Annotated in this window: 74 protein-coding genes and 1 tRNA gene (1 of these 75 running past the window's edge); 29 read left to right on the plus strand and 46 right to left on the minus strand. The window is 63.2% G+C overall.

Annotated elements, in window-relative coordinates; genetic code table 11:
- From D2V17_RS14840 to D2V17_RS14865, 6 genes are all read left to right on the plus strand, one after another.
- Positions 1 to 410 carry the end of an ATP-dependent acyl-CoA ligase gene (locus tag D2V17_RS14840; protein ID WP_119593658.1) on the plus strand. Its footprint begins 1,204 nt before the window's first position, so the window shows 410 of its 1,614 coding nt (coding positions 1,205–1,614); its start codon lies beyond the left edge, outside the window; it ends in the stop codon at positions 408 to 410.
- Positions 407 to 1,579: a thiolase family protein gene (locus D2V17_RS14845; protein ID WP_119593584.1), complete on the plus strand. Its 1,173-nt coding sequence runs from the start codon at positions 407 to 409 to the stop codon at positions 1,577 to 1,579. The genes D2V17_RS14840 and D2V17_RS14845 overlap by 4 nt, the downstream gene beginning before the upstream one ends.
- Positions 1,576 to 2,790: an SDR family NAD(P)-dependent oxidoreductase gene (locus tag D2V17_RS14850; protein ID WP_119593585.1), complete on the plus strand. Its 1,215-nt coding sequence runs from the start codon at positions 1,576 to 1,578 to the stop codon at positions 2,788 to 2,790. The genes D2V17_RS14845 and D2V17_RS14850 overlap by 4 nt, the downstream gene beginning before the upstream one ends.
- A complete protein-coding gene (locus D2V17_RS14855; protein ID WP_245978741.1) occupies positions 2,787 to 3,605 on the plus strand; it encodes a cyclase family protein in 819 nt (272 codons plus the stop codon). Before D2V17_RS14850 ends, D2V17_RS14855 begins: the two co-directional genes overlap by 4 nt.
- 101 nt (positions 3,606 to 3,706) lie before the next feature.
- Positions 3,707 to 5,173, plus strand: coding sequence for an APC family permease (locus tag D2V17_RS14860; protein ID WP_119593586.1), 1,467 nt, complete (start codon positions 3,707 to 3,709; stop codon positions 5,171 to 5,173).
- 27 nt (positions 5,174 to 5,200) lie between these two features.
- The gene (locus D2V17_RS14865; protein WP_119593587.1) at positions 5,201 to 6,724 is read left to right on the plus strand and encodes an aldehyde dehydrogenase family protein; all 1,524 of its coding nucleotides are present in this window, start codon (positions 5,201 to 5,203) and stop codon (positions 6,722 to 6,724) included.
- Here the strand turns inward: D2V17_RS14865 and D2V17_RS14870 are convergent, their stop codons facing one another.
- From D2V17_RS14870 to D2V17_RS14880, 3 genes are read right to left on the minus strand one after another with little or no spacing between them, the layout of a single operon-like run.
- Complete coding sequence (locus tag D2V17_RS14870; protein WP_245978742.1) at positions 6,725 to 8,053, minus strand: NAD(P)/FAD-dependent oxidoreductase; 1,329 nt, start codon at positions 8,051 to 8,053, stop codon at positions 6,725 to 6,727.
- A complete protein-coding gene (locus D2V17_RS14875; RefSeq protein ID WP_119593588.1) occupies positions 8,050 to 8,472 on the minus strand; it encodes a Rid family hydrolase in 423 nt (140 codons plus the stop codon). Before D2V17_RS14875 ends, D2V17_RS14870 begins: the two co-directional genes overlap by 4 nt.
- Before the next feature lie 37 nt (positions 8,473 to 8,509).
- Positions 8,510 to 9,715, minus strand: coding sequence for an ornithine cyclodeaminase family protein (locus D2V17_RS14880; protein WP_245978743.1), 1,206 nt, complete (start codon positions 9,713 to 9,715; stop codon positions 8,510 to 8,512).
- A gap of 149 nt (positions 9,716 to 9,864) precedes the next feature.
- On the opposite strand from D2V17_RS14880, the gene D2V17_RS14885 reads away from it, so the two are divergent.
- Complete coding sequence (locus D2V17_RS14885) at positions 9,865 to 10,929, plus strand: AraC family transcriptional regulator (RefSeq protein WP_119593590.1); 1,065 nt, start codon at positions 9,865 to 9,867, stop codon at positions 10,927 to 10,929.
- Between the two features lie 17 nt (positions 10,930 to 10,946).
- On the opposite strand, the gene D2V17_RS14890 is transcribed toward D2V17_RS14885, so the two are convergent.
- Positions 10,947 to 11,450, minus strand: coding sequence for a DUF6644 family protein (locus D2V17_RS14890; RefSeq protein WP_119593591.1), 504 nt, complete (start codon positions 11,448 to 11,450; stop codon positions 10,947 to 10,949).
- Positions 11,451 to 11,504: 54 nt separating this feature from the next.
- Positions 11,505 to 11,993: a DUF6644 family protein gene (locus D2V17_RS14895; RefSeq protein ID WP_119593592.1), complete on the minus strand. Its 489-nt coding sequence runs from the start codon at positions 11,991 to 11,993 to the stop codon at positions 11,505 to 11,507.
- Between the two features lie 274 nt (positions 11,994 to 12,267).
- Between D2V17_RS14895 and D2V17_RS14900 the strand changes: the two genes are divergently transcribed.
- Positions 12,268 to 12,768: a hypothetical protein gene (locus tag D2V17_RS14900; protein ID WP_119593593.1), complete on the plus strand. Its 501-nt coding sequence runs from the start codon at positions 12,268 to 12,270 to the stop codon at positions 12,766 to 12,768.
- 69 nt (positions 12,769 to 12,837) lie between these two features.
- Here D2V17_RS14900 and D2V17_RS14905 read toward each other — a convergent pair whose 3' ends face one another.
- Positions 12,838 to 15,120, minus strand: a complete 2,283-nt coding sequence (locus tag D2V17_RS14905) for a TonB-dependent receptor (protein ID WP_191229215.1) — start codon at positions 15,118 to 15,120, stop codon at positions 12,838 to 12,840.
- Complete coding sequence (locus tag D2V17_RS14910) at positions 15,117 to 16,577, minus strand: PepSY-associated TM helix domain-containing protein (protein WP_191229216.1); 1,461 nt, start codon at positions 16,575 to 16,577, stop codon at positions 15,117 to 15,119. Before D2V17_RS14910 ends, D2V17_RS14905 begins: the two co-directional genes overlap by 4 nt.
- A gap of 340 nt (positions 16,578 to 16,917) precedes the next feature.
- Between D2V17_RS14910 and D2V17_RS14915 the strand changes: the two genes are divergently transcribed.
- The gene (locus D2V17_RS14915) at positions 16,918 to 17,481 is read left to right on the plus strand and encodes a YybH family protein (RefSeq protein WP_119593596.1); all 564 of its coding nucleotides are present in this window, start codon (positions 16,918 to 16,920) and stop codon (positions 17,479 to 17,481) included.
- 100 nt (positions 17,482 to 17,581) lie between these two features.
- Here D2V17_RS14915 and D2V17_RS14920 read toward each other — a convergent pair whose 3' ends face one another.
- Together D2V17_RS14920 and D2V17_RS14925 are read right to left on the minus strand one after the other, a co-directional pair.
- Complete coding sequence (locus D2V17_RS14920; RefSeq protein WP_119593597.1) at positions 17,582 to 18,493, minus strand: fumarylacetoacetate hydrolase family protein; 912 nt, start codon at positions 18,491 to 18,493, stop codon at positions 17,582 to 17,584.
- Positions 18,494 to 18,544: 51 nt separating this feature from the next.
- Entirely contained in the window at positions 18,545 to 19,672 is a 1,128-nt protein-coding gene (locus tag D2V17_RS14925) for a cupin domain-containing protein (protein ID WP_119593598.1), read from the minus strand.
- A gap of 144 nt (positions 19,673 to 19,816) precedes the next feature.
- Between D2V17_RS14925 and D2V17_RS14930 the strand changes: the two genes are divergently transcribed.
- The 3 genes from D2V17_RS14930 (at position 19,817) to D2V17_RS14940 (ending at position 22,508) form a co-directional block, all read left to right on the plus strand.
- The gene (locus tag D2V17_RS14930) at positions 19,817 to 20,818 is read left to right on the plus strand and encodes a carbon-nitrogen hydrolase family protein (RefSeq protein ID WP_119593599.1); all 1,002 of its coding nucleotides are present in this window, start codon (positions 19,817 to 19,819) and stop codon (positions 20,816 to 20,818) included.
- 31 nt (positions 20,819 to 20,849) lie between these two features.
- Positions 20,850 to 21,608: a maleate cis-trans isomerase family protein gene (locus D2V17_RS14935; protein ID WP_119593600.1), complete on the plus strand. Its 759-nt coding sequence runs from the start codon at positions 20,850 to 20,852 to the stop codon at positions 21,606 to 21,608.
- A gap of 99 nt (positions 21,609 to 21,707) precedes the next feature.
- Positions 21,708 to 22,508: an SDR family NAD(P)-dependent oxidoreductase gene (locus D2V17_RS14940; protein ID WP_119593601.1), complete on the plus strand. Its 801-nt coding sequence runs from the start codon at positions 21,708 to 21,710 to the stop codon at positions 22,506 to 22,508.
- A gap of 24 nt (positions 22,509 to 22,532) precedes the next feature.
- Here D2V17_RS14940 and D2V17_RS14945 read toward each other — a convergent pair whose 3' ends face one another.
- The 10 genes from D2V17_RS14945 to D2V17_RS14990 form a co-directional block, all read right to left on the minus strand.
- Positions 22,533 to 23,939, minus strand: coding sequence for an MFS transporter (locus D2V17_RS14945; RefSeq protein ID WP_119593602.1), 1,407 nt, complete (start codon positions 23,937 to 23,939; stop codon positions 22,533 to 22,535).
- 58 nt (positions 23,940 to 23,997) lie between these two features.
- Positions 23,998 to 24,594, minus strand: coding sequence for an FMN-dependent NADH-azoreductase (locus D2V17_RS14950; protein WP_119593603.1), 597 nt, complete (start codon positions 24,592 to 24,594; stop codon positions 23,998 to 24,000).
- A gap of 61 nt (positions 24,595 to 24,655) precedes the next feature.
- Positions 24,656 to 25,903: an aspartate aminotransferase family protein gene (locus D2V17_RS14955; RefSeq protein ID WP_119593604.1), complete on the minus strand. Its 1,248-nt coding sequence runs from the start codon at positions 25,901 to 25,903 to the stop codon at positions 24,656 to 24,658.
- 97 nt (positions 25,904 to 26,000) lie between these two features.
- Positions 26,001 to 28,493: a TonB-dependent receptor gene (locus tag D2V17_RS14960; protein WP_119593605.1), complete on the minus strand. Its 2,493-nt coding sequence runs from the start codon at positions 28,491 to 28,493 to the stop codon at positions 26,001 to 26,003.
- A 180-nt stretch (positions 28,494 to 28,673) separates the two neighbouring features.
- Positions 28,674 to 29,735: a phosphotransferase gene (locus tag D2V17_RS14965; RefSeq protein ID WP_191229217.1), complete on the minus strand. Its 1,062-nt coding sequence runs from the start codon at positions 29,733 to 29,735 to the stop codon at positions 28,674 to 28,676.
- On the minus strand, positions 29,732 to 30,562 hold the full coding sequence (locus tag D2V17_RS14970) for an SDR family oxidoreductase (RefSeq protein WP_119593607.1): 831 nt from the start codon (positions 30,560 to 30,562) through the stop codon (positions 29,732 to 29,734). Before D2V17_RS14970 ends, D2V17_RS14965 begins: the two co-directional genes overlap by 4 nt.
- A gap of 42 nt (positions 30,563 to 30,604) precedes the next feature.
- Positions 30,605 to 31,834 (minus strand): acyl-CoA dehydrogenase family protein, encoded by a 1,230-nt coding sequence (locus tag D2V17_RS14975; RefSeq protein WP_119593608.1) that lies wholly within the window; start codon positions 31,832 to 31,834, stop codon positions 30,605 to 30,607.
- A 66-nt stretch (positions 31,835 to 31,900) separates the two neighbouring features.
- Positions 31,901 to 33,409, minus strand: coding sequence for an amidase (locus tag D2V17_RS14980; protein ID WP_119593609.1), 1,509 nt, complete (start codon positions 33,407 to 33,409; stop codon positions 31,901 to 31,903).
- 52 nt (positions 33,410 to 33,461) lie between these two features.
- The gene (locus tag D2V17_RS14985) at positions 33,462 to 34,712 is read right to left on the minus strand and encodes an acyl-CoA dehydrogenase family protein (RefSeq protein ID WP_119593610.1); all 1,251 of its coding nucleotides are present in this window, start codon (positions 34,710 to 34,712) and stop codon (positions 33,462 to 33,464) included.
- Between the two features lie 295 nt (positions 34,713 to 35,007).
- Positions 35,008 to 35,625, minus strand: coding sequence for a TetR family transcriptional regulator (locus tag D2V17_RS14990; protein ID WP_119593611.1), 618 nt, complete (start codon positions 35,623 to 35,625; stop codon positions 35,008 to 35,010).
- Between the two features lie 289 nt (positions 35,626 to 35,914).
- Between D2V17_RS14990 and D2V17_RS14995 the strand changes: the two genes are divergently transcribed.
- Together D2V17_RS14995 and D2V17_RS15000 are read left to right on the plus strand one after the other, a co-directional pair.
- Entirely contained in the window at positions 35,915 to 36,853 is a 939-nt protein-coding gene (locus tag D2V17_RS14995; RefSeq protein ID WP_119593612.1) for a LysR family transcriptional regulator, read from the plus strand.
- Positions 36,854 to 37,056: 203 nt separating this feature from the next.
- The gene (locus D2V17_RS15000; protein ID WP_119593613.1) at positions 37,057 to 38,229 is read left to right on the plus strand and encodes a MalY/PatB family protein; all 1,173 of its coding nucleotides are present in this window, start codon (positions 37,057 to 37,059) and stop codon (positions 38,227 to 38,229) included.
- Between the two features lie 69 nt (positions 38,230 to 38,298).
- Here the strand turns inward: D2V17_RS15000 and D2V17_RS15005 are convergent, their stop codons facing one another.
- The 4 genes from D2V17_RS15005 to D2V17_RS15020 form a co-directional block, all read right to left on the minus strand.
- Positions 38,299 to 39,072, minus strand: coding sequence for a glutathione binding-like protein (locus D2V17_RS15005; RefSeq protein ID WP_191229219.1), 774 nt, complete (start codon positions 39,070 to 39,072; stop codon positions 38,299 to 38,301).
- A gap of 53 nt (positions 39,073 to 39,125) precedes the next feature.
- The gene (gene sseA, locus D2V17_RS15010) at positions 39,126 to 39,968 is read right to left on the minus strand and encodes a 3-mercaptopyruvate sulfurtransferase (RefSeq protein ID WP_119593615.1); all 843 of its coding nucleotides are present in this window, start codon (positions 39,966 to 39,968) and stop codon (positions 39,126 to 39,128) included.
- 59 nt (positions 39,969 to 40,027) lie between these two features.
- Entirely contained in the window at positions 40,028 to 41,380 is a 1,353-nt protein-coding gene (locus tag D2V17_RS15015; RefSeq protein WP_119593616.1) for a spinster family MFS transporter, read from the minus strand.
- Positions 41,381 to 41,472: 92 nt separating this feature from the next.
- Positions 41,473 to 43,977 carry a TonB-dependent receptor plug domain-containing protein gene (locus D2V17_RS15020; RefSeq protein ID WP_191229220.1) on the minus strand — a complete coding sequence of 835 codons (2,505 nt, stop codon included), beginning with the start codon at positions 43,975 to 43,977 and terminating at the stop codon, positions 41,473 to 41,475.
- Positions 43,978 to 44,344: 367 nt separating this feature from the next.
- On the opposite strand from D2V17_RS15020, the gene D2V17_RS15025 reads away from it, so the two are divergent.
- Positions 44,345 to 45,649, plus strand: a complete 1,305-nt coding sequence (locus D2V17_RS15025; protein WP_119593618.1) for an MFS transporter — start codon at positions 44,345 to 44,347, stop codon at positions 45,647 to 45,649.
- Positions 45,650 to 45,738: 89 nt separating this feature from the next.
- On the opposite strand, the gene D2V17_RS15030 is transcribed toward D2V17_RS15025, so the two are convergent.
- From D2V17_RS15030 to D2V17_RS15050, 5 genes are read right to left on the minus strand one after another with little or no spacing between them, the layout of a single operon-like run.
- A complete protein-coding gene (locus D2V17_RS15030; protein WP_147367436.1) occupies positions 45,739 to 47,880 on the minus strand; it encodes an acetate--CoA ligase family protein in 2,142 nt (713 codons plus the stop codon).
- On the minus strand, positions 47,873 to 48,715 hold the full coding sequence (locus D2V17_RS15035; RefSeq protein ID WP_119593620.1) for a p-hydroxycinnamoyl CoA hydratase/lyase: 843 nt from the start codon (positions 48,713 to 48,715) through the stop codon (positions 47,873 to 47,875). Before D2V17_RS15035 ends, D2V17_RS15030 begins: the two co-directional genes overlap by 8 nt.
- A gap of 21 nt (positions 48,716 to 48,736) precedes the next feature.
- The gene (locus tag D2V17_RS15040; protein WP_191229221.1) at positions 48,737 to 49,183 is read right to left on the minus strand and encodes a MarR family winged helix-turn-helix transcriptional regulator; all 447 of its coding nucleotides are present in this window, start codon (positions 49,181 to 49,183) and stop codon (positions 48,737 to 48,739) included.
- A 24-nt stretch (positions 49,184 to 49,207) separates the two neighbouring features.
- Positions 49,208 to 50,314, minus strand: coding sequence for an acyl-CoA dehydrogenase family protein (locus D2V17_RS15045; RefSeq protein WP_119593622.1), 1,107 nt, complete (start codon positions 50,312 to 50,314; stop codon positions 49,208 to 49,210).
- Positions 50,311 to 51,510 (minus strand): acyl-CoA dehydrogenase family protein, encoded by a 1,200-nt coding sequence (locus tag D2V17_RS15050; RefSeq protein WP_220474127.1) that lies wholly within the window; start codon positions 51,508 to 51,510, stop codon positions 50,311 to 50,313. The genes D2V17_RS15045 and D2V17_RS15050 overlap by 4 nt, the downstream gene beginning before the upstream one ends.
- 305 nt (positions 51,511 to 51,815) lie before the next feature.
- Between D2V17_RS15050 and D2V17_RS15055 the strand changes: the two genes are divergently transcribed.
- On the plus strand, positions 51,816 to 54,521 hold the full coding sequence (locus D2V17_RS15055) for a TonB-dependent receptor domain-containing protein (RefSeq protein WP_119593623.1): 2,706 nt from the start codon (positions 51,816 to 51,818) through the stop codon (positions 54,519 to 54,521).
- Between the two features lie 97 nt (positions 54,522 to 54,618).
- Here the strand turns inward: D2V17_RS15055 and D2V17_RS15060 are convergent, their stop codons facing one another.
- A complete protein-coding gene (locus D2V17_RS15060) occupies positions 54,619 to 56,076 on the minus strand; it encodes an aldehyde dehydrogenase family protein (protein ID WP_119593662.1) in 1,458 nt (485 codons plus the stop codon).
- An 81-nt stretch (positions 56,077 to 56,157) separates the two neighbouring features.
- Positions 56,158 to 56,778, minus strand: a complete 621-nt coding sequence (locus D2V17_RS15065; RefSeq protein WP_191229222.1) for a MarR family winged helix-turn-helix transcriptional regulator — start codon at positions 56,776 to 56,778, stop codon at positions 56,158 to 56,160.
- Between the two features lie 139 nt (positions 56,779 to 56,917).
- Here D2V17_RS15065 and D2V17_RS15070 point away from each other — a divergent pair, with 139 nt between their 5' ends.
- A complete protein-coding gene (locus D2V17_RS15070) occupies positions 56,918 to 58,198 on the plus strand; it encodes an aromatic ring-hydroxylating oxygenase subunit alpha (protein ID WP_119593625.1) in 1,281 nt (426 codons plus the stop codon).
- 52 nt (positions 58,199 to 58,250) lie between these two features.
- Here D2V17_RS15070 and D2V17_RS15075 read toward each other — a convergent pair whose 3' ends face one another.
- Genes D2V17_RS15075 through D2V17_RS15090 form a run of 4 tightly spaced genes read right to left on the minus strand, consistent with a single transcriptional unit; the run spans position 58,251 to position 61,615 of the window.
- Positions 58,251 to 59,249: an amidohydrolase family protein gene (locus tag D2V17_RS15075; protein ID WP_119593626.1), complete on the minus strand. Its 999-nt coding sequence runs from the start codon at positions 59,247 to 59,249 to the stop codon at positions 58,251 to 58,253.
- Positions 59,246 to 59,911 (minus strand): RraA family protein, encoded by a 666-nt coding sequence (locus D2V17_RS15080; RefSeq protein WP_119593627.1) that lies wholly within the window; start codon positions 59,909 to 59,911, stop codon positions 59,246 to 59,248. The genes D2V17_RS15075 and D2V17_RS15080 overlap by 4 nt, the downstream gene beginning before the upstream one ends.
- Positions 59,904 to 60,575, minus strand: a complete 672-nt coding sequence (locus tag D2V17_RS15085; protein WP_119593628.1) for an RraA family protein — start codon at positions 60,573 to 60,575, stop codon at positions 59,904 to 59,906. Before D2V17_RS15085 ends, D2V17_RS15080 begins: the two co-directional genes overlap by 8 nt.
- Before the next feature lie 29 nt (positions 60,576 to 60,604).
- Positions 60,605 to 61,615, minus strand: a complete 1,011-nt coding sequence (locus tag D2V17_RS15090) for a DODA-type extradiol aromatic ring-opening family dioxygenase (RefSeq protein WP_119593629.1) — start codon at positions 61,613 to 61,615, stop codon at positions 60,605 to 60,607.
- Positions 61,616 to 61,851: 236 nt separating this feature from the next.
- On the opposite strand from D2V17_RS15090, the gene D2V17_RS21580 reads away from it, so the two are divergent.
- Positions 61,852 to 62,082, plus strand: a complete 231-nt coding sequence (locus D2V17_RS21580; RefSeq protein WP_119593630.1) for a hypothetical protein — start codon at positions 61,852 to 61,854, stop codon at positions 62,080 to 62,082.
- A gap of 10 nt (positions 62,083 to 62,092) precedes the next feature.
- Here D2V17_RS21580 and D2V17_RS15100 read toward each other — a convergent pair whose 3' ends face one another.
- Both D2V17_RS15100 and D2V17_RS21415 read right to left on the minus strand, forming a co-directional pair.
- On the minus strand, positions 62,093 to 63,277 hold the full coding sequence (locus tag D2V17_RS15100) for an MFS transporter (RefSeq protein ID WP_119593631.1): 1,185 nt from the start codon (positions 63,275 to 63,277) through the stop codon (positions 62,093 to 62,095).
- A 16-nt stretch (positions 63,278 to 63,293) separates the two neighbouring features.
- On the minus strand, positions 63,294 to 63,449 hold the full coding sequence (locus D2V17_RS21415) for a hypothetical protein (RefSeq protein WP_191229223.1): 156 nt from the start codon (positions 63,447 to 63,449) through the stop codon (positions 63,294 to 63,296).
- An 86-nt stretch (positions 63,450 to 63,535) separates the two neighbouring features.
- Between D2V17_RS21415 and D2V17_RS15105 the strand changes: the two genes are divergently transcribed.
- The gene (locus tag D2V17_RS15105) at positions 63,536 to 64,510 is read left to right on the plus strand and encodes a LysR family transcriptional regulator (protein ID WP_119593632.1); all 975 of its coding nucleotides are present in this window, start codon (positions 63,536 to 63,538) and stop codon (positions 64,508 to 64,510) included.
- On the opposite strand, the gene D2V17_RS15110 is transcribed toward D2V17_RS15105, so the two are convergent.
- Complete coding sequence (locus D2V17_RS15110; RefSeq protein ID WP_119593633.1) at positions 64,417 to 65,043, minus strand: DNA-3-methyladenine glycosylase I; 627 nt, start codon at positions 65,041 to 65,043, stop codon at positions 64,417 to 64,419. The two genes, D2V17_RS15105 and D2V17_RS15110, sit on opposite strands and share 94 nt — an antisense overlap.
- 312 nt (positions 65,044 to 65,355) lie before the next feature.
- Positions 65,356 to 65,952 carry a hypothetical protein gene (locus tag D2V17_RS15115; RefSeq protein WP_119593634.1) on the minus strand — a complete coding sequence of 199 codons (597 nt, stop codon included), beginning with the start codon at positions 65,950 to 65,952 and terminating at the stop codon, positions 65,356 to 65,358.
- Positions 65,953 to 66,030: 78 nt separating this feature from the next.
- Here D2V17_RS15115 and D2V17_RS15120 point away from each other — a divergent pair, with 78 nt between their 5' ends.
- Positions 66,031 to 66,708: a helix-turn-helix transcriptional regulator gene (locus D2V17_RS15120; protein WP_119593635.1), complete on the plus strand. Its 678-nt coding sequence runs from the start codon at positions 66,031 to 66,033 to the stop codon at positions 66,706 to 66,708.
- A gap of 579 nt (positions 66,709 to 67,287) precedes the next feature.
- Here D2V17_RS15120 and D2V17_RS15130 read toward each other — a convergent pair.
- Entirely contained in the window at positions 67,288 to 68,166 is an 879-nt protein-coding gene (locus tag D2V17_RS15130; RefSeq protein ID WP_119593636.1) for a LysR family transcriptional regulator, read from the minus strand.
- Between the two features lie 99 nt (positions 68,167 to 68,265).
- Here D2V17_RS15130 and D2V17_RS15135 point away from each other — a divergent pair, with 99 nt between their 5' ends.
- Both D2V17_RS15135 and D2V17_RS15140 read left to right on the plus strand, forming a co-directional pair.
- Positions 68,266 to 68,934 (plus strand): DsbA family protein, encoded by a 669-nt coding sequence (locus D2V17_RS15135; RefSeq protein WP_119593637.1) that lies wholly within the window; start codon positions 68,266 to 68,268, stop codon positions 68,932 to 68,934.
- Positions 68,935 to 68,956: 22 nt separating this feature from the next.
- Positions 68,957 to 69,565: an NAD(P)-dependent oxidoreductase gene (locus D2V17_RS15140; RefSeq protein WP_119593638.1), complete on the plus strand. Its 609-nt coding sequence runs from the start codon at positions 68,957 to 68,959 to the stop codon at positions 69,563 to 69,565.
- Between the two features lie 346 nt (positions 69,566 to 69,911).
- On the opposite strand, the gene D2V17_RS15145 is transcribed toward D2V17_RS15140, so the two are convergent.
- The gene (locus D2V17_RS15145; RefSeq protein WP_119593639.1) at positions 69,912 to 70,433 is read right to left on the minus strand and encodes a hypothetical protein; all 522 of its coding nucleotides are present in this window, start codon (positions 70,431 to 70,433) and stop codon (positions 69,912 to 69,914) included.
- Between the two features lie 37 nt (positions 70,434 to 70,470).
- Between D2V17_RS15145 and D2V17_RS15150 the strand changes: the two genes are divergently transcribed.
- Positions 70,471 to 70,821, plus strand: a complete 351-nt coding sequence (locus D2V17_RS15150) for a hypothetical protein (protein WP_119593640.1) — start codon at positions 70,471 to 70,473, stop codon at positions 70,819 to 70,821.
- A 37-nt stretch (positions 70,822 to 70,858) separates the two neighbouring features.
- Positions 70,859 to 71,662, plus strand: coding sequence for a hypothetical protein (locus D2V17_RS15155; RefSeq protein WP_119593641.1), 804 nt, complete (start codon positions 70,859 to 70,861; stop codon positions 71,660 to 71,662).
- Positions 71,663 to 71,716: 54 nt separating this feature from the next.
- Here the strand turns inward: D2V17_RS15155 and D2V17_RS15160 are convergent, their stop codons facing one another.
- The 4 genes from D2V17_RS15160 to D2V17_RS15175 form a co-directional block, all read right to left on the minus strand.
- Positions 71,717 to 72,652 carry a DUF4365 domain-containing protein gene (locus tag D2V17_RS15160; protein ID WP_191229224.1) on the minus strand — a complete coding sequence of 312 codons (936 nt, stop codon included), beginning with the start codon at positions 72,650 to 72,652 and terminating at the stop codon, positions 71,717 to 71,719.
- A 270-nt stretch (positions 72,653 to 72,922) separates the two neighbouring features.
- Positions 72,923 to 73,639 (minus strand): hypothetical protein, encoded by a 717-nt coding sequence (locus D2V17_RS15165; RefSeq protein ID WP_119593643.1) that lies wholly within the window; start codon positions 73,637 to 73,639, stop codon positions 72,923 to 72,925.
- 1 nt (position 73,640) lies between these two features.
- Positions 73,641 to 76,610 carry an HsdM family class I SAM-dependent methyltransferase gene (locus tag D2V17_RS15170; protein ID WP_220474128.1) on the minus strand — a complete coding sequence of 990 codons (2,970 nt, stop codon included), beginning with the start codon at positions 76,608 to 76,610 and terminating at the stop codon, positions 73,641 to 73,643.
- Positions 76,573 to 76,764 (minus strand): hypothetical protein, encoded by a 192-nt coding sequence (locus D2V17_RS15175; protein ID WP_119593645.1) that lies wholly within the window; start codon positions 76,762 to 76,764, stop codon positions 76,573 to 76,575. The genes D2V17_RS15170 and D2V17_RS15175 overlap by 38 nt, the downstream gene beginning before the upstream one ends.
- A gap of 337 nt (positions 76,765 to 77,101) precedes the next feature.
- Here D2V17_RS15175 and D2V17_RS15180 point away from each other — a divergent pair, with 337 nt between their 5' ends.
- Genes D2V17_RS15180 through D2V17_RS15190 form a run of 3 tightly spaced genes read left to right on the plus strand, consistent with a single transcriptional unit; the run spans position 77,102 to position 79,694 of the window.
- Positions 77,102 to 77,650, plus strand: a complete 549-nt coding sequence (locus tag D2V17_RS15180) for a hypothetical protein (protein WP_119593646.1) — start codon at positions 77,102 to 77,104, stop codon at positions 77,648 to 77,650.
- Positions 77,647 to 78,375 carry a hypothetical protein gene (locus D2V17_RS15185; RefSeq protein ID WP_119593647.1) on the plus strand — a complete coding sequence of 243 codons (729 nt, stop codon included), beginning with the start codon at positions 77,647 to 77,649 and terminating at the stop codon, positions 78,373 to 78,375. Before D2V17_RS15180 ends, D2V17_RS15185 begins: the two co-directional genes overlap by 4 nt.
- Positions 78,372 to 79,694 (plus strand): hypothetical protein, encoded by a 1,323-nt coding sequence (locus D2V17_RS15190; RefSeq protein ID WP_119593648.1) that lies wholly within the window; start codon positions 78,372 to 78,374, stop codon positions 79,692 to 79,694. Before D2V17_RS15185 ends, D2V17_RS15190 begins: the two co-directional genes overlap by 4 nt.
- A 394-nt stretch (positions 79,695 to 80,088) precedes the next feature.
- Here D2V17_RS15190 and D2V17_RS15195 read toward each other — a convergent pair.
- Positions 80,089 to 80,178, minus strand: a tRNA-Ser gene (locus tag D2V17_RS15195).
- Between the two features lie 159 nt (positions 80,179 to 80,337).
- Between D2V17_RS15195 and hspQ the strand changes: the two genes are divergently transcribed.
- Positions 80,338 to 80,718 (plus strand): heat shock protein HspQ, encoded by a 381-nt coding sequence (gene hspQ, locus D2V17_RS15200; RefSeq protein ID WP_119593649.1) that lies wholly within the window; start codon positions 80,338 to 80,340, stop codon positions 80,716 to 80,718.
- A 21-nt stretch (positions 80,719 to 80,739) separates the two neighbouring features.
- Here hspQ and D2V17_RS15205 read toward each other — a convergent pair whose 3' ends face one another.
- On the minus strand, positions 80,740 to 81,624 hold the full coding sequence (locus D2V17_RS15205) for an ABC transporter permease (protein ID WP_119593650.1): 885 nt from the start codon (positions 81,622 to 81,624) through the stop codon (positions 80,740 to 80,742).
- 97 nt (positions 81,625 to 81,721) lie between these two features.
- Between D2V17_RS15205 and D2V17_RS15210 the strand changes: the two genes are divergently transcribed.
- Positions 81,722 to 81,932 (plus strand): GcrA family cell cycle regulator (locus D2V17_RS15210; protein ID WP_220474129.1); only part of this gene is annotated, 211 nt, incomplete at its 3' end.

Raw genomic sequence — 81,932 nt, forward strand, 5'->3', positions numbered from 1 at the left:
CGCGCGACGAGGACGGCGACCTCCACTTCGTGGACCGCAAGAAGAACGTCATCCGCCGCTCGGGCGAGAACATTGCGGCGGTCGAAGTGGAGACGATCCTCGCCAAGCATCCCGCAATACGCGAAGTCGCTGTCGCCGCCACGCCCGACGCGATCCGGGGCGACGAAGTTGCGGCACTGATCGTCGCGGAGCCCGGCAAAGCCGACCGGCAGACCGCCGAAGCCATCGCCAGCTGGGCGCTGGCCGAAATGGCTTACTACAAGGTGCCCGGCTGGATCGGCTTCGTCGACAGCCTCCCGCGCACCCCCACGGAAAAGATCCTGCGGGCCGCTCTCAAGGACTTGGTAGCAAACGAAATGGCAGCCGGATCGATGCACGACACCCGCGGCTTCAAGAAGCGCAACGGATGAGGCGCAGGCCCGCCCCATACGACAACGTCGCGGTCTGCGCGCCGGTGACCGTGCCCTATCAGCGCTTCTCCAACGAGACCGCGCACTGGTGGGCCGGAGCCGCGCTTCGCCAGCTGCGCGACACCATGGGACTGACACCGCGCGACGTCGACGGCTTCTGCTTCGCCAGCTTCACTGCCGGGCCGGACAGCGCCGTCGGCATGGTCCAGCATCTGGGGCTCACGCCGCGCTGGCTTGACCACCTGCCCACCGGCGGAGCGAGCGGGGTGATGGCGCTTCGCCGCGCCGCGCGGGCCGTCCAGTGCGGCGATGCGGAACTGGTGGTCTGCCTGGCTGCGGACGCCAATGCCATCGACAGCTTCCGCCACGGCCTCGCGAACTTCTCGCGCTTCTCGCAGGACGCCGTCTATCCCTATGGCTTCGGCGGGCCGAACGCGACCTTCGCCCTGATCACCGATACCTACATGCGCGAATATGGCGTGACCCGCGAGGACTTCGGCAAGCTCTGTGTCGCACAGCGCGCCAATGCGGGATCGAATCCGCTGGCCCTGCAACGCAAGCCTCTGACCATGGACGCCTATCTGGACGCACGGCCGATTGCCGATCCGATCCACCTGTTCGATTGCGTCATGCCCTGCGCCGGGGCCGAAGCTTTCATCGTGACCACGCCCGAAATCGCCCAACGACGCGGCCTGCCAGCCGCAAGCGTTCTGGCCACGATCGAGCGCCACAACGCCTTTCCCGAGGATCCGGTCCAACTGCGCGGCGGCTGGGCGATGGACATCGACAGCTTCTGGACTGCCGCCGGCATAAGGCCAGCCGATGTCGATTGCCTGCAGGTCTATGACGACTACCCCGTCATTGTCGCCATGCAGATCGAAGACCTGGGCTTTTGCCCCAAGGGCGCGGTGCATAAGATGATCCGCCAGACCGATTTCACGATCGCGGGCGACCTCCCGCTCAACACCAACGGCGGCCAGCTTTCCGCCGGTCAGGCCGGGGCCGCAGGCGGCTTTCAGAACCTGACCGAAGGGCTGCGCCAGATCCTGCACCAACCGCTGGGCGAGCAGGTCCCCGATGCGGAGATCGCGCTCGTCTCGGGCTTCGGCCTTGTGAATTACGACCGCGGCGTCTGCACCGGCGCGGCAGCTTTGAAGGCGCTGCGATGAGCGCCCGCCCCCCGAAGGAAACGCGCGATCCGCTGGCCCGCAAGAAGGCGCGCCATGTCGCGCCGGGCAAGCGCAGCCGCGCCATGCATGCGCTCTCGGCGCGGGCGGCGCAGGGGCGCTTCGTCCTTCAGGTCTGCACCGATTGCGGCACGGCGACCTATCCCCCGCGCGAGGCCTGTCCGAACTGCTGGGGCAAACTCGCCTGGCAAGACCAGCCCACCGGCGCCGAGGTGCTGTGCGAGACGGAAATTCGCGTCTCCACCGACCTTTATTTCCGCGATCACCTGCCATGGCGGATGGGCAAGGTTGCGCTCGATGCAGGGCCGGTGGCGCTGGTGCATCTGCACCGGTCACTCACGCCGGGCGACCGCGCCGTGATCCGCACCATGCTCGACCGGGGCGGCAATGCCGCCCTGTTTGCCCTGCCGCCCTCAGGAGAGATCGACATGACCGATCCACAATTGCGCGAATTCGTTGTCCCTATCGTGGGCAAAACCGTGCTCGTCAGCGATGCCCGCAGCGCCATTGGTCTCGCGGTCGTCAAGGCGCTGCACGAGGCCGGTGCGGCGCTGGTCGTTGCTGGCATGGCGCCGCCCGATCGCGCGCTCGGCGCGGGTGCGGAGATCCTCTCGCGGGAGGGCGTGCAGCAAGTGCCGCTCGACATCGCAGACCAGGGCAGCGTGATGGAAGCGCTGAGCAAGATCGGCGGCCCGCTCGACATCGTGATCAACACCGCGCGCCATGTTCGTGCGGGCGGGGTCAGCGCCAATGCCAATCTGGTCGAACAACGCCGGGCCTTCGATGTGGCCGCGATGGGCCTTTCACGACTGGCGCAGGCCACCGGACCGATGCTGGCAGGCCGCCCCAATGGCGCGTTCGTCGATCTTATTTCCAGCGACGCTCTGGCGGGGTCTGCCAGCCATGCGGGTTTCGCTGCCGCCGAAGCCGCTCGGCTGGCGCTGCTGCAAGCCTTCCGCGCCGAAATGCGCGACGCCGGGGTGCGCGTGATGGCGGTCTTCACCGGCCCGGTCGAAGACGAACATCACCAGCGCGTGCCCCCGCCGAAAGTCGCGCCGGGACGGATCGCGCGCAGCATCGTCGAGGCGCTGACCCAAGGCCACGAACAGACCTGCGTCGGCGACGTCGCGCAGGATGCGATGGCCCGCTGGCTGGAAAAACCGGCCCTCTATGCAAGGGAGAAGAACCTGTGACGACCACCGCACCGAAACCCGAAACGACCCGCGGCGCGCTTGCCGGGATGGTCGCCGAACTCGCCAGCGGCGCGATCCGTGTCGTCGACCTCACCAATGTGCTGTCGAGCGACTTTCCGGTCATCGTCCTGCCGTCCGAATATGGCCAGTGCGAGCCGTTCCGCATGGAGACGGTGTCGCGCTACGACGGCAACGGTCCGGCATGGTACTGGAACAACATCTCGATGAACGAGCACACCGGCACCCATTTCGATGCGCCGGCGCACTGGGTGACCGGGCGCGACATCGCCAATGGCACGGTCGATGCGATCCCGCCGGAGGATTTCATCCACCCCGCCGTGGTGATCGACATTGCCGAAGAAGCAGCGGCGGATGAGGACTTCATCGTGACGCGCGCATTTCTGGAAGAGTGGGAAGCGCAAAACGGCCGGATCGAACCCCGCCACTGGATCCTCCTGCGCTCAAACTGGGCGAAGCGGGTGGGCACACTGTCCTACCTCAACCTCAAGGACGACGGCGCGCATTCGCCGGGCCCCGATGCAGGCGCCATGCGCTTCCTCGTGAACGAGCGCGACTGCATCGGACTTGGGGTGGAAACGGTCGGGACCGACGCCGGACAGGCCTCGCTGTTCGACGAGCCCCTGCCCGCCCACTCGATCCTTCACGGCAATGGCCGATATGGCCTGCAATGCCTGACCAACCTCGATGAACTGCCGACGCGCGGCGCGGTGATCGTTGCCAGCCCGCTCAAGATAAAGGGCGGCTCGGGCAGCCCTCTGCGGGTGATCGCCATGGTCCCCTCCCACCCCGACTGAGGTCTTCTGGCCGAAAATAGCATCTATCGCGCAATGCCCGCACTGCCGGTCAGACAGCGCAACCGGCACAAATATAATATCGGGAGGCACTGACAACAATCATGAGCGACGGGGCAGCACAGGCAGAGAATAGCGGCGGGCTCATCAAGGGTTTGCTCGGCACCGGCGACATCATCTTCATGATCCTTGCCTGTGCCGCGCCGATGGGCGTGCTGGCGGGCATCATTCCACTGGCGCTCGCCTTCGGCAACGGCCCCGGAATGCCGGGCACCCAGCTGCTGGTGTGCGGCGTGATGCTGCTGTTTGCGATGGGCTATGTGCGGATGATCCCGCATGTCCGCAATGCCGGGGCCTTCTATGCCTATATCGCGCACAGCCTCAACAAGGAGGCCGGCGTCGCCGCTGCCTATGTCGCGGTCACCGCCTATATCTGCGCCGCCGCATCGGTGCTCGGGGCCATGGCCTTCTTTGCCGCCGACCTGCTGGAGACAGCCCTCGGTATCGCCACGCGCTGGGAAATCTGGGCGGCGCTTGGCATCGGGATCGTCGCCTGGCTCGGCTATCACAAGATCACGCTGGCGGCGAAGGTACTGGCCGTCGCCCTGCTGCTCGAAGTCGGCCTGATCATCGTACTCGATGCTCTGATCCTCTGGGACGTCGGGTTTGCGGGGCTCGACTTTACGAGCTTCACCCCGGGCGCCATCTTCGCGCCGGGCCTCGGCATTGCGCTGATCTACGCCATCAACGGCTGCATCGGCTTCGAAGCGACCGCGATCTATCAGGAGGAAGCGCGCGACCGCGAGCGCACCATCCCGCGCGCGACCTACGGCGCGATCCTGCTGCTCGGTACCTTCTACGTGCTGTCGTCATGGTGTCTGGTGCTGGCGCTCGGGCACGAGAACGTTCAGGCCGCCGCCGCCGCAGATCCGGGGCGGCTGGTCAGCGGCATCACCATGCAGCATCTCGGCACGTTCGGGCGTGACGCGCTGAACCTGCTGACCGTCACCAGCCTGTTCGCCGCCGCGCTCGGCTTCTTCAACAATATCGCCCGCTATTTCTTCGCCCTGTCGCGCGACGGCCTGCTGCCTGCGAAGCTGGGGCTCATTCACCCGGTCCATGGCTCGCCCTACAAGGCCTGTTTGCTGCTGGCCGTCGTACTCGGCACCATCATCGGTCTGTTCGCACTGGCCGGGCTCGATCCGCTGCTCAGCCTGACGACGAGCCTTTCCTCGATGGGCGCGGTCGGGCTGGAGATCCTGCTGGCCGCCACCTCGCTGGCGATTCCGTTCTATTTCTTCCGTCGGCGCGAGATCACCTTCGGCAAGGTCTGGGCACCCCTGCTGGCCGGAATCATCATCTCCATCATCACCGCGCTTTCGCTGGCGAACTACTCCGCCCTTACCGGCACCGATCTCGTGATCGTCAACAGCCTGCCGATCCTGTTCGTCTTCCTCATCGCCGCCGGCTTGCTGCACGGCGCGTGGCTGCGCCGCTCACGCCCGCAGGTCTATGCGCAGATCGGTGCGACCCATGTCGAAGGCGAACCGCCGGCCACCTCGGCAACCTAACCTCCAGCCTTCAGGACAAACCTCCAGATGCTCGACACGACCCTGCCCGCCACCGCCGACCGCCCCGCAATCGTGCTGCCCGGCGGCAAGCTGCTCCTGAATGGCGAACTGGCCGAGCCGCGCCATGCCCAAGGCACCATCGATGCCATCGACCCGGCCACAGGCGAGCGGATCATGGCCTTTCCCGCCTGCAGCGCCGCCGACGTAGACGTCGCGGTCAAGGCCGCCCAGTCCTGCTTCGAGAGCCGCGAATGGCGCGCCATGCGCCCGCTCGACCGCGGCCGCCTGCTCGAAAACCTCGCCCTGCTGGTGGAGGAAAAGCGCGAAGAGCTGGCCGCACTGGAATCGCTCGACAGCGGCAAGCTGCTGTTCGTCACGCGCAATGTCGATTTGCAGTTCACCATCGACGGCCTGCGCTATTTCGCGGGCTGGGCCTCCAAGATCAACGGCGAGTATGTGACGCACAACCCGCTGATGCCGGAGGACGCGATCTACCGCGCCTATACCCAGCGTCGGCCCATCGGCGTGATCGGCGGCATCACGCCGTGGAACTTCCCCATCGGTCAGGCGATCCAGAAGATCGCGCCTGCCATCGCCTTCGGCTGCACGGTGGTGCTCAAGCCGTCGGAAGAAAGCTCGCTCACCACCATGCGGCTGGGCGAGTTAATCGCCGAGGCCGGTTTTCCGGCAGGGGCCGTCAACATCGTGACCGGAACCGGGGCCGAGGCAGGTGCCGCGCTGGTCGACCATCCGCTGGTGCGCAAGATCGCCTTTACCGGCTCCACGGCCACCGGCCAGCACATCCTTGCAGCCTCCGCCAAAACCATGAAGCGCGTGACGCTGGAACTGGGCGGCAAGTCGCCGACCATCGTCCTCGCCGATGCCGATCTGGAACGTGCGATCCCCGGCGCTGCGGCCGCGATCTATTCCAATTCGGGCCAGATCTGCACCGCCGGTTCGCGCCTGCTGATCGAGGCGCCCGTTTACGATGCCGTCATGGAGGGCGTCGCCCAAATTGCCGACAGCATGAAGCTTGGCTCTCCCTTCGCCAGCGACACGCAGGTCGGCCCGCTGATCTCCGCCCGCCAGCACGAACGGGTCAGCTCGCTGGTCGAGGCCGGTGTGCGCGAAGGCGCGCGAACGGTTGCCGGGGGGCAAAGGCCCGACAAAGCGGGCTGGTATTACCGCCCCACCCTGCTGGCCGATGTGGCGGACGACATGACCGTGATGCGCGAGGAAATCTTCGGGCCGGTGGTCTGCGCCACCCGGATTGAGGATCGCGCGCAAATCGTGAAACAGGCGAACAACACGCCTTATGGGCTGGCGGCCAGCATCTGGACCACTGACCTCGACAGTGCGCATGTTCTGGCAGAGCGTCTCGATGCGGGCACCGTCTGGCTCAACACGCACAATGTGCTCGATCTCGCGATGCCGTTTGGCGGCAGCAAGCTATCGGGTCTGGGCCGTGAATTCGGGACCGAGGCCGTCCATGCCTTTACCGAGCCCAAGGCCGTGTGCATGCGGCTCGAAGGCGTCGACCGGTTCGGCTAATCAGAAGCGATCGGGGCGATAGGTCGACGGATCGATTGACGGGGTTCGCCCCGTCACCAGATCGGCGACCAGTTCGCCAGCCGCAGGCCCGGTGCCGAAGCCGTGCCCGGAAAAGCCCGTCGCCAGAATCAGGCCCGGCATGCGTGCCGCCTCACCGATGACCGGCATCGAATCCGGCGTCACGTCGATCATACCGCCCCATTGCTGTGCGACTTTGGCCTGCGCAAAGGCGGGCCATGCCGCGATCAGGTTGCGCATCGCCTCGTCGTTCAGGCTCTGCTCGACCGGCGGGTCCATCACGCGCACCAGTTCGAATGGCGAGGTCTCGTCGGCCTTCCACCGGCGCGGCAGTTTCAGGTCGTCGAAGAACTCCCGGCCCAGCGATACGCGCAGGTTCTTCCACTGCGCGATCAGCGTGGGCAGATAGTCGAGACCGATCAGCAGGTGGTCGAGCGTCAGCGGAGCGAACAGCGCGCCGCGCTGGGTGATCGTGTAGCCGCCGTCGAGCCGCTTGCGGAACGAGAAATCGGAGCCGCCTACCGCGCAATCGGTCGGCCCTTCCATCGGCTCGGTCCGCAAGACCGAGGCCACCAAAGGCAAGGTCAACAGCCCGATGCCGTGGTTGGCAAGGAACCGGCGCGACCACACGCCGCCCGCCAGCACCACCTGCCCGCAACGGACCTCTCCGCGCTCAGTCACCACACCGCTGACCGCGCCGCCCGCCGTTTCGAGCGTACGCACCGCGCAGTTCTCGACGATCACCGCGCCCTTCGCGATCGCCGCTCGGGCAATGGCGCTGTTGGCGAGGGTCGGCTCTGCCCGTCCGTCCGACGGGGTCACGATCCCGCCGATCCAGCTCTGCGCGCTGCCCGGCACCATCGCCTCGATCTCGCGCGGGGAGAGCATGCGGGAATCGACGCCCGATCCCTTCACATCCTCCAGCCAGCCCGCATAATTCGCCAGCTCGTCCTCGCTGCGCGCGACATAGGTGATGCCCGCCTGCCGGAAACCGCAATCCGCGCCCACGCGCTGCGGCATGCGGGCCCACAGTTCCTCGGCCCGCTGCGCCATTGGCAGGTCGACCGGCGGCCGCATGACCTTGCGCACCCAGCCAAGGTTGCGCGACGACTGCTCGCCAGCAATCCGGCCCTTCTCGATCACCGTCACCGACAGGCCGCGCTCTGCCAGGCACAGCGCAGTCGACAGCCCCACGATACCGCCGCCGATCACGACGACATCGACCTGCGATGGCAGAGCGGCGGACGTGTCCACCGGCTCGATCTGCGGAGCCCGATTGAGAGGCGCCGTCTGGTGCACAGCTTGGCTCACAACGAGACCATCAGTTCCTCGACCTCGGCGTCACGCACCCCGCGGATCGCGACCACGTCGATCTCGACCTTGTAGGTCGTCGACCCGAGCGCGGGGCAGGTCATGGTCAGCGCCGGATTGATGCCGCGCATCCTGTTGCCATAGGTTTCCATGATCGTTTCCACATGCTCGGGAAACTGCACGTAAACGCGCGAGGAAACGACATCCTCCAGCGTGGCATCGACCGAAGCGAGCGCCGCGGCGATGTTGTCCAGCACCTGATGGGTCTGCTCGGCCAGATCCTCCGGGATTTCCTTCGTGCGCGGATTGCGTCCGGCGGTGTTGGACACGAAGATCATGTTGTCCACCGCCACCAGCCGCGAATAGGACCCGTGTTCCTCGAACTTGTTGCCGGTCTTGACCTTGACGACTTTGGGCATGGTGCCTCCGTTCAGCGTAAACGGGAATGCATGGCTGTCACTTCAGCGCAGGCTCTTCCCACAGATTGAGTTTGACGCCGATCCCCTGTGCAACGGCGTTACGATAGACCATGGTTCCCCAGGCGACGTCTTCCACCGCCATTCCGCCCACGGACAGGATGATGATCTCTTCATCGTTCTGGCGGCCGGGCGTATCGCCCGCCACGATCGCGCCCAGATCCTGCAGGTCGGCGCGCGAAAGGCGGCCTTCCTCGATCAGGTCGAACCAGCGCACTCCCACCGCCGGCACATGCACATGGCGCGGCGCGGGAAGTTCCTCGAGATAGGCCTCGTACATGCCGGTGAAGTCGAGCACCTTGCGGATATCATCGGCGATCATGCCTTCATCCGTGTTGCACGGAGCGGGCATGGACAGGAACGCACCGGGCTTGACCCATTCCCTGCGCACCGTGGGATAGATCGACGGATCGCCGGTCGCCACCGAGGCGCAGAAGCTGGCGATGTCGCTCCCTCTGACGGCCTCTTCCTCAGTGCCCACCACCTCGACGGCGAGCTGCGGATAGGTCTGTGCGGCCCATGCCCGGAAGGCGTCGAGATTGGCCTGCCCTCGCCCCTTGATCTTGACCGTGTCGATCAGCGGGCATTCGTTCATGAATGCGGCCAGCGAGGTCCGCGCCATCACGCCGGGGCCAACGAGCCCGACCACGCGCGAATCCTTGCGCGCCAGATGCCGCGCGCCAACCCCCGGCACCGCGCCGGTGCGATAGGCAGACAGCAGGTTGGCCGACATCATCGCCAGCGGCGCGCCCGTGTCCACGTCGTTGAGGACGAAGGTGAGGATCGAGCGCGGCAAGCCCTTGTCACGATTGGCGATGTTCGAGCCATACCACTTCATCCCCGCTGTGCGGAAAGACCCGCCCAGATAGGCCGGCATCGCCATGAAGCGGCGATCGACCGTGGGTTTGGGCATATCGGGAAAGGGAGAGTCTTCGGGAAAGACCACGATGGCGCCGTGCGAATTGTTGCTGCCACCCGCCATCCGGTAATCTCCGGTGTGCAGCAGGCCGAACATCTCCTCCAGCGCGTCGATGCAACGCGGCATGTCGGTGACCCCGGCGCGGATCATGTCGGGCTCCGACAGGTAGAGGAAATCGATGCGCGGCAGGTCCGCCAGCAGCCCTTCATCCTTTTTGTCATTTACGGACGCAGCGGAAGTTCGCTGCGTGGGGTGACTACCTGACAATCTGCTCAACTCCCGCATTTATCGAACCCGTGTGAAGGGTGGATTCACCCTTTCCCCTTGGGTCTGTCGGCTTTCGGGCCTGAGGGCCGAACGGTAAATTGCAGCTAGGGATTGACTGTTTGCATGTTCGGCCAATACCTTCCTTTCAGATGACCGACCCATTGCCCTCAGAAGACAAGGCACCCAAGCCGAAGAGCGAGTTTGGAACCATCCGCCTGATGTTCCTGACGCCCTTGCTCGATGTGCTCTCGGATGTCGGCAAACGGATCGATCCGCTGCTGCGCGAACACGGCATGTTCCGCTCGCAACTGGAGACGCCTTACGAGGTCGTTCCCCTGCATCGCTATGTCGCCCTGCTGGAGACCGCAGCGGCCAGGTTTGACCGGCCATATCTCGGGCTGGAGATGGGGGCATCCTTCGGCCTGACCGACCTCGGCCCGTTCTATGCGCTTCTGCGCGCCTCGGGGAACCTGCGCGGCGCGCTCGATTGCCTGGCCCTGTTCCAGTCCCGCCTGCAGAGCCGCACGCTGTTCCATAGCCGGAAAGACGCGGAGACCTCCACCTACGTCTATCGCATCGAGGAAGAGCGGGTCTGGCCGCGCACGCAGGATTCCGAATTCGCCCTTTCGGGATACGTGCACATCGCCCGCGAGCTGGTCAGCCCGAAATGGGCACCGCGCGAGGTGCATTTCGAACACGCAATCGACGGGCGCAGGGAACGGCTGGAAGACTATTTCAGGGCTCCCGTGCTCGGCAACCAGCTGACCAACGGAATAGTGATCGACAACGACGATCTCGATGCGGGCTTCGCGACCTCCATTCCTTCGGAAGATCACAAGCTGCGCACCATTCTCGAATGGCACCTGCTCGATTTGATGGGGCCCGAAGCCGCGCCGAGCGAGAGCTTCGTATCGCTGACCCGCGACATCATCTCGCGCTGGCTGGGGCGTACCCATATCGACTGCGCCACCGTGGCGGCAGAGCTCAAACTGTCGGAGCGCTCGCTGCGCCGCCGCCTTACGGAAGAGGGCACCTCGTTCCGCGAATTGCTGCAGGATGCGCGGAAGGAACGCGCGCAGACGATCCTGTCGAAGCCCGGCATATCGCTGGCGGTCGCAGCCGAGCAGCTGGGCTATTCCGACGCCGCTGCCTTTTCCCGCGCATTCAAGGAATGGACCGGGTTTTCACCCGGCCGCTTCCCCGGAAAATCCTGATAGGGCAGGCCCGCCCTTTACCAGACCATTTCCAGCGTAAAGCCGATCCAGCGGCCGAGGAAGATCACCACCATCCAGGTGAGCAGCGAGGTAAAACCGGCAAAGCGCGCGGCCCGCGGCGGCGGCAAGGTCTCATCCCATTCGCTGATCCGGCGATAGGCAGTCGAATGGAACCAGGCCATATTGAGACCCGCCACCATCAGCGCCACCATCTTCAGCAGGAAATAGGTGTTCGCCGCGTAGGAAAGCGCGTTCGACATGAACATACCGATGCCGGTCAGCACCGCTAGCACGAAGGCGATCCAGGTATAGGGCAGAAGCTCGCGGATCAGCCTGCTGGCTTCACGTCGGTGCGAGGCCACGCCGACAAGGCGCAGATCAACGATCAGGATCGTGCCGAACACAACCGCCAGCCCCACGACATGCAACGATTCCAGTAGCGGGAAAGCGTTCACGCTCTCACGAATGGACGCGGACAGGGGCAGGTCGTAGATCTGCTGCAGGGTGGTATCGATGCTCACTGGCTTTCCCCTCTGAATTGATAAGCTGACGGCGCGCGCCGCGGGCAGATGCTGTCAGGCGTAGGCGATGAAACGGCCGCAGAAGATGATCGCGCACCAGACCAGCAGCATCAGCCAGGACAGGCCGCGCGATGCCTCGGGCACGGTGATTGCCGACGATCCACCAGCAGTTGCCAGCACCAGGCTTCTGCGGGCGCGCAGGGTCACGAGGCTGGCCCCTGCCACCAGCGCCATCTTGATCCAGAACAGCGTGTTGTTGAGCGTCCGGCCGGGCTCGGCAATCACCAGCAGCGCCCCCGTCAGGAGAAGCACCACAAGTGCCCATTTCATCCATGGCAAATAGCGATGAAGCACGTCGGGGAGCGGACGGTCGGTTGCGAAGATTCCGGCCATCCGCAGTTCGGTCGCGATTGCGGAACCGATCACCACCGCGATCGCGATGATGTGGATGGTCTGCAGGTTGGGAATGACCCAAGTGGTCTCGCGCAGCGCCGTCGAAAATTGCGTTGCGTACAGCCAATCGCTGAAACTTGTCATCGACATCAATCAGTCCCCTCTCGCTGGGCTTTCCCCAAGGAAGCTGACCCGCATTACCCGGAAAGCCCAGCGAGAGGAGGTTACGATAGAGGTACATCGACCGAATCCCGGCAGCTTGCGCAGGGCATTCGCAGTGCAGCGGGGCGGCACCTGCGAGACCGCTGCGAAGGGATGTAACGGCGCTGTAACGTCTCGGTCACCGCATTGCGCTACCGGTATCTGACTGGCGCCGTCAGGATGCTTTGCAACGAGAACTGCATCATCCGAAGGACACTGCCCCGTGACCAGATTCTACGCGAAAAGCCTTTCCCTCATCGTAGCTGCCGGGCTCGTCGGCTGTTCAGGACAGGACGCCGAGCAGCCAGCCGATGTCGATGCCGCGACCAAGTCGCTCATGATCGCGGAAGTCCAGACACAGGCCCAGATCTACTGGAACGCAGTCCAGTTCATCTCCGACGAGAACGGTCTGCGCGAGATCGTGCCGGAAACGGATGCGGATTGGGAGCGCACGGCAGAGGCGGCGAGGCAACTCAGGTCGCTTGGCGAGGAGCTGAAACGGCCAGCCTACGCAGCGGGTCGCGGTTCGGACTGGCAACAGTTTTCGCAAGGGCTGGTCGACGTCGCGGAAAAGACCGAAGCTGCCGCCCTGTCTCGCGACCCGCATCAGGTGCTTGAGGCTGGCGGCGTGCTCTACAATGTCTGCAGCGCCTGCCACGAACATTATATGGAACTGCCAGCCGGATTGTCGCCGAATGCTCCCGAAGCTGGCGATGCACAATAAAAAGGGCCGCAGCGGAGGGGAGAATTCCGCTGCGACCCGTGCAGTTCTGACAAGATTTGTGCCGTCAGATCAGAACGCCACCTCAGCGTTGAAGCCGATGCTGCGCGGCTGCGCGTAGGTGAACCAGTTTGCGTTGTAGCTCGTCTGGTTCCAGAATCCGCCGCCGATCACACCGTGCTTGTTGGTGAGGTTCTGAACGAAGGCGCTGAGGGTGAACCTGCCCATCGTGGCCGATGCGTAGAGGTCGAACTGGGTATAGCCGGGATAGACCTGACGCAGATCGTAGACACCTTCGAAGGGCACGAATTCGCCCAGCCGTTCGCCGACATAGGTCGCCGATCCGCCGATCCTCGCGTCGACCGTTGCGCTCGGGGAGAACGCATAGTCGATCGAGAGCCGTCCCGAATGCTCGCTGGAGAACGGGAGCCTGTCGCCTTCGCGGGCGAAGAAGTTGGCGTCGACCACCGCTTCGCGCAGTGTCGCATCGATATAGGAATACCAGCCGGACAAGGTCAGCCCGTCCGTCGGCCGGGCGGTAAGCGACAGCTCCAGCCCGCGACTGCGCGCCTTACCCGCATTCCCGTTGTAGACGAAGACGTCGAGCACCTGGACGATCTGGATGTCCTTCCAGTCGATGGTGAACAGCGAGACCTCGTATGACAGCGCGCCGTTCGCCAGGTCGCCCTTCGCGCCCAGTTCGTAGTTGACCGTCTTGTCGGGCTTGAACTCGCAGGGCACCTCGGACGGTAGCGCAAGCGGGCCGCAGATCGCATTGGGCCCGCCCGGACGATAGCCCGATGCGACCCGCGCATAGATCATGTGATCGGGCGACGGCTTGAACCGCGGCGAGACCTGATAGGTAAAGGCGCTGCCGCTCGCTTCGGGCTGATTGGTCGAGGGAAATGCGGGTGCCGGATAGGGATCGACCTGGAACCAGTCGTTGTGGTCCATGCTCTGATCGTTGCGACTGTAGCGTCCGCCCAGCTGAATATCGAACTGCTCCGACAGGCGCAGGTCGATATTGGCGAAGGCTGCATATTCCTCGAACTTGATGGTATCGCGCCAGACAATGATGGTGCCGAGCTGCGGCCCGGTTCCATCATCGATGGGCACACCCTGAGGCTGTCCGCTAACCGGGTCGATGGCGGCATTGTCCAGCGAATAGTCGCCATCCTCATTGGTGTAGAACCCGCCCACGATCCAGTCGATGCTCTCGCCGACGGTTCCGGCAAGGCGGGTCTCGTGGGTCCACTTGCCGACATTGTATTCCTGATAGAACAGGTCGCCGAGATCGGTCTGCCCCGGGAACAACGTCGGGAAGACCGGCGCTGCAACCACCAGCGGAGAGGCGCTGAAATCGAGATTATCGAAGCTGTTCGCACGCGAATAGGAGGTGATCGAGGTCAGGTCGACAGCGCCAAGATCGGCATTGATCGTCGCGGTGTACAACTGCGTCTCGGAGCGGCTGCGGCCGGTGCCGGGCATGTCCGTCTGCTGGTAGAAGGAGCCGGTCGTGGTGTCGACGTTCGAGGAGCCATAGATGTTGCGCAGCTGATAAAGCGCGCTGAGGTCGAGCGAGAACGACGCGGTCGGCTCCCACCGGGCCGCCAGCCGCCCGCCCGAGACGCGCGAAGAATTGACGTCGCTCTCGCCCGTTCGCACGTTGTCGATATAGCCCGCTTCCTTGCGGGTGAAGCCGCTCGCCCGCACGGCGAAGGTGTCGCTCACCGGCACGTTGAGCGCGCCGCGCAGGTTATAGCCAACCTCGCCGCTTTCCTTGATCCACGACAGGCCACCCGCGAGCGAGCCACCCAGCGCATCCAGATCCGGTTTCACGGTCACGTATTTAACGAGGCCGCCCATGCTGGCTGCGCCATAGAGCGTGCCCTGCGGCCCGCGCAGCACCTCGACCCGCGCCAGTTCGGACGGGTCCAGATCAGGGGCCGATCCGAACAGGCCGCCCTGGCTGGTGGCACCGCCAAACGGGGCATCGTCGATCGTATAGCCAACCACCGGGTTGCCGCTGACCGGCCCGGTGGTGATGCCGCGGATCGCCAGTTGCGAGCGGTTGTTCTGGAATTGCAGGTTTACGCCTGGAACGGTCGCAAAGAACTCCTGCAGCTTGGTCTGGTTCTGCGTGATCAGGTCACCGCCGCCGACGGCGGAAACGGGCAAAGGCACGTCGCTCAGCAGTTCTTCTCGCTTTTGTGCCGTCACGACGATCTCGCCTGGCTTTTCGTTCAGCCGCGCCTGATCCTGCGCCCAGGCAATTCCGGGTGTCCCGACCAGACAAAGCAGCACAGACCCGGACATCGCCAGCTTTGGCCATCGATCACCACGCGTAGTGTTCATTCGCATTTTGATTTCCCCCATTGCAATTCCCCCCTGGAATTGACTGTCTGCCCGGACCGCCCGGAAGCATTCGCAATATCTCGGATTTTCGGCTGACCTTTGGCCCGTTGCGCAGCGAGCCTCGCCTGACGGCGGCGCCACCACAGCAGCACGCCGGTCGCGGAAATGAGCACCACCGCCATCCCGAACAGCGAAACGGCGATCTGCCAGACGCGCCCTCCGATCGCGGTGACATGCAGCGCAATCAGCCAGCTCGTGATCGTGTTGCCCGCCCGCTGTCCGCGCGGCAGCTGGAGGCCAAGGAAGCGCCCATCGCGCGCGTCGATGGCGATGGTGGCGGCGGTGGCCGGCGAATTGGTCTCGGTGGGATTGCCCTGCGCGTCGAGCAGGTCGCGCGAGGTGTGCATCGAGAAGAAGTAGAGCCCGAGGTCGCGCCGGTATTCGATCGCCGCAGGCTTGCCGATGTCGAAGCCTTCGCGCTGCGCCTGCTCGGCAAAATAGCGCTGGCCCAGTTCGGCGGCCCGGTACCAGTCGACCGGCGGGTCAAGCAGGGGCTCGGCCAGCGGCTCGACCGGCGGATGCTCCTGAAAATGCGCGTATTCTGCGAAATTTTCTATGAAGCGGGCGTAGGGCCCACCCTGATTCAGGACATAGCCCGTCAGCGCAAACAGTATCAGCAGCGGCCACAGCCACAGGCCAGCCGAACGATGAAGGTCAAGCAGCCGGCGGTTCGCCGGAGCACCGGGCGCGATCTTCCAGGCGGTAGACCAGCGCTTCAGGAAGGGGCGGGGCTTTTTGCCGGACCTGCCCGGCTTCGGGCGGGCAGGAAAGGTGAGGTAGCCACCAAGGATCGCTTCCAAGGCAAAGGCAAGAGCGAGGATCCCGAAGATGACAATGCCGATCTCCAGCGGGAAGATCAGCGAATAATGGAGATAATAGAGGAAGGACGGGATCCCTTCCGGGCGCAGCGTGGCCGCCCCGATAATCCGCTGACCGAGCCTTTCACCGGTATAGGGGTTGGCAAAAACCTCGTCATAATCGATGTCCGCGACCTGCCCGGTGCGCGGATCGATTGCTGGCATGACCCGGGAAAACAGCGTTTCGTCAGGCTGTTGCGGGAACTGCAGCGAGAACACATGCGCGCGCGGGTCCTCACGTTCCAGCTGCTCGCGGATGCGCAGAGCGTCCGTGATCGTCCAGCCGTGGTCCTGCGGCTCGACGACCCGCATGCGGGTGTTCAGCGAACGCTCCAGATCGTCGTAAAAAGCGATGATGCTGCCGGTGCCGGCAATAATCACAAGGAACAGCGCAAGACACAGGCCGAGATAGCGGTGGGCCTTTACAATAACGGTCTTGAAGGTCGTCTCACCGTTCAAACCATGTCTCCACCGGAGGGCCCTCGCACCTGCAAGAGCGCCGATCGCCTGCGTCAGCTCGAGACAAGCAGGCTCAGGCAAATACGCATGGCGCTTCGACCTCAACCCCCACCACTACGGACTGACACAATGATGAAATGAGAATGACACACGGTCCCGAATGGCGAATTGCCTTAGCGCTCCGATACGCTGCAATTCCGGCCAGACGCTATATTGACGATGTCGGGATGGCTTTGGGGAATGCGGCCCGAGAGGCATAAAGGTGAGCCATCACACTGGCGGCAGGCCAGATCAGGCCGAAACAACCGCTATTTGGCCGAAACTGGAATGGACGCAGAGCCGCCGCCTCATCAATCTGCTGCGAAGCTTCGGCGAGCCGTTCGCCGGACCATGATCCAGATTGCAACGGGGAAGAAACGCCATGATCGCATCGCTTCGCAATGTCCTGCTCTCGTCCGCCCCGCCCCTGCCCGGGCATGATGACGAAGAGAGCAAAGGCCAGTTTTCGTTGAGCCGTAACGACTTCCTGCGGATGGCGGCAGCTGGCGCGGTGGCGGCCGGGATGTCCGGAAAGGCGATGGCGGCTGGCGCAACAGGGGCTGTACCCCCAGTCACCGATATTGACCTGTTGTACGATGCCTGGCAGCAGCGCTTCAACGACGCCGATCTCGATGGCCTGGTCGACCTTTACATGGAGGATGTGGCCTACATCAATTCGGACGGTGTGCTGATGACCGGCAGGGACAAGGTGCGCGAGGATTTTGCCGGACTGCTCTCGATCAAGCCGACCATCGTGCTCGGTAACCGCAAGCACTATGTCTACCGCGACGTGGCCCTGACCACCAACCACTGGCGGATGAACTTCACCAATCCCGATGGCGCGATGCAGGAAATGACCGGCGGCGGTATCGAGGTGATGACCAGAGACCCGCGCGATGGCGGATGGCGCTATATCATCGACGACGCCTCGCGCTCGGCTTCCTGAACGAAAATTCCAGCCGACAGGAAAGGGGCCGGAAGCCGGCATATCACCGGCTTCCCGCCCCTCTTCTTATGGTCCCTGAAAGACGGCGGCGCCGACCAGGTCAGCCCGCCACGATCGGATGGCGCAGCTTGCCGATGCCGACCACCTCGGCCTCGATCACGTCACCGGGCGACAGGAATTCCTGCGGATCGCGCCCCGCGCCCACACCTTCGGGCGTCCCGGTGGCAATGATATCGCCCGGATCGAGCGTGATGCCCTGGCTGATGTCGGCGATGAGCTCATCGACCTTGAACAGCATGTGGCTGGTGTTGTTGCGCTGCTTTTCCACGCCATTGACCGTCAGCCACAGATCGAGCGTCTGCGGGTCGGGAATCTCGTCGGCAGTGACGATGCACGGGCCCATCGGGCAATAGCTGTCCTGCCCCTTGGAATAGATCCACTGCCCGGCACGGCGGCAATCGCGCGCGCTCATGTCGATCAGCGTGGTATAGCCGAAGACATAAGCCAGCGCCTCCTCGCGCGATACGCGCTGCGCCCGCGTGCCGATGATCGCGCCCAGTTCCACTTCCCAGTCGAGTTGCTGCGTGATGTCGGCCCGGTGCACGATGGGGTCGCCCGGCGCGATGACCGTGGTCGGCGGCTTGGAGAAGATCACCGGCTGCTTCGGCAGCTCGGGCGAGGTATCGAGCGCGCGCGAGCTTTCCGCGACATGGTCGATGTAGTTGAGGCCGATCCCGAACACGTTCTTTTCCGGGCGCGGAATCGGCGCGAGCAGAATGACCGAAGGGAGCGGCAGCGCCCCATCGACCGGCCAGCGGCCTTTCGCCTCCTCGATCAGGTGGCCAAGTTCCGTCACGGCAACCGGGCCAAGGCGGATGAAGTCGAGCATCCGCGAAGGTAGCGGAACGCCGGCGCGGGCACCGATACGGGCAACGTCGACAACCGTACCGTCCACCAGCACGCCGAGGCGCGCCTCCGCTTCGACGGTCGCACGGTAAGTCACTAGGCGCATGGAAATTCCTTCTCAGTCAGATGTTCGGGTTGGCCCAAGAGGGGGCAGCTATCAGGATGCGAGCGGCTGGTATCCGTCATTCTCGGCCAAGCCTTCCACCCGGTATAGTCCGAGCGCGCGCATGGTCGGCAAATCGTGGAAGGAGAACAGGCAGGCATCTTCGCTGCCCGAGCCGTTAACGTGTTCGTGCCACATCCATGAGGGGACGACAAAGATGTCCTTCTCCTTCCAGTCGAAGCGCTTGCCGCCGATGATGGAATGACCATGCCCCTTGGCGCACTGGTAGACGAAACTGCCGACTTCGCGGTGCGCCTTAGTGTGCTCGCCCGGTCGCAGGAGTTGCATGGACGCCCCCATCGTCGACATCGGCGGGCCGCCGGTGAAAGGGTTCACATAGTCCATATGAATGCCATCGTAGGGTGAGCCGTCGGAGACCTTCTCCAACCGGCACAGCGCTTCGTAAGTCGGCTCCCACTCATACTTCAGCAGCGGGGAATAGCGCTTCGACCAGGTTTCCCCGGCGGGCTTCAGGCCGGGACTACCCCAGGTCGAGGTCGAGTCGTCGATGGGGAAGCTGACGGCCTGCTGGAGGTCCGGGTGAACTTCGTAGAAATTGGCTTCGAGCGCGTTCATCAGCGGAATGTCGAGCCCGTCCTGCCAGATGCACACCGAGCCGTCTTCCGCCACCCCGTGTTCATGCCAGGTGCCGTTGGGCGTGAGCACGAAATCGTTGCGGCCGAGCGTCATCTTGTGCCCGTCGACATTGGTGAAAGCGCCGCTGCCCTCCATGATGAAGCGCAGCGCGGAGGCTGAGTGGCGATGGCTCGACGCGACCTCGCCCGGCCCCATGACCTGCAAACCGGTGTAGAGCCAGCCGACTGCGGCGGTGACATCTGTCCGCCCCGGATTGGCAAGGTAAACCACACGGCGGCCAGCCTGTTCGGGACTGACCAGCTTCAAAGCGCGCAGAACATGGTCGCGCAGCCGGTCATATTCCCACAGCACCGGCACCGAGTCCGATTCCGGTTCCCACGGCTCAATCTTGTTGGCGACGGTCCACAGCGCGCCCGCATGCTGCGATTCCAGGTCGTGGTAGAAATCCACCAGTTCCGGCGTGTCGGCCACGTTGGCGCGGCCGAGCATGTCCTCGCGGAATTGATCGTATGTGTCTGTCGCCATCACCGTGCGCCTTTCAAGCCTGCCCCGAGCATCCTATCGAATTTCTTTAAGCTTAAAATATCTTGCGTCACCATGTCAACATGGGGCAAGGAGCGCGGGCGATGTTCGAGGGGGCCGGATGCCCCGCAGCGAGGGAACGCGAGGATGCAGCTTTCGCAATTCAAGGCCGCAACGGTCCAGACCAGCCCGGTTTTTCTCGATGCCCAGGCAACCTGCGCCAAGGCCGCCGCGCTGGTGCGCAAAGCCGCCGACAACGGCGCGGCGCTGGTGGTCTTCCCCGAGGTGTTCGTGGCGGCCTACCCCTACTGGAGCTGGATCACCGATCCGGTCTCATGCAGTCCGTGGTTCGAAAAGCTGGTGCGCGCCTCGATCCTCCTGCCCGGACCGGAAATCGAGACCGTGTGCGAAGCGGCGCGCGCGTGCGGCGTGCATGTGATCATCGGCGTCAACGAACGCAGCCCGGTCTCGCTGGGCACGCTGTACAATACGATGGTCTTCATCGGACCGGACGGCGCCATCATGGGCCGTCATCGCAAGCTGGTGCCGACCTGGGCGGAGAAGCTGACCTGGGCGCCGGGCGACGGATCGGGACTGGTCGTCTACGACACCGCGATCGGCCCCCTTGGCGGGCTGGCTTGCGGCGAGAACACCAACACGCTGGCGCGTTTCTCGCTGCTGGCGCAAGGCGAACTGGTGCATGCGGCGAGCTATATCTCGCTGCCGGTTGCTCCGCCCGATTATGACATGGCCGAAGCAATCAAGGTGCGCGCGATGGCGCATTCGTTCGAAGGCAAGGTGTTCACGGTCGTATCGTGTTCGACCATTTCGGAAGAGATCATCGCCGCGATGGAAGGCCTGGTGCCCGATGCGCGCGAGAAGCTGCAACGCAAGAACAGCGCCTACTCCGGCGTGATCGGCCCCGATGGCCGCGAAGTGTGTGCTCCGCTGATCGACGAGGAAGGCATCGCCTATGCCGACATCGACCTGTCGCGCTGCATCCAGCCCAAGCAGATGCACGACATCATCGGCCACTATAACCGCTTCGACATCTTCGACCTGACGGTGGACCGCACCCCGCGTGCGCCCGTCACCCTGTTCGATCCGGCCCCGGAGAGCGAGGCCGAACCCGCGTCCGACGCCGACTGACGCCCCGCCCTTTCGCCAACGAGGATTTGCCATGAGCCAGAAGCTCCACTTTCGCGTGGGACAGATCGTCCCTTCGTCCAATACCACGATGGAGACCGAAATCCCCGCCATGCTGCGGGCGCGCGAGGCGATCCTGCCCGAGCGCTTCACCTTCCATTCCAGCCGTATGCGGATGAAAAAGGTGGTGAAGGAAGAGCTGGAGGCGATGGACCGCGATTCGGACCGCTGCGCGATGGAACTGTCCGACGCGCGGGTGGACGTGCTGGGCTATGCATGCCTCGTGGCGATCATGAGCATGGGCAAAGGCTATCACCGCGTCTCCGAAAAGCGCTTGCACGAGCGCACGGTTGAGAACGATGGCCCCGCCCCGGTGGTGACGAGTGCCGGCGCGCTGGTGGAAGGGCTGCACCGGCTGGGGGCGAAGACCATCTCCGTCATCTGCCCCTATATGAAGCCGCTGACGCAATTGGTGGTCGACTATATTGAGAGCGAAGGCATCACCGTACGCGATTTCACCGCGCTGGAAATCCCCGACAACCTCGATGTGGGCCGCCACGATCCGCAGCGCCTGCTGGAGATCTACAAGCAGGTCGACATCACCGGCATCGACGCCTTCGTGGCCTCCGCCTGCGTGCAGATGCCCTCGCTGCCGATCATCCAGCCGTTGCAGGACCGCATCGGCATTCCGGTGGTGTCCGCAGCAGTGTGCACGACCCACCAGATGCTCGACAAGCTGGGGCTGGAGCGGCGTGTGCCCGATGCGGGTGCCCTGCTGGGGGGAGGCTACTAAGCCTCGAGCTGACAAAGACGACAAGTCCCCTCAGCCTCGCCGAACCTGGCAGCGAGCCGCGCCTGCGCGCTCGCCACCGTCGATGGAGAAGAAAGCGCCATGAGCCTGGATTTGCGCCTCACTGATCGCGTGGCCATCGTTTCGGGAGGAGGAAGCGGGATTGGCAAGGCCGTCGCGCGCAAGCTGCTGCTGGCCGGTGCCAGAGTCGTCATTGTTTCGCGAAATACCGAGCGGCTGAGCGCAACTGCGGTGGACCTTGGCGACGAAACCGGCGGCGCGATCACGGGCATAGCGGCAGACTGTCGCCAAGAAACCGACCTTGCGGCCATGATTGCACAGGTGGAAGAGACAGTCGGCGCGCCGCAAATGCTCGTCAATTGCGCGGCTGCACCGGGCGGGCTGGTGGGCAATGCGATCGCCGAGGCCAGCCCCGAAAGAATGAAAGAGGATATCGACACCAAGCTGCTGGGGGCCATGCGGCTGGCCCAGTTGTGTGCGCCCTCCATGCGCCAGAGCGGCTGGGGCCGCATCGTCAACATCGGGGGCTTCACCGCCCGCTGCACCGAAGTTCTGAGCGGGATGCGCAATGCCGCCATGGTGCATTTCACGAAGACGCTATCCGACGAACTGGGGCGGGACGGCATCACCGTAAACATCGTTCACCCCGGCGTGACACGGACGGAAAAGGTGATGCAATCGTTCGCCCGGCGCGCAGAATGGGCCGGGACCAGCTATGCCGCCATCAATGCGCTTGAAGGAGAGCCAGCGGCGTTGAAGCGCACCTTGTCTCCGGACGAAGTGGCCAACTTGGTCCTGTTCCTGGTCTCCCCTGCGGCAAGCGGCATCACCGGCGAGTCCATCGCGGTTGATGCTGGTCTCTCCCGCGCGGTTTATCTCTGACGGGCGGCTTACTGCCGCGCCCGATCAGGCCGCCACTGCGATCCCGCCGTCGAGCAGCCTTTTGCGCTGCACTTCCTCGCCATAAGGGCGCAAGCCCAGCGCGATGCAGAGGACCGCGAAGGGCACCAGCAGCGTCGCGGTGATGGCGAGCGCTTCCCATAAACGGCTTTCATCCCCGACCACATACTTGGTGATGAGAGCGATACCCAGCGTACCCAGAGCGCCAGTCACCGTGAACAGGAAGACATAGATCGCCGTCACCTGCCCTCGCATTTCGTTGGGGGTGATGAGCTGAAACGCCGCGTTCTGCGGCACTCCGGCAGCAAGCGCGAACATCGCGCTCAGCGCCATCATGATCAGCGCCAGCTCTCCGTTGGGCATAATCGTCGAGAGGATTGCCGCAGGCGCGGCCAGAGCAAACAGTATGCCCATCGCGCGGACATGCGCGTCGGCATATTTGCGGCTCAGCCATTCGGTGAGCCGCATGCCGATAAAGGCACCCGCAATTGATGTTACGAACAGGATAGGCGCGAGGAATGCGCCGATCTCGGCCTCGCTCCAGCCATAGGTGCGGATCATGAAGGGCGAGCGCCAGTTGTGCAGACTGAGCGATTCCAGCGCACAGAACACCACCCCCAGCAGCAACGGAAAGTAGACCCGGCGGCGATGCCACATCTCCTTTACCACCTCGATCAAGGTTGGGGCGGCATGGCTCTCCACCTCACCCTTGCGCGCCGGTTCACGGATGGCGAGCAACCCGATGGCAATCGGCAACCCCGGTGCTGCAGCGATGATCATCGCCCATTGCCATGCCCTTATCTCCAGCCCGAAAAAGCTGATCGGCCCCCAATCGAGGGCGACGGCGAGCAGATAGCCGCCCGCGGCCAGCCCCAGCGTTGTCCCTGCAACGAAGCCGATCTGGAAGAACGCAATCGCGCGCGGCACCAGCCGGGGCGGGAACAGGTCAGCAATCAGCGAGTAGGAGCCCGGCGCATGGGCCGAGGTTCCCACCCCCACCAGCATCCGCGTGGCAAACAGCGCCGAGAAACTCTGCGCCAGCCCCCCGAGCGCCGATGTGACGCTGCTGAACAGCAACCCGTATGCCAGCACATGCTTGCGCGAATAGAGGTCGACCAGCCGCGCGAGGGGGATGCCGACCAGCACATAGATCAGGATCGTGCCCGGACCGATCAGCCAGCCAAGCTGCTCATCGGTCAGTTCCAGATCGATCTTGATCCTTTCGGTAACCACCGAGAATACCGATGCGTTGAGGAAGTTGAGCGCAGTGGCCGCAACGATCATCGCAAGCGCAAAGTAGGCTGCCCCGCGCGAGGGCCAGTCCGCTCCGTTATCCTCCGCCCGATCGTGAGGAGATGCCGACATGAGGAACGGTTCGGCGGGCATGGCGGTATCCTGCACAGTCGGGGGCATGCACCGCGCCCACCCCTGCTCGAAGAGCGAAGCGCGGTGCCAATCCGGATGGGGTCGATCAGAGTTTGGCGATCTCCGCCTTGGCCTCGGCAATCGCGGCCTCGCGCATTTCCGGGCCGAAGCCGGTCTTGTCCGCGCGGATGATTTCGATGTCGGGAATGCCGATCAGTGCGAAGAACACCTTCAGCATGCTCTCCTGATGCTCCGCGGGATCGCCCGCTTCGTACATGCCGCCCTGAGCCGAAACCACGATCACGCGGCGGCCACCAGCCAGCCCCTGCGGGCCCGCTTCGGAATAGCTGAACGACAAGCCGGGGATCGCCAACCGGTCGAGCCAGGCCTTGAGCTGCGAGGGGACGGAGAAATTGTACATCGGCGCGCCGATCACAACGATGTCGGATGAGGTGAACTCGTCGAACACTTCCCGTTCCGCCGGCACCGCAGCCTTCATGTCATCCGTCTGCATTTCGGGCGGTGCGCGCAAGGCGCCGGTGGCAACCTCGTCCATATGCGGCAGAGGAGCCACCGCAAGGTCGCGATAGACCACCCTGGCCTCGGGATGCTTGGCCCGGAAATGCTCGACCGCTGCTTCGGTCAGTTCGCGGCTTACCGAAGCCGGGCCGGACGTAGAGCTATCGATCTTGAGAATTTGCATGAACTTTCCTTCTGTTTGAATTGTGAATTCTGGTTGGCAGGAAGCCGCGTAGAATGGCGCGTCAGCGGCCTGCTTCGGAGCGCAGAACCTGCGCGAGGACGTCCAACAGGAAATCCACTTCGCTGCGCTTCACCGGCAGCGGCGGACGGACCTTGAGCGCAGCATTGCCCCGTCCGGCAGCGCCGATCAGAACACCCTTATCGCGCATCGCGTTGACGATGCGCGCGGCGACCTCTCCCGACGGGGTCTGGACGCCCTGAAACAGGCCGCTGCCGCGCAGTGCTGTGATGCTGTCGTGGTCCCGGGCCAGCGCCTCCAGCCCGAGACGCAGGTAGGCCCCGGTCTCGCGGGCATTCTGCACCAGCCCTTCCTGCTCGATGACATCCAGTGTGGCGAGCGCGGCAGCGGACGAAACAGTGTTTCCGCCGAAAGTGTTGAAATAGCGCTGGTGACTGCGGAATGCCTCGGCAATCGAACGCTTGGTGACGAGCGCGGCGACCGGGTGGCCGTTGCCCATCGGCTTACCCATCGTCACGAAGTCGGGAACGATGCCGTGGCGCGAAAAGCCCCACATCCCGCCGCCGGTGCGCCCAAAGCCCGGCTGCACCTCGTCGGCGATGAACATTGCGCCCGCGGCATGAATTTCTTCCAGGGCAGGCTTGAGGAAGCCCGCCGGATCAGAAATCGCTCCGTCGCTGCCGAAGATCGTGTCGACCAGCAAGGCCGCCGGCTTCACGCCTTGCGCCTGCATCCGATCGAGGCATTCGCGCACCAGCCGGCCAAATTCCTGCTCGTCCTGCATCTCCAGCGGCACCTGGATGGTGAAGACGTCACGCCCGGTCGGCAAGCCGGTGACTGGCGACATGCCTTGCAGCAGATCGGTCGTGCCGTGATAGGCACAGTCGGTCACGATCACGCCCGTGCCGCCGGTCAGCATCCGGGCAATGCGGATCGCCAGATCGTTGGCCTCGCTGCCCGAATTGGTCAGGATCACCGACCCCATATCCGAGGGCATGGTAGCAAGCAGCCGTTCGGCAAGCTCGACCGGCTTGTCGGTCAGATAGCGGGTGTGGGTGTTCAGCTTGCGCGCCTGCTCTACGGTGCGTTCGACGATATAGGGGTGGCAGTGTCCCGCCACCGGCACGTTATTGTAGGCATCCAGATATTTGCGCCCCTGCGCATCGTGGAGCCACACGCCCTCGCCCCGCACGACATGGATGGGATGTTCGTAAAACAGGCGGTAGCTGGGCGAAAGCACCGCGTCGCGCCGTGCCTGCAACAGTTCGCTATCGGTTATCTCGTTTTGCAAAACTCATCTCCGCACATGCTGGTGACGCACCGGATGCCTTCGGCGGCCTCCGGGAAGAGCACTCCACCCACTTGCGCCGTGGGTGGAGTGCATGGGCTCAGAACTCGCGGTTCAGCGTGACCGCCCATTGCCGCGGCGCGCCCGGGCTGACGGAAACCGTGCCCGACTGCATCGACTGGTCGAAACGCGTGTTCTCGTAGTATTTGTCGCCGAGGTTGGTGACCTCCAGCGAGACCTTCCAATCCCGAGCAGCACTGGCCCAGGTCAGCCGCGCGTTGGCGAGGAAGTACTCGTCGATCCGGTTGTTGGGCCCGTTGACCGCCTCGGTGTAAACCTCGCTTTGATAGGAACCGTCCAACCGCAGGCTCAGCAGACCGGCATCGCCATCGAAGACATCGTACTGGAGCCCGGCGCTCGCCTTCCATTCAGGCGTAAACGGGGTGACCATATCCAGCGTAATGCCAGACCCCGGAGCGACATTCCGGTACTTGAAATCGAGATAGCTGCCGGAAAAGTCGACCGACAGACTGTCTGCCGGGAAAATGAACAGTTCCGCTTCCAATCCGCGCACCCTCGCCGTGCCGCCGTTATTCGGTTGAAAACAGGGTGTGATCGGACAGGCAAGCAAGTTTACAATGATGTCTTTATAATCATTGGCGAATGCAGCGAGATTGACCCGCAACCTCCTGTCGAGAAGATCGGTTTTCAGCCCCACTTCGTAGGACGTGATGGTCTCCGGTGCGAAGGAGGACAGCTGCCCGACATCCTGCGGAACACCGTTGACCGGGTCGATCTGGCCATTCGCCACCGGCAGGACCGTTCCGGGGGCGAAGAAGGGGCGAGGGTTCACCCCACCCGCACGATACCCCGTACCGATCTGGCCATAGGCGAGCACTGCATCGGAGAAGCGGTAATCGACAGCCACACGCCAGTCGAACCGGTCCCCTTTGTACTGGTCGGTCAAGCCATTGAGACCGACCTGCGAACAGTTGGGTGCGTTTGCGGGATCGAACGGCGCGAGGCCCGGCAGGCAGGGCGTGCCGGGCACCGTACCATCCGGATTGCGGCGGAAATACTCCTGCCCCTTCTCGTCCCATGACTGGCGGACACCGGCTGAAACACGCAAACTTTCGGTAAGCTTGAAATCACCGTTCAGGAACAGCGCTTTGGAGTTGCTGTCGCTATCTTCCGGGCCGTGCAGGAAATTCAGACCGGCATAGGTCAGATCGAAGCGGCCGGAGAAGGTGGTCGTGCCTTTGAAGTAAAATCCGCCAGCCGTGAGGTTGAGCCGCTGGTCGAGAAACGATGCGCTGGCCCGCAGTTCCTGTGTGAACTGCCAGTTGTCCATGGTCTGCAACGCAATCTGGTTCTGGATCGGTGAGCCGTCGGCATCTTCTGCAAAGCTCGCCTTGTACGCGCGGTATGCGGTAACCGATTTCAGCTCCAGATTCTCGTTAGCCCGCCAGGTAATATTACCCGACAACCCGTAGGAATCGAGGTGCGAAATAATCGGAATGCTGAACGGTGTGAAGGGATCTTGCGCAGTGGGCTGACGCGTATCGCTGAAGGTCGAGTAGGTCCAGTACGGCTGCGGCCCGGCGCTGTCGCAGGAGTTCACGCCATAGGGCACGAAGCGGCAGTCATAGGGCACGGGCGCCGTTGCCGGGTTGCCATCGTCGATCGTCAGCCGCGGGTTGTTGGCATAGCGCAGCACGTCCCCGCCAGCTTCCGACTTGTCGCGGGTGATGTCGCCAATCAGGCCGATCTCAAGGTCCGAGGCCGGCTCCCAGTTGAGATAGAGCCGCCCCGCAACTAGCGACTTGCCGCCCAGTGTGCCCAGCTCGCACCCACCGTTCAGCGTGGCGCTGGCGGGCACGCCCGACCCCGGATGGGTGCAGGCATAGTCCATCCGCTTGATAAAACCGTCGCTGTTCTTCGAGACGACAGACACACGTGCCGCCAGCGCGTCGGTGACGGCGAAGTCGGCCATCGCCCTGCCGTCAAGCCGGTTCTGCGAGCCGACCGTGACCGATACCAGCCCGGACCCGTCGCCTGTCGGCTTGTTCGAGAATATCTTGACCGCACCGCCGATAGAGTTGCGTCCGGCCAGCGTCCCTTGTGGGCCCCGCAGCACTTCGACACGGCCAATATCCAGCAAATCCACCAGCGAGCCGGTAATGGTCGAATAATACACGTCGTCGACGTAGATGCCGACACCGGGCTCCAGCGCGGGAATGAAGTCCGACTGGCCCACGCCGCGGATGAAGGCGAGCATGGTCGAACCATAGCCCTGACCTTGCGGGGCCAATGTCACGTTCGGAGCCTGACGGGCGATCTCGTAAACGCTGGTCTGACTGCGTGCCTCAAGCATTTCGCCGGTCACTGCAGTGATGGCGATCGGCGTGTCCTGCAAATTTTCGCTGCGCATCGTGGCGGTAACGATGATGGTGCTGGCCTGATTGTCTGCCGACGCACTCTGCGCGCTGTCCTGCGCCAAGACCTGGCCGCTGCACAACACCGACGAAATCGCCGTGGCCAGAGCAAGATTGTTACGGGATAAGCGAAAGCCCTTATGCTGAAAATGGAACATGAACCCCCCTTTAGGTCGCTGGGTCAACTATCGCGGAACGGCTGGCCCAACCCGGCTCATCCCGTGCGAGTTATCAACGATAACGCGTATTTTTTTGGCAACAAGACACTAATTTGACCATCAGTGTTTATTTTCTGCAACAGACGTATTTTCTCGAAAAATTAGCTATACGATTGATTTTTAAATCAAAAAATCACCATCAGCCTGCAAGGCAAGGCCTTGCGCGAAGACGATTCGCCATTCGAAGAATTCTCGCCCGAATGCCGCGAAGTGGGCTCCATCGGGATTCTGCTGGCGATACCAGCTGGTCAGGATCAGATTTTGCACGATTCGCCCCGCGACCAACCACGGCAGGAGCGCAACTTCGTGCTCGTCGAGCGGATTTTTCTTCCTGTATGCCGTAACAAATTCATGCATGGCGTCAGGCGCGGACTCGGCCGTAGAGAGCTGTCCGACTACGCCAACCGCAACGTCGGCGATCCGATAGGTGTGGATGGCATCGCCAAAGTCGATGATACCAGTGATCCGCGCCGGATCGTCCGGGTCGACAATGATGTTCCCGCCATTCATGTCGTTGTGCACAAAGCGTCGGGGCAACTGTGCCAGACGCGGCGACACGCTCCTGGAATAGCGCTCCAGAAAGCTCTCGACGAAATCGGCAAAATGCAGCGTCTGGATCTGCGGCATCAGCAACCGAAGCTCCAGCAGATGCCGCAGGTCCCAGATCAGCGGGCGATGCATGTAAGGGTGCGAGAAGCCCTCCAGAGCAATGGCCAGCTCCCCCAACAAAGTGCCACAATGGCGATGCTGGCGCGGGCTGCGCTCGGCACTGAAGGCCGGCACGCCGTCCAGGAAGCTATAGGCGATGGCCGCCCGCTCCCGCCCCGCCTCGTCGACGAAATGCGTGATCGCTTGACCTGCCGCATTGGCCGCCAACCGCGGCACCGGCAGGCCCGGCGCGCGCTGCTCCAGATAGGCAAGCACCGCAGCCAGCAACTCGGCTTCTTGGGGCGGCTGCGCGGCACCGAAGATTTTAAAGACCAGCGACTTTCCAGCGGTGTCGCTGACCCGATAGTTCTGGTCACGCTCTGCACTAAGAGCGCTAAAGGCTCCGCCGAACCCGAACCGGCTGCGCAGCACGTCACGCACCAGGTCTTCGCCGACAATGTGACTGTCTGCCTTGCCCAAGGCGGGCAACAATGCCTCCAGCGAAGAAGACGTTTGCAGAGCCCCTGTGCTCACTGTGCCGCCTCGCCTGCAAAACTGCTGCGCATCCAGGCGAAGAACGCATCCTCCGGCAGGCTGCGCCGCTTGGCGAGAATGGCCTGCGTATCACCGCCGATGGGGTAGCGCAGGCGATCACTCGTGTCGCATGCCGCCGCCAAGGTGGCCTCGGCAGTTTCCTCGATGGTGGTAAGGTCGGACGGATAGTTGGCCCGCATGGATGCCTGAAAGGCCGCCACTCCCTTGTCGTAGGGCGCGGGCGTCAGACCGCCGGCACGATCCTGCGCGCTCTCGCCGAAGCGGGTATCGGGCGCGAGGCCCGGCTCCAGCAACCGCACTGTGATGCCGAACGGCCGCACCTCATAGGCCAGCGCTTCGGAAAAGCCCTCGATCGCCCACTTGCTCGCGCCATAGACCGACATGAACGGCATCGGCGCAATCGCCATGCTCGATGTCATATTGAGGATCGCGCCCCCGCCGCTTTCCCTCATCACGGGAATGACGGCACGGCACATGGCCATGGTGCCGAACAGATTGGCCGAGAAGATGTCGTGTATCAGCGCGTCGGGGGTAAACTCGATAGCCGACATGGCCCCGATCCCGGCGTTGTTCACCAGCACATCGATGCCGCCGAAGGCCTGCTGCGCCTGCACCACCGCAGTGTCGATGCTGGCCTGATCGGTCACGTCGAGTTGCACCAGCCGCAAACGCGCATGCGCTTCGAACAGCGCCGGGTCAGGGCGGCGCATGCTCGCCACCACGTTCCAGCCCGCAGCGAGAAACCTCTGGGCAATTGCCTTGCCAAATCCTGACGATGCGCCGGTGACGAGTACCGTTTTGGCCATGCTCATATCTCCTGCAGAGGGGCTGGGGCGTTGCTGGCGAGATCAGCCGTTCTGGAAGGCCGCCATGGCGGCAGCGACACTGCCCTGCTCGCTTTGCAGGACAGGATGGGTCCGCAGCACGGCGACGTTGCGCAGGAAACGGCCCATGGGCGTGCCCGCCTTGGCCGATGCCGACGTGCCGGCGGCACGGAACAGCAGGTCGATTGCCTCCCACGCCATTTGCACGCAGCGCTGCGCAATCTGGTTGAGCCGCATGCGTTTCACATCGTCGAAGGGGATGCCCTCCTCCTTCCACTGCCTTGCATAGCCCATGTACTCTTCGCCCGAGCGCACGAGAGCCGCTTCGGCGGTGGAGATCAGTGACAGCGCCTGCCCGTATTGCAGTTGCGCCACCGGGTCGTGGCACATCTGCCTGAATGGCGGCGCTTTCGACTTCTTGCTGCGAAGGATCTCCTCGAACAGATCGAGCGCACCGCGCGCCGCGCCCACTGCCACGGCAGCGGTTTCCCCGATCAGGAACGGGCCGATAAGCCCCCAGTACATCGGGTTCTCATGCAAGGGAACTTCGGTCACGAGCGGCTCGGCGCCGCGCTCCATGCCGGACACGCGAAGCACGCGCTCGCTCGGCACGAAGACATCTTCGACATCGACGCGCTTGGACCCGGTGCCCCGCATCCCCATCACGGACCAGTCGTCCACGATCGTGCAGTCCTTCATGTCGACGATGGCCTGGATCAACCCGCCATCCTCACCTTCGACCCTCGCCAGCCCCATGAAGTGGGTGCCAATGTCGATGCCGGAAGCGGAAACCCAGTGGTTCGATACCCGGTATCCCCCCTCAACGGGGACCGCCGTGCCCAGCGGGGTCAAGGCGCCGGGGCAGCGGAAGTCGCCCGCTTCCCCGAAGACTTCGATCTGCGTCGAAGCCGGATAGCGCGCCAGCACCACCGGATGCCCGCCAACGAGCGACGTCACCCAGCCCGTTTCGCTACAGCCCCGCGCGATCTCGATGATGACCTTGTAGAAGTCGTCGATACCGAATTCGTAGCCACCGAAAATGCGCGGCTGCACCATCCGGAAGAACCCTCCGGCAATCAGCTCCGCGGCGATTTCCGGCGTAACGCATCCACCCGCCTCGCAGTCGGCCTGGGCCGCGCGCAACTTCGGCCGCATCGCCCTTGCCCGCTCCAGCAGAATTTCCGGCGTCAGACCGGGTTCCGGCTGCGGTATCGCCTTTGGTTTCCTCACAGGCTCCATCAGCTTCGTCGCCATCAGAACAGTCCTTCCATTCGTTCAAAGCGCTGCCACGGCCGCAACCGCGCAAGGCGCTGCAGAGGTTCACCCAAGTGTCTTTTCGAGAGGCGGACGCGCCGCCACATAGCCCAGCCGCCGTTCGATCAGCGCCGCGAGCCGGATGGTGGTGCGATCCTCCATCGCCGGGCCGATAAGTTGCAGGCCCAGCGGCACCTGCCCTTCCCGGCGCGGCGCGGGAATCACCGTCGAGGGCAGGTTCGCGACAGTGGCAAGGCCGGGCCAAGACAGCTGCGAGAGATAGACCACGTCGCGATCATCCACCTGACGGCGACGATAGAGCTGGGCCTTCATGCCCTCGCCCGAGAGGTCGTGCGGGAAAGCTGCCGAGGGGAAGACCGGGCAGACCATGGCATCCCATTCGCGGAAAAAACGCGCCCAGCCGTCGCAGAGCCTGGCCCGCGCTTCTTCCAGCCTGCCCCACCTGAGCGGATCGGGTTTCGCACAGCCTTCGAGAATTCTGCCGAACGTCAGGGCGTCTTCCGGCAGGTTGGCAAGATCTTCTGCCGTAAGCTCGAAGTCCTGCCCCCCGAGAACGATCGAGAACAGCATGTTCACATAGGTTTCGAGCGCAGCCTGCGGATCGAAGTCGGGCCTCGCGGTCTCGCTGACCTTGGCCCCTTGCGCGCGCAGCTCGCCGGCGAGCCGGGCGATTGCCTCCTGCGTTTCGGACGTGGCCGCATAGGGCAGATCCTCGCTCCACAGTGCGACGCGGAAGTCGGACAGCTTTTCATGCCGCGACGGTGCCACGGTGGTGGAAAAGGCAGGCACCCTTTCCGGACCCGGCGCGGTCAGGATATCGAGCGCCAGCTCCAGATCGCAAGCGCTGCGTGCCATCGGACCGGCAACGGCCAGCTGCGGCTCTTCCATCACTCCCGGCATCGGCGGCACGTGCCCTCGGGTGGGCACAAGGCCGTAGCTCGACTTGTGCCCGAATACGCCGCACATATGCGCCGGGATGCGGATCGACCCTCCTATGTCGCTGCCCAGTTCCAGCGGGGTTAGGCCCGCACTAAGCGCCGCCGCCGCCCCGCCCGAGGAGCCGCCCACGGTGAGGTCCAGCGACCACGGGTTGCGCGTCAGGCCATAGATCGGATTGTCGGTCTGGTGATCGGCACCGGCGATGGGGATATTGGTCTTGCCGAAGATGACCCCGCCCGCCGCACGCAATCGCCCGACCGCAACAGCATCTTCGGACGAAATGTTGTCGGCAAGCGGCGGCAACCCGCAGCTGGTGCGCATTCCGATTGCGCTGTAGGTTTCCTTTACCGTGAAAGGCAAACCCGCAAGGGCCCCTGCCGAACCACCGCTGGATAGAGCCTTGTCAGCAGCACGGGCAGCATCGAAGGCCCGGTCGAGATCAAGCGCGACGATGGCATTGATCGGCGCATTCAGCCTCTCATATCGGTCCAAAAACAGCTGGAGCAGCTCCTCCGAACCGATCTTGCGCGTGCCCAGCATGGCAATGAGGTCGCCTGCGGTCGCATAGGCCAGATCATCAGCGGATGCAGCGGCCCTCATGTCTAAATCACTCATAGCTGCGAACTCCCCCCGCCAACCCGCGCGCAAACGCTGACTGATCTCGCGATCAACGTCCGAGTCCGAACTGAACCCGGCCCATCACGCCCGCCGCGTCTTCGAGCTGAAGCACGGCATGCGTTTTCAGCACCGCGAAATTGCGCAGGATGCGGGTCAGCGGATGCCCCTCTCGCGCAGCTGTCGAGGTTCCGCCGGCGTGGAAGATCATCTGGAACGCCTCCCAGCCGAGCTGCGCGCTCTGCACGGCGATGGCACGCAGGCGGATCGAGCGGGCATCGTCGAAGGGAATACCCTCCTCCTGCTCCTGGCGGGCATATTCCATGAACTCGTGCCCGGCGCCGATCAGGGCAGATTCCGCCATGGCCACCAGACGCGCCGCAGTGCCGTAGTTGCGCTGATGGATCGGGTCGTTGAACTTCTCGAGATAGGGCGGATAGGACGCCTTCTTGTGCCAGAGAATGTCCTCGTAATGGTCGAGCGCGGCGCGCGCCGTCCCCACCGCCACCGAGGCCGTCTGGCTGATCAGGAACGGTGAAATCGCGGTGGAGTACATAGGGTTATCCGAAGTCGTGCACTTCAGGCTCAAGGGCTCCGCGCCGCGCGCCATGCCGTGACAACGCATGACCCGGTGCTCGGGCACGAAGATATCCTCGGCCACCACCTTCTTTGAGCCGGTGCCGCGCATGCCGATAACGTCCCAGTCATCGACGATTTCGTATTGGCTGCGATCCACCAGGATCTGGGCAGGCACCGGTTCCCCCTCGCCCTGTATCATCACCAGCGGCATGAAGTGGGTGGCGATATCCACGCCCGACCCGTTGCGCCATCCGGCGGTGACACGGTAGCCGCCCGGCACCGGAATGGCCTTGCCCGGCGGCGCAAAAGACCCCGCCGCACGAAACTCGCCAGTCGCGCCATAGGCTTCACGCTGCGCCTGTTCGGAAAACTTCCCAAGAACAACGGGTTGCCCCGCCACGAGAGCAAGAACCCAGCCGATTTCCGTGCTGCCGCGCGCCAGCTCCATCATCACGCGATAGTAGGTCGCCACATCGAACTCGTAGCCGCCAAACCGCTCCAGCTGGATGATCCGATAGAAGCCGGCAGCAACGAGTTCGTCGTTGATGTCCTGCGGAACGCGCCCCTGCCGCTCGCAGTCCTCTTCCGCAGCGCGTAGCCGGGGGCGAAGGTCCTGCGCTCGTCGTAGCAGGTCAGACGGCGTCAGGCCCGGCTCGGGCTGCGCGATTGCGTCCGTCACCTGCGCATCCGGCACGTGTTCGATTGCGGAAATGTCTGTTGCCAAGACGATACCTCCCGATGGCAGCCCACCTCATGCTCCGGCGCCCCAGACGAGCCACCAGCTCCCCGCCAGCCACACCTGTCATGCATCTGTGTTAGCAGCGATAACAATAGAGTTATCAACGATAACATGTCTGTCAAACGGAATTTTTCTCCACATGGCACAGCCATGCAGATGACCCACAATAACCCTTGTTTTTCAGAATATTACCGCATTACAAAAATAGCTGCGGCGCGTCAGAACGCCACGCTATAGCGGTGTCGTCAGCGATTTTGGCAGGGCAGATATGCCCGGGGACTCAGGCGTCGGCGCTGCTGTCCTGATTGAGCTTCAGCCGCAAGCCTTCGATCATTACGTCGAGCGCGAATTCAAATGCTTCACAGCGATTGTAATCTTCGGGCGAGCGGTCATCACGCTGCCGCTCGCTTTCCTCGTGCAGCTGCCAGCCAACCATCAGGCGGGTGATGAACTTCGATGCGAAGACCGCCCGATCATGGGTGAAGCCGGCATCCTGCAGCGGCTTCGAGATCAGATCCAGCGGCTCGATCGGCAGCGATGCCGCAATAAGCCGGGCGCCATCGCGATGGCTCATCACAGCGGCAAAGGAAGCCCGCGCGGTCGCCCGCAACCACTCATCCCACTGCTCATCGGCTCGCGGTTGACGGATAACCGGCAGCAACAGAGCCGCTGCCATGTGATCGAGCAGCGCCGCCTTGCTGGGGAAGTGCCGGTAGAGAGCAGGCCCTTCGACCCCGAGCTGATCGCCAATGCGCCGCGTCGTCAACTTGTCGAAGCCAACCTCGTCCAGCAAGTCCAGCGCCGCCTTGACGATGATCGGGCGAGTCAGCGGCCCACGGTCCTGCGTCGCGTTCGATCGCCCCACGGGCCCTGGCAAAACTGTCGCATCCTCGCTCATAGGGGCAGCCTGATAGAGCCAAGGTTACGAATAGCAAGCATGGCATCCATCATCCCATTTTACCCAGTATTGAGTGCAAGATAGCAGGATAAGCGCCCCACGCCTTGATGTATGGCAAAGCCGCCAATAAGTACTTGTTGCCAGTGCGCCCGATAGGTCCGGTTGCGCTGCACCGGCGCAATATCCCCGCCCGGGGCCTGTTCAACGGTCGGCGAATGCGACAGACTATCCGAGCAAATCGCCCCATATGTGCGCCTGGAAGCACCCGTAGGCCAAAGCAGGACCAGAGATGAAGGAACGGCTGCGCGAACTCGACCTCAACCTCCTGGTGATCCTCGATGCCTTGTTTCGCTGCGCCAATGTGTCGCGCGCGGCGGAGGAATTGCAGATGTCGCAGAGCGCGGTCAGCCACGCGCTCAAGCGGCTGCGCGTCCTGTTCGATGACGAGCTGTTCATCCGCGCGCGTGAGGGCATGGCCCCTACTCCGAAGGCCTCGCAACTCTCGGGCTACGTGGCCGAGATCGTGCGCCTCGCGCGGCTCACCATGCTTTCGGGGCAAACCTTCGATCCTGCCGCCTCCGACCGCACGCTGAGCGTCGCGCTCGGCGATGCCGGCGACATGGTGATGCTGCCCGATCTGGCGCGGCATATCCGCGATGCTGGATCACACCTGCGCATCTCCTCGATCTCGTGCTCCGCCGAGGAAGCCGTGCCGCTGCTCGCTTCGGGCAAGCTCGATGTCTACGTCGGCAACATGCAGGGCTCGACGTCGGATATCCTGTGCCAGCGGCTCTACGAAGATCGCCTCGTCATCATCGCCTCCAGCAAGCACAGGGTGCGCAAGCGGATGAACTTCGAGCAGTATCAGCAGAGCGAGCACATCGCGGTGCAAATGCGGACCAAGCCAAGCGCGCGCAACGTGGTGACCAATCTGTTCGAAGGCCAGGGCGTGATCCGCAAGGCCACCATCGAAACGCCGCACCTCGCCTCGGTGCCGCTGGTGCTCGAACGCAACGATCACCTGATCTCGACCGTGCCGATCTCGCTCGCCGAGTATTTCCAGAAGACAGCCAAACTGAAGATCATCGAGCCCGACTTCTACCTGCCCAATATCGAAATCAGCCAGTACTGGCACCGGCGCTACAACAACGATTCCTTCGTCACCTGGGCACGCCACGCCATCCGCGACCTGTTCCAGAACCGCCCGGTCAAATTCGGGCTCGGCTGATCGCTTCGAAGCCGCCTCTTATGTGAAGACGCTCGATAGAGGTTATCAGGTTGATGCATGCCGTAAATCTGGCAATCGCTCCCTCCCCAACCTATCCCTGCCCCATCATTCCATGACGTCATGGCCGTGGCGCCCGCGCGCCGACCGCCAGATGCGGGCCAGCATGAGGCCCAGCCGACGACAAGGGCAAGGGACGCGATACATTGACCAATTTCACGACCGCTATCGACGCCATCGCATTGACCGAGCTGCACCGGAGCGGAGCGACCAAGTGGTGCGGCGATGACGAGACCATTGGCGCTTTCGTCGCCGAGATGGACTTCAACACCGCCCCGGAAATCAAGGCCGCCCTGCATGCAGCGGTCGACGAAGGCGCGTTCGGCTATCTTCCTGGCCGGCTGCGCGACGAGCTTCAGAACGCCACCGCCGAATTCTACGCGCGCCGCTTCGGCTGGTCGTTCGCAGCCTCGGATGTCCACCATGTGCCCGACGTGATCAAGGCGCTGCAACTCGCGATCGAGCATCATAGCGCGCCCGATAGCCCGGTAATCGTCCCGACCCCGGCCTATATGCCGTTCCTCGTGATCCCGCCGATGCAGGGCCGCAAGGTCATTCAGGTGCCGATGGCGGTGCATGACGACGGATATGCCACCTTCGATCTCGACGGCTTGCAAAAGGCTTTCGATCAGGGTGCGAACCTGCTGGCGCTGTGCAACCCTTACAACCCGCTCGGCCGGGTATTCTCGCGCGAGGAGCTGGTTGCGGTCAGCGAGGTGGTCGCACGCAACAATGGCCGGGTGTTCGCCGACGAGATCTGGGCACCGCTGGTCTACGATGGTCATGCCCATATCCCCTATGCCTCGGTCAACGATACCGCAGCCGGCCATACGATCACGGCGGCCTCAGCCTCGAAGGCGTGGAACCTGCCCGGTCTGAAGTGCGCGCAGGTCATCACCAGCAACGATGCCGACCGCGAAATCTGGAGCCGCATCGGCTTCTTCGCCGGGCATGGCACCTCGAACCTTGGTGCGGTGTCCAATATCGCCGCCTATCGCGACGGAGAGCGCTGGCTGGGCGAAGTGCTGGCCTATCTCGACCGTAACCGCGCCGCGATCAGCGACCTTGTCGCGCAGCATCTGCCCGGTGTCCGCTACCGCCAGCCCGAGGGCACCTACGTTGCCTGGCTCGACATGCGCGGGCTGGACGGGATCGACAACCCGGCCGAATTCTTCAAGGAACACGCACAGGTCCATCTGACCGACGGAGCCTCGTGCGGCAAAGGGTTCGAGGGCTTCGCAAGGTTCATTTTCGCTACCCCGCTGCCGATCCTTCGCGAAGCTTTCGAACGCATGGGCAAGGCGCTGCGCGAGCGCTGACGCGCCGCCCTTGTCACACTGTAAGGCCGCTCCCGATCGCGATCGGGAGCGGCCTTGCTGTTTTGGAGGTCAGCCGCCGATGAACAGCGGGGGATCGCCTTCGCGCCGTTCGAGCCCGAACAGCGGCTTCAGACCCGGATGGCGGCCGAGCCCGCCGAACAGATCGAAGCCGCGCTCGATCCAGTCGCGCAGCGGGTCGTTTTCGGCCAGCGGCGGGGTGCCGACCAGCGAGGCCGCCCACAGGAAGATCGACAGCGGCGCATAGTCGGCAAAGTCCGGCGCGTCGCCGCCCAGCCAGCGCTGACCGCTCAGCACTTCGCGCAGCGGCTCCAGCGCCACCGAGACGCCCGGCAACCGATCCTCGCGCCCGGCCTGCACCTCTTCCATCGTCTTGCCGCCCAGCTGCACCTGCTCGCGCGCCTGGCGGACATAGGCCCGGTCTTCTGGCAGGCAGGCATCGTGATAGTCGAGGATGAAGCACTCGAACCACGGGCGTACGATCGCCAGCCACATCCAGGTATCGCAGAATTTCACGCTGTTGTGGTGGATCTGCCCCTGAAACAGCGCGGGCAGCTCGGGATAGGTCTGGTCGAGATAGTCGGCCACCACGAAGTCACCGCCGCGCAGGCTTTCGAACACCCAGTTGTCGCCATCGCGGATGCAGGGGTTGTGATCGGTCCGGCCGCCGCTGCGCTCCTTGATGGTGGTAAAGCCGCCGGTGATGACCTTGTGATCGAGCCCCTTGTGGGCGAGCGCATATTTCTGCTGCCAGGTAAAAGGGCTCATCGAGGTGCCCGAGTTGACGGTGGTGTCGATGATCTCGATCGGTTCGCGCTGAGACATGATGGAGGTCCGTTTGCTGTCGTGAGGAAAGGGGAGCGGCAGGCGCGCCCGCGTCAGTTGGTGCCGAGCGCCTTGGGCAGCGCCGGGTCTGCGCCCCATTCGGTCCAGCTGCCATCGTAGAGCGCGACCTCGTCATTACCCAGTCGGCGCAGCGCCAGTGCAAGCGCGCAGGCGACCACGCCGCCGCCGCAGCTGACCACCGCGGGCCGCGCCGTATCGACGCCATGCCCGGCAAACAACGCGCGCAGTTCGTCGTCCGATTTCATCAGCCCTTCTGGCGTGAACAGATCCCAGAACGGAACGTTGATCGAGCCGGGGACATGGCCGGGCGCAATGCCGGGCGTGGGGTCGTCGTCCTGCCCGGTGAAATGCTGCGAGCCGCGCCCGTCGAGGTGCAGGCGTTCGCGCGTCTCGATATTGGCGAGCACATCGCCCTTGGCATAGAGCCGCGAGGGATCGAAGCTGGCGACATAACTGCTGGCCGGACGCGAAACCTCACCGCTTTCGAGCGGACGGCCTTCGGCCTTCCAGCGCGCCAGCCCGCCATCGAGCACGTAGACCTGCTCCAGCCCGAACAGGCGGAACATGAACCAGGCGCGCATGGCGGTCTTCACCACGCTGTCGTCATAGATGACGATGCGCTGCGAATTGTCGATGCCGAGCTGGCGCATCCGCTGCTCGAACCGGGCCTTGGTCGGCAGCGTGTTGTCGGTTGCGGCATCCGGGTCGACCAGCGTCAGCAGGTCGAGGAACACCGCGCCGGGAATGTGCCCGGCTGCATATTCAGCCGCAGAGTCGCGCTCGGGCTCGAAATGGTGGCGGGTGGCATCGACGATGCAGATGTCGGGCGCATCAAGCTGCCCGGCAAGCCAGTCGGTCGAGACAAGATCGGTCATTGCGAAACTCTCCCAAGGTCTGTCCGGCGGCAGCTGACCTGCGATCCGGACCGGTTAGTCTAACGCCGCCAGTTGCGGGCGGTCTCGGCGTCGGCCTCCAGATAGCGGCCCGCCAGCAGCATGAACGGTCCCGCCACCACCGCCACCGCGGCGGTAATGCTCATCGAATAGCGGATTGCCTCATCGCCCCAGATCGCACCGAAACTGTCGTTCATCAGACCGACTGCAAGCGGCCCCATGATGTCGCCCAGCATCGAGTTCGCGAGCAGGTAAAAGGCCATGCCGAAGGTGCGGATCTCGGGCGGCATGACCTGCACCAGCAGCAGCGAGATCAGCGGCACGGCCATGGTCACGGCAAAGCTGTCGATCCCCGCGCCGATGGCGATGACCCACAGGTCGGAGGAATAGAGGAACAGATACTGGGCAAGGCCGACGATCACGAAGCAGATGGTCGGCAACCAGAACTGCCAGCGCGTGTCGCGCCGCATCAGCCGGGCCAGCACCACGCCGCCAGTCAGACCGCCAGCCAGCCCGCAAATCCCGCGCACCGGCCCCAGCACGCTGGCGCTCTCGCCCACGCTGATCTGGTGGACGCGCACCAGGAAAGTGGTGCCCCACACGGTGTAGGCATAGAACGAGATGATCAGCAGCGACGCCGACAGCGTGATGAAGATGAAGGTGCGCTGGCGCAGCATGAAGGCCAGCGATTCCCGGAACGCGGGCTTTTCCAGCTCCGCCATCGGCTGCTCGGCCTCGTCGCGTTTGTCGAACTGGCCGCGCAGCGGTTCCTTCACTGTCGTCAGCAGCAACAGCCCGAGCACCATGCCGATGGATCCCGCCAGCCAGTAAACGGTGCGCCAGCCATGGATTTCGGCGATCCAGCCCGCCGCCGGGGTCAGCACCAGGCTGGAGAGCGAGGTGCCCGAGACCATGATCGAAAAGGCGATCGGCCGCTTCATCGGGTTGAACAGGTCGGACAGCATCGAGGTGCTCGATGGCGTACCCGCCGCCTCCCCCGCACCCATCAGGAAGCGGGTGGCCGCAAGATGCCAGAAGTTCTGCGCAAAGCCGGTGAGGACCGTCATCAGGCTCCAGAACGAGAAGCCCAGTCCGATGATCACCTTGCGGCTCTTGCGGTCGGCGATCCGGGCGATGGGGATGCCCATGAACGAATAGACCAGCACGAAGATCAGGCCGGTCAGCAGACCAAGCTGGGTATCGGTGAGATCGAGGTCTTTCTGGATGAACGGAAACAGCAGCGAAATCAGCAGCCGGTCGAAATAGTTGAAGGCATAGACCAGCGTGAGCATGCCCAGCGCATAGATCGACCCGAGGGTCCAGCCTCCGGGGGCGCGGGCGCTCAGACCGGCGGCGGCCCCGTTCCCTTCCTGCGCGCGAGAATCAACCGGCATCGTTCATCCTGTCCGTCTGGTGCTGCAAGAAAAGGGCGTTCCCCGGCATGCTACCTGCTGGTGACACACCGGGAGACGATTTGCCAACGAGGTCAGAAGTTCACCCGCAGCTTGGCATAGTAGTAGCCGCCATTGATGCCGAACGGCGAAGCCAGCATCGGCATGTTGTAGACATAGGTGCCGTCTGCCGGACGCAGCACGCCGCCATCGTTGATGGTGGGCGCGGTATCGGGCCGCTTGTCGAACAGGTTGTTCGCCCCGATCCCGAAGGTCATGCCGTCAGCGAATTCATACTGGATGTCGATGTCGGTAACGGCGGTGGTGCCCATCGTCTGGCGGGTGCCGCCAACGCCTGTGCCGTTAAGGCTCAGGATGCGGGAGACTTCGCCGTAGATGCTTTCGCGCAGGGTCGCGCTGAACGCACCCCTGCGGTAGGTCAGCGAGGGCAGCAGGCGCCACTTCGGCGTCGCATCCTCAAGGATCGTCATCGCCGACGGCCCCAGCAGCGCAACCTGCCCGAAGGCCTCCGACGTCACCGCCGCTGGCAGCGCAGCCTGACGGCGCACTTCGGTGTCGTTGATGTTGAAGCCGACATAGGCGTTGACGCGCGACTGGTCGTCGAGGTCGAAATCGTAGCTCACTGTGGCGTCGATGCCGCGGGTGCGGGTGTCGGCGGCATTGGTGAAGATCTGCATCGCGACATAGCCCTGCGTGCCGTCGAGCGTGTTGCCACGGTCGGCAATCGCATCGAGCACACCCTGCGAGACCACGTTCGGTCCCAGCTTGCCGAGCAGGAAGCCCGAGGACAGGATGCGGTCATCGATATCGGTCTGATAGGCGTCGATAGTCATCTGCAGGCCGGGTGCCGGGTTCAGCACCAGACCAAGGCTGAGGTTGACCGATTCCTCGGGGCTCAGTGCACTGAAGCCAGCGGTGGCAGCGCCTGCCGAGTTGGCCGGAACCAGCACGATGGCATAGGTCGGCGTCAGCGTGGTCGAGGAGTAGAACTCCTGCTGCAGGGTCGGCGCGCGGAAGCCGGTGCTGACCGTGCCGCGCACGGCGATGGCGTCCGACAGGTCATAGCGCGCGGTCAGCTTGCCGATCGTGGTATCGCCGAAGTCGGTGTAGTGCTCGAAGCGACCGGCCAGATCGACCTGGAAGCCTTCGAAAAGATCGACCGACAGATCGACATAGGCCGCAACGTTCGAACGCGAGTGATCCCCGGCGTCGGTCTCCTGGAAACCCGGATAGCCCTGCCCGCCTTCCTTGTAGGTCGAGTTTGCATCGCCCTGCCTGATCTTGAAGGTCTCGCGCCGGTGCTCGGCGCCGAAGGCGACGTTCAACGGAGTGGCAAGGCCGACCTCGAACTCGCGGCTGATGTCGAGGTTGTTGGTCCACTGGGTGGAGACAAAGCCGCCGTTGTAGAACTCGGTCGGGGTCGCGCCGGTTTCGGCATAGAGCGAAGCGTTGGCGCTATGGTCGAGCCACAGGGCCTGGGTATCGTGGCCATAGGTCGAGGACAGATCCCAGCGCCAGCCCGAAGCTTCACCGCGCAGGCCGAAGGTGAAGGCCAAGTCATCCTCGCGGAACACCTGCCGCGGGCTGAACCCGGTGGGATAGAGCGCCACGGTTTCCCCATCGACCTGAGTGGTGACGGCGCTGGCAAGGCGGTAGTTCTGGAACGCCCCGGCATAGCGGTGGCTGTAGGTGCCGAAACTATACAGCTCGGTATCGCCCCCCAGCTCGTAACCCGCATTGTAGGCGAAGTTGTAGAGCCGGTACATGGCATCGCCCTGGGCGATGTTCACATAGGGATAGTGCTCGTTGGTGGCCACGCCAATCGCATCGAGGTCGCTCAGATCGTCGCGTACGCTGCCGTCGGGGTTCTGCGCGCGGTAGTCGATCCCGCCGACCTGGCTGCGCTCGTGAATGCGCGCTTCGCCGGTCAGGTTGAGATAGCCGCTGCTGCCGAGCGGCAGGCCAAGGTTGACCTGCGCATTGCCGGTTTCGCCGTCGCCCTTGAAATACTGGCCGCCGGTGAGGCTGACGCTGCGGCTGGTGGCCGAATCCTTGAGGATGATGTTGATCACACCGGCAATCGCATCGGTGCCATACTGTGCCGCCGCGCCGTCCTGCAGCACTTCGACGCGGGCGATTGCATCAACCGGGATCAGATTGAGGTCAGCCGCCGCAGCGCCCTGATAGGCGCCCGAGCCGGGGGAAACCTGGAAGTTCGCACTGGGATGGCGACGCTTGCCGTTGATCAGGACCAGCGTGTGGTTCGGGTTGAGACCGCGCAGCGCTGCTGAAAGGGTGAAGTTGCCGGTGTCTCCGCCCAGCGACTGCGCAGTGATCGAGGGCAGGTTCTGTTGCAGGCCCTGCGTCAGGTCCGGCTGACCGACCCGCTCGAAGGCGTCGGCACCGACGATCTGGATCGGCGCGGCGCTGTCGGAGGCGGCAACGCCCTGCGCGCGGGTGCCTGTGACGATGATGGTCGACGACGAGCTGCCAGCATCGTCCGCCTGCGCCGCTGCCTGTGTCGACAAAGCAGCCGCAACGCATGCGACCAGACTGGTGCTCCAGTAAAGATGCGTCATTTCCCCGTTCCTCCCGAATTTTGGACTCTGTCGGTCGCGAGCCCGAAGCTCGCTGGCGGCCCGTAGACCGGTGACAGCCGGCTCCTTTTCCGCGCCCTGCCTATCGGATATGTCGAAGCGCTCTCGCAAGCACATCGGGTAGATAGTCACTATCGACAATGTGCATATTTGGCATTGGATCAGCCAACCCTCCGCCCTACTGCGATCTCTCCGGTCCGAGGGAGCATACGGGATCAAAACTTCATTGCCAAAAGCATCATTTTCATTTGCTTTGACAACCATTTTGGGCGTAGCTTTGCTTTCATAGAGAAAGAGTCGCGCGCCGCAAAACTAGGCTGAAAACAGCTGGGGCGCGCCGGGAGAAGGTATGTTTAGACTAGACGCTGCATTCCGTGCGGAATTGCGGCAGAATTGGCCCATTCTGCTGATCGCCTTTGTTTGCTTCCTGTTCGGCTTTGCCGCGCCGGCCTACGCCCTGCCATTCATTTTCCCCGAAGCTATCAAGGAATTTGGCTGGAACCGGGAGGAGGTGACACTGCTCGCTTCGTCGAAATACGCCGTGGGCGCGATTGCGGCGATTGCCGTCGGTCGCGTGGTCGACTGGACCGGGGCCTGGCTCTCGCTGATCGTCACCGTCTCGATGGGTGGAGCGGCGCTGATCAGCTTCCTGTGGATCGACAATCTGACCCAGTACTACATGTCAGGCGTTCTGCTCGGCTTTGCCTCAGGCGGAACCATGGTCGCGCTCAAGGTGCTCATTTCCCGCAGTTTTCATGCCTCGCAGGGAACGGCCATGGGCATGGCCCTGCTGGGCACGGTGGCCGGGTCTATCATCCTACCCTTTATCATCACCGTCACCATCGCCGCCTTTGGCTGGCGGATGGGCATTGCCACAATATCGGCAGGCATCTGGATCGTAGCCCTTCCCCTGCTGGTGTTCGGACTGTTTTCCCGGCGCATGTCGTTCGGCCACCGCATCACGCGCGAAGACCGGCTGGCCGCGGCCAGCAAGGGCGACACCCTCCCCCTGCGAACCATCATCAGGGAACCACGCTTCTGGCTGATCGGCATCGCGGTGTTTCTGGTCGGCGGCGTGGACATGGCCTTCACCCAGCATCAGGTGCTGATCTTCAACGATTTCGGCATGGCGCCGGAGTGGGTTGCGCTGGCGGTCAGTGGCCTTGGCGTCATGGGCATCGCAACCCGGCTGATCGTCGGCAACATCCTCGACCGTTCGTCGAACAAGGGACTGGCCGCTTGCTGGGTGATGCTGAGCATTTCGGTGGTTCTGGCTTTCGGTCTGGCCAGCCCGCTGATCGTGATGGCCTTCATCGTCACCCGCGCCATCGGCCACTCCGCCGTGATGCTCGACACCGGGGTGATGACCAAGCATGTCTACGGCCCGAGCCAGCTCGGCACCATGCTCGGGATTTACACCGCGATGGTCAGCACGGGCTTTGCTATTGGCCCGTGGCTGATGGGCAAGCTCTATGATGTCTACGGCAACTACGGCGTGGCCTTTGTCGTGTTTGCCATTCTGCCGCTGGTTTCCTCAGCGCTGATCTGGCGCGTCAGGCCGGTCTTCTGGGAAAAGATGAAGCAGGCAAATCGGGCGCGGGAGGACAAGGAACCCATCCCTCTCACCGCGCCCACCATGGTGGGCCGCAGCTAAGCTCATACAACTCAAAAAGGGAGGGCGGGATTGCCGATAGTGGCAAATCCCGCCCCCTTTTTCCTGTGCCCGGAACGGGCCGGGCCGCGTCAGGAGTGGAAACTGGCCAAGGCGTCGAGCGCCATGCACCCCTTCCCCTGTTCGTAGACCCGCAAGGGATTGATCTCGATCTCGCGCAGTGACGGCTCTGCCCGCAAGGCAGCCCCCACCAGCGCAGCCACCTCGACCAGCGCATCGAGATCGCAGGCAGGGCGGCCACGTCCGCCCGTCAGCACCGGAGCTGCACGCAACCGGCGTAGCTCAGCCTTGATATCCTGCTCGGCCAGATCGGCGGGGAACAGGCAGAAATCGCGCATCGCTTCGGCCCAGATGCCCCCCATGCCGACCATGACCACAACACCCCAATCCGGGTCGCGACGCGCCGCCACGATCATCTCGACACCGGCAGGCGCCATCTGCTCGATCAGAATACCATCCAGCGCCGCGCCGTTCAGGGCCCTGCCGACAGAGGCGCTCATCCGGTCCCACGCAGCGCGAAGAGCTGCCTCGTCAGCGAGCATCAGTTCGACACCGCCCGCCTCGGTCTTGTGCAGCAGATGTTCTGCCTGTGCTTTCAGCGCGACCGGGTAGCCGATGGCCGCTGCAATCGCGGTCGCCTCTTCAATTGTGCGAGCCAGCCCCGATTGCGGAACCGGCACCCCGATATCATGCAGAAGCGCCTTGGCCCGGTGTTCCGGCAGGTTGCCGCCCGGCGCGCCATCGAGGCTCAGCGAAAGCCGGGTGGCGGCGCTGCGCCCGGCGCGCTCCAGGTTGCGACCATAGCGGGTGATGGCCGCCATCGTTCGCAGCGAGCGTTCGGGCGAGCGTGTGAAATGGACATTGCCCTCCGCCAGCTTGTCGTGAAAAGTCTGCGGCAGCTGCGATCCATCGCCCATCAGCGAAAGCGAGACCGGCTTCTGCGCGTTCGACAAGGCTGGCTGCAACCCCTCGAAATAGCGCAGCGACTGCATCCCCCCGCCCGGCGTGATGGCGACGACGACGCTGCCGATCTCGGGATCGTCGAGCAAGGCTTGCAGCCCTTTGCCGAGCAGATCCGGCTGCTGCATCGGCTGCGTGGTCAGATCCAGCGGATTGCCCGCATGAGCGAAGCTCGGCAACACGTTATCGAGCACCGCCATGGTCTGCGGCGACAGCGCCGGGACATCCAGCCCCAGCCTGTCGCAATAGTCCAGCGATGACCCGCAGAAGGCGCCCGACGTGGTCATGATGCCCAGCCCCTTGTGCGGAGCCTTCCCGCTGCGCGCGAGAATTTCGGCCACGTCGACGAACTCCTCCAGCGTTTCCACCATCACGGCCCCGGCGCGGCTGACCAGCTCACGCATGGCGGCATAGTCGCCCGCCATGGCTCCGCTGTGCGACTGCGCCGCTTCCTGCGCCCGCGCGCTGCGCCCCGGATGCATCAGCACCACGGATTTGCCGCGCTCATTACAGGCCCGCACCGCCGCCAGAAAATCCTGCGGCCGGCGCACCTGCTCGGCATAGACCATCACCGATTGGGTGTGCCGATCCTGCGCGAAATCGCTCAGAAAGTCCTCGATCCCCAGCATCGCCTCATTGCCAGTCGCTACCGAGTAGGACAGCGGCAGGCCCCGCGCCGTCAGCGCAAGGCAGCAATGGGCCATCATGCCGCCGCTTTGCGAAAGCACAGCCACGGCCGAACGGCTACCCGGACGATCCGCTTCGATGCCTCCGCGGCCAAAGCTGACCGCCAGCGGCGCGACATAGTTGCGGTATCCGAGACAGTTGGGGCCGACGAGCCCCATGCCTGCCTGCTCCGCAATCTGCCGCAGCCGTTCCTGCGCCGCGCGGCCTTCTTCGCCCTGCTCGGCAAAACCGGAAGCGAAAACCGTCGCCGCGCCCATGCCGTGGCTGGCGCAGGCTTTCAGCGTATCCTCGATGGCCGGGCCGGGCACGGCGAGAATGGCCAGATCGATCCCCCACGGCAGATCCGCGACATCGGGCACACTGGTAAGGCCGTCCAGCTCGACCCCGCTGCGGCTGACAAGGTGGATTTCCCCACCAAAGCCGCTGCGCAGCAGGTTCGCCACGGCATTGCGTCCGGCGCTGCTTTCCTTGGCGGACACGCCGATGATGGCGACAGACCGGGGCCGAAGCACCCGGTCCATCATGGGACGAACAACGGTGCCCGCCATCTCCCCCGCATCAGTCACGCTTGTATCCTCCAAGCCCCGGCTTGTAGGTCTTGTCGTCCAGAAACTGCGCCATGCCCTTGCGGCGGCCTTTTTCCGGGTCCGATGCGGCAGTGGCAGCGGCCATGCTGCCGAGCACGGCTTCTGCCGTGCTCCAGTCCATCGATTCTACATATTTGAAGGCGGACTTCGCGTTGCGCAGAACCGTGGGGTTCTTGGTCAGCAGATTGCGCGCCACCTGCTCGACATGATCGCGCAGCTCGGCAAGCGGCACAGAGCGGTTGACCAGCCGCATCCGCGCGGCCTCCTGCCCGTCGAAGGGTTCACCGGTCATGATGTAATAGAGCGCATCGCGGTCGGTCATTACCTGAGCGACCGCACGGGTCACATTGCCCGCCGGGATGATGCCCCAGTTGATTTCCGACAGGCCGAACTGCGCCTCGTCCGCCGCAAAGGCCAGATCGCACGCCACCAGCGGTGTGAAGGCTCCGCCAAAGCACCAGCCGTTGACCATCGCGATAGTGGGCTTGGCGTAGTGCATCAGCTTGCGCCACATCCAGTCGGTGGCCATGCGCCGGACCCGCGCCTGCACCACAGGGGATTCGCCTTCCACCTCGCGGAAGTACTCCTTCAGATCCATCCCTGCCGAAAACGACTCCCCGGCCCCGGTCAGGACTACCACGCCAATATCGTCGCGCAGTTCGATCTCATCGAGCAAAGAGATCATTTCGCGATTGAGCGTCGGGCTCATCGCATTGCGCTTTTCCGGGCGGTTCAGCGTGACCCAGCCGATCCCGTCGTCCACATCGAGTTTGACGGTGGTGTAGGCCTGCGGTTGCGCAGTGGTTTCAGACATACTCTTTCCCTTTTCTTGTTATCAGGTGATGGCCTGCGACAGGAAAGCCCGGATGACTGCCTGCTCGGGCTCTCCGAAAGCGGCGAGGAATTCCTGCTCCAGCCTGTCGGCCTGCTGGTTGATGGCGCTCAGGCCGGTGCGCCCTTCGCTCGTGGCCTCGATCAGGTTGATCCGGCGGTTCGACGGGTTCTCCCGACGCAACAGCAGGCCTTTGCCCTCAAGCTGATTGATCTGCTGGGTGACTGCCTGCGGGGTGATGCTGGCTCGGCGTGCTATCTCGGCGCTCGAACAGGGGCCGATGCCAGCGACCAGCGACAGCATGGTGAATTCCGCCGGCGTCATGTCATAGGCGCGCGTGATGCTCTCCAGCCGGGCGTGGGCCAGCGCATGGAACCGCCGCACCAGATAGAGAATGCGCGCAGGACGCCGCCCCGCTGAAAGCCCGTTCGTTGTGTCCGCTTCATCCATCTGCATTTCCTCGCTGTGTGCCGCTCACGCCGCCGCTTCCAGCGGAGCGAGGCGAGAGAAACGCTCGGTCCATTCCTCCGCCGGATAGAGCAGCTCAAAACTGGTCAGCCGAGCGAAACAGTGCGCCGCCGGATATTCCTCGGTCAGCCCCATGCCGCCGTGCATCTGGACCGTTTCCTCAGCCACTTGCCGGGCAGACAGGGCCGTGCGCACCAGCGCGCCGCAAGCCAGCCGCCAGGCCGCCGGATTGGCCCCGTGGCATGACGCGGCCACGGCTTGCTCCACCAGCGCATCGGCCAGTTCGAACACCAGGCTCATCTCCACCATCCGGTGCTGCAAGGCCTGGAACGCCCCGATCGGGCGGCCGAATTGCTGGCGCGTCTGCAACTGCTCCAGCGTCAGCGTATTGGCCGCACGCATCGCACCAATGGCATCGCAGGCATGCAAGAGGCCTGCCTCCAACGCGATCCGCTCGATGGCAGCGGCCAGTACATCACCTTCGGCCACCAAGGCCGCATCCCGCACCACCACACCATCGAGCGCGACATCGGCGGCCCCGCGTCCGTCAAAGAGCTGGAAGGGGCTGACAGTGACACCGGGATGATCGACCGCGACCGCAAACAGCCGCAAGGTGCCCCGCGCATCGGCGGCCTGCACCAGCACTATCTGCGCGTCGTTACCGCCGAGCCACAGATCCTCGTGCCCGGACAGCCGCCAGCCGCCGTCCTCTGCCTGCGCCAAGAAGCCGCTGTCGCTTCCATACAGAAGCGACGGTGCCGCCACGCTGCGCTGCCCATCGGCCAGCACCCCGCCGATCCCGCACAACGCCGCCAGCCGCGCCCCCAGCAGCGCCGGCACGACAGGCTCTATTGCAAGGCTGCGCCCCATGGCTTCGGCAACAACCGACAGGTGGCCCAGCGTGGCAGGCGCCTGCGCGCCGTCCTCGTCTGCCGCCAGTGCAAAGATGCCCAGCTCTTCGAGGTGCGGCCACATCACCGATGCCTCCAGCCCCTGCCCCGCCGCCACGGCCCTACGCATGGCCTCGCGCTGATCGAAACGGTATTCCCGCTCCAGCAAACGACCGATGCCCTCTGCCAGCATGCGCCGCACATCGTCCTGCATATCGGTCATGCGCTCAGTCCTTTTCCGGAAGTGGCAGTCTGCCTGCCCAGACCAAGCATGCCCTTGGCCACGATGTTGCGCTGAACCTCGCTGGAGCCGCCGTAGATCGTGACCACGCGCGTATCAAAATGGCTCTTCAGCAGGCAGGAATGGGCGCCATCAGCCCCCAGTCGCAGTGCAGCCGGGCCCCTTGCCTCGACCAGCAGGCGGGTAAGGCGCTGTTGCAGTTCTGCCCCTTTCAGCTTCAGGAAATTCGCCTCAAAGCCGGGAGCCTCGCCAAGCTGATAGCGGCCCAGCATCCGCAGGCTGAGCGCTTCCACGCCCATCAGATCCAGCTCGACCGCGGCGATCTTCTGGCGCAGGCGCTCAAGCCCGCCGCCGACATGGCCGCCTTGGCGTACCATGTCCTTCAGGTGGCGCAGCTGCCGCTTGCACAGGCCCACACGGGCAATGTTCAGCCGCTCATTGCCCAGCACCACCCGGGTATAATTCCAGCCCTTGTTGACCTCGCCCACCAGATTTCCGGCTGGTACGCGGGCATTGTCGAAATAGACCTCGTTCGTGGTCCGCTCGCCGTTCAGCAGCATGATCGGGCGCACATCCACGCCGGACGTGGCCTTCATGTCGACGATTAGCATCGAAATGCCCATCTGCGGTTTGGGGGCAACCGGATCGGTGCGGACCAGACAGAACATCATGTCGGCGGCATGGGCGACAGTGGTCCACATCTTCTGCCCGTTGATGATCCACTCATCACCGTCGAGCACCGCGCGGGTTTTCAGGCTGGCGAGATCGGACCCTGCACCGGGCTCGCTAAAGCCCTGACACCAGCGATGCTCGCCCGACAGAATTTTGGGCAAGTAGGTGCGCTTCTGCTCCTCGGTGCCATACCGGATCAGCACCGGCGCCAGCAGTTGCAGGCCGAAGGGACTGAGTTCGGGTGCCCCTTCTTCCGCCAATGTCTCGACAAAGAGGTAGTTTTTTGCCGGGCTCCAGCCGGTGCCGCCCCATTCCACCGGCCAATGCGGAGCCGCCCACCCCTGCCGCGCCAAAGTGGCATGCCAGACGCGCTTTTCTTCCAGGCTGACCGGCTGGGCACAGATCACCCTGCGCCTGACATCGGGATCAAGATTGGCGCGAACGAAGTCGCGAACCTCTTGCGCGAAGGCGGTTTCCTCGTCGGTAAAAATGGCTCTCTCCCGCACCTGACGAATCGAACTTAGGTGACTTTATATAAAGCCGCTTAATAAGAGAGGACTGGCTGCCTGACAAGGGGGCCAAAGGAGCTTCATTGCACTGCACATAAATCATGAGGTTATTTCACTATACAATTGTTTTTATGTCATTTTTATTCCTGTCAAATGCCTCAACGACACCATAATGCAGCCCCTCAATATAGTTATCATAAACAATAGTCTTGTTATCTTGAACAACATGTTTCATGAAATCAGGACAAGATCAGATCGCACAATAAGAACCGTGCGATGCACATTGGGAGAAGAGACAAGCTATGCGCAGACTGTCGCAGGCCGAGGCGCGCGCGCCGGCCGCTCACCGTTCCATCGTTCGCAAAAGTCTGGTGCTGGGGACAGCGCTCACCTTGCTTGCCGCCCCCTCGCTTACCCATGCCCAGGAGGAGGATGACAGCTCGGTCATCATCGTAACCGGTTCCTATCTCGGCGATCAGGGCGTCACGCCCACGCAGATCCTCTCGCGCGAGGATCTGACCACCGCCCCCCGCGCATCTGTGGGCGAATTGCTCACGCTATCGCCCGAGTTCAGCGGCAATGCCGTCTATGGCGATGTGGGCAACAACAACCAGTCGCCCGGCGCTTACGTCAACCTGCGCGGGCTTGGCCCCAGCGGCACCCTCGTGTTGCTGAATGGCAACCGGATCGCGCCCACCTCCGAACCCGACCGTAACGGCAATTTCGGCGTCGACGTGAACACGCTGGCCCCATCGATCATGATCGAGCGTGTCGAGGTGCTGAAAGGTGGCGCTACGGGCCTTTATGGCAGCGATGCGGTGGCCGGCGTGGTCAACTTCGTCACCCGCGACCGGTTCGAAGGACTGGAGGTCGATGCCAGCTATCAGGCCACGGATCATGGTGGGCACAACGAACTGGTGCTCGGCGCGATCATGGGCGTGCAGAGCGAGCGCGGCTCGCTGGTGGCAGCGATCGAATATATGGATCGCAACGAATACGACTTCCAAAGTCAGCCCAAGGCGCGCGACTTTGTGGCGGCCAACCCTTCGCTGTCCACATTCGGCAACCCTGGCAGCTTCCAGTTGCTGCCGGGGCAGAGCTATAACGCCACCGTCAGCCCCGGCCCCCTGCCCCGTTTTGTGGCCGACCCGAATTGCACCACTGCCGAAGTTGAGGGCGGCGGCAATCTCACCGGCCTTGGCGCACCCTACAACCAGATCTGTGGCACCGAACAGCGCGCCGGACGCGAGGCCGTCACGCCGCAGGAACGCCTGGTGGCGTCGATCCGCGGCAGCTTCGACCTTTCGGAAGCGCTGGAGATCGGGGCAGCGCTGGGCTTCGCCAAGACCAGCATGTATTTCGATCCGAGCACGGGCTTTCCCATCACCAGCCAGCCCTTCGTGCCCGCAGCCAATCCCTACAATCCCTTTGGCGGCGATGTGCGCTTCCGCGGCCGGTTCGAAGTCGATGGCTTCTACATCGACGGCCAGTGGTGGAACGCCTCTACCTACGCCAAGGGCGATCTGGGTGACGGCTGGGGCTATCAGGCCAGCTTCACCTGGTCGGAGAACCGGGTCGACGCCCGCCAGCAGGACCTGGTGCGCACCCACTTCATCAACGCCCTGAACGGACTGGGCGGTGCCAATTGCGATCCGGCCACCGGCACGCCGGGCGTCGGCCCCTGCCAGTATCTCAACGTCTTCGCCTCACGCTATCTCGACCGGCCGAATGACCCGGAACTGGTCAACTATGTGCGCGCCACCCAGTTGAAGCAGAACAAGGCACAGCTGATGACCTGGCAGGGCGTGGTCACCGGCGACCTTACCGGCAAGATCGACCTGCCCGGCGGCGGCGTGCAGGTGGCGTTGGGCTACGAACGTCGGCACGAGAAGCTGTCCAAGGATGTCGACCCGCTGACCGAAGGCGGCGACTGGCTGTTCGTGGTCGCCGAGACGGACTTTGCCGCCAGCCGGAATTTCGATGCCGTCTTCGGCGAAATCCAGATCCCGCTCCTGCCCGAGATCGACATTCAGGCCGCCGGCCGCTTCACCTCGTTCGAAGGCCACGAAAGCTTCGATCCGCAGGTGGGCGTCCGTGTGCGCCCCAACCCGCAGGTGGAGCTGACCGGCACCTACAGCACATCCTTCCGCGCGCCCGACCTGCGCCGCATCTATGGCGTGGGGGAAACCGATGCGACCGGCATCAACGTTCCGGGCATCAATGCGCCCGCCACCAATGGCATTGTCATTCCCAACGCTGACCTTGGCCCAGAGGAAGCCGAAAGCTGGACCGCCGGCATTACCGCCAACCCGATCGACGGGCTGCAACTGAGCGCCACCTACTGGACCTATAACTTCAACGGCATCGCCGTGCAGGAAAGCCCACAGTCCGTGGTGCAGGCCTATGCCGACAGTGGCGGGACAGAATTTGCCGACCGACTGGTCTTCGATCCGGTCAGCCAGGAACTGGTGCAATTGTACCTGCAATCGATCAACGCTGCCGAAATGACCACCAGCGGCATCGACATGTCGGCTGACTATTCGTTCGATGTGGGAAGCGCCGGTGTTATCTCGCTGACGGCCAATGCCACCGTCACCACCAAGTACAGCTATCGCGAGACCGACGATGGCCCGGTGATCGATGCACTGGGCAGGAACAATGCAGCGACGCTGGCCTCTGCCATGCCCGAATGGCGCGCCAACGCAGGGATCAACTGGAGCCTTGACGGGCACTTCGCGCAGGCGACCCTGCGTTACATCGACGGTCTGATCGCCACCGAATATGCCGAGGACGATCCGAAGCAGAACACAGACGGCCAGACCGTACTCGACCTGTTCTACAGCTATACCTTCGACCTGCGAGGCAAAACCACAGTGCGGCTCGGGGTCAACAACGTGTTCAACGAGTTGCCTGCCTTCCAGGGAGCCTCGCTGTTCGCGCCCTATGTGGCCGGGGTCTATAACCCGCGCGGGCGGCAATTCGTGCTCGGCGTGAACAAGGCCTTCTAGGCCGCGGTCAACTGCCTCGGGAAACTCCCGGCCCTGCACAAGCGAAACCCGGCGAGGCCATGGCTGCGCCGGGTTTCCTTTTTCTGCCTTTGCCAGCTCAGCCGGAGGGCGGAACGGCGTTGATCGCCTGCATCTCCATGTAGGAATGCAGGCCCATCACGCCATGTTCACGGCCATAACCGGATTCCTTCATCCCGCCGAACGGCACATCGCTCTCGTTCACTCCGTGCCGGTTAATCCAGGCCGTGCCGCAATCCAGCCTGCGGGCCACAGCCGCGCAACGCGCGCCATCGCGGCCCCAGACCGACCCGCCCAGCCCCAGAGTCCCGGCATTGGCGCGGACAATCGCGTCGTCCTCGTCGGGAACGGATATGATCGGAATGACGGGGCCGAACTGCTCCTCGGCAACCAGCCGGGCGCTATCGTCGAGGCCGGTGATGACCGTCGGCGCAATGAAATAACCGGGCCTGTCGAGCGCAGCACCGCCCGCCAGGACCATCGCTCCCGGCTGCGATCTCGCATCGTCCACCAGCGACAGCACCTTTTCGTACTGCATGCGGTTCTGCACCGGGCCCATCTCCACCCCCTCTTCAAAAGCCGAACCCACTTTCAGGGCCTGCGCCTTTTCCGCGATCCGGGCCGCGAGTTCGTCGTGCACCGCGTGGTGGGCATAGATGCGCTTCACCGCCATGCATATCTGGCCGCAATTGTAGAATGCGCTGCGCGCCAATCCTGCGGCGGCAGCCTCAATGTCGGCATCGTCCAGCACAATGGCCGCGTCGTTGCCGCCCAGCTCCAGCGTTATGCGCTTCAAACTCGCCGACGCGCTTTGCATCACCTGCTTGCCGGTGGCGACCGAGCCGGTGAAGCTGATCTTGTCGATGCCCGGATGCGCCGTCATCCCGGCCCCGAACGCATTGCCTCCTGCCAGAATGTTGAGCACGCCCGGCGGGAAAATGCCCTGCGCCAGCTCGGCAACGGCCAGCGTCGCCAGAGGGGTGTAAGGCGACGGCTTCAGCACCAGCGTGTTGCCAGTGTAGAGCGCCTGAGCAACCTTGTGCATCGCCAGCGCCACCGGGAAATTCCATGGTGCAATACCCCCGACCACACCAAGCGGACGCCAGTTCAGCACCACCGCGCCGCGGTCATCGGCCCGCAGCGTCTGATCTGCGAGCGGCAGACTGGACAGGTGGCGAATATGAATGGCCGAAACCTTCAGCTCCACTTCCGCTTGCGGCAGAGGCTTGCCCTGCTCTCGCGACAGCAGCGGCGCGATCAGCGGCGCGGCCTGTTCCAGCACGGCCGCAAAGTCGTGCAGCACGGCGCGGCGCTGCTCAAGCGACCGAGCCTTCCATGCCGGCCAGGCCGCACGGGCGGCCGCAACAGCACGCTCCAGTTCTTCCACCCCGGCTTCCGGACATTCGGCAAACACCTTGCCGCTGGATGGGTCGGTCACCCCGAACGGCGCCCCCGCAGCGAGCAACTCCCCGCCCACAAGATGGCGTGGCTGCCAATGCTGCAAAGCCTCATCCTGTCTGAAATCCGTTGCGGGCATGCCTTCTCCTTCCATGTTCTCGTTGCGAGAACGGGATAAGAGAGAATGTTGCCTCAGTCTACAATATCCACACCGAACGCTTTAGCTGGAGCGCATCAACTGCCCGAGCATGTCGTGCAACTGGCGCACCGCCTCACGATCGATCGCCACCTTCTGCGAACGCCCCGAGCGAGAGGCCGCGACGGGCTTCTCCTTGTATTTGCGCCACTCCGCTTCCGGCCCGTCGCCGTCGGCCTCCATTACGTTCAGATGGTCGTGCAGCAGATCGAGACAGGCGATGAACGAGTCCCGCTGCTCGGGGGAGAGGACCGACAACAGACTGGCGTTGAGGACGTCGGACGCTGCGTGCAGTTGGCTGTGCAATTCGCGCCCGCTCTCGGTCAAGGAAATGATAATAGACCTTTGATCTTTCTCATTTTCCTTCTTTTCAATCAGGCCAGCTTCCACCAGCCGGTTGATGATCCGGCTGGCGTAGCTCTTCTCCAGATGCGCCATCGAGCACACGTCCTTGAAGGTCACCACATCAAGGCTGCCGGTAATGCCGATGATCCGGCATTCGGTCAGGCTCAGTCCGAACAGATTGCGGTAGTAGCGCTCGGCAAAACGCTCTGAATGGCCGCCAAGCATATGCAGCTTGAAGGTCATGAAATTACGGAATGACTTCAGACGCTGAACTCCGCCCTGCTGGCTATCATCGGTCAAAGGTCGCTCCTGGCAAAGGCAGCAAGCATAACCCCTGCCCGCCGCAGCGCAAAGAGGTCGCAGGCACATTCGCTTGACAATTTTTGTTGCCTTAGACAATCAGATTGCGGTAAATAATCATAGATACAGGAACCGAGAGATGCTGACCGAAGAGCAAAACCGCCTGCTGACAGAGGTCGGGCCGGGCAAACCCATGGGCGAATTGCTGCGCCGCTACTGGCATCCGATCGGCGGTGTATCCGAGCTTGAAGACACGCCCACCAAGCCCGTGCGGCTGATGGGGGAAGACCTTGTCCTGTATAAGGATCTGGACGGCAACTATGGCCTGATCGACAAGCATTGCCCGCACCGCCGGGCGGATATGGCGATGGGCTACGTGGAGAACTGCGGCCTGCGCTGCAGCTATCACGGCTGGCTGTTCGACCATAAAGGTGACTGCCTGGAACAGCCCTACGAAGACACCGCCAACCCTGGCGGACGCTATCGCGACAAGGTGAAGATCAAGGCCTATCCGGTCAAGGCCAAGGCAGGCCTGCTGTGGGCCTATCTCGGCCCCGCGCCCGCGCCCGAACTGCCCGACTGGGCCCCGTTCAACTGGAAGAACGGCTTTGTCCAGATCGTCCTGTCCGAAGTGCCGTGCAACTGGTTGCAGGGTCAGGAAAACTCCATCGATCCGGTCCATTTCGAATGGATGCACGCCAACTGGACCGTGCGCCTGCGGGGGCAGGAAGGCCCCTATGGCCCCAAGCATCTGAAGGTCGACTTTCGCGAGAAGGACTTTGGCTACACCTACAATCGCATCCGCGAGGATACCGACGAGAACCATCCGTTCTGGGAAGTCGGCCGCGCCTGCCTGTGGCCGAACGGCATCTTCACCGGCGACCATTTTGAGTTCCGCGTCCCGATCGACGATGAAAACATGCTGTCGGTCGGCTGGTTCTTCAGCCGCGTCCCGCGCGAGCAGGAGCCGTTCGAGCAGAAGACCATTCCAACCTGGCATGGTCCGGTCAAAGACCCGGAAACCGGCCACTGGATCACCAGCCATGTGATGAATCAGGACTTTGTCGCCTGGGCCGGCCAGGGGCGCATCTCCGACCGTACCAAGGAAAACCTCGGGCTCAGCGACAAGGGCATCGCCATGCTGCGGCGCCAGTTCCTGCGCGATCTCGACGTGATCGAGAACGGCGACGGCGATCCCAAGGGGATCATCCGTGACCCGGCCCGAAACCACAATCTGGAATTGCCGGTGTTCGATCTGGCAGCCATCGAAAAAGGCTTCACCAAGGAAGAGATCAGGAAACGCGGCCTGCTGCATCACACCCGCTTCATCTTCCAGGCCGGTCAGCCGGAATATGTGCGCAAGATGCAGGAAGAGGCCATGGGCATCGACATCGAGGCCAAAGGCTACGTCGACGGGTAATCGGACAACTCAGCGGCCTGCCTTCGATCTGCGAAGACAGGCCGTTTCGCGATCACAGGTCGAGATTGAACACCTTGCGGGCGTTGTCCTCGAAGATCATCTTCTTCTCCGCCGCGCTCAGCCAGTCGAAGCTCTCGATGCAGGGGGCGATGTGATCCATCATCACGCCCGTATCCGGGTTGATCGACGAGCCCACACCCGGACATTCGCTGCCGAACAGACACCGCTCCGGCCCCACCGTTTCGATCAGCAGACGCAGCGCGCCCTCGGTGTAGAGCACGGTGTCGAAATAGAGCTTGCGCATCTGCTCCGAAAAGCGGCGCGGACCGCGCAAGGACTGCGATTCAAACCGCCCGAACTGATAGGGCATGGCCCCGCCGCCATGGCTGACCACAATCTTCAGATCCGGGAAATCCTCGAAGACGGAGGAATTGCACAGCGTGTAGACCGCGATGGATTCCTCGTTGATGAAATGAAGCGAATAGGGCGTGCGTTCCGAGACCGAACTGGTCGCATGAATATGCGCGGGCATGTCCAGCTCGCACAGTTTCTCATAGAGTGGATACCAGTAGCGATCGCCCATGCCCGGTGCCTCTTCAGGGCCGTTTTCATAGGGGTCCGGGTTGAGCAGGAAGCCCTTGAAACCGAGGCTGACGCAGCGATCCATCTCCGCAAAAACATTCTCGATCGGTTCGCCTGCCACCTGCGGCAAGCCTGCCACGGGAATGAAGGTGTCGGGGATCAGCGTGCATTGGCGGTGAATGATGGTGTTCACTTCCTCGCAGAACCAGTGGACCAGACGGCCCGGCTGCACGGAGTTCATCATCTGGAACGGTCGCGGCGAAATCAGCTGCCTGTCCGTGCCGTGATCGTGCAGCAGTTGCAGGTGCCCGTCAGGCCAGGCCTCCTTCTTGCTGGCCGCGGCGATGATCTGTTCGTCGGTGACATTCACCTTGCCGCGCCCATGAGAACCGCGGTGGGCCAGAATGCTGGCCTTGTAAGCCCACAGCTCAACCGGGGCGCTCACGTGGCCATGGCAGTCGATAATCATTCGGCATCCTTCCTGGTCTGTAGACTATGGTATTTGAACTGGCGGCGCGCCTCATCGAGACGCATTCCGCCGCGCACGGCGGCCCGAATGCTGTCTTCCGCAGCCTCGATTTCCTCGGCAGCTGCCAGCACGGCCTCTTCGTGCTCATGCGGGATCACGATCACACCGTCGGGATCGCCCACGAGTATATCGCCCGGACCGACCCGAGCGCCGCCAATGGCGACAACGCAGTTCATCTCCTCGACCTGCACCCGGTCCTTGCCGGTGCGCATCCAGTGGTCGAGCGAGAAGATGGGATAGCCAAGGGTGCGGCACAGATGGACATCGCGGCTGACGCCATCGATCACCGTACCCGCCAGCCGGCGGCGATGGGCAATCTCTGTCAGAATATCACCCCAGATGGTGGCGTCGGTCCGACCATGATTGTCGATCACCACCACCGCCCCTTCGGGCACATCGTCGATATAGTCGCCCACGGTGCCGGGTGGGGTAGAATTGGGGCCGCAGCGCATGGTGAAAGCGCGTCCGGCCATGCGAAAGTCCGGATCGCGCCCCTTGATGCCATAGCACTGGCCAACAATGCCCAGCCGATCCAGCGCATCGCTGATGGTTGCGGTTTCGAGCTTGACAGCCCGTGCGACATTGCCATCCGGATCAGCCATCGTTGCGCGCCTCCAGCATATATTCGTAGTTGGCGCCGAGCACCTCGCTGGCGCTTTCGCCCCGCGCCAGCCGACACGTCATTTCTGCCTCGCGCGCGGCAATCATCTCGGCGGTTGCGATAATGTCGGCGGCTTGCCCCGCGGGCAGGAAGATCGCCGCGCTGCTGTCGGCAAAGGCAAGGTCGCCCGGCCTTACCGTGACATCGCCGACAATCACCGGCACGTCGGTCGCCTCTTCATGCACGCGGGCCCGCGCCGTTCGGGCGGTGAACCCGCGGCTGAAGACGGCGAAACCGATCTCGCGAGCTTCGTCGATATCGCGCACCAGCCCCTCGGCAATCACGCCGCAGACCCCGCGATGCTGAGCCGCGCGGCTGAGGATACCGCCCCACGACCCAGCCTCTATCCCGGTGCGCTGCTCCATGACGATAATGTCGCCCGCGTCGCTGGCATCGATGGCGGCAGCCCCGAGATGGCGCGGCCTGGTGCCGTTCGGCGGGGGCCCGGCGGCCAGCCTCACGGTGCGGACGCGGCCGGCAATCTTCACTCCGGGGGCAGAGGCTGTCAGCCCGGTGACGCACCCACCCAGCCCGAGCCGGTCCAGGGCATCGGACAGGGCGCAGGCATCCAGATCGCGCAATCGGGCGATCAGATCATCATCCATTTCGGTTCTCTCTCTCGGTCGGGGTTGTGCTATTGCCAGGCCACGAAGCCGTTGGCCGTGCCGGTGCCCGCTTCCGATCGGTAACAGGTCTCATAGCCGACCACGTCGCCGGTCAGGTCGCTGTCGAACAGCACGCCCGCTGCCGCGATCCATGTCTTCAACTCGGAAGAGCCGGACTGCAGCAGGGCTTCGTCGATGGAGGCCAGGGCCATCTGGTCGCGGGTGCGCAGGGCCTCGAAAATGCGGCGATCCAGTTGCTCGTCGATCACGAAATGGCTCATGCCACCAGAGCCGAACACCGCGATCCGCTTGCCTGCAAAGGCGGTTTTCAGCGCCCGCCCCACCGCCTGCCCAAAGGCAAAACAGCGCGCCGCGGTCGGCTGATTGGGCGGGAAGAACGTGTTAAAAATGACCGGGACATTGGGAATGACCTTGTCGCGCATAATCTGGCGATAGATAAACCCAAAGGCATGCGGAACACCGCTCGACCAGTGCCCCGGCGGCTCGGGTAACTGGCGCGATACGGCCACGTCGAACCCCTCGGCAATCACGCTTTTCACCAGATGCTCGGCCACTTGCGGACAGGCCGGATATTCACGGCGTTCGGGCGGGCTGTGCCCCCACTCGGCATCGTGAATGCCCGGCGGCATACGCGCCGCCTGCTCTGGCGATGCCGGCTGATCCCACAGGGTCTCGCCCATGAACACGGTGATGGCAGGCGTCAGATCATCCAGAAACAGCTCGCGCTGATCATTGCCCATGATAATGGCGACATCCGGCTTTGCCGCTGCAAACCGCGCGGCCATTTCGGCAATGGCGGCCTCACACCCCGCATGACGCTGCTTGCGCGCTGCAAGCGAGCACTTGTCGGCCAGCCCCTCATGCGCGCGCAACCGGACCAGAGCGTCAAAGTCGTAGGTTTGCCCGCGAAAGGGATGCTGGCGCTTCTTGTCTGCGACCACCCGCAGCGTCCATTGCTCAGGGTCGGTGGACAGGGTCGGGCCATGCGAGGTCCACATGCCCAAGACGATTTCACCCATTTCTCTCTCCCAACGCCCATTTTTTGGGCCGCTTGATGCTCCAGTGCCGCCAAAGCGGCCAACCGGGTCCTATCGGTGCTGCTCGTGTTCGCTAGCAATCGTGCCGCCGCCGCTTCTGCCGGAGAAAGTGCATGGAAAACGTACCAGACTGCTCACGCAACCTGCACCGCACGAAGCACGCGCATCCGCCATTCAGACCTCTCTTTTTGTAGCTTTAGGCATCTTTTATGTAGTCAATGACAACTATCTACACCTACGGCGGCCTCCGGGTCAACCGTTGGCTGTGCTGCCCGGTGCTCGCTGGCTCGGCGCAGGATCAGGCCAACCCTCACGCAGGCATGACGAATGATCAGATTCTGCGCGAACCCCTCTGCGAACAGGATGACCGGATACCCCACAAAGGCGGCAATGGGCGCCCCGCTGCCACCGGATGTTCCTTCGCAACGGTCGCGACGATGCTGCGGTGAGCCACGGTTCTCACCCTTCCGTGCATTCGTATCGCGGCGGCTCCCCACCGGCCCGTTGCGACCGGGTCATCGCCAGCACTGCGACAAGCCCGAGCGCGGCCATGATCGCCCCGGCAAGCGAGACGGCGGGATAGCCCCACCCAGCCGCGATAACGCCGCCGCCCAGCGCCGCGCCGAAGGCATTGCCCAGGTTGAACGCCCCGACATTGACTGCCGAGGCCAGATTGGGAGCATCGCCCGCCGCGTTCATCACGCGCACCTGCAACGGCGGCACCAAAGCAAAGCTGGCCACGCCCCACAGGAAAATCAGGATTGCCGCCGGTGTCCTGAACGGCATCAGCAGGGCGAAAGCGGCCAGCACCACGACCAATCCGCTCAGCGTCACGATCAGCGTGCGATCCACCGAGCGGTCAGCAAACCGTCCGCCCAGCCAGTTGCCCACGGTCAGCCCCATGCCATAGACGACCAGCATCGCCGTAACGAAGCCGATCGACGCATGGGTCTCCTGTTGCAGGATCGGCGCGATATAGGTGTAGACGGTGAACATCGCGCTCGCCCCCAGCACGGTGAGCCCAAGCGCGCTCAGCACCGCGCCCCGCGTCAGCACGCGCAACTCGTCGATCATGCTGGCGCCCTGCGGCGCGGGCCGGTCCGGCAGGGTCAGGCGCAGCGCCGCCATGGTGACCACGCCCAGAACGGCTATGCCCCAGAAGGCCGCGCGCCAGCCCAGCACGTCCCCCACCCAGGTGGCCAGCGGCACACCCACCACATTGGCGATGGTCAGCCCCATGAACATAGCCGCTACCGCGCTCGCGCCGCGCCCCGGTGGGACCACGCTGGCCGCGACCACCGAGCCAACGCCGAAGAAGGCGCCATGATTGAGTGAGGTGATGACGCGCGCAGCCAGCAGCAGGCCATAGCTGTGCGACATGGCCGCAACGAGATTGCCCAGCGTGAAGATCGCAGCGAGGCTAATCAGCAAGGTGCGCCGCGGCACCCTCCCGGTGGTGAGTGTCATCAGCGGCGCGCCCAGCATCACACCGATAGCATAGGCACTGATGAGCAGCCCGGCGGTGGGAATGGAAACCCCCAGATCGGTCGCGATCGCAGGCAGAAGGCCCATAGGAGAGAATTCCGTGACGCCGATTCCGAAAGCACCCGTCGCCAGCGCGAGAAGCGGAGGATTGAGTTTCATGGGGAGGTCTCCTTGCTCAGACCATTACCGGGTTCAGGCGGGTGAATTCTTCCTGACAGCGATAGGGCGCGTTCGGATAGGGCAGCGCGCTACCGGGCCGCCCCTCGATGGCGGCGCCGAAACACAGCAGCGGTACACGCAGCCCCTCTGCACTCCACTGGCGATAATCCATGACCATTCCCTTTGATTGCGTTTGAAGCAAAGATAGGAGACAGTCACCGGCACGTTTAGCCGATAGACAGTCGAAACAGCTTTGATATGAACGCAAAGATACTGCCCCCAACCGACCGTGCCCGTGCGCTCGAAGTGTTCGCTGCGGTAGCGGCGGAAGGCAGTTTTTCGGCGGCGGGACGCAAACTCGGGCTCACTGCATCAGCGGTCAGCCGGACGGTGGACCGGATCGAAGAGCGGCTGGGTGTGCGGCTGCTCTTGCGCACGACCCGTGCGCTGAGCCTCACCACCGAAGGGCAAAGCTACCTGTGTGCCGCACGGCGCATCCTCACCGATCTCAACGATGCCGAACAGGCAGTTGCCGACCTGGGGGCTCCGCGCGGGCGATTGCGGGTGAGCGCGGCCTTGTCGCATGGGCGCCTGTGCATCGTGCCGCTGCTGGGTGCATTCGCTGCGCGCTATCCGCATATTCTGATCGACATCAACCTCACCGACGCGCTCGTCGATATTGCCGGCGGACAGGCCGATATCGGCATTCGCTTCGGCCCGCTCGCCGACAGTGCATTGACGGCGCGCAGGCTGGGTGAAAGTCGCCGCGTGATCGTCGCCGCGCCCGACTATCTCGCTCGCCACGGGACGCCGCGCGTTCCGGAGGACTTGCACGAGCACAATTGCCTCAATTTCAATTTCCGCCGCGCCGAGCCGACCTGGCCCTTTCGCAAGGACGGGCGCGACTATGTCTTGAGCGTGCGCGGCTCGATCGAAGCGAACAACGGCGAGACGCTGGGCCAGCTTGCCATCGCAGGCGTTGGCGTGACACGGGTCGGCGCGTTCAGCGTCACAGCGGAAATAGCGGACGGACGGCTTGTGCCGCTGCTGGAAGACTACAACCCCGGCGACATCGAGGAAATTCACGCAGTTTTCGCAGGCGGAGCCAACATGCCCGCCCGCCTGCGCGTTTTCATCGACTATCTGGCCGAAGCGCTGAAGGAGCCTGCCGGAAGCGTGAACGCAGCCCGCGCCCGTTCCACCTCACCCCGCGTCACACACCCTTCGGCATGATCGTTGATCAGCCCCATCGCCTGCATGAAGGCATGGACCGTGGTTGGGCCGACGAACTTCCAGCCGCGTTTCTTCAAATCCTTCGACATCGCAATCGAGGCCGGTGACGTCGAAGCGAGGTAAGGCACATCCTCCCCGCGCGGCTCGAAGCTCCAGACATAGGCTGCGAGCGATCCCGCTTCGCGCACCAGTTCGCGGGCGCGGGCGGCATTGTTGATGACGGCCTCGATCTTGCCACGATGCCGCACGATCCCGGCATCCTGCAGCAGCCGCTCCACATCCGCCTCGCCGAATGCCGCGATCCGGTCGATATCGAAACCGGCGAAGGCCGCGCGAAAATTCTCGCGCTTGGTGAGAATGGTCCGCCAGGACAGGCCGGACTGGAAGCCTTCGAGGCTCAGCTTCTCGAACAGGCGCCGATCGTCATCGACCGGGAAACCCCATTCGGTGTCATGATAGGCGATATAGTCCGGCGTGGCCGCACACCAGCGACAGCGCGGCTGCCCGTCCGGGCCTTCGAACAGGGCGCTCATGACCTATGCCACCGCGGTGCCGTGACATGATGACAGGCCAGATTGCCGAGCCCGCGCCACAAAGACCCCGCCTTCGCTGGGCCGCTATTCAATTCCGGCATTTCGCGCCCCTTCCCCATAGTAAGCTCGTCCGCATAGAGACCAAATCCGCATTTGATCGGTTCAAAACGAACTCAAAGATATTCCCGTTTTGTTCTTACGGCAACCGTTCATTTCCTCTCCGGCCGCCAATGTCCTGTACACACCACCCGGCACAGGAAGAATGCAATCGAATGGGGGCCGGATTCGACGTTGGAGCCGGTGATCCGGGCGTTATGCTATCGCACCAAACTGCATGCTGACGGGCTCGATCATTGCAAGAAACGCCTCGCAATCCTCATTCCCGCTCCAACTGGCGCATATGGCTTCTGCAACCTCCTTCGATTGGGCAAACGCCAGGTCGGCCCAAATTCCATCCTTGAGCTTGGCCAGCCTCTGACCCCGCCAGCCAGATTGCCGGGAGAGATGACGGTCTACCATGTGCGCATGCGCGGAACGCAAGTCCTCTTCGGAAATGCCCGGCTTCAGGCGAAACAGGCCAAGTTCAATGCCATCGCCTGGCTGCATGAACGGCAGGCCCCCGACTTCCAGCGTAAAATGCCCCATGCCGTTGAACGTGTCGATCGAGCGACGAAATGGCGCAAATTCCTCCGCTGTGCCGACCTGTTTCCCTGCATCATGGGCAGCTTCCAGGCTGGTCCACCCGACCACATCTGCGCGGTCGGTCGCGTTTGTACTACCGCTCAGCGGCAACCAACCGGCGAAACCCGGCAATTTCGCAGCCATGCCGGCCGCAAGCTGGCGCTGGCGATCCGCTTCTACGGGTTCGATGGATGTGTAGGTGGCAATTTCAAGGCAGGGTTTTGACATAGCGAACGTCCTTTCTGGATGCCGCTGAATATCGCCTGCCCCTGACATTTTTTGTCAGGGGTATGATATGACGTCGCCATGAAATCACTTCGTCTCTTTTCTCTCCTGGATGAACTGCGCGCGGCAAAGCATCCTGTCTCATCCGCAGTTCTTGCCGAGCGGTTGGGCGTGTCGGTTCGAACCATCTACCGTGACATCGCGAGCTTGCAGTCCATAGGCGCTCCTATCCGTGGCGAATCCGGCCTTGGTTTCCAGCTGGAGGCGGGCTACTTCCTGCCCCCGCTGCACTTTACAGCCGACGAGCTTGAGGCCGTCATGCTGGGGATGCGTTTGCTCAGTGCCCGAAATGCCGGGGCCCTCCACGATGCGGCGTCACGCGCGCAAGGCAAGCTTGGAGCAACACTGGGAGATGCCGGGCGTGAGTTGCTGAGGCACATGCCCATGATGGCAGTGCGGCGTGATAACGACACGGACAAACGCGCTGAAGAATGGGAAAAGCTGATCAGGCTGGCCATCAGGGAGCGCCGCATCCTGGACATTGCCTACAACAGTTTGAACCAGACGCGTACACGCAGACGGATCCACCCTGTGGGCATGACGATCTTCGATGACGCCTGGCTACTGACAGCCTGGTGTGAAGTTGCTGAAGACTTCCGGAATTTCAGACTCGACAGGATCGACGCCGCTGAGGACACCGGGGAACATTTTCGGCCAATGAAAAGCCGGAGTTTTAAGGCCTATGTCGCGAGCCTTTGACGCACTGTGCCTGCTCGGCCGGCTGACGTGTGACCATCGTAAGCTATCGGACCGCGCTATTGACGTCTATTTCGACTGATCGAAGGGATGTCGTGAATGAAAGCCCGCGGCAAAGCGGTTCCAGGCAGTTATCGTTGTGATGACGAGGGTACGTTCTACCCGTTCACACTCGTCGAAGGCACGCCGCCAATGTTTCGTAATCGGAATTCGGGGCGCCGGTCGTCGCGAACCATGTAAGCGGCTCGGCCCATGCAAGTGCAGCCCGCTCCTGTGCATCGAAAGCCGGACTCTCCCGCCACGCAGACAAAACATCCAGCTTCTGCTGCGAGATTCCGACCGCTCGCGCCTTCCAAATCCATCATGGCCTGCATAGCCTTGGGCGCCGCGCGACAATAATCCATCCTGCCGGACAAGATTTGCACTCCACATCAGGCTCTTACGAGCCGTGTTAGCATGCGGAAACTGTCCACTAAAGGCTGACACTCCTGCCTTGCTGTACCAGACCAAACGACGGCCCGGTAGGATGGGCAGATCCTGGATATCGCTTGATCGAGCCGATTGCCAACACGCCAAAGAGCATCAGTGGCTCATCCGCGTGCCAAGGAAATCGATCAACACGCGTGCCGCCGTCGGCAGATGGTGCCGCGAAACGTATAGGGCGTGAATGCCCATGCTCTCGGGTTGCCATTCCTCCAGCACCCTTCGCAACCGACCCTCAGCAACATCGGCTTCGGCCGAGAAGCGCGGTAGCATGGCAATGCCCATTGCCGAGATCGCGGCGCGGCGAAGCGTGAGAGCGTCATTGGTCTGGAAGCTGCCGCTGACCTGTATCACGGACCTGGTTCGGCCATTCCCCAGCACCCATTCGCCCCCACCCAGATTGGCATAGGTCAGGCATTGGTGGCCCTTGAGGTCGTCGACATCGCCGGGCTGACCATGCGCCGTCAGGTAGGTGGGCGCGGCGTAAAGCCCGGATGGGCATGATCCCAGGCGTTTGGCTATCAGAGAGGGGTCGAGGCTGTTGGCGATCCTGATGGCGACATCGATGCGGTCCTGTACGAGGTCGACAGGGCGGTCGGAGATCAGAAGATCAATCTTGATATGCTGATACGCCTTGGCGAAATCCGCCAGCAGCGGGATGAGCAAAGCCTCCGCGAGAATGCTCGGAGCCGTCACCCGTAACCGGCCTCTCGGCGTGGCGGCATCCGCCGCAACGTCGCTGACGGCGTCAGCTATTCGCACCATGTCCTTGCACAGCTCGAGGACGCGCTCACCCGCCGAGGTCAGGCTGAGCCGGCGGGTCGTGCGGTGCAGGAGCCGGGTGCCTGACCAATCCTCGATCGAAGCGATGTAACGCGACGCCATGGCCCGCGACATGTCCAGCGCCTCGGCCGCCGCCGTTGCGCTTCCCCGCTCCACAGTTTCGATCAACACCTTCGCTGCCGTAATCCGGTCCATCTCAATTCGCTCGAATGATGCAACATTGTGTCGATCATTGTTATATTTATCTGCGAGATACGCAACAATATATATGTCCTCAGCAGTAAGGACATCGTTATGACCCAGACCATAGAACTCCAGTACTTCTTCGACCCCCTGTGCGGCTGGTGCTATGCAAGCGCCCCCGCGCTCGAAGGCCTCGCCAACAGGTTTCCGGCGCAGCTGCGCATGATGCCCTCGGGCCTCTTCTTCGGCACCCGGCCGGTCTCTTCGATAGCCGACCATGCCTGGCACAACGACCAGCGCATCCAGTCGCTCACCGGCCAGCGGTTTTCCGAGGACTATCACCAGAACGTCCTCCTCGCTCCCGATGGCGTGTTTACCTCTGCGCCGGCCACACTCGCCTTGCAGCTCCTCGGCGAAATCGATGCGAAGCTTGAGCCGGCATTCCTCCATGCCGCGCAGATTGCCCGCTATGTCGACGGGCGCGAAACATCGGGCGAAGAGGAAGTGGCCAGAGTGGCCGTGGCGGTCGCTGGCGAACACGGCTTCGACCTGACCGTTGAGGAGGTCATCGACCGGCTTCGGAACGATACCGCGCTGCGCGAACGCACGCTTGAGCGCATGGAAGCCTCGCAAACCCGTATGGATGAACTCGGCATTCGCGGCGTACCGCAGCTGGTCGCCGTGATCGACGGCAAGCCCACCGATCTCAACGGAGAGGTGCTCTACCATGGTCCCGAACGCCTGCTCGCAGCGATCGAAGACCTGACTGTCACCGTATAATCAAACAACGAAGGATCAAATCATGAAAATCGCACTTATCGGCGCTTCCGGTCAGGCTGGCTCCCGCATCCTGGCCGAGCTTTCGAGCCGTGGTCATGCCGTAACCGCCATTGCGCGCGACCCTGCCAAGATTGCATCCCTCGCGGGCGCAACTGCTGTCGCCGGCGATATCGAGGCAACCGAAGACTTGGCCAAAATCCTTGAGGGTCACGACGCCGTCATCAGCTCGGTTCACTTCTCGGCAAGCGATCCGGACAAGCTTGTTGCAGCCGTCAAAGCCTCTGGCGTGCGTCGCTACTATGTCGTCGGCGGCGCTGGCAGTCTCGAAGTGGCACCGGGCAAGCTTCTGATCGACACGCCTGAATTCCCGGCAATGTACAAGGCTGAGGCTCAGGGCGGCCTGGACTTCCTCAACAGGCTCAAGGGCGAGGCCGATCTGGACTGGACCTTCCTCTCCCCATCTGCCGCGTTCGTGCCGGGTGAGCGCACCGGCACCTTCCGACTGGGCAAGGATCAGCTCCTGACCAACGAAAACGGCAGCAGCATATCATTCGAAGATTTTGCCATTGCGCTTGCCGACGAAATCGAGACGCCAGCGCATGTTCGCCAGCGCTTCACCGTGGGCTACTGATCGGCCTGCAGATCCATGTGACATTCGATGCGGCGGAGACGCCGCATCGAATGCATGGACCGAGTTAGGGGTAGGAAGCTGGCGCCAGATACTGAAGTTTTATCGGGCCATAGCGTAGCGTCAGCGGCTTGCTTGATCTCTCAGCCGATGGAATGGGTGATCGACGGTGAATGGCGGGACATGCGGGATAGCGATGAGAACTATATCTACTCCATTGCCCTCTATACCCCTCCAAAATAGGGCATAAGGGGACGGCAGAGCTGGCTGACACCCATCAGACGTCTGCGTAGCACCCCCCGGCCGTTGGTGTCATCTTCGTCGCTAACCCAGAAGCAGACGTCCGTACTCAATTCTGGCCTGCTAGTTCCAGCCGCATCCACTCAGTCAGCGGCTCGTCCAGTACGGCGTCGACATAGACATCCGATCGGGGCGCCGTGCTCGCCTTCACGTCGATCACAAGATGGAGTCCGACGGTGTATCCATACGGTCCGGCTTGTTCGGTCATGCCCCTGAGTTTCCAGATGTCGCCGTGGAAGTCCTTGTTCGACGCCTTCTTGACCTCGACCACCAAAAGGTTCTCGCGCTTGCCCACCCGATGCACGATCAGGTCGGGCACAATCGCATCCTTGCTGATCAACTCGTCCTCGCTGAGCCCGTAGCGGAGCCGTTTGACGACGTCCTCGCGCCGGTTCCATTCTAGGTCGATTGACCAACCCTCAAATTGCCCATGAAGCAGATCCCGGATCCGGGCGACGAGCGCGCGCTCGGCTGGGTCGGTGTAGGCCAGATCCATGTCTTCCAGCAACACCCGAACCGCGGTCGCAAAAGTAGCCAAGGTTGCTTGCAATTCGCTCTTCATTGCATCCATTTACCATGAATTGTTGAGCAAATCAGGAGGTCAGCGGGTGAACATCGAGAAGGCCGAAGTCGAGCACTACGGCATCTATCTCAAGGACAAGTCCCGGCCGCCCAGCCGCGGCGGCAACAAGCGGGCGTGGCATCAGCACGTCATCACCGTCGCAGGCGAGCGATATTCGTTTCTCGCACCATGGTCCGGCAAGTTCGTCTATAGTGGCGAGACCGTGAGCTTTGCCTGGGACTGGGACGAAACCGGCAAATACAGAAATGCAGATTACCTTTCCGTCGTTGCCTGGGGCCAGGACGGCAAGCCGAAGCGCCGGGGAGAGCGAGGCAGAAAACTCTGGCGCACCGCCGACACGCGCCTGCCGGCCCGTCGCAGCGAATGGAACGACTGATCGATGCGGGGATCATCGAGAAAACTCGGAGCGCCACATGAACCCTGAGGTTGCTGAGCTGCGCGTCGGCCTCGACAATCTGCTCGACGACCGCGACTATCTATTCAGGTTGCTCGATTCGATCGACTGGGACGCTCAGCTTGATGCCATCAGGTCCGTCCTCGCGAGAAATCGGTCCGCAGCAGAGCGCGTCGCCGCCAACATCGACGAGCTCGGGCAACGGGCGGAAACCTATTCGGGCCCGCACCATCATCACGTGGTCGATGAGCACGTCGATGCGATGTGGCGATCCTCGTACAGCGACGCCGCAGTGAGCCTCTCCGCTATCGGCATGATAGTGCCGATGGCGGAAAGCGTCTTCTCCCAATCGTTCCAAGCGCTGGGATCGATGTATGCCGCCAAACAGATGCAACCTCCCGATCACCGGCGCTGGAAGCGCGCGGACCAGCACCCGGAGCGGTGGAACTGCCAATGGTATTTTGGCCGCGACAAGGCCCGGAACGACATCATCAGCGGACTCCCTCAGATCTCCGAGGCCTCTGGGCTTTCCACTTACCTAGAACCCGACATGATGGAGTGGCTCGCCGCCATGGTCTCTTATCGGAACAGGATGTTCCACGGCGGCTTCGAGTGGTCGCTCGCCCAGCGCGATCAGTTCGAGGCCCTGATCGCGGCCCGAAACTGGGACAAATACTTCCAGTCGGCACGGACCAACGACAAGCCTTGGATCTTCTATCTGCGCGACGAAGTGATCGATGACATGCCCAGGCGGATGGAGGCGATCCTCGACAGCTTCGGTCGCTTCGCCAAGGACCTGCCCTTTGAACTCATCTCCACCTAGCCAGCGTGGATGCGAGCCGGGCACGATCGCGACGCGCCCCGCTGCGACGCAAATCTAGTGGCCGATCTCGCCCTCGAATTGCTTCAGACGCATGTTCAGTTCGCCATTGCTGCACAGCGAAAAGAAGACCCGGTCGGTCGCCATCCAATAACCGGCCTCGGTTTCGCTGACGAGCTTGAGCGCCTTTCGCACGAGCGCGGGAAACAGCACCTGAAGCTTCTGCAAGGCATAGTCCAGCGTCTTCTCGTGCAGCAGGACCCAATCGCCTTTCCAATCGCGCCGATCCATCCTGTAGAGCTCGATTAGCTCTTCCAGTGGCCATTCACTCTCCAGATAGAGCGAGGCCATCCGGCAGGACTCGTAAAGTGCCCGGAACTGCAGGTGCCGCTCCGCTTCGACCTCCATGAAGCTATCGCGATTCTGATTCATGCGGATGAAGTCGGCGAAGGTGTCCATCTGGCTGATCAGGTTCGTGATATGAAACGCGAATTCGGGCTGCAGCCGCTCGCGCGCGTATAACCAGCGGAATAGCTTGGGCCCATCGCTCGATTTGAGTGAGAGAGAGGCGGACAACGGAAACGTCATCGAGCCTTGCGTTTCGAGTTTTTCAAAATCGCCGCGGATGAGCTCCTTGACCGCCACAAAATGGATGTCTTTCGCAGCGAGATCCGCAACCAGCAGGAAAACCGGCACTGGCAGACCATGCCAGTATGCTGCCGTGCTGGTCTTGATCTGCGGTGACGCCGCCAACTGCTGGCCGCCGTTGCCCTTCTTCCACGTGATCGAGCCCACCCCCTTGAGCTGGGCAGACATAAGTTGGCCGGTGACTTCATCGTTCTTGTCGACCAACTCGATGTAAGCATCGATGCCATAGTCGCGCTCCGTGACCTCGCGCACGATCCAGTCTTTGGGTGCGATGCTGTCGAGGACCCGCCAGGATTCTGTCTCCGTGAGGTGTGTTTTCGATCGCTTGGGGAATTTGAGCTTCATGGTATCCTCGCAGCGCAATTTAGTAATCATCTGGCGCGAGCATAACCTTTTGCTTTCTTCTTGAAGGCAGAATTCAGTACACCGCACGCTATTGTTTGTCCGGGCGTCTCCAGCTTTCCAGCTAAAGGACTATCGCGAATGAAAATGGAGAGCTCCTGGCGCTTTGACACTCCCGGTCCCATGCCGCTGGAAGCTGCCGAGCATTCGATACCCTGATCGACAAAGTTGTTGCGCAGGGGAGGTGAGCTTCAAGCCGGCGATGCGACCGCACTACATTTCGATCCAGAGGTGAACGAGCCGAATACCGCCAAGCCCCGAACTGCGAGCGTGAGCAGAAGAGAGGCCCGCCACGCGCGATGGCGGATCATACTCTAGGAGCGACAGCTTGTCGGCGGCAGACCAGCCCTCGACGGCGTCGCTTTCGAGACCGTCGATCCAGTCGTCGAGCTGGACCGCCCACGATGGGATGTCTCGCTCCTGCACGTAGGCGATCATCGCCGCCCGATCGTGTGACGAACCGTGATGTCCCGCCTTGAAGCGTTGCACGCCGCCGGTCGTACTGAAGCGGCTGTAGAGATATTCGCGCTCGTCCCGCTTGTGGCCCTTGGGGGTTGGGAGCCTCTTGCATTCGATCGGCAGGAGCGTTTGGTACTCGGTATATTCGCGGCCTTCGATCCAGATGACCGAGCCGCTCGGCGCGACGGCGAGGTCGATCGCGCGCCGGCCATCGGCGGCGTCGGGCTCTTCGCGCCTGAACTGCAGAAAATCCCAGCCTGGCGTGTGACGGCTGGCGCTGGCGAGCTTCGCGCAGAGCTGCGCGGTCAAGGCGTCCTCGCTGGTCTGCGCGGGCCGGCGGGGATCATCGCGCCAACCGGGCAGGACGCTTCCAATGAAGCCGATAAGAGCATTCATCCACTCGCCGGGAAGATGGACCTCGCTGTCCAGCGTTCCGGCTTGCGCCCGGCGCTCCCCCTCGTCGGCCAGCATCCTAGAAGCCCTGCTCGCGCAAGTCGGCGAACACGTCATCGGCATCGCGCAGCGCGATCGAGCGAGTCCAGAACCGGTGCCGGTCGGGCTTCAGCAGAAAGACGAAGCCCTTGTCGTAAAGGCGGGTGATCCGGGTGACCGTCAGGCCCGAGCCGCGGCGCTCGTGGAGGAGCGCATCGAGCCTGCCGCGTAGCTCATCTGCTCCCGACCAGTCCACCGCGCCATCGCCGAACGCGTAAGCGCTGCAGATCGCGCCCGACCACCTTTGCGATTCGAGCGGGCGTATCGGATTGCGCGTGTAGACGGCGTTGAGCTGACGGGTGAACACCGCATCGAAGTCAGCAAGCGCATCGTCTGGTGCTGTTCGCATGACCGGGGCTGCGGTGCCCAGACGAACGAGATCACGCTGATGCTCGACGATGTCCTCGGCAATGATCCGCTCGTTATCGCTGAGATCGAGATCTTCATCTTCCGGATAGGGCAAGGCGAAGATATCGGCGCTGAGGATCGCCGTGGCCCGTTGCGTGAAGAGACGTGCGCTGATGCCGGCTACATACGCGCGCAGCACAATATTCTCGCGCTGAAGCCAACGCTGCACGGCGTTCAGCCGATCGAGATCGGAACGTGGCGCGACCAGCCCGACAATCTCATGCTTATATGTCAGATATTGGCCGGTCCACAGGCCGTGGTAGAGGTTCTGGTGCTCCTTGATGAGCAAGAAGGGCGGCGTGAAACGCCGCTCGGTCTTCGGTCGCTTGATCGGCCGATTGGGAACGGTGTCGAGGAATCTGACGTCGAGGCCCGCTTCGGAAAGCGCGCTGGTTGGTAGGAGAGGCTTCCCGACAACATGCTCGGCTGGCGCGGATTCACCACTGAGGCCGGCAATAAAGCCCTCCCCGAAATCCCAGCCATGTTTATCGGCATAGTCCTTGAGCGTCGGATAGCGTCGAAGCCGTTCAATCAGATCCTGGACCCGGCGACCGCCGAGCAGGTTGGCGCGCCAGATGTCGGTGGATTGTTCCGCCTCCGCACTTCGCAGCCAGTGGAGATCATAATAGTCGATGTCGAAGCCCTGCTCGGCCGTGGCGCGGCCATTGCGGCGGAAGACGGCATGGAGCAGTCGGCCGTCGACGGACGGCTTGCTGGCTTCGGCAATGACCACGACGATCTTGGGGTCGGCTTCGCCTTTCTTGAACAGCCCGCGGACCGAGACGAAGTCCAGGATCTCGCGGACCCGCCAGCGGCTGAAGAAGGACTTCCGAAAAGCAAGCGCGTTTTGATTGTAGAGGAAGCCGGAAGGCTCGACCATCGCCAGCACGCCATCGGGAGCGAGGAGCTCCATCGCTTCGTGGAGGAAGAGATAGGCAAGCTGCTTGTCGGCAAGCGCGCCGTTGGCCTTTTTGTAGGCGGCGTAGCTTCGTTTCGCGCCGGCGGTCGGCAGCGAGGATTCGAATGGCGGATTGCCGAGGATGGCGGCGACCGGCGCGCCGACGAGCCTTCTGGCCTTAGCATCGAAAAAGCAGCTGTGATGGAGCGTCGTGCCCGCGAGAGGCGGGAAGAGCTTGACGCTCGAGCGAATTTCCTCGGGCTGCAGCGCGTCGCAGAGGCTCAGGCAGAGGCTGAAAGCGGCAAGTTCGACCGCGCCCTCTTCGAGGTCGATCCCGTGAACCCGCTGGAGTAGCGGGCGCAGTTCATCGACGCCGGGGCGCGCCCAGTCGTGGTGCAAGCGCCAGTGCAGGACGAGCCGCCGATAGGCTTCGACGAGGAACACGCCCGACCCGCAGGCCGGGTCGAGTATGACGCCGTCGCTGGCCATCAAGCGGTCGAGCCGTTCCCAGCTCAGCGTTTCCTCAAGCATAAGGCGCACGAGCGCGGGCGGCGTGTAGATGGAACTTGCTGCGTCCTTGACGAAGAGCTGGTAGATATTGCTAATCAGCTCGACCGGGAGGTCGCGGAACGAATAGAGCCGCCAGAGGCTGAGTTGGCCAGAGCTGTCCTCATAGCCTTCGACCAGCCGGGCGTAGCTGGCAAGCTCGGTGCTCGCCGACAGCGCCGCGCGGTCTTCCTCTGTCAATTTGAAGACGTGGCCGTTGAAGCGCTCTTCGAGCGCCTCGAGCAGCGCGATCAATGCCGGGCCGTCGCCGAGGATCTCGAAGAAGCGCCCTGCGCCTTCGCGCGCTTGGTTGAAGTCGGCCGGGAGCAGTACCGAGCGCTCTTCGAGATAGGCGATCAGGAGGGAAAGGATCAGCAGCCTTCGGCGTAGCCTGGGCGATAGCAAGCGCCCCTCAGACAGCTGCTTGGCAAGCGCGCGAACTTCCTCGACCAGCGTCCGGTGCGCCGCCTTCTGGGCGGAGAGCATCAGGCTGCAGGCGTGGGGATCGTCCCAGATCGTACCGTTGCGGATGCGCGCCGCATCCCACCATACGTCGAGCTCGGCGATCTTCGCGCCCGTCAGCAGCGTTCGGATCGGGCGGCAGACGGGTTTGCCGTCGGGACCCGCGAAGTCGGGTTCGTGCGCGCAGCGGAACAGCTGGATCGCGCCGCGGCCCGCGCGGTAAACGAGCGGGACGCCGCCCCAACTCCACAGCCGCTTGTGCAGCTCGGCGAAACGCGCGTCGTCGGGTTCGTCGGCCACGTCGAAGATGAAGGCTTGTGCGACCGCAGCGCGGCCGTGGCGCGCCGCTTCGAAGAAGACCGCGCGGGCGCCGTAGGACAGTGCCTTCTCCATGATCGCGACTTCCTCGGGCGGACGGCCGGCGCGATCGTAGCCCGCGACCGGAACAAGCCCGTCGACGACTGGCAGGTCGCGCGCCTCCGAGATCGCGAACAGCCAGTCGGCCGACTCCATTCGGGTGTCGAGTGTCATCGCTGCCGTCTGCACGTTGACGCCGCGCGAGTGCTGCCCGAGCGCAAGAATGTGGCCGCCGGAGCGGTCATTTCTGCCGCTCCTTTTTGGAAAGCGCGAAGCCATTCTTCAGCAGATCTGTCATGCTGATGCCTTGTGCGACAGCAAAGCCCTTGAATTGCTTCTTGAATTCTGGGCTGACCTTGAAGTTCAGCGAGACACCTTTTTCGGGTTCCTGGTCGCTTTCGTCGTCGGATGCGACCGGCTGGCTGCGTGCCATTCGGTATCCCCTTTCCTGACGACCGTCCCTGTTCGGCCGCGATAACGCATACCGAATTCCATATTTCTGGCTTTCGTGCAATCCAGAAAGCCAGAAATATGGATAGCTGCATGGGAACCTCGCGCTTCAGTCGTCTGCCTCTGATCGGCATGCGGGGACACCTTATCAGAACAAACGAAGAACATATAGTGATGCTTTCCCTTCACGGGCCGGCCACCTTGCTACGATGTAGCCCTGTCGGCCCGGCGGGCGGGGTCGAGCCGGTTGCGGTCGCTGCTGTTTGGGGTCAGAAGATCGCTGGGGTCGTTGGCGGATCGCCAACCGAGAGGGTGGCCGAATGGATCGCGCACTGATCGACCTACCGCCTTGCGAGGCTCCGCTGGTGCTTCCTTGGCCCGAAGCGGGCGCTCCGGGTGGATTGGTCACGTTCGAGGACGCGGCGAGCTGGCGCGATGTCGTTGCCGGCCGGTCGCCAAGCCCCTTTGTCCCCGCGATGGTCGGCATCAAATATGCGCGCGCGCAAAAGCTCTACCTGCTGGGCTGGATCGATACCGACCTGATCGAGGCAGGTGACCTGGTCGCGTTGACCGCGATCGAGCTGGCGGTGACCGACCGCTACGGCCATCTCTTCCCCAAGCGCCGGCGGAGCCTGTCCGTTCCCCTCAGGCACATGGTCGAGGGCGACGGGCTCACCGATGCGGCGATACCGATGGTGGTGCGCTGTGGCCGGACGGCCATCGGACGGCTGACCGGCGATACCGAACCGACCTTGGCCCGGCGCCGCAATCAAGCCGCTCACGGTGATCCGTTCAACGGCATGCCGGTCGGCGGACTTCTGGAGCTGGTCCGCGACATGATCGCAGAGGCGGCGGAGCGGGTGCGATGACGCCGTTTCGCTGGCAGAACTGCTATGCCGATGTCGCTGCGGCCAAGCACGATCTGACGATCCGATCGTTTCTTGACGACGTCATTCTCCCGGCAATCCACCAGGTCGAGGCGCGGATCACGGAGCTTGGGCACAGCGACGAACCGGCAGCCTGCTTCGAGCAGTCCGACATGGAAGAGGTCCTCGCGGAAACCAAGCTCGCCTTCTGTCTCGCGATCCAGTCGATCTGGGAGCGTCAGCTACGCGCTTATCTCTACGGATGCGCCGAAGCGTTAAGGCCGGGGGAAGGGGTCGGCGCGAAGGTGGAGAGGGCGAACTGGCCGGGTATGTGCGCGCTGTTTCGCGAGCTCCGCGGCATCCGGATCGAGGCTTTTCCGAGCTTCGGTGAACTTGATACGCTGCATCATCTCGGCAATGCCTGCCGGCACGGCGATGGCGTCTCGGCCGCCGAACTGACACAGCGCTGCCCCGATTGGTGGCCGGTCTACACGTCGCTGCCGCCGGAGTTCGGGCCGTCGTCGCCACCCCGGCAGACGGTCGCTGCCATGTCGGTTCCGGTCGAGCGGATCGAGACATTCGTCGGCGCGATCGTCGGCTTCTGGGAAGACGCAGCCTACATCTATCGCGAAAGCATCGCGGACAAGCACGAGAGCTTGGAGCGGCGGCTTGTCCGCGAGCGGATCGAACGCGCGTGGCGGCCAACCGCCGAGGAGCATCGAGCATGACCGCGCCTGACCCGGTGCTCGTCGCGGCCGTTGCAGACTTGTGGCGCATGCCGTGGCCCGGACCCGACAATCTCCTGGCAGCGCCGCGCTTCATCGCGCTGCGCGATCTGTGTGCGGAGCGTTTCGGCGGCGGGAAGGCACCTTTTGCCCTGAGCTCCGCGCTGCATGCCTTGGGTATGCCGTGTTACCTTCCCAAAGGCCGCGAGGATTTGACGCTCGATGTGGCCATCGCCGCGGCACGGATAGAAGCGGCATTCCGTCAGGAGACTGCGGTGCGGCGGCATCTATGCCCGCTCGATCTGGCGGACGATTTGCCGCCGATCGCGTTCGGTCCCGCGCGGCTTGCGCGTTTCTCGGCCGACGAGCTGGAGACGCTCTTCAATGCGCCGCGGCTTGCACGTACTTATCCCAAGGTGCCCCTTGAATCGGACCGCCTCGCTCAGTTTCACTGGCTTGTGGTCGAAGAGACGCTGCCCGTCGGTCCCCATGCCGAGGCGCGGGCGGCGCCGTGGATGTTCGACATCATGCGGGATTTCGGAGCGATCGAACCGCATCTCGGCCACTTCCCCGCGGTCGTGGAAGCCGCGCTGTTCCATCTGATGCTGGCGCCGTGGGAAGACTGGTCGACGCTGATAGACCTCGATTGGCGCGGCTTCCGCGTGCCGTGGATCTACACGCTCGACGACGATTTGTTCGTCCAGTCGAAGCGGCCGCCGAGCGCGGACGATCTTTCGCTCGAGCCCTGGATCGTTCAGGACAGCTGGGGGGAAGAGATCGAGTTGGAGCGGCCGACGACCTATCCCTTGGACGACGATGCCGCGCCTGCGCTCGCGGGATATGCCGCCTCGGCGTGGGACGAGCTGCAGGCGGCCCGGGCGACTAGCCTGTTTGAGACGCCGATCGTCCATTTCCTGGTGCGGGGCTTTCTCGCCGAGGGGATCGACGAGTTCATGGCTCATATGACGTCGATCGAGGCGGCGCTCGGTCTCGAGCTCGATCACCGGCGCAAGCTGCGGCCCAAAGGCTCGCCGCACCCGAACGTCACGCCGGCACGGAGGGTGGCGGCACGGATCGCGGCCGCCCTCGGCGACGCTAGCGCTGCATCAGACTACCTTGACCTGTTCGAGCTGCGCAGTGCCTTCGTCCATGGCCGTGGTGGCATGCAGGCTATCCCTTCGGCGCAGCGCGTCGCGGCGCGCAGTCTCGCGCGCCGAGCGGCACGGGCGATGGTAGCATTGGCGACGCAGTCGGCGCGTCCTCGCACGGAGGTTCTGGCTAACCTGCTCGACAAAGGTGTGCCGATGCTCCCGCCGCCGTAGAAGGCGACTCGAACGAAGCGGGGCGATCGCCACTTCGAAATCTTGGTTTTCAGGGAAGCCGTTCGAAGGCTTGAACGTCGCCTATGTCGGCGAAAGCCGATGTGCAGATCGATCGCCTGAGAAACGATCTTCCAAGCGTACAGCTATGAGCAAGCCATCTGGCATCACGTCATCGCTTCTACCAGGAGCTGTGGAGGCCCGCGCATTTTAATGCGGATATTATCGCACAATCGGCGGTGATTTGCGGTGAAAGGTTCTCACACGGTGGGCATGTGAGAACCCACCTTTTATCGTGCCATAGAGGGCTATTGGCGGGGCAACTTCCGCAAACCTGAAAATTCTTGTGCGGTGATCGGCGGTTATGGGCGGCAATATCGCGCTATCGGCGGTGAAGTGGCGGAGAGGGAGGGATTCGAACCCTCGATACGGTTGCCCGTATACTGCATTTCGAGTGCAGCGCATTCGACCACTCTGCCACCTCTCCGCTCGGTCAGGTGAGAGGCCTCAACGGCCCCGGTCTCTCTGAGAAGGGCGCCCGTTAGCCCATGATTCTGCCCTTGCCAAGGCCCTTCGCACACAAGTGCCGGTGATTATCACCCGGCACGCCTTGTTCGCAGACGCAAACCGCCTATATTCCGGACATATGGAACACACAGAGTTCTATTCGGCTCAAGCCGGAAAGCGCATCCAGGCCCCTCGTCATGCGCGCGCACGCTTTGCCATTGGCGATGTCGTAAAGCACAAGAATCATGATTTCCGCGGGGTCATCTTCGATATCGATCCGGTGTTCGCCAATTCTGACGAATGGTACGAACAGATCCCGCTCGATCTGCGCCCTAGCCGCGATCAGCCCTACTATCACCTCCTCGCCGATAGCGAAGAGGCGAGCTATGTCGCCTATGTCAGCCAGCAGAACCTGCTGATCGACACCGATGGCGGCCCGGTCGATCATCCCGGCGTCGATCAACTGTTCGAGCAGTTCTCAGCCGGTCGCTATCGCCTGCGCGCCAGCCTCACCCACTAAGGAGGAGCGAGCGCGCCGCGCCTAGCTCTTGATCTTCCACCCGCTGGCCAGCACCCGGTAGGCGATGAAGCCCAGCACCACGTTCAGCGCAAGCACGCCCAGCGCCGCACCCATCACCGCATGGTCGGTGTTGCCGATGTCGCTTTGGCCAAGGAAGCCGTAGCGGAAGCCCGAGATCAGGTAGAAAAACGGGTTCACCCGGCTGATCGCCTGGAAGGCAGGCGACAGGTTGTCGATCACATAGAAGGTGCCCGACAGCAGCGACAGCGGCGCGACCACGAAGTTCGTCACCGCCGCGTTATGGTCGAACTTCTCCGCCCACAAGCTCGCCAGCAGGCCCACGATCGACAGCAACGCCGCACCGTTCAGCCCGAACCACACGATCGCCCACACATGCGCCGCGCCCAGCTCAACACCGGGGTAGAGCCACATGGCAAAGGCCACCGCCGAGCCGACCATCACCGCGCGTGTCATCGCGGCGGCGACGATGCCGAGCATCAGCTCGCCCCACGACAGCGGCGGCATCAGCAAGTCGATAATCGTGCCCTGCAGCTTGCCCGACAGCAGCGAGAAGCTGGCATTGGCAAAGGCGTTCTGCATCATGCCCATCATGATGAGGCCCGGCGCCACGAAGGTTCCGAACGAAACGCCCAGCACTTCGCGCCCGCCCCGCCCCAGTGCGACGGTAAAAATGATCAGGAACAGCAGCGTGGTGATCGCCGGGGCCCAGACAGTTTGCGTCTGCACCTTGAGAAATCGCCTGATCTCCTTAATATAGAGGCTCCACAGCCCGATCCGGTTGAAACCGGTGATCTGTGGCTCTCCCTTCGGCGGGAACCTGGTCCCGGCACTGGTGCCGGAAAGCGCGACTTTGCTGGTTGCGGATGCAGGTTCTGTCTGAGGCATGGGCTGCGATTATCCGTCGGCAGGCGGGCTGGCAAGATCACCTGCGGATCGGGGCGGCAGTCCCCTCCCCCGCAAAGGCAATGAACGAAGGTATTCGATGAGCTGGACCGACGAACGGATCGCGCAACTGACCAAGATGTGGGAAGGCGGCGCCACCGCCAGCCAGATCGCCGAGGAACTGGGCGACGTCTCGCGCAACGCCGTGATCGGCAAGGCCCACCGGCTTGGCCTCAAGGCCCGCCCGAGCCCGGTGAAAGCCAGCGACAAGAAGGATACGAAGAAGAAGGCCGCTCCGGCCAAGCCCGCAG

This window comes from Aurantiacibacter xanthus (assembly GCF_003584015.1).
Lineage (GTDB): Bacteria > Pseudomonadota > Alphaproteobacteria > Sphingomonadales > Sphingomonadaceae > Alteraurantiacibacter > Alteraurantiacibacter xanthus.

Coding starts and splice junctions, on each gene's coding strand:
- D2V17_RS14845 (WP_119593584.1), top strand. CDS start 407: ATGAGGCGCAGGCCCGCCCCATACGACAACGTCGCGGTCTGCGCGCCG.
- D2V17_RS14850 (WP_119593585.1), top strand. CDS start 1,576: ATGAGCGCCCGCCCCCCGAAGGAAACGCGCGATCCGCTGGCCCGCAAG.
- D2V17_RS14860 (WP_119593586.1), top strand. CDS start 3,707: ATGAGCGACGGGGCAGCACAGGCAGAGAATAGCGGCGGGCTCATCAAG.
- D2V17_RS14865 (WP_119593587.1), top strand. CDS start 5,201: ATGCTCGACACGACCCTGCCCGCCACCGCCGACCGCCCCGCAATCGTG.
- D2V17_RS14875 (WP_119593588.1), bottom strand. CDS start 8,472: ATGCCCAAAGTCGTCAAGGTCAAGACCGGCAACAAGTTCGAGGAACAC.
- D2V17_RS14885 (WP_119593590.1), top strand. CDS start 9,865: ATGACCGACCCATTGCCCTCAGAAGACAAGGCACCCAAGCCGAAGAGC.
- D2V17_RS14895 (WP_119593592.1), bottom strand. CDS start 11,993: ATGTCGATGACAAGTTTCAGCGATTGGCTGTACGCAACGCAATTTTCG.
- D2V17_RS14905 (WP_191229215.1), bottom strand. CDS start 15,120: ATGAACACTACGCGTGGTGATCGATGGCCAAAGCTGGCGATGTCCGGG.
- D2V17_RS14915 (WP_119593596.1), top strand. CDS start 16,918: ATGATCGCATCGCTTCGCAATGTCCTGCTCTCGTCCGCCCCGCCCCTG.
- D2V17_RS14920 (WP_119593597.1), bottom strand. CDS start 18,493: ATGCGCCTAGTGACTTACCGTGCGACCGTCGAAGCGGAGGCGCGCCTC.
- D2V17_RS14925 (WP_119593598.1), bottom strand. CDS start 19,672: ATGGCGACAGACACATACGATCAATTCCGCGAGGACATGCTCGGCCGC.
- D2V17_RS14930 (WP_119593599.1), top strand. CDS start 19,817: ATGCAGCTTTCGCAATTCAAGGCCGCAACGGTCCAGACCAGCCCGGTT.
- D2V17_RS14935 (WP_119593600.1), top strand. CDS start 20,850: ATGAGCCAGAAGCTCCACTTTCGCGTGGGACAGATCGTCCCTTCGTCC.
- D2V17_RS14940 (WP_119593601.1), top strand. CDS start 21,708: ATGAGCCTGGATTTGCGCCTCACTGATCGCGTGGCCATCGTTTCGGGA.
- D2V17_RS14945 (WP_119593602.1), bottom strand. CDS start 23,939: ATGCCCCCGACTGTGCAGGATACCGCCATGCCCGCCGAACCGTTCCTC.
- D2V17_RS14950 (WP_119593603.1), bottom strand. CDS start 24,594: ATGCAAATTCTCAAGATCGATAGCTCTACGTCCGGCCCGGCTTCGGTA.
- D2V17_RS14960 (WP_119593605.1), bottom strand. CDS start 28,493: ATGTTCCATTTTCAGCATAAGGGCTTTCGCTTATCCCGTAACAATCTT.
- D2V17_RS14970 (WP_119593607.1), bottom strand. CDS start 30,562: ATGGCCAAAACGGTACTCGTCACCGGCGCATCGTCAGGATTTGGCAAG.
- D2V17_RS14975 (WP_119593608.1), bottom strand. CDS start 31,834: ATGGCGACGAAGCTGATGGAGCCTGTGAGGAAACCAAAGGCGATACCG.
- D2V17_RS14980 (WP_119593609.1), bottom strand. CDS start 33,409: ATGAGTGATTTAGACATGAGGGCCGCTGCATCCGCTGATGATCTGGCC.
- D2V17_RS14990 (WP_119593611.1), bottom strand. CDS start 35,625: ATGAGCGAGGATGCGACAGTTTTGCCAGGGCCCGTGGGGCGATCGAAC.
- D2V17_RS14995 (WP_119593612.1), top strand. CDS start 35,915: ATGAAGGAACGGCTGCGCGAACTCGACCTCAACCTCCTGGTGATCCTC.
- D2V17_RS15005 (WP_191229219.1), bottom strand. CDS start 39,072: ATGTCTCAGCGCGAACCGATCGAGATCATCGACACCACCGTCAACTCG.
- sseA (WP_119593615.1), bottom strand. CDS start 39,968: ATGACCGATCTTGTCTCGACCGACTGGCTTGCCGGGCAGCTTGATGCG.
- D2V17_RS15015 (WP_119593616.1), bottom strand. CDS start 41,380: ATGCCGGTTGATTCTCGCGCGCAGGAAGGGAACGGGGCCGCCGCCGGT.
- D2V17_RS15020 (WP_191229220.1), bottom strand. CDS start 43,977: ATGACGCATCTTTACTGGAGCACCAGTCTGGTCGCATGCGTTGCGGCT.
- D2V17_RS15025 (WP_119593618.1), top strand. CDS start 44,345: ATGTTTAGACTAGACGCTGCATTCCGTGCGGAATTGCGGCAGAATTGG.
- D2V17_RS15035 (WP_119593620.1), bottom strand. CDS start 48,715: ATGTCTGAAACCACTGCGCAACCGCAGGCCTACACCACCGTCAAACTC.
- D2V17_RS15040 (WP_191229221.1), bottom strand. CDS start 49,183: ATGGATGAAGCGGACACAACGAACGGGCTTTCAGCGGGGCGGCGTCCT.
- D2V17_RS15045 (WP_119593622.1), bottom strand. CDS start 50,314: ATGACCGATATGCAGGACGATGTGCGGCGCATGCTGGCAGAGGGCATC.
- D2V17_RS15055 (WP_119593623.1), top strand. CDS start 51,816: ATGCGCAGACTGTCGCAGGCCGAGGCGCGCGCGCCGGCCGCTCACCGT.
- D2V17_RS15060 (WP_119593662.1), bottom strand. CDS start 56,076: ATGCCCGCAACGGATTTCAGACAGGATGAGGCTTTGCAGCATTGGCAG.
- D2V17_RS15070 (WP_119593625.1), top strand. CDS start 56,918: ATGCTGACCGAAGAGCAAAACCGCCTGCTGACAGAGGTCGGGCCGGGC.
- D2V17_RS15075 (WP_119593626.1), bottom strand. CDS start 59,249: ATGATTATCGACTGCCATGGCCACGTGAGCGCCCCGGTTGAGCTGTGG.
- D2V17_RS15080 (WP_119593627.1), bottom strand. CDS start 59,911: ATGGCTGATCCGGATGGCAATGTCGCACGGGCTGTCAAGCTCGAAACC.
- D2V17_RS15085 (WP_119593628.1), bottom strand. CDS start 60,575: ATGGATGATGATCTGATCGCCCGATTGCGCGATCTGGATGCCTGCGCC.
- D2V17_RS15090 (WP_119593629.1), bottom strand. CDS start 61,615: ATGGGTGAAATCGTCTTGGGCATGTGGACCTCGCATGGCCCGACCCTG.
- D2V17_RS21580 (WP_119593630.1), top strand. CDS start 61,852: ATGACAACTATCTACACCTACGGCGGCCTCCGGGTCAACCGTTGGCTG.
- D2V17_RS15100 (WP_119593631.1), bottom strand. CDS start 63,277: ATGAAACTCAATCCTCCGCTTCTCGCGCTGGCGACGGGTGCTTTCGGA.
- D2V17_RS21415 (WP_191229223.1), bottom strand. CDS start 63,449: ATGGATTATCGCCAGTGGAGTGCAGAGGGGCTGCGTGTACCGCTGCTG.
- D2V17_RS15105 (WP_119593632.1), top strand. CDS start 63,536: ATGAACGCAAAGATACTGCCCCCAACCGACCGTGCCCGTGCGCTCGAA.
- D2V17_RS15110 (WP_119593633.1), bottom strand. CDS start 65,043: ATGAGCGCCCTGTTCGAAGGCCCGGACGGGCAGCCGCGCTGTCGCTGG.
- D2V17_RS15115 (WP_119593634.1), bottom strand. CDS start 65,952: ATGTCAAAACCCTGCCTTGAAATTGCCACCTACACATCCATCGAACCC.
- D2V17_RS15120 (WP_119593635.1), top strand. CDS start 66,031: ATGAAATCACTTCGTCTCTTTTCTCTCCTGGATGAACTGCGCGCGGCA.
- D2V17_RS15130 (WP_119593636.1), bottom strand. CDS start 68,166: ATGGACCGGATTACGGCAGCGAAGGTGTTGATCGAAACTGTGGAGCGG.
- D2V17_RS15135 (WP_119593637.1), top strand. CDS start 68,266: ATGACCCAGACCATAGAACTCCAGTACTTCTTCGACCCCCTGTGCGGC.
- D2V17_RS15140 (WP_119593638.1), top strand. CDS start 68,957: ATGAAAATCGCACTTATCGGCGCTTCCGGTCAGGCTGGCTCCCGCATC.
- D2V17_RS15145 (WP_119593639.1), bottom strand. CDS start 70,433: ATGGATGCAATGAAGAGCGAATTGCAAGCAACCTTGGCTACTTTTGCG.
- D2V17_RS15155 (WP_119593641.1), top strand. CDS start 70,859: ATGAACCCTGAGGTTGCTGAGCTGCGCGTCGGCCTCGACAATCTGCTC.
- D2V17_RS15160 (WP_191229224.1), bottom strand. CDS start 72,652: ATGAAGCTCAAATTCCCCAAGCGATCGAAAACACACCTCACGGAGACA.
- D2V17_RS15165 (WP_119593643.1), bottom strand. CDS start 73,639: ATGCTGGCCGACGAGGGGGAGCGCCGGGCGCAAGCCGGAACGCTGGAC.
- D2V17_RS15170 (WP_220474128.1), bottom strand. CDS start 76,610: ATGGCTTCGCGCTTTCCAAAAAGGAGCGGCAGAAATGACCGCTCCGGC.
- D2V17_RS15175 (WP_119593645.1), bottom strand. CDS start 76,764: ATGGCACGCAGCCAGCCGGTCGCATCCGACGACGAAAGCGACCAGGAA.
- D2V17_RS15180 (WP_119593646.1), top strand. CDS start 77,102: ATGGATCGCGCACTGATCGACCTACCGCCTTGCGAGGCTCCGCTGGTG.
- D2V17_RS15185 (WP_119593647.1), top strand. CDS start 77,647: ATGACGCCGTTTCGCTGGCAGAACTGCTATGCCGATGTCGCTGCGGCC.
- D2V17_RS15190 (WP_119593648.1), top strand. CDS start 78,372: ATGACCGCGCCTGACCCGGTGCTCGTCGCGGCCGTTGCAGACTTGTGG.
- hspQ (WP_119593649.1), top strand. CDS start 80,338: ATGGAACACACAGAGTTCTATTCGGCTCAAGCCGGAAAGCGCATCCAG.
- D2V17_RS15205 (WP_119593650.1), bottom strand. CDS start 81,624: ATGCCTCAGACAGAACCTGCATCCGCAACCAGCAAAGTCGCGCTTTCC.